The sequence below is a fragment of the uncultured Allobosea sp. genome (assembly GCF_945956895.1).
In the GTDB taxonomy this organism is placed as follows: Bacteria; Pseudomonadota; Alphaproteobacteria; order Rhizobiales; family Beijerinckiaceae; genus Allobosea.
Map to the genome: position 1 here is coordinate 1 of NZ_CAMFJF010000013.1, position 108131 is coordinate 108131.

Sequence of the window (108131 nt, forward strand, 5' to 3'; positions counted from 1 at the left end):
ATTCTCGGGCTCTATGGCCGGAACTGCATCCCGATCCCGCGCCGGAGCGAACGTCACTACTGGTCGGTTTCCTGCCTGCCTTCGACGTCCGACAAACCGCTTATCCGCGTCAACGCGAGCTGGATGGAGCTTTTCACGCTCTATGCGGCCGGAGAGGGTGTCCGCGGGCGATTTCTGATGCGCCTTTCGGATTTCACTACGGACCGTTCGCTTGCACGCGCCGATCTGGACGAGGCCTTTCTCGAGAGCTGCGTCACGACGCCGGAGGATATCGGTTATTTCTTTCCGCGTGGCCCCGACATGCTCTGCGTCAACGTCCAGGGCAGTGCCTCGATCCGTCGGTTCCTTGGGGTGCCGCGCATCCTGTGCGCCATACGGACCTTCAATCTGCTGCACATGAACCGGGGGCGGAACGCCTACCAGGCGAGTCACTGCTACAGCCTGGCGGATTTCATGCTGGCAGGTTGAATGCCTAAGGCTGCACCATGAACCGACCTGAACCGCCATGGCCGCGAAAAATCCGCGGAAGCGGGGGCAACTCCAGGCTTGCCTTCGCCGTTCGGTTCAGAAGCGCCAGATCAGCGGCACGATGAAGACGGCGACGACGAAGAACCAGATCAGGAGCGGCAGACCGAGCTTCCAGTAATCGCTGAACACGTAGCCGCCCGGACCCATCACCATCAGATTGGTCGGAGTCGCGATCGGCGTCAGGAACGAGGCGGCAGCCGCAACGGCCGTGCTCATCAGCACCGGCCGCGGCGAGATGCCCATGGAGGCGGCTGCGGCGACGCCGATCGGAATGACGATCAGCGCCGTCGCGGTGTTGCTGATGAGCTGGCCCATGATCGCCGTCAGGACGAACAGACCGGCGAGCAGCGCCATCGGACCGGCATCGCCGACCAGGGAGACGAGGCGGTCGGCCAGCATCTTGGCCGCGCCGGTCTCGATCATCGCGGTGGAGAGGGGCATCATCGCGCCGACCAGGATCACGGTCGTCCAGCTGATCGCCCGGTAGGACTGCTCGACGGTCATGATGCCGCACAGGATGATGGCGCCGGCGGCCAGAAGGCCCGCGACGGCGGAGGGCACGACGCCGGTCGCCAGCAGCAGGACCATCGCCAGCAGGATGACGATCGCCTGCTTGGCGCCCGGTCCCATCGGCACGGCCTGGCGCCGCACCAGCTCGGGCGAACTGACGACCAGGACGTCGGGATCGTCGAGATGAGTGTCGAGCGCCTTCCAGGTGCCTTGCAGCAGCATCGTGTCGCCGGCTTGGAGCACGACGCCCGCCGTCTTGGTCGCGCCGACGCTCGGAGCCTCGCCGGCCCCGCGCTGGACGGCGAGGACGATCAGATCGCCGCTTTCAGTGACCATGCCCGGAAACACGGTCTGGCCGATCAGGCCGGACCGTGGCGGGATCACCACCTCGGCGAGGCCCGAGCGGCGGTTGAACAGCGTCTCCTCACTGTCGCCGCTGCCTTCCTCGCGGAAGGCGAGATGCATCTGTGCCGCGAAATGCGCCGCGGCCTCGGCCTCGCCGCGCAACAGCAGATGGTCGCCCTCGGCGATCGTCGTGCGGCGTAGCGGCCCGGCGGTGCTGCCGTCCTGGATCGCGACGAGCTGGAGCCCCGACCATGTACCGAGGTCGATCTCAGCGGAGGGCTTCCCGATATAGGGGCAGGTTGCGCGAACGCGCAGCTGGTGGATGCCGCTCGCCAGTCCGTATTGCTCGACCAGCGTCTTGGCATGGCGGCTGAAATCCGCCGGCATGGTCGCGCCGTTGCGCTGCGGCAGCAGCTTCTCGCCGAACAGGATGATGATCGCCATGGTGCCCGCGAGCAGCGGAACGCCGGCCAGCGCGAACTCGAAGAAGCCGAAGCCGCCGACGCCCGCATCGAGCCCGGCCTCTGAGACCAGCACGTTCACCGGCGTGCCCGTCAGAGCCAGCATGGAGCCGGCGTGTCCGGCGAAGACGAGCGGCATCAGCAGCTGCGAGGAGTTGCGCTTGAGCCGGACCGCAATGACGACGACGACGGGCAGCAGTGCTGCGACCGCGCCGTTCAGGCTGATCAGCGCGACCAGGAGGGAGACCAGCGCCATCATCATCAGGAGCAGGCGCGTCCGGCTTTCCTCGCCCGCGCCCTTGATCAGGAGCTGGCCGGCCCAGGCGGTGACGCCGGTGACCTCAAGCCCGGAACTGACGATGAACAGGGAGGCGATGAAGATGACGGCCGGATCGCCGAGGCCGGCAAGCGCCTGGGGCAGGGTGAGGACGCCGGTCGCCCAGAGGCCGAGCGCGGTGCCCATCGCGACGAGCACGACGGGCACCTTGTTCGTGACGAACAGGACAACGGTAATGGCGACGATGATGCCGGTATAGGCGATCGGGCTCACGCATCAGCTCCTTGTGGGTCCCGCTCGATCGCAGACCCGTTTGGGGTCTCAATCCTCGATCGTCGCCATCAGGATGCCGAGGCGGCAGCCCTTCTCGTATTCGGTCAGGTTCACATATTCCTTGATCGTGTGGATCTCGGCCTGGCCGGCGCCGATCGTGATCGTCGGGACGCCGTGCTTGTCGAGCCAGTTCGCATCGAGCCCGCCATTCGAGAAAAGGTAGTTCGGCGTGAGCCCGAGAATGCCGAGCGCCTTGGCAGCGCGCTTCACCACCGGTGAATCCTTGGCGAGCTCGAAGGGCGGATAGGCGGGCTTGTGGGTGAATTTGACCTGCGCCGTCTCGCCGGCATCGTCCTTCACCTCGCCTTGAGCCTTGGCAAAGGCGGCCTTGAAGGCTTCGGCGATCCTGGTGGCGAAGGCGGCTTCGGGGCTGCGCGCCTCGCCGCGGATATAGGCGTAGTCGGTGACCACGTTGGTGGCGTCGCCGGCCGCAACCGTGCCGCCCTTGCCCCCGAAGATGCCGACATTGCTGGTGCCGTGGCCGTCGGGCTTGACGATCTTGCCGAACCAGCCCTCACGGCGGGCCTCGGCGATGGCGATCGAGCCGACCAGTGTCGCCGAGATGCCCTTCTCCGGCGCGACGCCGGCATGGGAGGCCTTGCCGGTGATCTCGACCTCCCAGTTCTCCTGGCCGACGGCGCCGATCAGCAGCTCGGAGGCGAGCTGGCCGTCGACATTGATGCACATCGTCGCGCCGCCGAGATCCTTGGGGTTGAGCTCGCGCGCGCCGTGCAGACCGCTTTCCTCGCGCACCGTGAAGAGCAGCGTGACCGGCGGATGCGGCAGCTTGTGCTTGATCAACGTCTCGGCCAGCACGACCAGCAGGGCGACGCCGGTGCGGGCATCGCCGCCGAGCGCCGTGGTGCCGTCGGAGACGATGCGGTCGCCCTTACGCTCCGGCTTGGCGCCGGCGCAGAGCGGCACGGTGTCGAGATGGGTCGAAAACAGCAGGCGCGGCCCAGCCTTGGTGCCGGGCAGATCGACGATGAGGTTGCCGGTCTCGGTCGGCAGCGGGATGCGCTTGTTGGCATCGTCGAAGCGAATGGCGGAGGCGGGAACGCCGATCGTCTTAAGGGCCTCGACGACGGCGGCACCAATATTCGCCTCCTTGCCGGTCACGCCTTCAACCGAGAGGAAGCGCATGAGATGCGCGATGGCGGCTTCGACGTCGAGGGGAACGTTGGGGCTGCTCATGATGTCCATCCGATCAGGGGAGAGGCGTTATCGTGGGGAGGGGCGCCAGGCTCACAAGCCCCAGGGCAGGCCGAGCACCTTCCAGACGGCGAAGAGCGCCGTCCACAGCACGAACATCCACACGACATAGGGCAGCATCAGCGAGACCACGGTGCCGACGCCGGCATTCCTGTCGTATTTCTGGATGAAGCCGACCACGAGGGCGAAATAGGCGTTGAGCGGCGTGATCGCGTTCATCGGTGAATCGCCGATGCGGTAAGCCGCGAGCACGGCTTCGGGTTCGACGCCGAGCTTCATCAGCAGCGGCACGAAGACCGGTGCGAAGATCGCCCATTTCGCGATCGCGCCGGTCAGCAGCAGGTCGATGAGCGCGACCACGACGATGAAGCCGAGCAGCAGTGGCAGGGCGCCGATATTGGCCGCCTGCAGCATGCCGGAAAGGCTCAGCGCCATCACCGTACCGATATTGGTGTAGGTGAAGTAGGCGACGAACTGGCTGAGCACGAAGAACAGGAAGATCGTGCCGCCCATGTTCTTGATCGATTTCTCGATCGCCGCGATGACCTCCGACAGCGTCTTCAGGGTACCGGCGCCGATGCCGTAGGCCCAGCCGGTGATCAGGAACATCAGCATGATCAGCGCGATCAGGCCGTTCATGAAGGGCGAGTTGCCGATGAGCTCGCCGGTTGTCGGGTTGCGCAGGGGCGCGCCTGCAGGGAGCGTCAGCAGGCCGAACACCGCGACCAGCGCGAGCAGGCCGAACCCGGCGAAGCGCAGGCCGCGCGACTCCGCCTCGGACAGCACGGCGCCCTGCTCGGTGACCGTTCCCTCGGCCGCCAGCTTCGGATCATAGGCGCCCAGGCGCGGGGAGATCATGCGATCGGTGATGAAGGCGATGATGGCGGTCAGGAACAGCACCGAGGCGATCGAGAACCAGAGGTTGGATGCCAGGCCGATCGTACGCTTGGGGTCGACCAGACGCGCCGCGTCATTGGTGAATTCGACCAGAACCGCATCGAGCGGCTTGATCAGCATGTTGACGGTGAAGGCTCCCGCGACCGCCGCGAAGCCCAGCGCCAGACCGGCAACCGGATGGCGGCCGACGGCGAGATAGGCGATGCCGGCCAGCGGGATCAGGACGAGGTAGCCGGCATCGGCCGCGATGCTGGCGATGATGCCGACGAAGGAGAGGATATAGGTCAACGCCCACTGCGGGGAGACGATGACGAGCTTGCGGATCAGCGCGGTGACGAGCCCCGATTCCTCGGCGACGCCGGCGCCGATCATCGCGACGATCATCAGCCCCACTGCCGTGAAGCTCATGAAGTTCGGGATCAGTGACGAATACATGAAGCGGATGCCGTCGATCGTCAGCAGGCTCTGGATCGCCGTGCTCGCCGTCTCGATCTTGTGCGTGTCGGGGTTGATCCGCTCGAAGGTAACGGCGGCGCCGAAAAGCCCGAGCACGGCCGAGAGGACGATGACGATGCCGATCAGGATCAGGAAGATGATGACCGGGTGAGGAACCATGTTCCCGACCTTCTCGACGGTGTCGAGGAAGCGCTGCATGGTCGTCTTCGGCGCGGCGGTGGCGGTTGTCATCGCATTCCCCTCTCAAGCCAAGGCTTCAGCTGAAGAGCTGCGGCCGCCGCGCGGGGCTTCGGAAGTCCCGCAAAGCTGCAAGATTTCAAGCTCCGGCCTCCGGATTCTAGCTCCCGGATATCGCGGGTGCATATGCAGCGAATCTCTAATTCTGGCTCTTGCGTCCCAAAGTCGGGCCGGTTTCGCCGCAGGAACCGGTGCTCCGGCAATGCGATGCTCCAACAATGGGATGACTGGTCCAGAGTTGGGATTCTGAGCCGATCCGCAGCCTTGCCGGTATTGCTAGCGTTTCGCTGCCGTCCCGCACGGTCTCGTGACCGCAAGCGCGCCTTGCGGCTTGCGGTGCCGTGATTGCCCAGGGGAGTTCGATGCAAGGGCGAGGCTGTTGGCATCTGGAATCGCCGCCGCGAATGCGGGAGGCGGCCGGGGCACGAACATGCGGCAATCTCGGTGCGTCGGCGCCAAGGTTCAGGCTGAGCGCGGCGGGCACGTGACTCTGGACTGGAGCCTTGCTGCCGAGGCCGCGGCCTGGGCGACCTCGACAGCGCGCCTCGACGATTTCCGCCCGCTGCTTCCCGCGGAAGAAGAGATCGTCGCCGGCCTTCAGTCAGGCTCTTTCGACCGGCTTGGGGATGGTTCCCTGCCGGAGGAGCCCGATCCGGCCCGTATCGTGCGGGCGTCGTTCCTGCGCTTCCTGATTCTGGGAGGCGAGCCAGGGTGCCGGCCGCACGAGAAGGGGGTTCTCGTCAGGGGGGCCTGGATCGCGGGGGCGCTCGATCTCGAAGCCTGCCGCGTCTTCCGCGACATCGGGCTCACCGACTGCCGCTTCGAAGCGGCCCCGGTCCTGCGCGCTGCCATCATCAACCGGTTGTTTCTCGATGGATCGCGGCTGCCCGGGCTGCAGGCGGAGCGGCTCGAGGCGCGCGGCGGCATCTATCTGCGAGGAGCGGAGGTCGAGACGGGGATCGATCTCGATCAAGCGCGTCTCGGCGGCAATCTCGAATGCGACGGCGCGATCATCAGCAATCGTGGTGGCTATGCGCTGCTGGGCCGGAGCCTGGAGGTTCGCAACGTGCTGCTCCGCGGCGCGACACTGCGCGGCGGCGCCAACCTGTCGGGGGCGGTTCTGGCCGCCGATCTCGATGCAACCGGAGCCAGCATCCCCGCCTTCGAGCGGATCGCGCTGGATGCGGACGAACTCGCCTGCCGCGGCAGCGTCGCTCTACGGAATGCCCGCATTGGCGGCGAGGTCCGATTGAGCAGGGCCGATATCGGCGGGGATCTCGATTGTTCCGGCGCGACGGTCGAGAATGCTGGCGGAGCCGCCGTCGATGTCAGCAGGGGTGTTGTCGCGGGGGCCTTCTTTCTTAGGCACGGGGCGCGGCTGGACGGCACGCTCGCGCTGACCGGCGCCTCGATCGGCACGATCCATGACGAAGCGGACTGCTGGCCGAAACCGGGCCAGCTGCTGCTCAACCGCTGTCGCTACGGGGCCTTCATCGACGGCCCGGTCGATGCCGAGAGCCGGCTTGCCTGGTTGGCGCGGCAGTCGCCGGAAAGCGGGGGCGAGGATTTCTGGCCGCAGCCCTACGAGCAACTCGCCGCCGTCTTCCGCGAGATGGGCCATGGCGAGGATGCGAGCGCGGTGCTCGTCATCAAGGAGCGGCTGCAGCGCCGGGCGCGCCGCGGCCGGACGGAAAGCCGGGCATGGCGGGCGCTGCTGTTTGTTGCCGACGGCATTCTGGGCATCACGCTCGGCTATGGCCGCAGGCCGCTTCTCGCCGTCGCCTGGCTCGTCTTCTGTTGGTTCGCGGGCGTCGCGGTCTTCTCCCATGCCGAACGGCAGGGTGCGATGATGCCGAACAGTGCGGTCGTCTTGCGCGCACCCGAGTGGACGCTCTGCGGGATTGCGCGTGATGAACGCAGACCCCTCGTCGCCAGCGGCCTGTCCCAGGGGCTGGGAGAGCAGGGCGAGACGCAACTCGCCTGCTTCCGCCGGCAGTGGGAGGCTTCAAGCTACCCTGCTTTCAGCCCGTGGATGTACTCGCTCGACACATTGCTGCCGGTGCTCGACATGGGGCAACGCAGCTTCTGGCGCCCGAATCCGGCAAAGCCCGGGGGGCGTGTCGCGATCGGCTATTTCTACTTCCATTCGGTGGTCGGCTGGGCTCTGAGCCTGCTTGCCGTGGCAGGTTTCTCGGGGCTGGTGAAATCGTCATGACGTCAAGCAGCCCGCCGCCATCGGCATGACGGACGTGCGAGCACACGACGACGGCCCTGCCGCCCTGCCCAGGGCCGGGCTGGTCATCGAGACGGACATCGCCGGGCCGGAAGGCAATGGCAGGTGCCTCGACCGACGCTTCGGGCGTGGCATGATCCCGGCCTGCCGGCAAATCTCCGCGATCGGAATCCCATCCGCGCCCTGATTCCGAATGAGCGCCTTCCGCGCGTCCGGGAATTTCGAACCCTTCATCGCCTTCCGCTTCGCACAGCGCAGGGGAAACGATCGGAAAACTCCAACCCAAAGGAAGCCAGTTTTAAGGGTTCAGATCTGTTCGAGGACTGAGATCAAATCCCCGCTTGTGCCTTGCCGTCTGCGTTAGAGTAATAACTCTGGCAAGCCGCGTGCAGTTCGTTCAATCGATGCGTTTGAGCGGATGCTTCGCGCCGGTCGGCCTCGATAGAACAGGGCGTTCGGAAGTTTTGGGGGCGATGTCGTCCGATGTTTCGGGAGCTTGCGACGAAATTGGACGGAAATGCCGCAGCGGCGGCGATGGAGGGTGTGGAGCGGTACAGCCTCTGGGCGAAATTTTTAACTTACGCCAAAGGCTTTACGAGGCACTGGATTTCACAAGAATCCGAGAGTTATTGAATTAAATGAAGCGGGCCGGGTGCTATGCAGAAGTGCCATCGGGTGGATTTGCCCGAAATTATATGATCGAGGGTTTCGTTCAAGCGGTTATCGGCTTTCAGCCAAAGTGGGAAAGGCATTGAATATTGTCCTTTGGTTCGCAATTTCGCCTGTCTCTGCGCTCGTTTTTGTCATCGCGCTCCTTGAAAGACGTGGCCTGGAACTTTTCCGGGCCCGTTATCACTACGGTGATTTTGGTTCTGCTCGCGCCGCTATACATCAAGTTCGTCGGCTTGCCGCGATACGGCGTCCTGACTGTTTTATGGGTATTCTTGGCTTATTTCGGATTGATGGGCCTCGGGTTGGCTCGGGCTGCAGCCAATCTTTGTGCAAAAACCGATGACGTCAAGGAAATCAGCGAAATTTTTGTCAGTACAAATCTTTTTAACATGATATTTGGCGCTATATTTGGCGTCATATTTTTTCTAATCTATGGATCAGTGCTTCCCGTCATCGTAAACGCGACGCCCGACATCGAGAAGGAGTTCCTGGCTGCCGGCCCTTGGCTGGCAGCCTTCTTGCCGTTCGCGGCGGCGTCGGGGGTGCTCGGAGGGGTGCTCGAAGGGCGGCGGCATTTTGCCTTGTCGAATCAAATTCAAACCCTAGGAACGATTCTATTCCAAGCGACGCCATTTCTGGTCGCCTTCTTCTATTCGAACAGCTTAGACGTCATGATTCCAGTCGCGCTAGTGGTTCGTGCTGGAGTTATTTTAGCTGGGGCCTGCGCGACGGTTAGAGTTCTTTCGATAGATTTAAATTGTAGATTTAATTTTAAATTGATAAGGCAGATGTCTTCTTTCGGCGGCTGGGTGTCGCTTGGTGGGATCATCTCTCCTATCATCATGACGGTTGATCAATTCATAATCAGTGCGCGAATTGGATCGAGTTTTTTGCCTTATTATTCGATATCGAATTCGCTGATTCAGCGAATTCATATCTTCCCTCTCGCCGTGTTTCGTACGATTTACCCAAGAATATCAAAATTGTCGGAGATGGAGGCGCGAGCGCTATCGGAGCGTTCCGTCAAAATACTGTCCCACATCATAACTCCGGCGATCATCGTGGGTATTTTCCTGGTTTCGACTGTCTTGACGATCTGGCTCGGGGCGGAGTTTTCACAGAAAGCAACATTGCCGTCGCAAATCTTGCTTGTTGGGATCTGGTTCAACGGATTGGCGTTGATGCCTTTCGCCTTGCTGGAAGGTCAAGGCAGGCCAGACCTTCCCGTAAAGTATCATTTGCTGGAGTTGCCGTTTTATTTGGCGGGGTTGTTGGTTGGGCTGCAGGTTGCGGGCATTGCCGGCGCAGCGGCGGCCAGCGCCCTGCGAATGGCTTTCGATGCCTTGTTGCTCGTCTCGGCCGCCCGCTTTTCAAGGCGAACGATCACGGGTCTCGGCGTCAGTGCTGCTGCCGTTTGCGCGGGCTTTGTTGTCGCCAACCTGCAGTTATCATTTGCCGCGGTTTGGGCCAGCGCTGTTTCGATCCTTGCCCTCTGGGCCCTTTGGGTCGGCGTAACCCGTGATTGGTAGCCGATAAGGAGGGCGCCCCGGCCGGCCTCGAGAACGCTAGGCGTGGTGCAGGATCTGGCCGAGGAACTTGCGCGTGCGCTCGCTCTGCGGGGCCGAGAAGAACCGCTCCGGCGGCGCCATCTCGACGATCTCGCCGGCATCCATGAAGATCACGCGGTCGGCGACCTTGCGGGCGAAGCCCATCTCGTGGGTGACGCAGATCATGGTCATGCCGCTCTCGGCGAGTTCGACCATGGTATCGAGCACTTCGCTGACCATTTCGGGGTCGAGCGCCGAGGTCGGCTCGTCGAAGAGCATGATCTTCGGGTTCATGCAGAGCGAGCGGGCGATCGCGACACGCTGCTGCTGGCCGCCCGAGAGCTGCACCGGATATTTATGGGCCTGTTCTGGAATATGGACGCGCTCCAGGATCTTGCGGGCAGTGGCCTCGGCCTCCGCCTTGGCGATCCCGCGCACCTTCATCGGCGCGAGCGTGCAGTTCTCCAGCGCGGTCAGGTGTGGAAACAGGTTGAAGCTCTGGAAGACCATGCCGATCTCGCGGCGGATGTCCTCGATGCCCTTGAGCCTGGCGTGGACGGTCGTGCCGTCGATGACGATCTCGCCCTTCTGGTGCTCTTCGAGTTGGTTCAGGCAGCGGATCAGCGTCGACTTGCCGGAGCCGGATGGACCGCAGATGACGATGCGCTCGCCGCGCGAGACGGTGAGGTCGATATCGCGCAGGACGTGAAAGTCGCCATAGAACTTGTCGACCTTGCGCATCTCGATGATCACGTCGCCGATCGCATGGTCGGGGGCGGAGGGGGCGGTCGCGGACATCTGCAATAACCGTTCTGGGGTGGTTGGAAGATGGGGCCGGCACGAAGCCGGCCGCATCCGGTGTTCCCGAAACCGACATGTTTCAGCGAACCGCGGGTCATCCCGGCCGGAGCGAAGCGGAAAGCCGGGACCCATGCCTGAACCTTCCTCGGAAGCGCTCCGGCATGGATCCCGGCTCAAGCCTGGGATGACGGCGCGGTTCCGAAGAAAGCCATCAGGCCCCGGCTCAGAACTGCGGCATCGCCGGCAGCTTCGGCAGCGCGATGCCGAACCACTTCTGGTTGATCTTCGAGAGCTCGCCATTGGCCTCGATCTCGGCGATGAACTTGTTGGAGAACTCGGCCAGAGCCGTGTCGGCCTTGCGGAAGGCCATGCCGTTGGCCTGTTCCTTCAGCGTGAGCTTCGGCTCGATGTTGAGCTGCGGGTAGTCCTTGAGGAGCTGGGCGAGGATGGTGTTGCTTGCGCCCATGGCCTGGACCTGGCCGGAGATGAGGGCCTGCAGCGCGGTCGCGTCGTCGTCATAGCGCTTCAGCGGCGTGCCGGCCGGGGCGATGGCGCTGATCGCGGTGTCCTGGGTCGAGGCGCGCGCGACGCTGATCGTCACCGGCTTCAGGTCTTCCGGCGTCTTGATGGTCAGGCTCTTGGGCGCCAGCACATAGATCGTCAGCGTGCTGTAGGGGTTGGAGAACAGCACCTGCTTCGAGCGCTCGGCGGTGATGCCGAAGGTGGCGATCAGCACGTCGATCTTGTTGGTCAGCAGGTAGGGGATGCGGTTCGGGCCGGTGACCGGCACGAGCTCGAGCTTGACGCCGAGAGACTTGGCCATCAGCGCGGCGACATCGGCATCATAGCCGGCCGGATTCTGCTGGGCGTCGGTGCCGCCGAAGGGCGGGTAGTCGGTCAGCACGCCGACCATCAGCTTGCCGCGGGACTTGATCTCGTCGGGCGTGGCGGCCTGGGCCGGGGCGGTGTTGAGCGCAGCGGCGGCAAGGCCGGCGAAGACCAGCGCGCCGAGGCTGCGGCGGCAAATCGATTTAAACAGCGACATGGACGTTCTCCTCTGAGGGGTCGGCTTGGTGTTGCGCAGCCGCGCCTAGCGCGCGGCGACGAGGAGCTTCTGCTCCATCCTCTTGCTGTAGGCCGAGAGCGGCCGGCAGATGACGTAGTAGATCAACGCGACGAGCGCGAAGATCGTGAAGGGTCGGAAGGTGGCATTGTTGATGATCTGTGCCGCGCGCGTCAGCTCGACGAAGCCGATGATCGAGGCGAGCGAGGTGCCCTTGATGAGCTGGACCAGGAAGCCGATCGTCGGCGGGATTGCGATGCGGACCGCCTGCGGCGCGATGACGAGCACCATCTTCGGCCAGTAGCGCAGGCCGAGCGAGGTCGCTGCCTCCCATTGCCCGCGCGGCACCACCTCGAGCGCGCCGCGCCAGATCTCGCCGAGGAAGGCGCTGGCATGGAGCGAGAGGCCGAGCGCAGCTGCCGTCCAGGGATCGACCGACCAGCCGAACAACCCCGGCACGAAGAAGGCGAGGAAGAGCTGCATCAGCAGCGGCGTGCCCTGGAAGACCTTGATGTAGCCGGTGGAGGCGACCCGGAGCCATTTGAACTCGCCGGTGCGGGCGAGCGCGACCAGCGCCCCGCCGAGCGCGCCGCCGAGGAAGGCGACGAGCGAAAGCAGCAGCGTCCAGCGCACCGCCATGATGATGTAGATGATGTCGGGAGAGCCGAGTGTGCGCATCGTCTCACCTCACCGGGTTGGCTTGCGCAGGAAGGTGCGCTCGATGCCGGCGAAGACCGACCAGAAGAAGACGGAGAGGCCGAGATACATGCAGGTGACGATGAAATAGACCTCGAAGCTGCGGAAGGTGCGCGACTGGATGTCGCCCGCCACAGCCGTCAATTCGCTCGCCGCGATCGCCGAGCAGACGCTGGTGTTCAGCATCAGCAGGATGAACTGGCTGGTCAGCGATGGATAGATCGCCTGGATCGCCGGTTTCAGGATGATGTAGCGGAAGATCTGGAGGGGGCGCATACCCAGAGACTTGCCCGCCTCGATCTGCCCCTTCTGGATGCTCTCGATGCCGGCACGGATGATCTCGATGCCATAGGCGCCGACATTCACCACCAGGGCCAGGAGCGCGGCGCTGTTCGACGAGAATTTCAGGCCGAGCGACGGCAGGCCGAAATAGATCATGAAAATCTGGATCAGGAACGGCGTGTTGCGGATCAGCTCGATATATTCGTCGATGATCCAGACCAGCCATTTCGGGCCGGAAGTCTTGCCGAGGGCGCCGGCGACCGAGACCACCATGCCGATCGCCATCGCCAGCGCCGAGAGCACGAGCGAATTGACCAGCCCCTGCAGAAGCTCGGGCCAGGCCGCGAAGACGTCGGCGAAGTCGAATTCATAGCTCATGCGGACAAGCCCCTCCGGGGCTTCCGCTGCTCAACAGCCTTCATCGATCCTGTCCTCCGTGGATATCCGGCCGGCTTGCCGCCGGCTTCTCGGTGTTGTCGGTCCAGTCTTGCTACAATCGTGGGATCAGCAAGCCGCCATCGACGTTGATCACTGTTCCCGTCGCATAGGCGAATTGTCCGCTGGTCAGGGCGGCGACGCAGTTCGCGACATCCTCGCCTTCGCCCCAGCGCCCGGCGGGGATCAACCCGTCGGCGATGCGCGCGTCGTATTTGGCGGCGACCTTCGCGGTCATGTCGGTGCGGATCACGCCGGGCCTGACCTCGAAAACCGGGATGCCCTCCGGCGCCAGCCTGACCGCGAGCGCCTTCGCCCACATCGAGAGGCCGAGCTTGGAGACGCAATATTGCGCCCGGTCAATCGAGATCAGCTCGGTCGAGGCCGAGGTGATGAAGACGATGGCCGGCCGCTCCGGCCTGTCCGCGAGCATCGCCCTGGCGACTTCCTGGCTCAGGAAGGCGGCGCCGCGCAGATTGATGTCCATCACGAGGTCGAAGCTCTCCTCCGTGATCTCCAGCATGTCGCCGCGCACGGGCGCGCCGATACCGGCATTGGAGACGAAGAGGTCGAGCCGGCCAAAGGCGGCCTTCACATCGGCGACGAGGCCGGCATGGCTCGGGACCGCCGCGACATCGTGTTTGAAGAAGCGCGCTGTTGCGCCGGCAGCCTCGAACAGCTTCGCGGCTTCGGCGACGGCCTCGTCCTCGGCGATATCGGTGAAGGCGATGTCATGGCCGGCCCTGGCGAGCGCCACGCCGATGGCGCGGCCGATGCCGCGTCTTGCGCCGGTGATGAGGGCGACGGGGCGGGTCATCTCACTCTCCCCGATAGGTCGGCGTGCGCTTCTGCTGGAAGGCGGAGACGCCTTCCTTCACGTCGTCCGTGTAGGAGACGAGAGAGCTCGCCAGCGCTTCCATGATCGCGCCGCTATCCTCCTCCTCGGCCGCATTGATCAGCTGCTTGACGACGATATTGGCGACCGGGCCGCGCTGGCAGATGCGCTCGGCCATGGCCTGCGCGGCTGCGAGCGCGCCGCCCTTCTCGACGACCTGATCGACGATGCCGAGCGAAAGTGCCTGCTCGGCGGTGACGATCTCGCCGGTGAGCGCGAGGCGCCGTGCGACTTGCCCGCCGAGGCGCTTTACGAGACGCTGCGTGCCCGACCAGCCCGGGATCATGCCGAGCCCGGTCTCGGGCAGGCCGACCTTGGCCTGGACCTCGCAGATGCGGATATCGGCGGTGACGGCGAGCTCAAGCCCGCCGCCCAGCGCATGGCCGTTCATCGCGGCGATGACCGGCGGCTTCATCCGCGCCAGCTTGTCGAAGGCGCGGTGGCCGGAGCGCACCCAGCCCTGACCCATCTCCAACGGGGAGAGTCCGCCCCAGGCAACGATGTCGCCACCGGCGCAGAAGGCCTTGCCCTCGGCCGTCAGGATGACCGCGCGGACCGCGCGGTCGGCGTCGATGGCATCGGCGAAACGGCCGAGCAGGCCGACCATGACGTCGTCGAGCGCGTTGAGCTTTTCCGGGCGGGCGAGCGTGATCGTCGCGATGCCGGCGGCGATATCGAGGCGGACGGGATCGCTCATGCCGCCCTCGCCGGGAGTTCGAGGCCGATCAGGGCTTCATTGAACAGGGCGGCGTCCATCAGCTTCGGCGGCTTGGGCACCAGCAGCTGGAACTCGCTCTGGCTGAGAATGTCGCGCTCCAGATCGACGCCCGGCGCGATCTCGGTGACGACGATGCCCTCGGCGGTCAATTTCATCACGCAACGCTCGGTGACATAGGTGATGTCCTGGCCTTGGGCGATCGCACGAGGGCCGGAGAAGGAGATGTGCTCGACCGCCTCGACCAGCTTCTTCACCTTGCCTTCCTTCTCGATGACGAGCTTCCCGTCCGCGATCGCGAGCTTGGCGGCGGCGCTGAAATAGCCGGAGAAGACGATGCGCTTGGCCCGTGCGGTGATGTCGATGAAGCCGCCGGCGCCGGCGGTGACATGCGGGCGCACGCCGAGCTTGGAGACGTTGACGCAGCCCTGTCGGTCGATCTGCAGGAAGGAGAGCAGCGACAGGTCGAAGCCCGCCCCCTGAAAGTAAGTGAACTGGTAGGGGGAGGGGACGATGGCTTCGGCATTGGAGGCGCAGCCGAACTGGAACTCGAGCAACGGCACGCCGCCGACGGCACCCTGCTCGATCACCCAGGTGACCGCGCCATGCTGGCCTTCCTCGATCAGGATGCGCGGGACATTAGCCGAAATGCCGAAGCCGATATTGACGGCATCGCCGTGGCGCAGTTCCTGCGCGACGCGCCGGGCGATCACCTTGGCGACGTCGAAGGCTGGCGTCTCGAAGCTCGACAGCGGCCGGCGCACCTCGCCGGAAATGGCGGGGTCGTAGACGGTCTGCGTCGTCTGCATCTGGTCGGGCGCGACCACGATGGCGTCGACGAGGATGCCGGGCACGAAGACGGCTTGCGTGTTGAGACTGCCGGCCTCGACCACGCGCTTCACCTGCGCGATGACGATGCCGCCATTGTTGCGCACGGCCAGAGCCTGATCGAGCGGGCCGAGCAGGCCGCCCTCATGCTCGTAGGAGAGGTTGCCGCGCTCGTCGGCCGTGGTGGCGCGGATGATCGCGACCTTCGGCACGATGCTGCGGAAATAGAGCCAGTCTTCGCCGTCGAATTCGACGCGAGCAACGATCGGCTCGGCCATGGCGCGCGCGTTCATCGCGCAGCCCTGATGCCGGGGGTCGACGAAAGTGTCCATGCCGATTTTGGTCAGCACGCCCGGACGCTTGGCGGCAGCTTCGCGATGCATGTCGAACAGGATGCCGCTCGGGATGTTGTAGGCCGGGATCTCGTCGCCCGTGACCATCTTCCAGATCGCAGGAGGCTCGGCGGAGGAGGGGCCGGACGGGTAGGAGCCGCCCATGATCCGCGCCAGCAGGCCGGGCTTGGCGATGTGATCGACGCCCTTGACGCCCCACATGTCGCCGGCCGCGATCGGGTGCAGCGTCGTCAGGTTGCGCGGGTGGCCGCTGGTGTCGAAGCGCCGGCCGATCGCCGCCAGAACCGCATCGGGGCAGCCGAGACCGGAGGAGGAGGAGACGGTGACGATCGCCTCGTCCGGGATCAGGGCGGCGGCTTCGTCGGCGGAGAGGATGCGGGGGAAGGCCATGATCTCTTGTCTCTTCGGGAAGCGTTCAGCCGGCAGCGGCGAGCGCGCGCTGATAGGCGCCGCAGGATTCGCGGATGACGAGATGGGCGGGGCCGATGAAGCTTTCGGGCTCCGCGGCGGGATCGTTGATCTGCTTGAGCAGCAGGGCGGCGGCGCGCTCGCCGAGGCCGACGGGATCGACCGCGACGGTGGTCAGCGCCGGCGAGACATGGCGCGCTTCGCTGGTGTCGTCGAAGCCGACGATGGCGATGTCGCGCCCGACGACGAGGCCGTGGCGGGCAGCAGCCAGCATTGCGCCGATCGCGGTGACGTCGTTGTAGCAGACGACCGCGGTCGGCCGGTCGGCGAGCGAGAGCACCGCGCTCATCGCGCTGAAGCCGCCGTCGCGCGTCGGCATGCTCTCGATGTTGAGTGCCGGATCGACGTTGCGGCCGGCCGCCTCCATCGCCGCGAGGAAGCCGCCGTGGCGCTCCTGCCGGACGACCATCGAATGCATGCCGCCGAGGAAGGCGATGCGCTCATGGCCGAGATTGATCAGGTGGCGGGTGACGCGGCTGGCGCCGAGGAGGTTCTCGGGAACGACGATGCTGGTGTCGGCGCCGGGCAGGCGGCGGATCGCGACCAGCAGCGCAGTTCCGGCGGCCTTGGCCCAATCGAGATGCTCGGGACGCGTATCCAGCGCAGGGCAGAGGATGATGCCGCCGGCACCGTGCTCGCGCATCATCCGCATCACCTGTTCCTGCCGCACCACGCTCTCGGCGGTGTTGGCCATGAAGGCGACATAGCCGGCCATCTGCAGGACCTTCTCCACGCCGATGGCGAATTCCGCGAAGAACGGGTTGGAGAGGTCGTTGAGGACAAGACCGACGATGCGGGACTGCGCGTTGCGCAGGTTGGCGGCGCCGCGATTATAGACGTAGCCGAGCCGGTCCATGGTCTGCAGGACGTGCTGGCGGGTCTCGGGCTTCACCGCGCCGCGTCCGGTGAGGACAAGCGAGACCGTCGATTTCGAGACGCCGGCGGCGTCCGCGATCTCGATGATCGTCACCTTCCCCTTGCTGCCTTGCGGCTGCGGCATGGTTTCGTCCCTGATGCGCGTGGCGCTGTTCTTTTCTTGGAACGTTCCATTAGCAGCGAATGAATTGGCGCGCAACATCCCCCTTTAAAAGCTTTTTGTGCCTCTGTATAAGGCTGGAAACGCGTTTTATAATTGGAACGTTCCAATAAAAATCATCGGAGGAAGCGATGGTCGAGATCAGCCTGCCCCGCATGGACGGCAGCCGCGAGCACTACAGGCTGGCGCCGCCTTCGCTTTGTCCGCAGACTGCCAAGCCCAACGGTATCCGCACCGTCTATGCCGCCGCCCATGTCGTCGCCGATCCCCTCAGGCTGGTCGAGCCCTGGCGCGAGCCGGCCGTCGACTGGGACGCGACGCTGGCCTTCCGGCATCATCTCTGGGGCCTCGGCTTCAAGATCGCCGAGGCGATGGACACCTCCCAGCGCGGCATGGGGCTGGACTGGCAGAATGCGTCCGAGCTGATCACCCGCGTCCTCGCCGAGGCCAAGGCGACGCCGGGGGCCGATCTCGCCTGCGGCGCCGGCACGGACCAGCTTGACCCCAACACCGCACGCAGCCTCGACGGCGTGATCCGCGCCTATGAGGAGCAGATCGGCCATATCGAGGAACATGGCGGCAAGATCATCCTGATGGCGAGCCGCGCGCTCTGCCGCGTCGCGAAGAGCCCTGACGATTATCTCGCCGTCTATGGCCGCCTGATCCGCCAGTGCCGGGGCAAGGTGATCCTGCACTGGCTTGGCGAGATGTTCGATCCGGCGCTCGCCGGCTACTGGGGCAGCCGCGATTTCGAGCCGGCGATGGAGACGGTGCTCACCCTGATCCGCGAGCACGCCGACAAGATCGACGGCATCAAGATCTCGCTGCTCGATGCGGGTAAGGAGATCACGATGCGCCGCCGCCTGCCGGAGGGCGTGGTCATGTATACCGGCGACGATTTCAACTACGCGGAGCTGATCGGCGGCGACGAGCAGGGCTTCTCGCACGGCCTGCTCGGCATCTTCGACCCGATCGCGCCGGCGGCCGCCGCAGCCTTCGCTAGGCTGGAGGCGGGGGACCGGGCCGGCTTCCACGCCATCCTCGATCCGACCGTCGCGCTCTCGCGCCGGCTCTTCGAGGCACCGACCCAGCATTACAAATGCGGCGTCGTCTTCCTCGCCTGGCTCAACGGCTTCCAGAGCCATTTCCGGATGGTCGGCGGCGCGGAATCGGCGCGCGGCATCCTGCATTATGCCGACCTCTTCCGCCTCGCGGACCAGTCGGGCCTTCTGATCGATCCCGAATTGGCCGCGCGGCGGATGACGCATCTCTGCGCCCTCAACGGCGTCGCCTGAGAGGAGGGCAGGTCATGCACGCTCCGCTGCTCGACGCCGAAATCTACGACCAGATCCGCGAGACCGCCCGGCGCTTCGCCGAGGAGGTCGTCAAGCCAGCCGCCGCCGCTCTCGACCGTGACGAGACTTTCCCCGCCGAGATCTACCGCAAGATGGGCGAAATCGGCCTGTTCGGCATCACCGTGCCGGAGGAGCATGGCGGCGCCGGTCTCGATACTTACGCCTACGCGATCGTCATGGAGGAATTGTCGCGCGGTTATTCCTCGGTCGCCGACCAGTGCGGCCTCGTCGAGCTGATCGGCACGCTGCTGACCCGCTACGGCACGCCGGAACAACTCAAGCGCCTGCCCGACATCCTCGCAGGCAAGACGCGCGTCGCCTATTGTCTGACCGAAGCCGAGGCGGGCTCCGATCTCTCCAATGTTCGCACCACCGCGCGTGAGACGGCCGAAGGCTATGTTATCGACGGTGGCAAGCTCTGGATCCACAACGCGCCGGTCGCCGATCTCGGTTTCGTGCTGGCTTCGACCGATCCCGCCGCCGGCCATCGTGGCATGAGCATCTTCCTGGTCGACCTGGATGCGCCCGGCGTCTCGCGCGGACCGAAGGAACACAAGATGGGCCAGCGCGCGAGCCAGGTCGGTGCGCTCAGTTTCGATGGCGTGACGGTGCCGCGCGAGGCCTTGCTCGGCCCGAAGGGGCGCGGCTTCCACATCATGATGAGTGTGCTGGAGAAGGGCCGCGTCGGCATCGCCTCGCTGGCGGTCGGGATCGCGCAGGCGGGGCTGGAGGCGGCGCTGGCCTATGCCCGCGACCGGCGGCAATTCGGCAAGCCGATCCTCGACAACCAGGGCCTGCAATGGCTGCTGGCCGACATGGCCAAGGACATCGCCGCCGCCCGCGCCCTCGTTGAGCGCGCCGCCTTGCTGATCGACCATGAGAAGCCCGCGACCTCCGCCTCCTCGATGGCGAAGTGCTTCGCCAGCGACATGGCGGTGGCGCAGACGGCCAGTGCCGTGCAGGTCTTCGGCGGCTCCGGCTATATCCGCGGCTTCGAGGTGGAGCGGCTCTATCGCGACGCCAAGATCACGCAGATCTACGAGGGCACCAACCAGATCCAGCGCACCATCATCGCACGCGAGCTGATCAAGAACGGCGCCTGACGACGTGGCAGGGGCCCGGCAGGACGCATGGCGAAGGCGAGCCTGACCCGATTCAGACGGGGATCAGCGTCGCGACATGGCGGTCCGTCGGGCGCTCGCTTTCGGCGAGGCCGGCAGCCACGCCGGCACGGTCGGCCGGGCTGCGGTTCTGGCTGAGCTTGCGCTTGCCTTCGAGCGTCGCGATCGGCATGCGCAGGCCGACGATGCCGCGCAATTGCGCCTGGATGAACTCAGCCGGCGCATCGGAGACCGCCCAAGGCGTGGCGCGCTCGCCCTCATGCAGGTTGGTCAGGCGGGTGACGACACCCAGCAGCTGGACGGGATCGTCGAAGAACTCGACCGGGCCGGAGGCATGGACTGTCACGTAGTTCCAGGTCGGCACGACCTTGCCGGTCTCCTGTTTCAACGCATACCAGCTCGGCGTCACATAGGCGTCCGGGCCGGCGAAGATGGCGAGGCCGTTGCCGATCGTGGGCGCGCGCCATTGCGGATTCGCCCTGGCCAAGTGGCCGTAGAGCACGCCATGCTCGCCTTCACTCTCGTCGATGAAGAGCGGCAGCGGTGTCGCCAGCGGGCCTTCCACTGTTGCGGTGATGAAGGTGGCGAGCCGCGCGGCGCGGATCGTCGCCAGCAGGCTCGCCCTGTCCTCGTTGCGAAAGGCCGGTGGGGTATACATGCGGGAACTCCTTGTGCCGCCGTCGTCATGCCTGCAATCTGGACCGATCTGAATATCCAGTTCCAAGGGTTTTGAGTGGTCCAGTTGGAAGAGCAGAGCGTCGCCCGCCGGATCATCGCCGCGATCAAGCAGCGGATCCATGGCGGGGAGTACCGGCCGGGCGATCGCCTGCCGTCGAGCCGGGCGCTCGCCGCCGAATGGGGCGTGTCGCGGACCACGGTCACGGCGGCCTATGGGCAATTGATCGCGGAAGGCTATCTGTTCAATCGCCCCGGCGCGCGGGCCGTCGTGGCGCGCGGGCTCGCGGCGGCGCCGGCACCCAAGGCTGTAGCGCCTGAAAGCAAGAGAGCTTTGTCCGATTTTGCCGAGCGCCTGCTTGCCTTGCCCGCGCCGGCCCGGTTTCACACCTATCGCGTCGCCGATCTCCGCTATGGCGACCTGAACGGCGCGGATTTTCCGCTGCTGGCCTGGCGCCGCGCTCTGAACCGGGCGAGCCTGCGCCGGGCCGAGCGTTTGCGTTACAGTGATCCGCAGGGCTCGGCTCCGCTGCGGACGGCCTTGCAGAGCTATCTGTGGCGCGCGCGCGGGATCGTTTGCGCGCCGGAGCAGATCGTCGTCGTCAACGGCTCGCAGCAGGGGCTCGATCTCTGCGCCCGGCTGCTGCTCGATCCCGGCGACAATTTCATCATGGAAGACCCCGGTTATGTGCTGGCGCGGCATGCTTTCGCCGCTTCGGGCGGTATGACGGTGCCTGTCGCTGTGGATCGCGAGGGCATCCGGACGGAAGGGCTGCCCCAAGCACGGTTGGCCTATGTCACGCCCTCCCATCAATATCCGCTCGGCAGCGTGCTTTCGGCAGCGCGGCGGCGGGCCTTGCTGGACTGGGCCGCCGAGGCCGGGGCCATGGTCGTCGAGGACGATTATGACGGCGAATACCGGCACGGTGTTGCGCCGATCCCGCCGCTTCAGGTCTCTGCGCCAGAGAGGGTGATCTATCTCGGCACCGTCTCGAAGACGCTCTCTCCGACGCTGCGGCTTGGCTATCTCGTTGTGCCGCCTGATCTCAGCCGCGCCTTCGCGGAGGCCAAGCGCCTGACCGATCGGCATACGCCCTTGCTGGAGCAGGAGGCGCTGGCGGAGTTCCTCTCAAGCGGCGGCTACGAGCGTCATATCCGCAGCATCCGCCGGCGGAATGCGGAGCGTCGGGCCGCATTGTTGCAGGCTCTCGTCGAGGAATGCGGGACGCGCCTGACCGTCACTGGCGCGGATACGGGCTTGCATGTCGTCGCCTGGCTGAATGGCGTCCCAGTGGAGCGCGAGGCGGCTGTCGTCGAGGCCGCGCGCGAAGCCGGGATCGGCCTTTATCCGATCGGGCCGCTCTACGCGTCCGGGGCCAAGCGCCCGGCCGAGGCTGGTTTCGTCGTCGGTTATGCGGCGCACGATGTCGACGTGATCCGGCGCGGCGCCGCCGGGCTGGCCAAGGTGTTTGCAGCGGTTGCCTGACGATCAGCGGCGCAGGCCGCCGAGCATCAGGTCGCAATAATCCTGCGCGAAGGCGGCGGCGCGGCGGCCCTTGCCCGGCTTGAACCAGCGCACCATCCAGTTGAGCATCGAGAGGACGGCGCGGCCGGTGGTGTCGACATCGACCGCACGGAATGCGCCTTGTGCAATGCCGTCGGCGATGATGTGTCTCAGGGCCTGTTCATGCTCGTCGCGCAGCTTCTGCGCTTCCGCGATCATCACCACGTTCTCCATGCCGCCATAGCCGACGAGCATGGTGAGGAAGCCGTCATAGTGATCCTCGAAGAAATCGGCATGGGCGGTCATGAAGCGGGAGAGCGCCTCTTCTGGGCCGGAGGTCTCTGCCGTGGCCTGCGAGACGTAGCGGCGCAACCCCTCCAGTGTGCGGACGATGATCGCCTCGTAGATCTCCTTCTTGTTGGGGAAGTAGTGGTAGATCGCCGCCTTGGTGACGCCCACGGAGGCAGCGATCTCGCCGAGCGAGGTTCCGTCATAGCCATCGCGGGCGAAGAGCCGGGCGGCATCGTCGAGGATGCGGTCGCGTGCGTTTTCGATGGTCGGCGGGCGGCCCTGACGCTTGGGTTTCGCTTCGGTGTTCGATTCCGGCATGGCTCGCTCAGCCGATCGCGCCGGAGGAGCGCAGGCGTCCGACCTGCTCGGGTCCGAGGCCGAGATGCTCGGCCAGGACCGCCTCGGTATGCTCTCCGACCGTGGGCGGCGGCGTCGGCTCGCGCGAGGGGCTTGCGGACATGCGCAAGGGGCTGCGGACCGAGCGGAAGGTGCCGATCGTTGGCGCGGACACCGAGACGACGCTTTGGCGCAGTTCCGCGATGTCGCTGTTCAGGGCCTGCCCGACACTGCGGACATCGCCGGCCGGGACGCCGGCTGCGCGCAGGCCGGCGAGCACTTCGGTCAGGTTCAGGCCGGCGAAATGCCGTTCGAGCAGAGGGAGGAGCGTGTCGCGATGCTCGGTGCGCTTGCGGTTGGTCGCGTAGCGCGGGTCGTCGGACAGATGGGCCAGGCCGAGCACCCGGCAGAAGCGGCGGAACTGCTCGTCATTGCCGACGGCGATGGCGATCCGGCCACCGATGCAGGTGAAGATCTGGTAGGGCACGATGCTGGGATGGGCGTTGCCGTAGCGCCCCGGTTCCTTGCCGGTGTTGAGATGGCCCGAGGCGATATTGGCCAGGAAGAACAGGGCGCTGTCGTTGAGCCCGATATCGAGCCATTGGCCTTCGCCGGTGCGCTCGCGCATATAGAGGGCGGCTAGAACCGCCTGCACGGCATTCATCCCGGTGACGAGGTCGATGAAGGCGACGCCCAGCCGCATCGGCTCGCCATCGCGCTCGCCGGTGATCGCCATGAAGCCGGACTCGGCCTGGATGATGAAGTCGTAGCCGGGCCGCTCTTCCAGCGCGTGGCCGCGGCCATAGCCGGAGATCGAGCAGACGATCAGGCGCGGATTGATCGCCTTGAGATCCTCATAGGTCAGCTTGAACTTGCGCAAAGAGGCCGGCCGGAAATTCTCGACGAGGATATCGGCCTTGCGGGCAAGTTCGACGATGATCTCGCGCCCTTCTTTGGTGCCGATATCGACGGCGAGGCTCTTCTTGTTGCGGTTGGCGCCGAGATAATAGGTCGAGATTCCCTCGACCGAGGGTGGCATCCAGCCGCGCGTGTCGTCGCCTGCGCCGGGCTGCTCGATTTTCCAGATCTCGGCGCCGAGATCGCCAAGCGTCATCGTCGCCCAGGGACCGGCAAGAACGCGGGTGAGATCGAGGACCTTGATGCCTTCCAGTGCCGCGCCCATCGCCGTCCGCCTCGCGCTCTCGATATTTACTTACCGGCTGGAAGGTATTTAACTGCCCCGCCTTGTCAAGGAAGCCCGAGGCGCCGGGCGAGGGCAAGCGAGGGAGATGGCGATGGCCTTGGACAGCGAGACGATGCAGGGGCTGCTGGAGAGCGTGGCGCGATTCGTTCGTGAGCGCCTGCGGCCGCTGGAGCATCAAGTCGCGCAGGAGGATCGCATTCCGCCTGAGATCCGTCGGGAGATCGCTGATATGGGCCTGTTCGGCCTGTCGATCCCGGAGGACTATGGCGGCCTCGGCCTGACGATGGAGGAGGAGGTTCGGGTCGCCTTCGAGCTCGGCAGGACCTCGCCGGCCTTCCGCTCGCTGATCGGGACCAATAACGGCATCGGCTCGCAGGGGCTGATCATGGACGGCACGGAGGAGCAGAAGCGGCGCTACCTGCCGCGGCTGGCTTCGGGCGAGCTGATCAGCTCCTTCGCGCTGACGGAGCCGGAAGCAGGCTCGGACGCCGCTTCGCTGAGGACCTCGGCGCGAAAGGTCGAAGGCGGCTATGTCATCAACGGTACCAAGCGCTTCATCACCAATGCCCCGCATGCCGGCCTGTTCACGGTATTCGCGCGGACCGACCCATCGCAGCCCGGCGCCAAGGGCGTTTCGGCCTTCCTCGTCGAGGCGGGCACGCCGGGGCTCTCGCTCGGCCCGGTCGACAAGAAGATGGGCCAGAGCGGCTCGCATACCTGCGACGTGATCTTCGAGGACTGCCGCGTGCCGGCCGCCGCCCTGCTCGGCGGGCGCGAGGGGCAGGGGTTTCGCACGGCGATGAAGGTGCTCGATCGCGGGCGCCTGCACATCTCGGCGGTTTGCGTCGCGATGGCCGAGCGCGTGATCGACGACAGCCTGCGCTATGCGGTCGAGCGCAAGCAGTTCGGCCAGCCGATCGCCGAGTTCCAACTGGTTCAGGCGATGCTCGCCGACAGCCGGACGGAAGCCTATGCGGCGCGCTGCATGGTGCTGGAGACGGCGCGCGCCAAGGATCGGGCTGAGGATGTCGCGACCGACGCTGCCTGCTGCAAGCTCTTCGCCAGCGAGATGGTCGGCCGTGTGGTCGACCGGGCCGTGCAGATCCATGGCGGTGCCGGCTATATCGCCGATCACGGCATCGAGCGCTTCTACCGGGATGCGCGCCTGTTCCGGATCTACGAAGGCACCTCGCAGATCCAGCAGATCGTCATCGCCCGCAATATGGTGAAGGCGCTGGGCTGAAGGCGTCTTGCTCTGCCGCTTTTCCCCAGAAACACCCGTCATCCCGGGCTTGTCCCGGGATCCATCGGAGGGCTCCGGAGCTCTACGATGGATCCCGGATCGGCGCTGCTGCGCAGCTTGTCCGGGATGACGGTGTGGTTCCGAGAATAAAGGCGAGAGGCTCAGCGCCGCTCGTCGAGCGCGTCGCGGACGCCGTCGCCGAGCAGGTTCACCGCCAGGATCAGCAGGCAGAGTCCGGCGCCAGGCAGGGCGATCAGCCAGGGGTCGAACAAGATGTGCTCGCGCCCTTCCGCGATCATCAGGCCCCAGGAGGGCGTCGGCGGCTGGGCGCCGAGGCCCAGGAAGGAGAGCGCGGCCTCGAGCAGGATGACGTTGGCGATCTCCAGCGTCGCGACCACGATCAGCGTGTTGCGCAGGTTCGGCAGGATGCCGTGCAGCATGATGTAGAGATGCGAGGCGCCGAAGGACTGGGTCGCCTGCACGAACTCGCGATTGCGCAGGCTCTGCGCCGCGGCGCGCACGACCACGGCGAAACGGTCCCAGAGCAGGAGGCTCAGCACGATCGCGAGCGTCTTCAGCGAGGCGCCGCCCAAGGCCACCGCCGCGAGCGCGACCAGCACGATCGGCAAAGACAGCCGTGTCGTCACGATGAAGCTGATCAGCATGTCGACCCGGCCGCCGAAATACCCCGCTGCGAGGCCGAGCATCGTCCCGATGAACCCGGCGCAGAGCGTGACGCCGAGCCCGATCAGCAGTGAGACGCGGGCGCCATACAGAAGCCTTGCGAGATAGTCGCGGCCGAGATGGTCGGTGCCGAGGAGGTGGGCCGGGTCCGAACCCGGATACCAGAAGGGCGGGATCATGCGCTTGCCGAGATCCTGCGCGATCGGATCATGGCTCGAGAGCCAGGGCGCGAAGATCGCGACGAAGACGATGATCGCGAGCAGGCCGCCGCCGATGCGGATGGCGCTGCTGGCGCTCAGGCCCTTGAAGAGCTTGCGCCGGCGCAGAGTGGGGCTGTCGGCGATCGACATCAGGCGCTCCTCAGGCGGGGATCGAGCCAGGCATTGATCAGGTCGGCGGCCGTGGTCAGCGTCACGTAGATCAGAGAGAGGATCAGGATGATCGCCTGCACGACCGGCAGGTCGCTGCGCAGCAGCGATTCCCAGGCGAGGCGCCCGAGACCGTTGATGGCGAAGACGCTCTCGATGACGATCGAGCCCGAGAGCATCAGGCCGAACTGTACGGCGGCGAGCGAGACGAGCGGCAGCACGGCGTTGCGCAGGGCGTGGACCAGCAGCACGCGCGGCTGCGAGGCGCCCTTGGCGCGGGCGGTGCGTATATAGTCGGCGGTGAGCACGTCGATCATGCCGGCGCGGGTGAGGCGCATCAGGGCGGGCATGGCGTAATAGCTGAGCACCACGACGGGCAGGATATAGCCCTGCCAGCTCTCGGTGCCGGAGATCGGCACGAGCCCGTACCAGACGCCGAAGATGACGATCAGGATCAGGCCGAGCCAGAAGCTCGGGATCGCCTGACCGAGCACGGCGAGCATCAGCGCGATGCGGTCGATCGTGCCGCCGGGCTTGAGCGAGGCGAGGATGCCGAGAGGGACGGCGACGACCAGTGCCAGCAGGAAGGCGGCCGAGCCAAGGACCAACGTGACCGAGAGCCGCTCGGCGATGATCGGCGCCACCGGCAGGTTGAAATAGAGGCTCGTGCCGAAATTGCCGGCGAAAGCATGGCCGATCCAGCTCAGGAACTGGAGCGGGATCGGCCGGTCGAGGCCATAGGCATGGCGGATCAGTTCGACATCCTGCGCCCGGCCGGCCTGTCCGGCGAGGACGACGGCGGGATCGCCGGAGACGAACATCAATCCGAAGGCGACGGCCGAGACGGCGAGCGCCACGAGGGCGGCGACGATCAGGCGGCGCGCGAGAAAGGGCAGCATGACGGCTCCGGGAATAGCGGGTCGGTTTGCCCGTGGAACAAGAGCGTTGGCCGTTCAGGCGGGATCGTAGGCGGCGCGGACCCGTCATTGCGAGGAGCGAAGCGACGAAGCAATCCAGGGGGACGTAGAGCGCGGCCGCCCCTGGATTGCTTCGCTACGCTCGCAATGACGTGTCTGCTCGATCGGGTGAAGGCCCAACCGCCCCCGGCGTGAGCCGGAGGCGATACGGAAGACAGTCCTACTTCCAGCTCGACAGCCACCAGCGGGCGAACTCGTCCGGATGGGGCTTGAAGGTCAGGTCCTTCGACAGGCCGTAGTTGATGTTGAAGTCGTACATCGGCAGCCAATAGGCCTGATCCGCGATCTTCTTCAGGGCCTTGGCGTAGTTCGCCTCGCGCAGCGCGCGGTCCTGCGAGGTGTCGGCCGCGTTGACCAGCTCCATCACCTCCTTGTCCTGGACGAGGTCGTCGGCGCCGCCGCCGAAGAAGTTGGAGATGATGAAGGCGACGTCGCCGGTGCCGTAGCTGCCCCAGTTGGTGAAGAAGGCCGGCAGTTCGCCCGCGCGCCATTTCTGCACGCCGGCGGCGTATTGCTGCTCGTTCAGCGTGGTGCGGATGCCGACCTTGCCGAGATCGTTGGCGATCGCCTCGGCGACCGGGCGCGGCATGGCGGCGAAGACCATCTCGATGTCGAGCCCGTTGGCGAAGCCGGCTTCCGTCAGCAGCGCCTTGGCCTTGGCCGGATCATAGGCGTATTTCGTGACGTCCTGGGCGCAGCCGAACTGCTTGGGGTTGCAGGCGGCGTTGAGGACCTGCGAGGCGCCGCCGGCGAAGGCCTTGACGATGGCCTCGCGGTTGACGGCGTGGTTGATCGCCTGCCGGACCTTCAGGTTCTTGGTCGGGTAGTCCTTGCCCTTTCCGGTCACGGTCATGCCGACATAGGAGATGCGCATGATCGGCCCGTTGACGATCTGGACGCGGCTAGCGAGGCGCGCTGCCTGATCCGGCGGGATGCGCCAGGTCCAGTCGAGCTTGCCGGCCATTAGCTCGGCGAACTGGGTGTTGAGCTCGGGAATGGTGCGCACCACGATCTTGCCGATCGCGGGCTTGCCCTTCGGGCTTCCGGCATAGTGGCCGTCGAAGCGCTCGAAGGCGTAGCGGATGCCGGGCGTCATCTCGGTCAGCTTGTAGGGACCGGTGCCGACGGGCTTGGCCGCCATGCCGGCCGAGCCGACCTCCTTGAAATAGGCGGCCGGGTAGATCGGCAGCGCGTCGGCGAGCATCTCGACGGCGCCGGCGAAGGGCTTGGCCATCTTGATGCGGACCTGGAACTCCGAGACCTTCTCGACCTTGTCGATCCAGTCCACGGCGATGCGGAAGCGCGTGCCGTAAGCCGGGTCGAGCACGGTGGTCAGGGTATAGACCACGTCATCGGCGGTGAACTTGGCGCCGTTATGGAAGGTCACGCCCTCGCGCAGGTCGAATTCCATCGTGGTGGGATCGACGAAGCGCCAGGCCTTGGCGAGTGCCGGCTTGATCTCGCCGGTGTCGAGATCCTTGTAGAGCAGGCCGTCATAGATGTGCCGGGCGAGGATCAGGCCCTCGCGGCCGGCGATCTTGTAGGTGTCGAGCGCTTCCGGTTCGAGCGCGAAGGCGGCGTTGAGCGTATCGTCGGCCTTGCCGGCCATGGCCGGGGCCGGAGCCAGCGCGAAGGAGGCGGCCAGCAGTGCGCCGGCCAGCGCGGTCGTTCCCAAGATTTTCATCGGTCTGTTCCCCTGTGGTTCTGGATGTTCCGTCCGGCCGAAGCGCGCCTCTATGGGCGATTCTGCGGTCGGAGCCTATGAAGCCCGCAACTTTTCCCAGAGCTTCCGCGCGCCGTTGATCTCGTCGATGCGTTCGCCTTTGAGGACGCGCGCGATGACATCGGGCTCGGCCGCCTGCATGGCGGCGCAGGTCCGGGCCAGTGTCTCGGCCTCTGCGGGATCGATGACGCAGACGCCGTTCTCGTCCGCGAGGACGAGGTCGCCGGGGCGCACCGTCGCGCCGCCGCACTGGACGGTCTCGCCGATCGTGCCGCCCTTGCCGAGGAGCTTTGTCGTGAGCGGCGAGCGGCCGCGGCACCAGACCGGCAGGCCCGAGGCCCGGATCGCCGCGACATCGGTGACGAAGCCGTCGATGACGACGCCGACGATGCCGGCAGCCTGCGCGGCCGCGGTCATCACCGCGCCCCAGCAGGCATGGCGGTCGTCGCCCTGGCGGTCGATGACGAGGAGGTCGCCGGGCTTGGCCTGCGTCAGAGCGCAGGAGAGCACCGCGCCGTCATCGGGCGGGACGCTGACGGTGAAGGCCGGCCCGCAGACGCGTGGGCCCTCGATGACGCACTGGATCGCGGGGACCATGAAACCCTCGGTCAGGATATGGCCGAGCGTCGCGGTCTCGATCTCGCGGAAAAGCGCGGCGCGCTGCGCGATCGAGGCTTCGGCCGATGATCCGGTCGCTGTCATGGTCGCCCTTGCGCTGGAGAATGTCCGTTCTGCCGAACCTACGGAAGCCGCGAAACCGGGTCCAATAGACAGTTCCTATGCTAAGCATAGGCTTGCCACGGCAGCGGGTTTGCATAAGGGACCGGGACCACCAAGGGAAGAGAGAGGCTCGCTTGAGCGGAACGAAGCCGAAGCTGCACCATCTCAACTGGAACCTGCTGCACACCTTTCTCGTCATCGTCGAGGAGCGCAGCATCACGCGGGCGGCTGACCGTTTGCTCGTGCGCCAGCCCACGGTGAGCGCGGCCCTGCAGCGGCTGGAGGAGACGCTGGGCGGCCAGCTCATCCAGCGCGACAGCCGCCGCTTCGTCCTGACCAAGCGCGGCGAGCTGCTCTACAAGGAATGCGTCGACATCTACCGCAGCGTGGCGCGCATCGGCGACCGGCTCTCGGAAGATCACGACGACCTGACCGGGCTGGTGCGGCTCCTCGTCGTTACCCATGTCGTGCTGCCGCCGCTGGACCGGACGCTGACGCTGCTCAATCGCAAGCATCCCGGCGTCAGCGTGCGGATCGACGTCGCCAACAGCCAGGACATCGTCCGCGCGGTCTCGCAGAAGCTCAGCCCCTTCGGCTTCTGCCTGCTCGCCAAGCCCCTGGCCGGGCTCGATTGCCGTCCGCTGCTGCGCGAGGAATTCGGCATCCTATGCGGGCGCGGGCACCCGCTCTTCGGGCTTGCGGACGTGCCATTGGCGGAATTGCGGGACGAGCCCTTCGTTGCGCTCGCCTGCGGGCAGGACGGCGCGCTGGAGCCGATGGTCTCGGTCAGGGAAGGGGCGGGGCTCGGCAGCCGGGTCGTCGGTTCCAGCCCCAACCTTGAAGAAGTCACCCGGATGATCGCCGCCGGGCTCGGCATCGGCATCCTGCCGCTAGCCTCGGTGGCCGAGGCGCTGGAGAGCCGCTCGCTGTGGAATTTAGCACGGCCCGAGGACCTGCTCGGCGCCGATCTCTATTTCGTCTCCAACCCGGCCATGCAGCTCAATGCCGCGGAAGAGGCCTTCCTGCGGCTGTTCGAGCAGCAGCGCGTCGCGACCGAGGAGGAGCCGGCGGCCGAGGCCGCGGAGGTTCTGCTCAGCGATCCGCCCGTGCCATGACTGTGTGAAGCAGCACGTTGAGGCCGGGTTCCAGGTCTTCCCTCGTGCAGAGCTCGGCATTGTTATGGGTGATGCCGCCCTTGCAGGGGGCGAAGATCATCGTCGTTGGCGCATGGCGCGCGACAAAATAAGCGTCATGCCCGGCCTGGCTGAGAATATCCTGCGTGCGATAACCCAGCGCCAGCGAGGTCTCGCGGACGCTGTCGATCAGCTCCTCCGCGAAGATCTTGCCGCCCCATTTCCAGATATCGAGGATTTCGGCGGTGCAGCCGGCGCGGGCGGCGGATTCGCCGACGGCGCGGCGGACGCGCTCGGCCATGACCTCGGAGGTCTCGGGATCGGGATGGCGGACGTCGCAGACGGCCTGGGCCCAGTCGGAGAGAATGCCCGGCTTGTTCGGCCAGGCGGCGAGGCGGGCGGCCGTCGCCTTGCCGCCGCCGGCCGCATAGGTCCAGCCGATCTCGTCGGTCTCGACCAGCAGGCGGGCGCCGGCCAGAAGGGCGTTGCGGCGGCGCTCCATCGGCCAGGGGCCGGTATGGGCGGTCTCGCCCTTGAACTCGACGAGCATGCCCGTGCTCGGGAAGCCGCCGGTGACGACGCCGACCTGCATGCCGTCGCGGTCGAGGTAGTAGCCCTGCTCGATATGGAACTCGAAATAAGCGTCGAAGGCGTGCGGGGCCGCTTCCATCTCGCCGCGATAGCCGATCCGCTCCAGCTCCTGCCCGATCGTACGGCCTTCCTCGTCGGTGCGTCCCTGCGCGAAATCGAGCGTATAGGCGCCGACGAAGCAGCCTGAACCGACCATCGGCGGCGAGAAGCGCGCGCCTTCCTCGTTGGTCCAGTTGACGATCTCGATCGGCCGGCGCGTGCGGTGGCCGAGCGCGTCGAGCGTGCGGCAGACTTCGAGCCCGCCGAGCACGCCGGCGATGCCGTCGAAGCGGCCGCCATTGATCTGGGTGTCGAGATGGCTGCCCATCACCACCGGCGGCAGGCTGTCATCGGTGCCGGCGCGGCGGGCGAAGATGTTGCCGATGCCATCGACGCGCACCTGAAGTCCTGCCTCGCGGCACCAGCCGACGAAGGTGTCGCGGACTTCCTTGTCGGCATCGGAAAGGGCGAGGCGGGAGAGGCCGCCCGGCCGGCCCGGGCCGATCTCGGCCGAGCGCTCGATCGTGGTCCAGAACCGCTCGATGTCGATACGGGCCGTGTCGAGGCTGGGCATGATCGTCTCCTCTCCGCCGGATCGGGCGGGAGCTGCTGCGGGGCGAATACATCCGCTCTGCCATGGCGAGCGAACCATCCATCAGAGGATTTCAGGCGAGGGGCGGCGCAGGCAAATAGATATTGCCTATGCTTGCCATCGGCCGGCCTCCGCGCCGTCCGGGCACCGTTCAGCGGTTCGGCGGAAGCTCCGCGAAGACCAGACGGTTGCGGCCCTCGTTCTTGGCGCGGAACAGGGCGAGGTCCGCGGCATTGACCAGCCGTGCCGGGTCGCCTTCGCTATCCGGCCAGGCCGTCGCCACGCCGACGCTGATCGTCACCCTGTCGGTGCCATGCGCGATGTTGAGGTCGCGAACGCCCTGTACCATCCGCTCGGCGACATGGCTCGCCCCGGCCTGCGGCACGTCGGTCAGGATGACCACGAATTCCTCGCCGCCGAAGCGCGGCGAGGTCTGTCGAGCGCGTCGAGCTTTCCTGGATGACGCGCGCGACCTGCTTCAGCACGTCGTCGCCGGCGAGATGGCCATAAGCGTCGTTGTAGCGCTTGAAGTGGTCGACATCGATCATCAGCACCGAGAGCGGGCTTTGCGTGCGCTGGCAGCGTTTCCACTCGGCGGTGAGGTATTCGTCGAAATAGCGGCGGTTGCCGAGACCGGTCAGTCCGTCGATGCGGGTCAGGCGCTCGAGCTCGAGATTGGCGCGCATCAACTCGCGCTGGCTCTCGCGCAGCGCACGGTAGGCCTCGTCGCGCTGCAAGTGATCGAGATAGGCGCGGGTATGGTAGCGCACGCGGGCGATCAATTCGATTTTGTCGGGTAGCTTGACGAGATAGTCGTTGGCGCCGGCCTGGAAGGCATCGCTCTTGGTTGCCGGGTCCTCCTTGGTGGAGAGCACGATGACCGGAACGGCATGCAGAGCCGGGTGCTTGCGGTACTGCCGGACGAGGTCGAGACCGTCGACGCCGGGCATGACGAGATCCTGCAGGATGACGGTCGGCTTCACGCGCTGGGCGACGGCAATCGCCTCCAGCGGGTCCGTGCAGTAGTGGAAATCGAGATCACCGTGATGGGCCAGTGCGCGCCGCACGGCCTCGCAGACCATGACCTGATCGTCGACCAGCAGAACCATCGACAGGTAGCTGTCGGCCGGCGGCGGGACGTCAGGTGGAGAGAATTTCGTTTCGGCTGTCATGGCAACCTTTATCAGGACGACGGAGCGCACGCCTCAGTCAAGCGGGGGGCGATCGCAGCCAGCGGCAGAATCTCCGCAGCCGCGCCGATTGCCGCGGCAGCCTTGGGCATTCCGTAAACCGCGCTTGTGGCCTTGTCCTGCGCGATCGTCAAACATTGCCTGTCGCGCAGCAGCTTCAGGCCGCGGGCGCCGTCGCGGCCCATGCCCGTCAACAGGACGCCGATCGGCTCGCCTTGCCAGCGTTCGGCGACGCTTTCGAAGAACACGTCCACCGACGGCCGATAGGGATAGTCGCGTGGCTCGGCCCGGTAGCCGAGCTCTCCGCCTGCCTCGAAAACGAGGTGATTGGCGCTCGCCGCGATCAGCACCACGCCGCGCTCCGGCCTGTCGCCCTCGCGGGCCGGCCGGACGGACAGGCGGCAATGCTGACCGAGCCAGCTCGCGAAGCCAGGAACGAATTGCTCGTCGAGATGCTGGACGAGGATGATCGGCGCCGGGAATTCGGGCGGCAGGTCGCCCAGCAGCGTCGCTACGGCGGCCGGGCCGCCGGCGGAAGCGCCGATGGCGACGAGACGCTGGGAGGGAGAGGCCGGGGCCGGCGGCCGGCGCTGGCCGTGGCTCACCGGCGGCAGGTTGCGCGAGAGGCGGCCGATCGTCGCGATGCGCACGAGCAAGGCTGCCGTCTGCTCCGAGCTGTGACCATTGAGGCCGACGCTGGGAATATCCACCGCGTCGAGCGCGCCATAGCCCATCGCATCGTATACGCCGGAGACATTGGCATCGACGCTGGCGGTGACCAGCAGGATCGGGCAGGGCGTCTCGGCCATGATCCGGCGCGTCGCCTCGACGCCGTCCATTTCCGGCATGTTGAGGTCCATCAGGATCAGGTCGGGCCGGTCGTGCCGGCAGGCGTCGACCGCTTCGCGGCCGTTCATGGCGATCCAGGCGACCTCATGCTCGGCGGTGGAAGCGATGACGCGTCGCAACAGCTCGACTGCCATCGGCAGGTCATTGACCAGCCCGACTCTCATGGAACGCCCCCACAGCGCATGCTCATCCCAGCGGTTCGCCGATCAGATCGACGACCGCATGGATCAAAGTTTCGTCGTGGAAGCTGCCCTTGGTCAAATAGTAATCCGCGCCGGCATCAAGCCCGCGGCGGCGATCCTCCTCCCGGTCCTTGTAGGAGACGATCATCACCGGCAGATTGCGCAGGCCGGGATCGCGCTTGATCAGGGTGACGAGCTCGATGCCGTCCATGCGGGGCATGTCGACATCGGTGACGACGAGGTCGAACGGGTCGGAGCGGACCGCGTTCCAGCCGTCCATGCCGTCGACTGCGACCTCGACCTCGAAGCCGTGATGGTCGAGCAACTTGCGCTCCAGTTCGCGGACCGTCAGCGAATCGTCGACGACGAGGACGCGCTTGCGCCGCTTCTGGCCCGTGCGCGTCACGCTGCGCTCCAGCGTCCTGAGACGTCCGCCCGAGACCAGTTTCTCCATCGAGCGGATCAGGTCCTCGACATCGAGGATCAGGACCGGGGAGCCATCGTCCATCAGGGCGGCGGCGCTGACATCCTTGACCTTGGCGAGACGCGGGTCGAGCGGCCTGACGACCAGCTCCCGCTCGCCAAGGAAGCGGTCGACCACGAGCGCGTAGAGGCTGTCTCCTTCGCCGACGACGACGGTGGGCAGTTCCTCTTCGCCGGCTGCTGCCTCACCCCGGCCGAGAATCTCATGAGCCGTGACGAGGCCGACCTGTCGTTCGCCATGGCGGAAATGCGGGCGCCCTTCGAGCAGTTCTATCTTTTCGCGCGGCAGCCGCAGGGCGCGGGCGATCGCCGTCAGCGGCAGGGCATAGGGCTCGCCGTCGATCTCGACGAGGAGTGCACGGATCACGGATAGCGTGAGCGGAAGCTGAAGCTGGAAGCGGGTGCCGATGCCGGGCTCGGAGGCGACGGTGACCTGGCCGCGGACCTGCCGGACCATCGCCTGCACGGCATCGAGGCCGACGCCGCGGCCGGAGATGTCGCTGACGGTCGCCTTCATCGAGAAGCCGGGCAGGAAGAGAAATTCGAGCAGTTCCTCCTCGCTGAGATCCCAGACCGTCTCGGGGGTCGTGAGGCCGCGCGCCAGCGTGGCTTGCCGGAGCGCCTCGAGATCGATGCCGGCACCGTCATCCGAGACGATGATCTGGAGCAGGCCCGCATTGTGCCGCGCCTCCAGCCGGATCAGGCCCTCGGCGGGCTTGCCGGCGGCGCGGCGCCGCTCAGGCACCTCGATGCCGTGATCGACGGCGTTGCGCAGGAGATGGCCGAGGGGAGCGTCGAGCTGGTCGAGGATGTCGCGGTCGATGCTGGTGGCGCCGCCGACGATGTCGAGGCGCACGGTCTTGCCGAGCGCCCGGCCGATATCGCGCACATTGCGCTGGAAATGCCGGACGCCATCCTCGAAGGGCCGCATCCGGCTCGCCAGCGTCTCGTCGTAGAGCCGGTTGGCGAGATCGGTCGCGCGCCGGTCGACCGTGTCCATCTCGTCGAGGCGCTGGGCGAGCAGCGCCTGGCCCTCCGCGAGCTTGAGCTGCGCGGTTGCCAGTGCCTGCGCCGCGCGACCGTCGCCATCGGCCGGCATTGCGGCGCGCAGATCCTCGAAGCTCCTGGCGAGCTCGGCCTGGATGCGCCGCAACCGCAACAGCCCATCATTGAACGGCCGCAGCCGGCGCGCCGACATCAGCGATTCACCGGCGAGACCGAGCAGGCGGTTCAGGCTATCGGCGGTCACCCTGACCATGCGCTCGCCGGTTGCCACGTCGCACGCCTGCGTAGACGCGTCCTGGGCGGTGGGCGGTAGGGCGGCTGGGGCTTCCAGAGCAGGCGCGGCGATGACCGGGTCGAGAGCGCTGTCGGATGGGCTCGGGGCGGCGGCACCCGTTTCCTCGGAAGCCCGGTGCAAGGCTCGCGCAAGGGCGTCTATCCGGCCTTTTGTCTCCGCCTCTGGCTCGCCCGCTCCCGCAGCGATGGCAGCAAGGAGGTCGATGCCCGCAAGCAGCGTGTCGATATGCGTTCGATTCAGTCGGATTTTGCCGTTTTGGGCGGCGACCAGGCATTCCTCCATCTCGTGCGCGACCTGCACGGCCGGCGTGAGGTCGATGATGCGCGCGGCACCCTTCAACGAATGGGCTGCGCGCATGCAGGCTTCGAGATGAACGGCGGCGGTCGGGTCGCGTTCCAGGGCGAGCAGGCCTGTGGTGAAGGCCTGCGATTGCGCCGCAAGCTCGGCCCGGAACAGATCGAGCATGGAGAGGTCGCTGAGATCCTCGCCGCTCATGCGATGCTCCGGTCGATCAGGTCGAGCAGGCGCCCGGCATCGAGGCAGCCGACCGCGCGGCTGTTCCACGCGATCATGGTTTCGACGACGCTCGCCGCCGAGCGGCCGACCGTCGCCGGCACCGGACTGCGCTCATGGGCGCGATAGCTGTGCAGGCCATGAACCTCGTCGACCTCGAAGGCGACATGCCTCGTTTCCTCGCCGGTGACGACGAGGCGGGGGAAGACTGCGATCCGCTCGGTGCTGCGCGATGAGGATACCGCACCGATGCCGAGCAGGGCGGGCAGCGAGACGCAGATCAGGAGCTCGCCACGGACATTGACGATGCCGCGGACCGCTTCGCTTCGACGGTGGGGCAGGGAATGGACCGGGCGTGGCTCGGCGATCTCGCGGCAGATCGCGGCGGGCAGGCCGAGCCATTCCTCGCCGATGCGGAAGATCAGGACGCTGTCGATCTCCTCGCCTTCGGGGGCCTTCTCGTTGCGACCGGCGAAATGCTGTGTCCATTCGTCCCGGTATCCCGGCGGCAATGGCCGGTCGAGCAGCTTGCGGGCGATCTGCGCATGGGTCGGGCAGTTGCGGCAGTGGAGATGTTTCTCCAGCTCCGGGCAGGAGCGGTCGCCGCTGACGCCGATCTCGCGCCAGCATTCGACGATGCCTTCGGTCGTCATCTGGTGAGCTCCGGCGGACATCAGGTGCCGCTCCGCTTCGCCAGCCGGTCGAGCCGGTCAGCCAGGGCCTTGGCGCCGCCATGGTCGCCCAGGCGCTGCTGGAGCAGCCGGAGCTGGGCCAGCGCGCGCTGGTGATGCGGCGCGAGATAGAGCGCCTTGCGGTAGTTTCGTATCGCTTCCTCGGCCGCATCGGCTGCATCATGGGCGAGCCCGAGCCAGTAGAACGCATCAGGCGAAGGGCCGAATTCGGCAATATGGCGTTCGGCGGCGGCCTGGACCTCGGTCAGGCGCCCGGCATCGGCGGCGCGCTCGATCTCCGCCAGGTTGGCCGCCGCCTGGTCAGGCGCGGGCGCGGATGGCTGGGTTGGCGCGGCCTTCTGCAGGAAGGGGCGTGGTGCGGGCCGCGGCGCCGCCACCTGCATCTGCGGCAAGGGCGAGGCCTTCATCGGAGCGGGTCTCGGCTTGCGCGCGGGCGGTGGCTCGGAGGGTTTCGTCGCAGCGGCCTCGGCCTTGCTGAAGGCGAAGGCGTGTGGATAGCGCACCGATGCGAAGCCATGCAGCATCGGCAGGCCGGACTCGGCCGGGCCGACCAGCAGGAGGCCGTTATCGGCGAGCATCTGCCTGAGCCGAGCCAATGCCGCTCCTTGCGTCTCGCGATCGAAATAGATCAGGAGATTCCGGCAGAAGGCGACGTCATAGGCATCCGCGCCGGACTGCGCCGCTGCGGCCAGCACGTTGCCGAGGCGGAAGCGGACCTGCCGGCGGACGATGTCATGCGGCCTGAAACCGTCCTCGCAAGCCTCGAAATAGCGGTCGCGGAAGGCGATGTCGGCGCCGCGGAAGGAGTTCTTGCCGTAGATGGCGCGCTCGGCATGGACGAGATTGCGGCTGCTGACATCGATCGCATCGATCTGGAAGCTTCCATCCGGGAAGCCGGCATCGAGCAGGGCCATCGCGATGGAATAGGGCTCCTCACCGGTCGAGCAGGGCAGGCTGAGCAGCTTGAGCGGGCGGTTGCCGGCGCGGTTCTCGCGCAGATGCCGGACCATGGCGCCGAAGGCTTCGCGGTCGCGGAAGAACCAGGTCTCGGGGACGATGACGGCGTCGACCAGTTCCTGCCGCTCGGCAGGGCTGCCGTTGAGGAACGCCCAGTAGGCGTGGAGGTCGCGGATGGCACAGGCCGTCATCCGCCGCTTCAGGGCATGGCGGATGACCGAGGCGCCGACCGTCTCCATGCTCAGGCCGATGGTTTCCCTGAGCAGCTTCTCGAAATCCCGGATCGGAGCGGTCTCGTCCATCACAGCTCCGCCGTTTGCTGACGGAACAGGATGTCGCGGATTTCGGGCGTAAGCAGGGCTTCGCCGCGGACCCACTGGATCAGCCCGCGCTCATCGCTGGCGACCGGGCCGAGATAAGGCGGCATGCCGGCTTCGACGCCGGATGTGGTGAAATCAGCCGCATCGCGCTCGATGGTTTCGACGGCCTGCTCGACCAGCAGGCCGAGAAGGTCGTCCTTGCCTGGGCCGGACGGGTAGCGCAGCAGGATGATGCGGGTGCTCAGGCGCGGCTCGGCCCGGCGGCCGAGCGCGAGCAATGCGAGGTCGACCACGGGCACCGGCCGGCCGCGATAGCTGATCGCGCCGGCGACGCCCCTGGGCGCGCCGGGCAGTTGCTTGGTCGCGAGCAACGGCAGCACGGCCTCGACCTGCCCGGTGTCGAGCACGTAGCGATCCCGCCCCAGCTGGAACATCAGAAACAGCATTGCGCGGTTCCGTTCCGCCCTTCTTGTCAGGCGCGCAGCTTGAAGCGCGAGATCGAGCTGCGCAGCCCGTTCGAGACCTGATTGAGCTCGTCGATGGCCAGCGTCGACTGCTGCAGCGATTCAACTGTCTGCTGTGCGGCCTCGCTGAGTTGGGAGAGCGCTTCGCTGATCTGGCCGGCGCCGGTCGCCTGCGCCTGCATGCCTTCGTTGGCGCCTTCGAAGCGCGGCACCAGCCCCTGGACCTGCTCGATGATCTCCGAGAGCTGGCCGCCGACCTGCTGCACCTCCTGCATGCCGCGGCGGACCTCCTCGGAGAACTTGTCCATGCCCATGACGCCCGCCGCGACGGCCGACTGGATGTCCTTGACCATCTGCTCGATATCGTAGGTCGAGACGGCGGTCTGGTCGGCAAGGCGGCGGATCTCGGTCGCGACCACGGCGAAGCCGCGGCCGTACTGCCCGGCCTTCTCGGCCTCGATCGCGGCGTTCAGCGAGAGCAGGTTGGTCTGGTCGGCGACCTTGGTGATGGTGGTGACGACCTGATTGATGTTGCCCGCCTTCTCGCTGAGGATCGCGAGCTTGGCGTTGATGGCGCCGGCTGCCTCCATCACCTGCCGCATCGTGCTCTCCATGCGCGCGAGCCCGGCCTGCCCGCCATTGGCGAGCGTCGCGGTCTGCTCGGCGACGGCCGAGACCTCGTCCATGGTATGGGCGAGCTCGTTGGAGGTGGCGGAGATTTCCTTGGCGGTGGCGCCGATCTCGGTCGTGGTCGCGGCGATTTCGTTGGCCGTCGCCTGCTGCTCCTTCGAGGTCGCGGCGACCTCGGTGATCGAGGTGTTGACCTGGATGCTCGACTTCTGGATCTGGCCGATCAGCCCGGCGAGGTCGTCGGCCATGCCATTGACGCCGTCGGCCAGCGTGCTGAACTCGTCGCGCCGCTCCAGCGTCAGGCGTTCGCTGAAATCGCCGCGCCGCATGTGGTCGACGATGCCGAGCAGCTTGCCGAGCGGCAGGGTCACTGCCCTGAACAGCAGGATACCGCAGAGGATCGCCAGGATGAGTGCGATCACGAAACTGACGATCAGGCCGAGCTCGGCGGAGCGGACGATGGCGACGATCAGGCGGGTGGAATCGTCGGCCTCGGCCTTGTTGAACTCGACCATGGCCTTGGTCAGCGCCTGCATGCGGATGGCTGTCGGCTCCAGCTCCTTCTTCATCGCAGCGGCCTGGTTGGACGCCTGCCCGTTGGCGACCGTGAGCCTGCCTGCCGCGAGGATCATATCCTCGGCCGCGATGAACTGCTCGAAGAGATCTCGGGCGAGGGTGTGATTCCTGCGATCTTCGGCCGTGGTGATCGCGCTCTCATAGGCCTTGAGCAAGCCACGCACGATCTCGCGGTTGGCGACGATGGCATCGACGACCAGCTGCTGTTCGGCCGGGGTATCGGCCAGAACGAATTCGCGAGAGAGCCCGCGGGTCTCCGTCCAGTTCGCCATCAATTGCGCGCTGACATAGAGGCCGGGGACGGTCTTGGTCTCGACCTCGACGACCTGTCGCTCGGTCTGCAGAAACCAGAGATAGCTCGCTCCGGCCATGGCGCACATCACTGCGAGGATCGCGGCGAAGCTGATCAGGATGCGGCGGCGTATCGTCAGGCTCTTCATCGCTCAATCCATCGTCACGACGCGTACCGGTTCGCGGTCGGGCCGGCTGCATGAGCCGAATCGTTCGCAGATCATCGTTAGCGGGGAGTTATTGCGGGTCCGTTGCGGAAACGCATCGCAATGAAGGCTGTGGAGCGCGGTGTCGGTGTCGCGAGCCGGATCAGGCGGCGCGGGGCTGAGACAGGAAGCGCTCGGCTGCAAAGGGCGTTGGGTCGCACAGCGTCGGCGCGCCGGTCATCATCTCCGCCAGCAGGCGGCCGGTCGCGGGGCCCAGGGTGAAGCCGTGATGCGCGTGGCCGAAAGCGAACCACAGGCCGCGATGGCGCGGCGCGGCACCGATGATCGGCAACATGTCGGGCAGGCAGGGGCGGGCACCGCGCCAGGGCTCGGCATCCAGCCGGCGGCCCAGCGGGACGATTTGCCGCGCGATGCGCTCGGCCTGGTCGAGTTGCCAGGAATCCGAGGGCTCGTCGCGTCCGGCGAGCTCGATGCCCGTCGTCAGGCGGACGCCGCGCTGCATTGAAGTCAGCACGAAGCCTGCCTGGGCGTCGCAGAGCGGATGCTGGGGCGCGGTTTCGGCGGCACTCTCGTAATGCATGTGGTAGCCGCGCTTGAAGCCGATCGGGAAGCGATAGCCGAAGCGCTCGACAAGGTCGTTCGACCATGGACCGAGCGCGACGACGGCCTCGGAAGCCTGCCAGTTCCCGCCGTCGGCGGACAGGCGCCATTCCCCGCTATCCTGCCGCAGGCTCGCTGCATCGGCCGGCTTCAGCAGGCCGCCTCGCGCCACGAACAGCGCGGCATAGGCCCGCGTCACCGCGCCGGGATCGCTGACGGTGACGGGGTCGCGCCAATGCACCGCGCCGGAAACGCTGCCGGCGAGCAGCCCGGGCTCCAGGCGGCGCAGCGCGTCCTCGTCGAGCAGGTCATAGGTGAGGCCGTAGGCTGTGAGTTCGGCGGCGGCCCGTGTCGCCGCGTCGAAGCCTTGCTGCGTGCGGTAAAGCTCGACCCAGCCCTCGCCGCGCATCAGGGCCTCGGTACCGGCGGCTTTCGTCCAGCGCCGATGTTCCTCGATGCAGTGCTCGATCAGCGGCAGGACCGCGCGGCCGAGCCTGTCGAGCCGATTGGGGGCCGAGTTCCACCAGTAGCGTGCGAGCCAGGGCGCCATCCGCAGCAAGGCCGCCGGACGGTAGCGCACGGCGATCGAGCGGTTCGAGGCGAGGCTGGCGAGTGATGCGATATCGCGTGGGAAGGCATAGGGCACGACGGAGGAGCGCTCGATCAGCCCGGCATTGCCGTGGCTGGTCTCGGCGCCGGGCTCGCCGCGATCGACGAGCAGCACGCGCCGGCCGCGCTCCTGCAGGTGCAGCGCTACGCTGACGCCGACGATTCCAGCGCCGAGCACGATCACATCGGCCTGTCCTGTCGCGGTCGCCATCGTCGCTGGAATCCGTTCCCACTTGCCCGAAGCTGGGCATAACGGAACCGAGCCTCAATTGAACCAGTTTTGCAAGAAAATAAAAATCGTTTGACAGTTTGAAAGAAAAATTTCTTCATCTCCCGGAACGCGGGAGTGCCGATGTCGCAGACGCTTCGCCAGAGATTGCAGGCTTGCCTCGCCAACGGCTCCAAGGCCGACAAGGCGCTGGCGAGCTATATGCTGGCGCAGATGCCGAGCCTGCCCTTCGAGACGGCGGCGAGCCTGGCCGAGAAGGTCTCGCTCAGCGAGCCGACCGTCGGGCGCTTCTGCCGGACGCTCGGCTACAAGAGCCTGAAGGACCTCAAGGCCAATCTCGCCGAGGAGATCGGCGACAGGCCCTGGCTGATCAGCGATCGCCTGCGCGACTTCCAGCAGCGCAGCCTCGCCGGCGACGATCAATTGGCGCGCAGCCTCCAGCTCGAGATCGCCGGGCTCGTGCGCATCTACGAGCTTGCGCAGAGCGAGGAGTGGAAGCGCGTCGCCCGCCGGCTGGCGACGGCACCGTCCGTCTACGTCACGGGTTTCCAGACCGAGCGCGGGCTCGCGCAATATCTCGCCAACCAACTGCAATATCTGCGCGACGGCGTGCATCTCGCCGATCTGGCGGCGGGCAACTTCTCGGAGCTGCTGCTGTCGGCCGAGAAGGAGCGCTGCCTCGTGATCTTCGAGGCGCGGCGCTATTCGCGCATGGCCAAGGTGCTGGCCGAGCAGGCGAGGGCGGCCGGCATCAAGACCACGCTGATCACCGATTCCTTCTGCGACTGGGGGCAGGGGCTCGTCGACGAGATGCTGGTGGTCTCGACCGAGTTCAACCTGTTCTGGGACTCGACGGCGCAGATGGCGAGCCTGAGCAACCTCCTGATCAACGCGGTCTTCGTCGAGCTCGGCCCGCAGGTCGAGGCGCGCCTGAACCGGATGGCCGAACTCTATGGCCGGTTCACCGGCCATGTCGGGGACAGTTCCGGCCCGCTGGGCTGACGGCCGCGATCACAGCCTTTCGCAACATCTCGAAACAAAAGGGGAAGCGGGATGAAGACGATGATGAAGGGGAGCATTCTGGCGCTGGGCCTGTCGGCGCTTGCCGCCGGCACGGCGCTGGCGCAGGAGGCCACGTTCGTGATGACCGCGCGCCTCGTTGGTGCGCCGACCTATAACCCGATCAAGGCGACGAAGCTCAATACGGCGACGACGCTGATCTACGACCGGCTGGTGGTGCAGGATGCCGACCAGAGCTTCCACGGCCAGCTCGCGACGTCCTGGGAATCGAGCCCGGACGGCATGCTCTGGACCTTCAAGCTGAAGCCCGGCGTCAAGTTCCACAATGGAGAGCCGTTCAACGCCAAGACGATCGAGTGGTGGGTGCCGCAGTTCAAGGGCACCGAGAACGCCTTCACCGTCGAGGCGATCGAGAAGGTCGAGGTGGTCGACGACCTGACCGTGCGCTTCCGCATGAAGCATCCCGACCCGAACCTGCTGTTCAACCTCGCCAGCTCGTTCATGTGCGTGCCCGAGCCGAAATCCTACGAGGCGCTCGGCGACAAGTTCGGCGTGACCGAGGCGATCGGCACCGGCCCCTATAAGATGCAGCAGTTCACGGTCGGCCAGCAGACGGTCCTCGTCCGCAATGATGACTACAAGTCGGCCTCCGCCCTGTCGAAGAATCAGGGGCCGGCCAAGTTCAAGAAGCTGACCTTCCGCGAGATCGGTGAGGAATCGACCGCCTATCTCGAACTCAAGACCGGCGGAGCCGACGTGCTCGTCAACGTCCCGACCGACTTCCTGCCACGCATTCAGGCCGACAAGGCGGTGAAACTGGTGACCATCCCCGGCAACGAGGTGGTCTACATGCCGATCAATACCAGCGTCGAGCCGTTCACCGATATCAAGGTGCGCGAGGCGACCGCCTTCGCCGTGAACCAGAAGGAAATCCTGACCAGCCTCTATGGCGGCAACGGCGCTGTCGCCGATACCTTCCTGATCTCCTCGCTCAAGGAGTCGCAGGTCGATCCCAAATACAAGATCGCCTACGATCCCGAGCGCTCGAAGAAGGTATTCGACGCGGCCGGCTGGAAGCCGGGGCCGGATGGCATCCGCGTCAAGGACGGCAAGCGCCTCGAAGTGAAGCTCTGGGCCCAGAACGGTACCGAGTTCAAGCGCCTCGCCGAGATCGTCCAGGCGCAGCTCAAGGCTGTCGGCATGCAGGCCGACATCAGCATTGTCGATGCCGGCTCGATCAATGCGCAGTACCGTAAGAAGACCGAGCACCAGCTCGCGGTGCGCGCCTATCAGTGGACCAATGCCGATATCGTCGACTGGTTCTTCGCGGCCAAGCGCGCGGGCTACCCCAATGTCTCGATGTTCAACGATCCCGAGGCGGAGAAGCTCAACGACATCGCCATGAACAAGTCGAAGACCTGGGACGAGCGCGTCGCGAACTTCACGAAGTACCATGAATACGTGCTGTCGCAGTACCCGTTCGCGCCGATCTATCAGCCGGTGCAGAGCCTGGTCTATGGCAAGCGCGTCGTGATGCCCGAGAAGATCCGCGGCATCGGCTTCTCCAGCCAGTCGATGATCGACATCGCCCCGGCCAACTGAGCGTGATGATTTTGCGCGGAAACCCGCCGTCATCCCGGGCTTGACCCGGGATCCATCGTCGGGCGCCGAACCCTACGATGGATTCCGGATCGGCGCCGCTTCGCGGCTTGTCCGGAATGACGCTGAGGTTTTCGCCTCAACCCATCACGCTCCAAAGTCGTCACGCGGGAGATAACCCTTGCTGCGCTTCGCGATCCGGCGCCTCGCCATGCTGGTGCCGGTCTTCCTCGCCGTCTCGCTGGTGATCTTCATGATCATCCATCTCGTGCCGGGCGACCCGCTGGAACATCTGATCCAGGTCGGCTCCTCGCCCGAGCAGCGGGCGCAGATGATCGCCCGCTACGGCCTGGACCAGCCTTTGCTGGTCCAGTACGGGCGCTGGCTCGCCAAGGTCGTCACCGGCGATTTCGGCGACGCCATCGTGATGCGCCAGCCGGTATCGCAGCTCATCGCCGAGAACATGCCGCATAGCCTGGCGCTCGGCGGCACGGCGTTGATCTTCTCGACCGTGGTCGGGATCGTCACCGGCGTGCTCGCCGCCTCCTTCCGCGACAGTCTGTTCGACCGGGCGGTGATGGGCTTCATCCTGCTGGGATCGACCCTGCCGAGCTTCTGGCTGGCGCTATTGATGATCCTGATGTTCGCCGTGCAGTTCGAATGGTTCCCGGTCTCGGGCGCCCGGACATGGGACGCGCTGGTGCTGCCGGCGCTGACCATCGGCATCGGCGGCACGGCACTGATCGCCCGCGTCACCCGCGCGGCGATGGTCGAGATCTCGCAGCGGGATTTCGTGCGCGTGCTGCAGGCCAAGGGCGTGCCGTTCTGGCGCATCCAGCTCCGCCATATCCTGCAGCAGGCGATGCTGCCGGTGATGACCATTCTCGGCTTGCGCATCGGCTGGATTCTCGGCGGCGCGGTCACGGTCGAATATGTCTTCGCCCGGCCGGGGCTCGGTTCGCTGCTGATCACGGGGCTCGGCCAGCGCGACTACCCGCTGGTGCAGGGCTGCCTGCTGATGCTGGCGATCGCGGTGATGCTCGGCACGCTGATCGGCGATCTCGCCCAGGCGGCGCTCGATCCGCGCCTGCGTGAAGCCATGGGTGCCCGATGAGCCGCTCGTCCCTCGCCGGTCGCATCCTCCGGTCGCCACGCGGCGTCATCTGCGCGCTGTTCCTGCTCGTACTCGCCCTCTGCGCGATGTTCGCGCCCTGGATCGCGCCCTATGACTATGCCGCGCAGAAGCTCTCCATGGCCAACACGCCGCCGTCAGTCGCGCATTGGCTCGGCACCGACGAGTTCGGGCGCGACCTGCTCTCGCGGATCATCCAGGGGGCGCGAACCTCGCTCAGCGTCAGCGTGCTCTCGATCGCACTCTCGGTATTGATGGGCGCGACGCTCGGCGCCGCCGCCGGCTATTTCGGCGGCGTCTTCGACAAGATCGTCACCGTTTTCGTCGACCTGACCTGGTCCTTCCCGGAAATCCTGCTGGCGCTGATCCTGATCGCGATCCTCGGACCCGGGCTGCATTCGACGGCGATCGCCATCGCCATCGCCTATCTCGCGCAATTCACCCGGCTGACGCGGGCGCAGGTGATGGCGCTGAAGGGCGAACTCTTCGTCGACGCGGCGGTGACGGCGGGCGCACGGCCGGCCCGCGTGCTCTTCCTGCATCTCCTGCCCAATGCGATGACGCCGGTCATCGTCGCCGGCATGCTGGCGACGGGTGATGCGATCGTGCTCGAAGCGACGCTCGGCTTCTTCGGGCTGGGCGCCCAACCGCCCGTGCCGAGCTGGGGGGCGATGATGAGCTCCGGCACCGCGCAGATCTTCATCGCGCCCTGGATCATCATCTTCCCCGGCCTCGTCATCGCCGCGGCCGTCATCGCCATCAATGTCTTCGGCGATGCGCTGATCGAGGCGCTCGATATCCGCCGCCCGCTGAGAGACGGCTGAGACGACAAGAAATGCGCGAAACAGCCAGAGGAACGCCATGAGCTTCACCGTCCTGACCGCCGAGTTCTCGCACGAGAGCAACACCTTCAGCCGCTGCCCGGCCGATTACGCGGCCTTCATGGATCGTGGCATCAGCCTCGGAGAAGACGCGGTCGCCGCGCGGGGCGAGGCCAACACGCCGATCGCCGGCTTCCTCGATATCGGCCGCCCGGCCGGGTGGAAGGTCATCCACGCGATCAGCGCTGCCGCCCAGCCCTCCGGCCCGGTGACGCGCGATGCCTTCGACAAGATCGCCGGCGTCATCGTCGAGGCGGCGAAGGCCCATGCCGGCAAGATCGACGGCGTGCTGCTCGGCCTGCACGGCGCGATGGTCACGGAGTTCTGCGAAGACGGGGAGGGCGAGTTGCTCGAGCGCGTCCGCGCCGTGCTTGGGCCGGACGTGCCGATCGGCGTCACGCTCGATCCCCATGCCAATGTCACTCGCAAGATGACCGAGCTCGCCAATATCGTCGTCTCCTACAAGACCTATCCGCATGTCGATATGCGCGAGATCGGCAAGCTCGCCGCCGGCATCCTGCAGCGGACCATGACGGGCGAGATCAAGCCTGTGACGCTGCGCGCCGAGCTACCGATGCTGGAGGAGGTCAATGGCGGGCGCACCGATATCGGCCCGATGGTCGAGCGCATCGCCAAGGCCAAGGCCTATGAGCAGGAGACCGGCGTCTTCGCCGTCAGCGTCAATGGCGGCTTCGGCAATGCCGATATCCACGAGGTTGGGCCGACCGTGCTCATCACCTGCGAGGGGGATCGCGAGAAACATCAGGCCTTCGCCGAGGCGCTGGTCGACGACATGTGGCAGCGCCGCTTCGAGAAGGTCACGGATTTCCTCTCGGTCGAGGACGCGGTGACGGAGGCCAAGTCCTATGTCGCAACGAAGGGGCCGCTGATCATCGCCGACTACGCCGACAATCCCGGAGGCGGCGGCTATGGCGACGCGACCGGCCTGCTCAAGGGCATGATCGCGGCCGATCTCAAGGATGCCTGCTTCGGCCCGATGGTCGATCCGGAGGTCGCGGCCGAACTGCGCAAGGGCAAGCCGGGCGCGACGGTCTCGGTCCGGCTCGGCGGCAAGGTCGATCCCGGGATCGGCGGCGGGCCGCTCGACCTCACCGGCACGCTCGTCAGCGTCAGCGACGGCACTTATGTCGGCGACGGCCCGATGATCGGCGGCTTGCAGGCGAGCTGGGGACCCTGCGCCGTGCTGCGCGTCGGCGATATCGAGATCCTCATCACCACCATCCGCGCGCAGATGAACGACCTGCAGCAGTTCCGCGCCTTCGGCATCGATCCGGCGGCGAAGCGCGTTGTCGGGTTGAAGTCGATGCAGCACTTCCGTGCCGCCTTCGAGCCGATCGCCGGCAAGGTGACGGTCTGCGATAGCGGGGCGCTGTGCACGCCCGATCTCAGCAAGCTGCCCTATCGCCGGGTGCGGCGGCCGCTCTATCCGCTCGACAAGGTGGCGTGAGAAGGCGCCCGCTCCCGTTCAAGCGGGAGCGGGGACGGCCTTGCGGGCGATGACCTGCCTGAGCAGGACGGGCGCGCCGATGATGAGACCAGCCACGATCGAATAGGGCGTGGCCAGAATCATCGGTAGGGCCGCGACGGCGAGGACGAGCCGCTCCCACATCACCAGCGGTGCCAGGAGCCATCCGGAGAAGGCGGCCGAGAGCAGGGTGATGCTGGCGAAGCAGGCGGCGGTCGAGCCGACGAACTCCGTCCAGGTAAAGCCCGGCGCCATGATCAGCATCGATGGCGAGAACACGAAGACGAAGGGCACCAGCACCTTGCCGAGCGCGAGCCGGAAGGCGGTGTTGCCGGTCTTGAACGGGTCGGCGCCGGCCATGCTCGCCCCGGCATAGGCGGCGATTGCCACCGGTGGCGTGATGTCGGCGAGGACGCCGTAATAGAACACGAAGAAATGCGCCACGAGCGGGTTGACGCCGAGCATGCCGAGCGCGGGCGCCGCCACCGTCACCATGATGATGTAGTTCGCCGTGGTCGGGACGCCGCAGCCGAGCAGGATGCAGACCATGCCGGTCAGCAGCAGCGTGAAGAACAGCGTCGCGCTCTTGATGTCGAAGGGCAGGAACGGGACGATGTTCAGCAGGCCCTTGGCCCATTGATCGGCGAGCGAGGTCACGATCCAGGAGATCTTGAAGCCGACGCCGGTCAGCGTGACCACGCCGACGATGATGCCGACGGTCGCAGCCGCAGCGCCGACGCCGATCGCGTATTTCGCGCCGAGGACGAAGGCATCGACCATGTCGTTGACGCGCCTGCGGCCCTCGGCCGAGCGCAGCAGCACGCCATGGGCCATGACGGCGAAGGCGGCAATGACCAGCGCCGCGTTGACGCCCGGCACGCGCAGGATTTCGGTCGGCGCGACGATGCCGATGGCGAGCGCCAGAGCCAGCGCCGCGCCGGCGCGGTAATGCGCGAGGCCGACCAGCATGCAGCCGGTGATGCCCCAGAAGGCCGCGAGATAGGGCGTGTAGCCGGTGAAGAGCACGACGATCAGCGCGAAGAGCGGCGCGATCGTCGGCCAGTCGCGGGCGAAGACCTCGCGCAGCTTCGGCGCCTCGGCATCGGTCATGCCGCGCATGCCGTTGCGACGTGCCTCGAAATGCACCTGCATCAGTACGCCGAAGAAATGCATGATGGCCGGCACGATCGCGGCGATCACGATGGTCGCATAGGGCAGGTTGAGGAACTCGACCATCAGGAAGGCGGCGGCGCCCATGATGGGCGGTGTGATCTGGCCGCCGGTCGCGGCGGTCGATTCCACCGCCGCCGCGAAATGGCGCTGGTAGCCGAGGCGGATCATCATCGGGATGGTGAGCGAGCCGACGGTCACCGTGTTGGCCACGGAGGAGCCGGAGATCATCCCGAACAGGGCCGAGCCGAAGATCGAAACCTTGGCCGGGCCGCCGGCGAAGCGGCCGGCGACGGCGGCGGCGACGCCGAGGAAGAGGCGGCCGAGGCCGATGCGCGTCGCCAGCACGCCGAACAGCACGAAATGGAAGACATAGGTCGCGACGACGCCCAGCGCGACGCCATAGACGCCCTGGCTGGTCAGGTAGAGATGGTTGACGAGGTTCGACCAGGTCGCGCCCGGATGCAGGAAGATGCCGGGGAACCAGTTGCCGAAGATCGCATAGATGATGGCGAAGAGCGCGATCAGCGGCAGGCCCCAGCCGATGGCACGTCGCGTCGCCTCGATCATCAGGACGATGGTGATCGTGCCCATCGCGACGTCAAGCGGCGAGGGATTGCCGACGCGGAAGGCGAGGTCCTCGAAGATCCACGGCACATAGAGGCTGGCGACGGCGACCGCGATCGCGCAGATCCAGTCATAGAGTGGCACGCCGCCGGGGCGGAAAACGGTCGAGGGATGGACGGTCCCGGCCTCGCTCTTGCGGGCGGCGAAGACGAGGAAGATCAGCCCGAGCACGAAGGCGAGGTGGATGCCGCGATGAGTGGTCTCACGCAGCAGGCCGAAGCCGGCGGTGTAGTAGTGGAAGGCCGAGAGGGCGAGCAGCAGGCCGCCGATCAGCAGCGCGGTGCCATGCGGCACCTTGCGGAACTGCATCTCCGGATCGAGTTCTTCCTCGAGCTTGGCGAGTTCGGCGGCGGAGGGCTGGGTCGTCATGGGATACTCGACGGAGGACCCCTCTCCCGGGTGGGAGAGGGGCAGGGGTGAGGGAAGGACGGCGAAGAAAAGGACGAGGACGGAGACGTTGCACAGGTATTGGCAACGGCAGGCCCTCACCCCAGCCCTCTCCCATCCGGGAGAGGGAGCACGGGCGGTGGTTCGCGCGCCTTACTTGAGCAGGCCGGCTTCCTTGTAGAACTTCTCGGCGCCCGGATGCAGCGGCACGCCCTGCAGGCCCGACAGCGCGGTCTCCTTGCGGATCACCTTGCCCTTGGCGTGGCCGGCATCGAGCGCGGCGCGGGCCTTGTCGCTCCACAGCCCCTTGGTCACGGCATAGACGGTGTCGGCCGAGATCTTCGAGGAAGTGACCCAGTGGGCGCCGACCGCGACGGTCTTCACGGCGCCGACATCCTTGTAGGTGCCGGCCGGGATCTCGTCGGCGGCGAAGAAGGGCGAGTCCTTGGCGAGCTTCTCGGCCGGGGCGCCGGTGATCGGCAGGATGTCGATGCCCGATCCGGTCGAGGCAAGCTCGGAGATCGCCGCGGCCGGGAAGCCGCCGGTGAAGAAGAAGGCATCGACCGAGCCGTCCTTCATCTTCTCGGCCGCCTGGTTCGGCTTGAGGTACTCGGCGGTGATGTCCTTCTCGGTGACGCCGAAGGCGGCGAGGATCGCCTTGGCGTTGAGCAGCGTGCCGGAGCCCGGCTCGTCGAGCGAGACCTTCTTGCCCTTGAGATCGGCCACGCTCTTCACGTTCGAGGCCTTGCGGACGACGAGGTGGACGCTCTCGGGATAGAGATTGGCGATCGAGCGCAGTTCCTCGACCTTCGGCTTGCCTTCATAGACGCCGGTGCCGGAATGGGCCCAGAAGGCGACGTCCGCCTGCACGAAGCCGGATTCGGCCGCGCCGCCGACGATGGCGTTGACATTGGCGACCGAGCCGTTGCTGGCGACAGCAGTCGCGACGAGCTGCGGCGGGGCCGAGATCGCGTTCGCGATCAGGCCGCCGATCGGATAATAGGTGCCGGCCGTGCCGCCAGTGCCGATGCGGAAGAAGGCCGGGGCCTGGGCGACAGCGATACCGGCCGCCAGCGCTACGGCGCCGAGCGCGAGGCCGGCGGCGGTCAATTTCGAACGAAAACGCAGAGACATTCAGTCAACCTCCCATGAAAGCGGGCAATCTCGGCAGGATTGGGCGCGGGATCAATCAGAAATTCGACTCGCTGGGGGCGATCAACAGCGATCTGGCCGGATTTGACGACTTTCGGGGCGCGAAAGCGTGGCCAGGCATGCAGTGAGGGCATTGCCGTGGTGCCGGCTCTTGAAATTGTGCGGGCGGCGGCGATCCTCTAGAGCCTTCGACCGCGTCACGAGGCAGGAATCAGCCTGCCGGTGATGCCGCGGGACTAAGCCCAGATGACCGCCAGCGCGACGACCGCTTCCCTGCCGCAACGGGCCATGATGCCGGTGCTGATCGCGCTCAGCGTGACGCATCTGCTCAACGACATGATCCAGTCGCTGATCCCGGCGATCTATCCGATCATCAAGGAATCCTACCAGCTCGATTTCGGCCAGATCGGCCTGATCACGCTGACCTTCCAGGTCTCGGCCTCGCTGCTGCAGCCGGCGGTCGGGCTCTATACCGACAAGCACCCGATGCCCTATTCGATGGTGGTCGGCATGGGCTTCACGCTCTCGGGGCTGATCGGGCTGGCCTATGCCGGCAGCTACGGGTTCCTGCTGCTCTCGGCGGCCTGCGTCGGCATCGGCTCCTCGATCTTCCATCCCGAAGCGACGCGCATGGCGCGCAACGCCTCCGGCGGTCAGCACGGCCTGGCGCAGGGCATCTTCCAGGTCGGCGGGCAGACAGGCGGGGCGCTCGGGCCGCTGCTGGCGGCCTTCATCATCGTGCCGCGCGGGCAGGGGAGTCTCGCCTGGTTCTCGGTCGCGGCGCTCGTCGCGATGATGCTGATGGTCTGGACGGCGGCGAGCTATGCGAAGCTGGACAGGGCGCGCCCGCCCAAACCTGCGGCGGCGAGCGCAGCACCGGCTCGGCCGGGCAAGCGCTCGGTCGCCTTCGCGATCGCGATCCTGATCATCCTGCTGTTCTCGAAGAACGCCTATTCGGCGAGCTTCTCGTCATTCTACACCTTCTACCTGATCGGCAAGTTCGGCATCTCCGTGCAGAACTCGCAGGTGATGCTGTTCCTGTTCCTCGCCTCCTCGGCGGCAGGTGCGCTCGGCGGCGGCATGCTGGGCGACCGCATCGGCCGCAACAAGATCATCTGGTTCTCGATCCTGGGCGCGCTGCCCTTCACGCTGATCCTGCCCTATGCTGATCTGTTCTGGACGGGCGTGCTGACGATCCTGATCAACCTGATCATGTCGAGCGCCTTCGCCGCGATCCTGATCTATGCGCTGGAGCTGCTGCCCGGTCGCGTCGGGCTGGTCGGCGGCGTCTTCTACGGCCTGTCCTTCGGGCTTGGCGGGCTTGCCGCCGCGCTGCTCGGCGAGTTCGCCGACCATCTCGGGATCGAGATGGTCTACAGGCTCTGCTCGTTCATTCCGCTGATGGGCCTGCTCGCCTGGTTCCTGCCGCGGCTCAGCGAGGGCACGCGCGGCGCCAGGGTCGGGCATTAGGTCCGACAAGCAATACCACCGGAACCACGCGGTCATCCCGGGCTTGGACCCGGGATCCATTCCTGAGCGCTGCTGATCAAGGTTCAGGCATGGACCCCGGATCTTCGCTTCGCTCCGTCCGGGATGACCGCGTTTCTGGGAGTAGAAGTCGGAAGGCTCAGATCGCGAGCTTGCCGGCCTTGGCGGCGGCGTAGCGCTCGTTGACCTTCTTCCAGTCGACCACGTTCCACCAGCCCTTGAGGTAGTCGGCGCGGCGGTTCTGGTGCTTCAGGTAATAGGCGTGCTCCCAGACGTCGTTGCCGAGCAGGGCCATCTGCTTGTCCATGATCGGGCTGTCCTGGTTCGGCTTGCCGAGCAAGGCGAGCTTGCCGGCCTTGTCGACGGTGACGAAGACCCAGCCGGAGCCGAAGACGCGCAGGCCTGCCGCCTCGAAATCGGCCTTGAACTTGTCGAAGCCGCCGAGGTCGCGGGTGATCGCCTCGGCAACCTCACCGGTCGGCGCGCCGCCGGCGCCCGGCCCCATCACTTCCCAGAACATGCTGTGGTTGGCATGGCCGCCGCCATTGTTGCGGACGAGGGTGCGGATGCTCTCCGGCACCTGATTGAGATCGGCAATCAGCTCCCCGACCGAGGCCTTGGCGATGACGCCGTTGTCCTTGGCGGCGTTGTTCAGGGCCGCGACATAGGCTGCGTGGTGGCGGTTGTAATGGATGTCCATCGTCGCGGCGTCGATATGCGGTTCGAGCGCATTGGCCTCGTAGGCGCGCTTCGGCAGCGAGAACGGGCCGGCCGGTGCTACGGGCGCGGCGGCCTGTGCCCAGACCTTCGGCGCGGCGGCGACGGCGAGGGCAGCTGCTCCGAGGCCGATCAGGCCACGGCGGGAAACGGGGGAAACTGCGGTCATGGCAATTCTCCGGAAAGCGTTCGTGCGTGTCAGCTTCGTGCTCAACGCGCGTTTCCCGTTCCGGGTTCGCCGTCGATCACGGCAGCTATAGCACGGCCCTGCGCAGCAGTTGACCCTAGGGCAATACCACAATCCCGGCGTGCCTGTCGAAACTGGTAAATCGCCCGAAAAGGCTCTTAACCCCCAATTTACCGCGTTTCTCTACGGTCTGGAAGGAATCCAGCCGGGTTGAAGGGGCGCCCCCGCATGCATGCATTGGCTCGCAAGCTCGATCTCCCCGTTCGCGAGGTGATGCCGGACCTTGCCGGAGAGTCGGCTGGGGCGGGGGCTGAGCGCGCGGTGCGCGAGATCGCCGCCCGTTTCGGCAAGCTCAGCGCCGAGATCACCGATATCGCCGGCCGCGTCGGCGACGTGACGCAGCAATTCGACAAGCAGACGGCGGGCCTGCGTCGCGTGGTCGGGGCGGTCGAGCAGGTGTCGCAGGCCAATAACGCGATCCGGCAGGCGGCCGAGGGCGCTCAGGCGGCGGCTTCAGGCGTCCGCAACGGCCTCGAACGCGTGACGAAATCGATGCGGCTCGGGCTCAATGCGGCGCAAGCCGATATCGAGACCCTGTCGCAGGAAGCCCAGTCGATGTCGCAAGTGCTGGCGCAGGCCGTCGGCGATGCGCACAAGGCGCGGGCGTCGAGCGATGCGATCCAGTCGATCACGCGCGAAATCCAGCTCCTGTCGATCAATGCCGGCGTCGAGGCGGCGCGTAGCGGCGAGGCCGGCAAGGGGTTTGCGGTCATCGCCGCTGCCGTAAAGACCCTGGCGGAACAGACCCGCGAGGCGACGGCGGCGAGCGCAGCCCAGCTCGACCTGCTGGTCAAGGCGGTCGACGCCGTCGCCAGGCGCAGCCAGGAGAATGCCCAGACCGCGCAGCGCGCCCAGGCCGGCAGCCAGAATATTTCGCAGCAGATCGGTGAGTTCGACAGCTTCGGCCGCTCTGTTGTCGAATTGATCGGCGAGATCGAGGCGGTGTCGCGGCCGACGCGGGAGAACGCGGACGCCTGCGCCAAGGCGGGGCAGGACCTCGCTGCGCTGGTCAGCGGGGTCGATGCCTCCACCGACAATCTCCAGCAGGCCGGGCAGCGCACCGAGGCACTGGTGGCGATCAGCGAGGGCATCCTCGGCTCGATTGCTGCATCTGGCGTGCGCACCGCTCAGTCGGCGCTGATCGCGACCGCGATGGAGACCGCCGGTACCATCGGAGAGATGTTCGAGGCGGCGCTGGCACGCGGCGAACTCACGCTCGCCGACCTGTTCGACGAGGCCTATCGAGCGCTCACGGGCTCGAACCCGATCCAGCACATGACCCGCTTCGTTGCGTTGACCGATCGGCTTCTGCCGCCGCTGCAGGAGGAGCTCCTGGCCTCGAACGGGCGGATCGTGTTCTGCGCGGCGGTGGATCGCAACGGCTTCCTGCCGACGCATAACCGCAAATATTCACTGCCTCAGGGGCACGACCCGGTCTGGAACAACGCCAATTGCCGCAACCGGCGCCTCTTCGACGACAGGACGGGGCTGGCCGCCGCGCGCAACCGCAAACCGTTCCTGCTGCAGAGCTACCGGCGCGACATGGGCGGCGGCCAGTTCCTGGTGATGGAGGACCTGTCTGCTCCGATCATGGTGAAAGGGCGTCACTGGGGCGCCTTCCGCTTCGGGCTCAAGGTCTAGCAGCCGGCCATGTGCCATTTGTCGAGTTGAGTAAGCGAGTTCCTGAGCCAGCGCCATGCATATAGCGCCATCCTTTCCCAACCTGTCGGTGCTGCTCATCGATCCGAGCCCGCATTACCGCCGGATCGTGCGCACGATGCTGTACCAGGCGCAGCTCAACCGCATCTTCGAGGCGTCCGATCTCTCCTCGGCGGCGGCGACCTTCATCCAGAAGCAGCCGAACATCGTCATCCTCGACTGGGATATGCCGGAGGGCAACAGCGTCAAGTGCCTGGCTTCGATCCGCTCCTTCAAGACCTCGCCCTTCGCCAAGGCGCCCGTGCTGGTGATGATGGAGCGGCCGGACCGGCGCTCGGTCGTCCAGGCGGCGAAGCTCGGCGCCCATGAGATCGTCACCAAGCCGATCTCGCCCAACAACCTCTGGCTGCATCTGTCGGGCGTGATCAACGTCCCCCGCAAATACCGGGAAGCGGAGGGCAAGATCACGCTGGTGCCCCGCGCGATCAGCAACGCCATCTTCTGACTGTTGGGCGGGCGCGCCCTTCGCCTCGAAAGCGCCAAGAGTATTGATGGGCGCCGCCACATTTAGCGAAGTTTTTACCAGTTCGACGCGATGCTCCAGGCGCAATCCTGGGCGCCCTTCATGGTCATCACCGTTTCGCTTCCTCCTTTCCTCGGCCGGTCCGAGGCCGCGACGTTCCGCAACCAGTTGTTGGTGGCGCTGGAGCAGCGGGAAAGTATCGCCGTCGAATGCGCCGAAGCAGGGCCGCTACCCAGCCTCTGGATCCAGCTTCTTCACTCCGCAGCCACCAGCGCCGCCGCGCGGGGGCTTTCGGTCACGCTCAAGGCGGCTTCCGAGGAATGCCGCGAATCCATGCGGGCGATCGGCTTCGATGCCGCTCACAGCGCTCTCGTTCTGGAGTGATCAGGTATGAAAATCCTGGCGATCGACGATACCAAGACCCTGCTCAGCCTGCTCAGCCTGACGCTCCGCAATGCCGGGCATGAAGTGACCGAGGCGGAGAACGGCGAGGACGGCCTCAACAAGTTCGACCAGTTCCGCCCGGATCTGGTGATCACCGATCTCAACATGCCGATCATGGACGGCATCGAGTTCACCCGCGCCTGCCGCTCGCGCCCGACCGGGCAGAACACGCCGATCATCGTGCTGACCACGGAGAACGGCGCCGAGATCAAGGCGGAGGGCCGCCGCGCCGGCGCCAGCGCCTGGATGGTCAAGCCCTTCGAACCCAACACGCTGCTCGGCCTCGTCGCGCGCTACCAGAACTGAAGGTAGGCCGATGGATCCGTTGGCAGAACTCAAGCAGACCTTCTTCCAGGAATGCGAAGAACTCCTCGGCGCGCTGGAGCAGAAGCTCCAGGCTCTCGACGAGGGCTCCGTCGATTCCGAGGACGTCAATGCCGCCTTCCGCGCCATTCACTCGATCAAGGGCGGCGCGGGCGCCTTTGGCTGCACGGAGCTGGTCGGCTTCGCGCATGTCTTCGAGGCTTCGCTCGACCATCTGCGGTCCGGCCGCGTCGCCATCGAGGATGCGCCGTTCACGCTGTTCCTGCGCTGCGCGGATGCCGTGGCCGATCTCGTATCCGCCGCGCGCAACGATGAGCCCGCGACCGAGCGCCCCGACCTGTTGGCTGCACTCGAGCAGGTCGGCAAAGAGCCGCAGGCGCCTGCCGCCGCGCCGCCGCCGGCTCCGGTTGCGCCCGCTGCGGAACCCGTCGCAGCCAACAACGACGCACCTCCCGGCATTGCTGCGCTCGGCAATCTGCTCGCCATGGTCGAGGCGAAGACGGCGGCCCCCGCCGCCGCCGATGATGGCTGGGACGACGAGCCCGCGCCGATGCCGGCTCCCGCTGCCGGCAAGCCCGGTCGCGACGTGCATCTGCGCATCATGCCCGAGCAGGACCTGTTCCGCCGCGTGATCGAGCCGCGCGTCGTGCTCGGCTCGCTGCCGTCCGAGGACGTCGTCTCGATCCGCTGCGATCTCAGCCAGGTGCCGTCGCTCGAAAGCCTCGACGTCAGCGATTGCTGGTTGCGCTTCGATGTGGCCTTGCGCACCGAATTGTCGGTCGAGGACCTGCACGGCCGCTTCGATTTCAGCCTCGCCAACGAGGAATTCGAGATCAACTTCCCCGAGGAAGCTGTGGCCGAGGCACCGCAGGCCGCCGAAGCACCGGAAGCCGAGCCGGAAGTCTCCAGTGCGGTTGCTGCCGATCTCTCCGCGATCCTCGCCAAGCTCGGCGCGGCGCCGGAAGCGGCGAACGCGCCCGATATCCAGCCTGAGCCGGTCCCGGTCGTCGCCTCAGCGCCCGTCGCTGCGGTGGAGACGCCTGCCGTCGCCCGCACGGCGCCGCGCGCGCCGGCTGCCGCCGATGCCTCGACACGCCAGCGCCAGGCCGTCAGCGTGCGTGTCGATCTCGACCGCATCGACAAGCTGATGAACCTCGTCGGAGAGATCGTCATAACCCAGTCGATGCTGGTCGAATGCGTCCGCTCGTTGCCCTACGACGTCCACGCCAAGACCGCCGAGGGCATGCTGACGCTCTCGCGCCAGACGCGCGAATTGCAGGACCATGTCATGGCCGTGCGCGCCCAGCCGGTGAAGGCCGTGTTCCAGCGCATGCCGCGCCTTGTGCGCGAACTCGCCCAGACGCTGGGCAAGGAAGTCCGCCTTGTGCTCGAAGGCGAGAACACCGAGGTCGACAAGACGATCATCGAGGAACTCGCCGATCCGCTGACCCATATGATCCGCAACTCGATGGATCACGGGCTGGAGACGCCGGACGAGCGTGTTGCCGCGGGCAAGCCGCGCGAGGGCACGATCAAGCTGATCGCCGAGCACCGCGCCGGCCGCATCGTCATTTCCGTCACCGATGACGGGCGTGGCATCGGCCGCGATCGCCTGCTGGCCAAGGCGCGCTCGCGCGGCCTCGTCGGCGCCGACGAGAGGCTCGCGCCGGAGGAGATCGACCAGCTCATCTTCGCCGCCGGCCTGTCGACGGCGGAGGTCATCAGCGACGTGTCGGGCCGCGGCGTCGGCATGGACGTCGTGCGCCGCAACGTCGAATCGCTCGGCGGTCGTATCTCGGTGGACTCCGAGCCGGGCCGGGGCTGCAAGTTCACGCTCGCCCTGCCGCTGACGCTCGCCGTGCTCGAGGGCATGGTGATCCGCTGCGGCGACGACCGCTATGTCATCCCGATCGCCTCGGTGATCGAGACGCAGCATCTCGCCTCGACGCCGATCGAGCGCCTGCCCTTCGGCCAGGAAGTCCTGCGCTGGCGCGGCGAGGTCACCCCGCTCTATCGCCTCGGCGACGTGATGGGCTCGATGGGCACCACGAACGAGAACATCGTGATCATCGCCGAGACCGAGCGCGGCAACAATGTCGGCATCGCCGTCGACGAGATCGTCGGCCAGCAGCAGGTCGTCGTGAAGAGCCTCGAGGCGAATTACGGCGCGGTCAACGGCGCCTCGGCGGCGACGATCCTCGGCGACGGCCTCGTCGCCCTGATCCTGGATATCGATTCGATGCTGCGGCTTGCCGCGTCCGGCAGCCGTCCCCCTCAATCTGACCTCAAGATGGCTGGATGACCATGACCCTCCAACTCGGCGAAAAGCACTTCTCGTCTGCACAGCCGGAAGCGGCTGCGCGCCGGATCGTGACCTTCAAGGTCGGCGACCGCACCTTCGGCATCGATGTCGGCATGGTCCGCGAGATCAAGGGCTGGCAGGCGACGACGCCGCTGCCGCATGCGGCCCCGCATGTGCGCGGCGTGCTCAACCTGCGCGGCGTTATCCTCGCGGTCTACGATCTGCGCACCGCGATCGGGCTTGGCGCCACCGACGCTACCGCGACCCATGTCATCGTGGTCGTGGATGTCGAGGACAAGACCGCCGGCCTGCTGGTCGACTCGGTCTCGGACATCGTCGACGTACCGGTCACCGCCGTGCGTCCGGCGCCGGATCTGGAGCGCGATGAGCATGGCCTGATCGAAGGCCTCGTCCTGCTCGATACCGATATCGTCGCACTGCTCGACCTCGCAGCGGTGATCCGCGACGGCGGCGCCGAGGCCCAGATCAAGACCAGCCGGGCCGCCTGACCTTCTGAGACCAGCCCGAGCGTAGCGTTCAAGAAGCGGGCGAGAACAAGAAACGATCGAACCATATGGGCAGCGCGCTCGGCCCCTTCTCACGTCTCTCGGTCAGCCAGCCGCTGCTCGCCGCCGGCTCGGCGGCACTTGCCGGCAGCCTGGCATCCTATGCCGCTGCCGCCGGCGCTCCCGCCATGGGAGCGGCCGCAGTGGCGGCGGTCGCGCTGCTCGGCGGCCTCGCCGCCTGGGGCGCGACCCGCCCGCTCGCGCGCAGCGCTGCGGCGGCTGCCCGCATGGCCGAGGGCGGGGAGATCGCATTCCCTAATGCATCCGGTTCAGGTGAAGGCGCGGAATTGTCGCGCGCGCTCGCAAGCATCCACGAGCAGGGCCAGGAAGCCGAACGTCTGCGTGCCGCGCTCGATCATGGCCGTGCGAGTGTCATGCTCTGCGATCCCGCCGGCCGTGTCGTCTATGTCAGCAAGGCGCTGCTGCGCTTCTTCGGCGAGGCGCAGGAGGATTTCCGCGCCGCTTTCCCCGGCTGCTCGGCCAAGGACATGCTCGGCCGCGTCATGGAGCGTGTGCAGGGCGAGCACCAGCCGCTCAGCGGCCAGCCTGTGCGCCTGACGCTCGGCCGCCGCACGATCTGCCTGACGCTGACCGCCATCACGCGTGGCGACGGCCGCAGCTTCGGCACCGCGGTGGAATGGCGCGAGATGACCGGCGATCTCAAGCTCGCCGCCGAGATCGTGGCGCTGGTCGAGGCGGCTGAGGCCGGCGACTTTTCACGTCGCCTGTCGTCGGAAGGGCAGCCGCTGCCGCTCGGCCATGCGGTCAAGGGTTTCAATCGGATCAACGCGCTGCTCGAAGGCACGTTCGACCAGATGGCGCATGCCGTTTCGGGGGTAGCGGAGGGCGATTTCGATCGGCGCATCCCGGTGACCCATCAGGGCAGCCTCGGCTTTCTTCAGGACAGCCTTAACGAGGCGCTCAGTCATGTCGGCGCGACGCTCGCGACCATCCGCGACAGCGCGGACCGGGTTTCGCATGCCGCGGCGGAGGTCGATGCGGCGACGGCGGAGCTTGCTGCGGGCGCCGGGCGGGCGGCTGCCGATCTCGGTGAAGCCTCGGCCGCGGCCGAGCAGGTCTCGGCTTCGGTCGGGCGCAGCAGCCTCCGCACCCGCGAAGCCGGCGACATCGCCGGCGAGACGATGAGCGTCGCGAAGCTGGGGCAGGGCGTCGTGACTCGCGCTGTCGGCGCGATCGAACGCATCGAAAACTCGTCGCTGAAGATTTCCGAGATCGTCGGCGTGATCGACGAGATCGCCTTCCAGACCAATCTGCTCGCTCTGAATGCCGCCGTCGAGGCCGCGCGCGCGGGCGATGCCGGCAAGGGGTTCGCGGTCGTCGCCTCCGAGGTGCGCTCGCTGGCGCAGCGCTCGGCGCAGGCTGCCAAGGACATCAAGGGGCTGATCGCTTCGTCGAACGGGCAGGTCGCCGAGGGCGTCGGCTTCGTCCGCGAGACCGGCAAGGCGCTGGAGCGCATCGTCGCCGCGGCGGGCAAGGTCTCGACGACCGTCTCGGAGATTTCCGTGGCGACGGCCGAGCAGGCGCAAGGTGCCGGCGAGATGGGCCGCAGTGTCGCGAAGATGGACAAGGGTGTCAGGCAGAACGCCGATCTGGCCGGGCGCAGCGCCGAAGCAGCAGCCGAACTCGCCGAACAGGCGGCGGCGCTGCACGCCACGATCGAAGCATTCAGCGGCGGCCATGCCGCGGCCGGCAGCGCTTTGCCGCCACGGCGCGGCACGGTTCCGGTCGCCGCGCAGCCGTCACGGACGATGCCGCAGCCGCAGCCGCGCCGCGTCGCCGCCGGTGGCCGCATGGGGATTTGAGAGATGAACAGACCTGCCTCGCCCAATCCCTTCGCGTTCGCCCAGCCCGCCATGGCCGACGTCACGCTGACGCGCGACGACATGAAGTTCATCGCGACGCTGGTCTATGAGCAGGCCGGCATCGTCATCCGCGAGCATAAGGAGGCGATGACGCGCGGCCGGTTGGCGCGCCGCGTCAAGGCGCTCGGCATGAGCTCTGTCGCGGAATACTGCGCCTTCCTGAAGACGCCGCAGGCGGCGGGCGAACTGCCCGAGCTGATCAATGCGGTGACGACCAACCACACCGCTTTCTTCCGCGAGCGCCACCATTTCGACCATCTGCGCAAGGATGTCATGCCGCGCCTGCTGCAGGAGCGCGCGGGCCGGCGAGGTCGCATCCGCATCTGGTCGGCCGCCTGTTCATCGGGCGAGGAGCCCTATTCGATTGCCGCTTCCTGCCGCGACGTGATGGGGCCGCGCAGCGATGTCGATTTCAAGATCCTGGCGACCGATATCGACACCGACATCCTGACGCGGGCCGAGGCCGGGATCTATCCGGCGGAGCTGTTCGAGCGCCTGCCGGGCGACGTGAAGCCGCTGCTCAAGCTCGAAGGTGGAGCCGGGCGGGGCGAGGCCCGGATCAGCGAGGAACTGCGCCGGATGATCGCGTTCAAGCGGCTCAACTTGATCGAGAAATGGCCGATGAGCGGCCCGTTCGACGTGATCTTCTGCCGCAATGTCTTCATCTATTTCGATACGCAGACCAAGGCCTCGATCCTCGACCGTTTCGTGGCGCTGCTGGCGCCCGGCGGCTTCCTCTATCTCGGGCATTCGGAATCGCTGCCGCAACCGCATCCGAAACTGCGCCTGATCGGCCGCACCATCTACGAGAGGACTGCATGAGCGTTTCCCGGTCCTCCCGTCGCTACTTCGACCCACGCTTCCAGGCGACGATCATCACCGTTGCGCCGGGCGAGCATGAGATCACCTCCGCCAAGGACGAGATCGTCGCGACCGTGCTCGGCTCCTGCGTCTCGGTCTGCATGCGCGACCCGGTCGCGGGCGTTGGCGGCCTCAACCATTTCCTGCTGCCCAAGAACAATGGCGGCTCGGATACCAGCGCCGGCGAGCGCTATGGCGACACCGCCATGGAGGTGCTGATCAACGACCTGTTGAAGCGCGGCGCCAAGCGGAGCAATTTCGAGGCGAAGGTCTTCGGCGGTGCGCGCGTGCTCTCGGGCGCGACGATGCTCGCGATCGGCGACGGCAATATCGCTTTCGTCAACGAGTTCCTGAAGGTCGAGGGCATTCCGGTGGTCTCGCGGGATGTCGGCGGTACGCGCTCGCGGCGCATCCACTACCAGCCCGCGACGGGCCGGGCCTGGGTGCAGCATGTCCAGCCGACCGCGCGCGACAGCGGCCACGAGCAGGAAATCGCCTATCTCAACCGGCTCAAGACGCAGCCGGTGGCCGGTGAAGTGGAGGTCTGGTGATGGTTGTCGCGACGTCTTCCGCCGCCACGGTCAAGGTTCTCGTCGTCGACGATTCCGTGCTGATGCAGAAGCTGATGACGCAGATCATCAATTCTGCGCCCGGCTTCGAGGTGATCGGCGTCGCTGGCAGCGCCGAGGAGGGCTGGGACGCCATCCAGGAGCTCCGGCCCGATGTCGTGACGCTCGATCTCGAATTGCCCGGCCGGCACGGCCTGAAGCTGCTGGCCCGCGTGCTGAAGCAGGACCCGCTGCCAGTGCTGATCGTCTCCGCCTTTGGCGGGCCGGGCGCCGACAACACGATCCAGGCGCTGGAACTCGGGGCGATCGACTTCATCGAGAAGCCCGATGGCACGACCCATACGCTCGACGGCTTCATGAAGCATCTCGTCGCGGCGCTGCAACGCGCCGCGGCCAGCCGCAAGATGATTGCCGCCGCGCGGCAGATGACGCAGATGGCCGCCGCCGCACCGGCCCGCCCGGCCGCGGCCCCGCCGCGGGAGCCGGCACGCAGCGGCAAGACTTCGCTGATCGCGATCGGCGCCTCGACCGGCGGCGTTCCGGCGGTGCAGACGGTGATGCGGGACCTTGCGCATCTCAGGCTGCCGATCGTCGTCGTTCAGCACATGCCGCCGGGCTATACTGCGAAGTTCGCGGCAAGGCTCGCGACCGCGACCGGGCTCGATGTCCGCGAAGCCGTCGATGGCGACAGGCTGCGGCCGGGCATGGCCGTGGTGGCGCCCGGCGGTCCGCGCCATCTCGAGATCGAGGAGCGGCGTGGCGAGTTCGTGTGCACGCTGCGCGAGGGGCCGCTGGTCAGCGGTCACTCGCCTTCCGTCGACGTGATGTTCCATTCGGTGGCGCGCAGCGTCGGCAGCCATGCCGTCGGCATCCTGCTCACCGGCATGGGGCGCGACGGCGCAGACGGTTTGTTAGCCATGCGCAAAGCCGGCGCCGAGACGTTAATCCAAAGCGGGGAGACCTGCGTGGTAAACGGGATGCCGAAAGCGGCCTACGAGTTGGGAGCGACCGAGAGGGTCGTTCCATTGACCCAGATTGGTACCGCGGTCAGCCAGTTGATCGGCGAGCGGCCGAACCTGCGCACCGCGTAAGGAGATTGTGATGTCAAAGGCCAGAAGCGAATACCGCATCCTGGTGGTCGACGACCAGAAGAGCATGCGCGGCCTGGCGACCTATTTCCTCAAGCAGATCGAGTTCCAGGATATCGACGAGGCGGAAAACGCCCGCGAGGCCCTGATGAAGATGCAGCAGAAGCGCTACGATCTGCTGTTGCTCGACTGGAACATGGAAGGGATGAGCGGCATCGACCTCTTGCGCGCCATCCGCTCGGTGCCGGAACTCAACCAGATCAAGATCATCATGGCGACGTCGGAGCGCTCGGTCGACAAGATGGACGAGGCGACCACCAACGGCGCCGACCACTACGTCGTGAAGCCCTACGAACTGCGTGACCTCGAGGTGCGGGTGAAGAAAGTTCTGGCCTGCTGAGGAGAGGCCGGAAACCCTCAGCCCTCATCCTGAGGAGCCGCGTCAGCGGCGTCTCGAAGGATGGTCCAGAGGACACCGGAGCCTTCTGAAGCATCCTTCGAGACGCAGCCAGCGGCTGCTCCTCAGGATGAGGGCTAATCACATCGGTCTCGCCATCGTGAAGCGAAGCCCCGCGCCGGCCGGCTGCGGGGCTTTCTGCTTTCGGGCATGATGCGCCGGCTCGTTGTCGCACCGGAGAGAAGCAATGCAGCCTTCGCGTCGTCTGATCTTGGCGGGCATCGCCGGAGCCGCCGCTGCCGGCTTCGCCTCTCGCGAGGCTGCTGCGCAGGCTCTGACGGGCGCCCACGCCTTTGGCTTCGACAAGCCGGGCGGAGGCCGCCTGCCGCTCGCCGATTATCGTGGCCGGCCGATCCTCGTCGTCAACACGGCGACGCGCTGTGGTTATGCCGGGCAGATGGCGACGCTGGAGCAGCTCTGGCAGCGCTACCAGACGCGTGGGCTCATGCTCGTCGCGGTGCCGAGCAATGATTTCGGCGGGCAGGAGCCGCTCGACGGTGCCGCTATTGCAGAGGCTGCAAGGCAGAGCCATGGTGCGACCTATGCCTTCGTGGAGAAGACCGTGGTGCGCGGTCCCGAGGCGCATCCGTTCTATCGCTGGGCCGCTTCGGAGAAGCCGGCCGACACACCGCGCTGGAACTTCCACAAATACCTGATCGGCCGCGATGGCGCGCTGCTCGGCGGCTTTTCGTCTGCGACGGATCCGCTTTCGCCGCAGCTCGTGCAGGCGATCGGGCGGGAACTGGCGGCGGGGTAGGCCGCCTCATTCTGACGTAAAAAGTGCGGGTCATCCCGGACGGAGCGAAGCGAAGATCCGGGATGACCCGCGCTTTTTGATCCAAGGAGCTTGGCTACGTCCGGCAAGAGAGGCTCGGGTCAAGCCCGAGCATGACATGCCCTTACTTCTTCGGCCGGAACGCCGCGATCACAGCCGGGTCGGTTTCGAGCCGGGGCCCTTCGATCAGGTCGATGCAATAAGGGATCGCCGGCATCACCGCGTCGAGGCACTCGGCGATGGCGCGGGGGCGGCCCGGCAGGTTGACGATCAGCGACTTGCCGCGGATGCCCGCCGTCTGGCGTGAGAGGATCGCGGTCGGCACCTTGGCGAGGCTGACCTGGCGCATCAATTCGCCGAAGCCGGGCATCGGCTTCCCGACGACATCCTCGGTCGCTTCCGGCGTGACGTCGCGAGGAGCTGGACCAGTGCCGCCGGTGGTGACGATCAGGCAGCAGCCTTCCGTGTCGGCGAGATCGCGCAGCGTCCCGGCGATCGTCGCGCGATCGTCCGGGATGACGCGCGCGACCGCTTCCCAGGGCGAGGTCAGGACTTTCCTGAAATAGGCATCGATGGCCGGGCCGCCCTCATCGGCATAGATGCCAGCCGAGGCACGGTCGGAGACCGTGACGATTCCAATCCGGGCGGGCGCGCTCATCGGTTCTCTCCTGCGGGCAGGGCTGCTGTATCGGCGGGGCGGATGGGCGGTCAAGCAGGCTCGCCAGCATTCGGACGATCTGCTAGCGCAGCGCCATGCGCCTCGCCGCCGCTCTGCCCCATTCTTCGAACCCCCGCAGCTTTGCCGCCAGTTTCGTGGCAACTGTGGTGATGATCCTCGGGCTGCTGGGCGGGCTGACTCTCTGGCGCGATCCCTATTGGGTGTTTCGCGACAACCCGCCCTGGACGCGCGACGGGGTCGGCGCAAGCCGCCTGCTCGATATCGAGATGCGCCTGATCAAGCCGCTCCAGATCGCCAGGTTGAAGCCGCAGACGCTCCTGATCGGTTCCTCGGTGGTCTATCGTGGCCTCGATCCGCGCGATGTCTCCGTCACAGCGGGGCAGGTCTACAATGCCGGCATCTCCGCCCTGATGGCACGGGAACTGCCGACGCTCGCGGCCCTGGCGGTCGATGTCGGCAGCGTCAGGCGGGTCGTGATCGAGCTCGACTATTTCATGTTCACGGCCTGGCCGCCGCCGCCAGCGATCGACCGGAAGCTCGCGACGGCGTCAGGACGCCGCGAGGCGCTGGTTTCGGTCGTGCTCAACCCGAAAGCGTTCGACAATCTGCGCGGGCGGCGAGTGCTGCGGACGGAGCCCGGTCTCTGGCATCGCGACGGCTACAAGGCGACGCCGGATTTCGATGCGGAGCTCGTCGGCAAGATCACACGCGAGCAGAATATCGCCGCGATGGTCTATAGGCCGGATGACCTCGCTCATCTCGCGCGGGCGCTCGATCTACTGCGAGGACGGGATGTAACGATCGTCCTGTCGCCCATGAGCGCAGCGCAGAGGCAACTCATCGAAGCAGGCGGCCGCGGACCGGAGCTGGCTGCCTGGCGACAGGATGTCGCCAGGCTAGCCACGCGGCGCGGCTTGCCGTTTCACGATCTCGTCTCGGGGCATCCGTTCGAGGATTTCGATCCGGGAAAGGCGTCGTCGCGCTACTGGCTCGACACCCTGCATTTCAAGCCGGAGGTCGGCCGCTGGCTTTTCGGGCGGATCGGGCTCGGGCGGCATCCCGCAGGCGCCTGAGCCACATCCGGCCGAAGGCTGCGATCTCTGCCGTGCCGGTGCGGCCCGGACCGACGCGGATGATCGTGTTGGCCATCTCGCGGCGCTCGCCCCAGACATAGGTACCGGCATCGACGCCTTCGCCGGCGCCGCTGTCGAAGAAGGCGGGGGGCGTGCCGTTGAAATCGGCCTGCAGCATGGCGATCGTCAGGGTCCGGCCGGGCGAGTGGCGGCTTTGCGTCTCGTCATAGGCGATCTTGAGGAAATGCCGGCGGTTGCCGCTATCGATCAGCAGTCCCATGGCGATGGCGCGCCCGTCATGCAGCAGCGTGTCGATCAGCAAGGTGTCGTCGGCCGCGCAGAGTTCGGCCAGGCGGCGGAAATAGGCGATGTCGGCCGGCAGGCAGGCGATGGCGGTGCCGGACTCGCCCTTCCAGCCGGAGGCTTCGAGGGTGAGGAAGGCGTCGAGCGCCTCCAGCGCGCCGCGGCCGCGATTGCGCCGGAAGGTGAGGGCGCCCTGCTTGGCCACCGCCCGGAACTGCTGCATGCGCTTCTTGTAGGAAGAGCCGAGCGCGCGCCTGAGGTAGGCTTCGAAATTGTCCTCCGGGCGCGGGATCATCACCGGCCGGACCCAGCGCTCATAGGTCGAGATCGCGCTGCCGGTCTGGCGGCAGGCCTCGGCCAAGGCCACGTAGCAGGGGCCGTCGAGCGGGAGCAGCGGCAGCAGCAGGCTGTGCGGCAGATCGCGCGAGGCGAGGAGGTAGCGCATCAGAGCCCGCGCCGCTTCCGCCGCATGGTCGCGGTCGAGCACGGGCAGCGACGAGACTTCGTAGAGCGGTACGAGCGGCGAGGCGAGGGCGGCGGCAAAGCCGCTGCGCCAGCCTTGCTCACGCCGGAAAGCCCAGACGCCGACGAGTTGCTCGAAATCGAGCGCCTCGCTGAGCCAGGCGCACAGAATGACGATCTCGTCCGCCGGCACGAGCATCGTCGCAGCCGAGACGGCGGCCGGGGCCATGTGCGGATTGGGCTCAAGCGCATGGCGCGCGAGCTCCGCGAAAACCGACCCCAGCTCCGCGTAAGCGGCGGAGCCGAGGCGCCTGACGACGATGGTGCTCAAGACCGATGGCCGTCCCGGTTCGGTCGGCGCCACTCGCCGCGCAGGGAGAGAACGAAGGCGATCACCTGTGCCGTGGCGCGGTAAAGTTCTTCGGGAATCTGGTCGTCGAGCTCCACCGCCGAGAGGGCCTGCGCGAGGATGGCATTCTGCTCGACCGCGACATCGTGCTCCCTGGCGGTTTCGACGATGCGCTCGGCCAGCTCGCCACGGCCCTTGGCGGTGACGCGCGGGGCGCCATGCCCGTCATATTCGAGCGCGACGGCGATGCGGGGCGGCTGGCGCGCGCTCATGACAGGCGGTCCAGGAACTGGCCGGCGGTTGGCTGCATCACGCGCGGCTGGCCGGTATGGATGTCGATCGCGCCACTGGCGAAATCGGCATCGAGCAGCGCGCCTTCGAGGCCGGGCGCCGCGCCGCGCAGGAGCTGGCTCGTCTCCTCGCGCTCGGCCCAGATCAAGACGCCGACATCGCGGCCCTGCAAGGTGACCACGCCCTGGAGCGGCCCCATCGGCTCGATATCCAGCGCGAAGCGGATGCGCCAGATCGGTGGGGTCACGCCCTGGGCGTCGCGGCGGGGGGCGTCACGCTCGACCTGGAGCGGCAGCATCGTGATGCCCTGCTGGAAGGCGAGCGGGATCTCGGCGAGCCAGCGCTGTGCCGGCTGCGTGCCGTCCTGCCGGGCAGGCTCCAGCGGAAGCGAGGCGTATTGCGTCAGCCTGATCCGGTCGAGCGCGGCCTCGGTCTGGTCGAGCAGGGTCTCGGCAATGGCGAGCGGCTTTTCGCCGGGTGTCAGCGAAGGCTCGACGGCCGGCTGCGGCGCGAGCGGGCCGTCCCGGCGCGGCGGGGCAAGGCGTGCGGTTTGGTCGTTGATGGCGGAGTCGGTCTGCTGATCCGCTCCCGGAACACTGCCATGTTCATGGCGGCTGGCCTTCGGGTCCGGCGAGAGGGCATCAACGATCGGCAGCAGGGTTTCGCGCAGCGTCTGCAGGTCGGCCTTGAGATCGCCCCGCCGAGGCGCTGGCAGCGCCGCAACCTGCCGCATGTCGAGGAAGAGCCCCGAGGCCTGGAACGCCTCCTGCAGCCTTGCCGCTGACGGCGCCTGCCGTTCGGCCGGAACGGCTTGGGCCAGCACCTGCTGGATCGCCGGCGGCAGCGTCTTGGGCAGGGCGAGCGAGATTGTTCCCTGCGCCAGTGCGCGCAGATTGGCGAAGAGCGGGGCGAGGCCGTCTTGCCGTTGCAGCAGCGGGCCGAGCAGTGGGCCAGCGACGGCCCGCGCGGTTGCGGCCGTAATCACGGGAGCGGCAGGAGATGAGGCGGCTGCCGGCGTGGTGGTGTTGGTGGCGGTCGCGCTCGCAGATGTGGAGCCAGCCCCAATCGGAGGTGTGGCGCCCGCCTGCGCCGCCGGCAGGCCCAGCGTTTTCAGAGCTTGCTGGAGGAAGGCCTGCTGGACTGCGACTGGCGAGGGCGGATGCGCCGCCTGCGCGGCCGCCGGTGCCGATGTCGTAGCAGATTGTGGCGCAGCAGCGGGGACCGCTGCCGGGTTCGGCCGGGCTGAAGCCGTTGTCGAGGCCAGAGGTGCGGCCGGCTGTGCAGGTTGAGGCGCCGGGGCCGTTTGCAGCTGGGCTTGCCCGGAACTCGATGCCGTTGGCGGACGCACTTCGACCAGCGTGGCGCGCAGGTCGCCGCCGGGCTGCTCGGGTGGGTCGAGGCGCAGCAGAAGCGTCGCGCCCGGCTGCAACGCCGCTTGTCTTGCTTGCGGACCTGCGAGGACGAGCGCGACCTTGGTTTCGCCGATCGTGGCCGTCGCGGTGCCGTCCGGTTCGAGCGACGCGAGCCTGGCCTGCACCGTCCGGCCAGCCGTCAGCTCTCCGCCTGCGTCGAGCGCCTGCAGCAGGGTGGCGAGGGTCTGGCTCTTGACGAGCTGGGCGAGATTCATCTGATGACCATGTGACGACGCATCACCCTGTCACGAAAGATTAAGCATTTCCTTGCCGGGCGGCCGCTCTGTGCAGGGCGCGCCTGCGCGATCGGCGCTGGTCTCGGGCATCGCGCTGCGGCAGGCTCAGCCACCCCGTTCGAGGATGTCAGCCATGGATTATCGCCGTCTCGGCCGCTCCGGCCTCAAGGTCTCGCCGCTCTGCCTAGGCACGATGATGTTCGGCGGTCCGACCGACGAGACGGCCTCGCGTCGGATCATCGACAGCGCGCGCGAAGCCGGGATCAATTTCATCGATACGGCCGATGCCTATAACGAGGGCCAATCCGAGGAAGTGACCGGCCGCGCCATCGCCGCCCATCGCTATGACTGGGTGCTGGCGACGAAGGTCGCCAATCCGATGGGGCAGGGGCCGATGCATGGCGGGCTATCGCGCCGCTGGGTCCTGCGCGCCTGCGAGGACAGCCTGCGCCGGCTCGGCACCGAGACGATCGATATCTACTACCTCCATAAGGAGGATCACACGACGCCGCTGGCGGAGACGGTGCATGCGATCGCCGATCTCGTCCGCCAGGGCAAGATCCGGCATTTCGGCGTCTCGAACTACCGCGCCTGGCGGCTGGCCGAGATCTGCCGGCTCTGCGACGAACTCGGCATCGACCGGCCCGTCGTCAGCCAACCCTATTACAACGCGATGAACCGCATGCCCGAGGTCGAGCACCTGCCGGCCTGCGGCTATTTCGGGCTGGGCGTCGCTTCCTATTCGCCTTTGGCGCGCGGCGTTCTCACTGCGAAATACGCGCCGGGGCAGGCGCCGGCCGAGGGCACGCGCGCCGGGCGCGGCGATCGGCGGATGATGCAGGCGGAATGGCGCGAGGAGAGCCTGATCATCGCCCAGACGATCAAGGAACATGCTGCACGGAAGGGTCTGACGCCGATCCAGTTCGCGGTGCGCTGGGTGCTGAACAATGCCTTCGTCACGGCGGCGATCGCCGGCCCGCGCACCTTCGAGCAGTGGGAGGCCTATCTCGCGGCGCTCGATGTCGGTTTCGACGCGGAGGACGAGGCGCTGATCGACCGGCTGGTGCCGGCGGGCCACCCCTCGACGCCGGGCTACAGCGACCCGGCCTATCCGCTGGAAGGGCGCGTCAGCCGCGTCTGAGCGCAGCCCGTCAGTTCATCATGCAGAAGCCGCCGACCACGACATCCGTCTGGCACCACGGCTTCCTGGCCTCGCTGTTCGAGGAGAGGCGGAGCGGCAAGGGCTCCTCGCGCCGGGCGGTCGCGGGCGGAAAGGGCACACGCTCCGGCTCGCTGGTCGCAGCCTGCGCGCGGTTCGCGCCGGCCGCGATGCCGGGCACGACGACGATGCTGCGGCTGGTCTTGGCGGGTGTCGCCGCACTGCGTCCGCCCAGGCGGAACCTCGCCGCCTCGGCCTGAACGGGCAGCAAGGTGGCGGTCGCGAGCAGGCACAAGACGGCAGCGATGCGGCGCATAAGAGCGGTCTCCCGGTTGTCGGCAGGATGACGCGAACTGCCGCAACGACAAGGAAAGCCTGAAATCAGTCTCAGCGAGGCGTTAACGACCGCTTTCAGGCAGTCTCCGGCATCGTCAGCGCATCCCAGGCCGCCATTGCGCCCTGCACGATCATCTCCAGCATCTGCCTGGAGGCTCCGTCGCGTGCCTGGATCGACATGCCCTGCTGGACGGTGGCGTAGTAGCTTGCGATCGGATGCGGATCGAGCGCTGCCGGCAACTCCGCCTCGGCGATGGCGGGCGGATCATCTCGACCGGCTCCTGCCTCGCCGACCGGGTCGTCGAGCCTGGCGTCACACTCTATGCGATGAGCAAGGCGGCGCTGATCGGCTTCACCAAGGGGCTGGCGCGCGATCTCGGCCCCCGCGGCATCACGGTCAACATCGTCCATCCCGGCTCGACCGATACCGACATGAATCCGGCCAATGGTGAGCGGGCCGATGCGCAGAGGGCGCGCATGGCGATCCCGCGCTATGGCCAGCCGGAGGGTATCGCTGGGCTCGTGGCCTATCTCGCCAGCGAGGAGGCGCGCTTCATCACCGGCGCCGGCTTCGCCATCGATGGCGGCGTGAATACCTGATACGAGCCGTCATGCTCGGGCTTGACCCGAGCACCTCGGAAACCAGTGGTTTCCAGTCCTGAGATTCTCGGGTCTACGCTTCGCTACGCCCGAGAATGACGGAAGGGGTCAGTGCCCCGGCAGGACGATCATGGTGGGGGTGGCCGGCAGCGTCGCCTTGCCCAGCGTGATCGTTGGCTGCTCGCGGCGCTCGACCGGCCAGAGCCCTTGCGTGCGGGCGAGGAAGCGTTCGAGCGTGCCGCCGCCGAAGAAGTGCATCGGGATCATCACCCGCGCCTGGATCGACTTCAGCACGTCCAGCATGCCGGTCTGGTCGAGCGTGTAGCTGCCATCGACCGGGAAGAGCACGATGTCGACCCGGCCGAGCGCGCGCAGATGGCCGGGCTCCAGCGGGTGATGCAGATGGCCGAGATGGGCGATGCAGAGCTCGCCGATCTCGAAGACGAAGATCGAATTTCCGTCATAGTCCGTGCCGCCCTCATAGGTGCGGATATTAGTCGGCACGTTGCGGACGCGGACATCGCCGAATGTCAGGTCGTGCTGTGCCGCGCCCTGGCCAGACAGGTCCCAGCCGGGCAGGACATGCTTGATGGCGGGGTCGGGATTGCGCGAATTATGCGTCGAGTGCGCCTTGTTCATCGTGGCGATGTCGGGCGTCACCGGCGGGCGGACATAATCGTTGTAGTCGGTGGCGATCTTCACGCCGCCCGGTGTCTCGATCAGGAAGGTGGCGTGGCCGACGAAGGTGAGCCTGGCCTCGTCCTTCGCGAGCTGCGCCCGGTGGATCGGCGGGCCCAGGCTCGCCATCTCCGGCCGGCAGCCGGGTTGGTTCGATTGGGCACGGGCAGGCGCCGGAGCGAAGCCCAGGGCAGCGCTCAGGACGATGCCGGCGAAAGCCAATAGTCCGAAGGTGCGCGACAGATTCATCGTCCGGCTCCGGTTGCGCGTTGCCCGCAACGATCAGGCAAAGGACGGGCCTTGAAAAGCGCGCTGGCGGTTTCGTGAACCGTTACACAGGCGCGGAGCGTCGGATCTCGACCGTCGCGGTCGCAAGACGGCGGTAGAGCTTCCTGCGACGCAGGATCGGCACCCAGTCGTAAAGGAACATCTCGGCCGGCCGCCAGATCACCACCCAACCGATGATGACCAGACTTTCCTGAAAGAGGCGTGCGAAGGGGCCTTCATGGGTCTTCGTCAGCAGCCAGCTCAGGAACAGGCAGGCGGCGAGCCCGACGAAGCCGATGGTGAAGGCGAGGCGGCCGTCGCGGAACAGCTCGCGCAGCGCGTAAGTTTCCGCCTTCGCCCGGCCGGCGAACCAGCTCGTGATCGCGATTGCGAGGTCCGGCCCCGGTCTGTCGGGGGCATCGGGCTTTTCGAGATGGATGACGATCGTGATCGGCTCGTCCTTCGGCAGGTCGCGGGCCCAGTCGACGATGTATTCCTCGGCTTCTGCGGCGATGTCGCCTTCGCGGAAGGGGAAGGGGTCGAGCGTGTTGAAGAGCTGGGCGCCGTCACGCAGCCTCAGCGCGACGGTCGCGCTGCCATCCTCGTTTTGCATCTCGAAACGTCCCCTGCGGCCACGGCCTGGTATTGTCCCGGACAGGTAGAGCCTCCGCAATGCGCCCGATGCGGTTGCGGGCGGCGCGGCTCACCGCTACATAGCGGCCAGATTTCCCGACATCCTTGTCGCAAGCGTTCGAAAGCGGAGCCCGCTCGCCCCATGTCCCGCCAGTTCATCTACCATATGCGCGGCCTGTCCAAGACCTATCCGGGCGGCAAGCAGGTGCTGAAGGACATCCATCTGTCCTTCTATCCGGATGCCAAGATCGGCGTCCTCGGCGTCAACGGCGCGGGTAAGTCGACCCTGCTCAAGATCATGGCCGGGTTCGACAAGGAATGGACCGGCGAGGCCTGGGTCGCTGACGGCGCGCGCGTCGGCTACCTGCCGCAGGAGCCGAAGCTCGACGAGAGCCTGACCGTCCGCGAGAACGTCATGCTCGGCGTCGCCCCGCAGAAGGCGATCCTCGACCGCTATAACGAGCTCGCCATGAACTATTCGGACGAGACCGCCGACGAGATGACCAATCTCCAGGACGAGATCGAGGCCAAGGGGCTGTGGGATCTCGATTCGAAGGTCGACCAGGCGATGGACGCGCTGCGCTGCCCGCCGGACGACTGGGCCGTCGACAAGCTCTCGGGCGGCGAGCGTCGCCGCGTGGCGATGTGCAAGCTGCTGCTGGAGCAGCCCGAGCTGCTGCTGCTCGACGAGCCGACCAACCATCTGGACGCCGAGACCACTGCCTGGCTGGAAGGGCATCTGCGCACCTATCCGGGCGCGATCCTGATCGTCACCCACGATCGCTACTTCCTCGACAACGTCACGAGCTGGATTCTCGAGCTCGATCGCGGCCAGGGCATCCCCTACGAGGGCAACTACTCGGCCTGGTCGGTGCAGAAGCAGAAGCGCCTCGCCCAGGAAGGCCGCGAGGATGCCTCGCGCCAGAAGACGCTGGAGCGCGAAGCGGAGTGGATGGCGCAGTCGCCCAAGGCCCGCCAGGCCAAGAGCAAGGCCCGCATCCAGCGCTATGACGAGCTCGTCCAGAAGGCGAACAGCAAGGGGCCGGACACCGCCCAGATCATCATCCCGATCGCCGAGCGGCTGGGCAACAACGTCGTCGATTTCGATGGGCTGTCGAAGGGCTTCCAGGACAAGCTCCTGATCGACGATCTCACCTTCAAGTTGCCGCCGGGTGGCATCGTCGGCGTCATCGGCCCCAACGGCGCCGGCAAGACCACGCTGTTCAAGATGATCACCGGCGCCGAGAAGCCGGATGCCGGCTCGATCAAGGTCGGCGAGAGCGTCCAGCTCGGCTATGTCGACCAGAGCCGCGACTCGCTCGACGACAAGAAGAACGTCTGGGAGGAAATCTCCGGCGGCAACGACGTGCTCTATCTCGGCAAGCGCGAGATCAATTCCCGCGCCTATTGCTCGGCCTTCAACTTCAAGGGCGGCGATCAGCAGAAGAAGGTCGGCTCGCTCTCGGGCGGTGAGCGCAACCGCGTCCATCTCGCCAAGATGCTGAAGTCCGGTGCCAACCTGCTGCTGCTCGACGAGCCGACCAACGACCTCGACGTCGACACGCTGCGCGCGCTGGAAGAGGCGCTGGAGGATTACGCCGGCTGCGCCGTGATCATCAGCCACGATCGCTGGTTCCTCGACCGCATCGCGACCCATATCCTCGCCTTCGAGGGCGATAGCCATGTCGAGTGGTTCGAAGGCAATTTCGCCGAATACGAGGAGGACAAGAAGCGCCGCCTCGGCATCGACTCGACCATTCCGAAGCGCATTCAGTACAAGAAGTTCACGCGCTGAGCGCTCGATACCTGAATCGAAAAGCCCCGTGGTGCCGCAAGGTCCGCGGGGCTTTCTTTTAATGCAACACTTTGGGCTGGATGACGCTGCCAACATCATCTGGCTTGTCGCGGCAGAAGCGGCGACCTAAGGCTTCCGCTCTCCGTTGCGCCCTTAAAGACCGCTTGAACCCATGAGCCAGCCGGCCTCGCTCCCCCGCCCCGATCCGTCGCTCGGGAGCTATGCGACGATGCTGCTGCTTGCTTTGCTATGGGGCCTGTCGATCCCGATCACCAAGCTCGGCCTCAATACCCTGCCGCCGCTGACGCTGACGGCGTTCCGCTTCATCATCGCCGTGCCTCTGATGTTCGTCTTCGTCGTCGGCAAGCAAAGGCTCCCCTGGCGCGTGCTGCCGCGGCTGGCTGCGCTCGGCATTCTCGGCATCGGCATCGGGCAGGTCGCGCAGACCTTCGGCGTCGCCGGCACCTCGGCCTCGGTCGGCACCATCATCTCCGCGACGATCCCGATCTTCGTCGTGGTTTTCGCCGCGATGCGGCTGAGGCAATCGGTGTCGCGGCTTCAGGCACTTGGGCTCGTTGCCGCCTTCGCCGGTATCGCAGTTGTGGCTTCCGGGCGGAGCGATGCGGCTTCCGCCGTGACCCAGACCACGCTGGCGGGTTCGATGCTCGTGCTGCTCTCGGCCGTGACCATCGCGTTCTACTACGTCTGGAGCGTCGAACTATCCGAGCGCTGGGGCACTGCGACGGTGGCGGCCTGGAGCACGCTGTTCGGCTTTCTCGCGCTGCTGCCCTGGGCGGGGTGGGAGATGTGGCATGTGCCGTTCACGGTGACCGCCACGGGGCTCGGTGCCGCGGCTTATCTCGGCGTCGTGGTGACCGTGGCGGGTCTGTTCATGTGGCTCGCCATCCTGCGCACGGTTCCGGCCCGGATCGCCGCTGCCATCCAATATCTCCAGCCGGTCGTGGGCGTTGCGGCCGCGGCCGTGATGTTCGGCGACGATCTCGGTTTGATGTTCGCGCTTGGCGTCGGCCTGGTGCTTGGCGGGCTGGCGCTGACCGTTGCCAACCGGCGCGGCGAAGCCTCCTGACATCTTCGCGGCGAGTGGACAGCCGCCGCCTCACGGCTTCAATTGATGGGCATGCTGACGCTCGACCATCTCACCGTCATCGCCCCGACGCTTGCCGAAGGCGTCGCGCATGTTCGCGACTGCCTCGATCTCGATGTGCCCTTCGGCCAGCGGCACGGCTATATGGGGACCCATAATCACCTGCTGCAACTGGGCGGCGGGGTCTATCTGGAGATCGTCGCGCTCGATCCTGACGGGGCGTATCCCGGGCGTGCCCGCTGGTTCGGGCTCGACGACCAGAAACAAGTTCGGCGGGACTGGGATACGGGCCGTCGTCTGCGCGGCTGGGTCGCGCGGACGGATGAGATCGACAATGTCCTTCAGGGCAGGGAGCCCATCTTCGGCCGCAAGGTCGGGCTGCCGGTGGACGCCCCCGTCTTCGATTTCGTCATTCCCGATGATGGTTCGTTGCCGTGGGGAGGGGCTGCACCCTCCATCATCGACCGCCGCGGCAAGCCGCGCTCGATGGCGACGATCGCCGACCTGGGTGCGCGTTTGCGTGGCTTCTCTCTTGAATGCCCGAATGCCGATGTCGTTGCGGCGTTGTTGAGGGAACTGGGGGCAGCGCGGGCCCCCGCCGTCGCCGGCGGAGCCGAATTGCGCTACCGCGCGCAGATCGAGACGCCTGCCGGTCTCCGGGAATTATCCTGATCGCAGCGTTAAGTGATCGCGGCGCTTTTTCCTTTGGAATCAGCGTAATTTAGCCGGCGCCCCGAGTGACAAGCAGACCCGGTATGCGGCCCTCGTCTGACGACTTAAGTTATGTTTAGGGCGACGGCTCCTAGGACGGGAGCCGCATCCAATGCAATTCTATGCCTTGGATCTGATAAATCAAATCTGGAACTGGTCAATATATTGATCGTGTTCTTGCTATCGTGACGTGAAGGTAGATTATGACTAGTCAGTATATCCAGGGTATGGTGCAAGACGTGAAGGAAGGCGGCCTCTCGCGGCGCTCCTTCATCCAGAAGATGGCGGCGCTGGGCATCACCGCGCCGATCGCGAGCCAGATCCTGGCCTGGAACGATGTCGCGATGGCCAATGCCACGCTCGAATACAAGCCGACCAAGGCCGGCGGCGGTGGCCCGCTGAAGATGCTGCTCTGGCAGGCCCCCACGCTGCTCAACCCGCATTTCGCCTCGGGCACCAAGGACCAGATCGCCTCGCGCGTGTTCTACGAGCCGCTTGCCGGCTGGGACAAGGAAGGCAACCTGATCCCGCAGCTCGCGGCCGAAGTCCCGACCAAGGCCAATGGCGGCCTGTCCGAGGACGGCACGACCGTCACCTGGAAGCTGAAGAAGGACGTGAAGTGGCATGACGGCAAGCCGTTCACGGCCGACGACGTCGTCTTCACCTGGGAATATGCTGCCGATCCGGCGACCGCCGCCTACACGACCGGCGCCTACAAGGACATCAAGGTCGAGAAGGTCGACGATTTCACCGTCAAGGTGATCTTCGCCAAGCCGACGCCGTTCTGGGCAGACCCCTTCGTCGGCGTCGCCGGCATGATCATCCCGAAGCATCATTTCGGCGACTACAAGGGCGCCAAGTCGCGTGAGGCTCCGGCTAATCTGAAGCCTGTCGGCACCGGTCCCTACAAGTTCGCCGATTTCAAGCCGGGCGACATCCTCTCGGGCACCCGCAACGAGAACTACCACGTCGCCAATCGTCCGCATTTCGACACGTTCGAGATCAAGGGCGGTGGTGATGCGGTTTCGGCCGCCCGCGCCGTCCTGCAGACCGGCGAATACGATTACGCCTGGGATACGCTGGTCGAGGACGAAGTCCTCAAGCGCATGGAGACCGGCGGTCGTGGCAAGATCAGCGCGGCTGCTGCCGGCGACATCGAGTTCGTTACGCTGAACACGACCGACCCGTGGACCGAAGTCGATGGCGAGCGTTCCAGCGCCAAGACCAAGCACCCGACGCTGAGCGACCCGGCGGTGCGCCAGGCGATCAACCTGCTGATCGACCGCGACTCGATCCAGAAATTCATCTATGGCCGCGCCGGCTCGGCCACGGCGAGCTTCGTCAACGAGCCCAAGCAGTTCAAGTCGACCAAGCTCAAGTACGAGTTCAGCATCGAGAAGGCCAACAAGATCCTCGACGATGCCGGCTGGAAGAAGGGCTCGGACGGCATCCGCGAGAAGGATGGCAAGAAGCTCAAATATGTCTTCCAGACCTCGATCAACGCTCCGCGCCAGAAGGTGCAGGCCATCATCAAGCAGGCTTGCCAGCGCGCCGGCATCGATATCGAGCTGAAGTCGGTCACCGCCTCGGTGTTCTTCTCGTCGGACGTCGCCAACCCCGACACCTACACCAAGCTCTACACCGACATCGAGATGTACACGACGACGCAGCCGCAGCCCGATCCGGAGCGGTTCCTCAACCAGTTCACCTCCTGGGAAGTCGCCAGCAAGGAGAACAAGTGGCTGGGCCGCAACGTCTCGCGCTACACGGATCCGGCTGCCGACGAGGCCTACAAGGCCGCCCAGAAGGAGCTCGACCCGGCCAAGCGCGCCGCGCTGCTGATCAAGGTCAACGAGATCTTCTGCGAGGCCAACGTCATCCTGCCGATCCTGTCGCGCAAGAAGGTGGTCGCCGTGGCGAACAGCATCTCGCATGACCATTCCGGCTGGGACGTCGATACCTGGAACCTCGCGGCCTGGTATCGCGCCTGAGGCATGAAGACCCCGCCGGGCTTGTCCCGGCGGGGAGTTGCCTTTCAAACCTGCTCTCTCCATATTAGCTAGGCTAGCTAATATGGAGGGCTCATGACCGTCGTGAATGTGCACGAGGCCAAGACCAGCCTCTCGCGGCTGATCGAAAAAGCCTTACGCGGCGAGGAAGTCGTCATCGCACGCAACGGCGTACCGGCGGTGAAGCTGGTGCAGGTTGCGCCTCCGCAGGCTGGCGTCGCCAAGCGCCGACCCGGTCTTTGGGCCGGGAAGATCTGGGAGATCGATCCGGATTGGTGGAAGCCGCAGAACGATCTTACCGACCTGTTCGAGGTCTATTCCACGACCGATGACGCCGGGCCAAGCCGGTGAACTGTCTTCTGGACAGTCACGTGCTGCTGTGGTGGCTCGGGATGGATAGCGACAAGCTGTCCGATTCCGTAAGAGATGCCATTGCCAGAGCCGATCAGGTTTGTATCAGCGTCGCCAGTGTGTGGGAGCTGGAAATCAAGCGCTCACTTGGCAAGCTTGATCTACCCGTCGCCGAATGGGAAGGCGTCGCGGCCTCGGGGCTGACCTTCATCGAGATTGCCCTGGATGATGCAGTGGCTGCAGCAGCCTTGCCCCCCATCCATCGCGATCCATTCGATCGCATGCTCGTCGCGCAAGCAAGGAATCGCGGGCTCACGCTCGTGACCCGCGACGCTCGCCTGCTTGAGTACGGTGTGCCGGGTCTGAAGGCCTAAACGCTCGCCAGCCGCTTCATCGCCCCGGCGCGGCCGCCGACGAGGATGCGCTCGTCGACATCCTTGATGTCGCGCAGGCCGCACAGCGCCATGGTGACGTCGAGCTCCTTGCGGATGATGTCGAGCGCAGCGGTGACGCCCTGCTCGCCCATGGCGCCCAGCCCGTAGAGGAAGGCGCGGCCGATGAAGGTGCCCCTGGCGCCGAGCGCGACCGCCTTGAGCACGTCCTGGCCCGAGCGGATGCCGCCGTCGAACAGCACCTCGATGCGGTTGCCGACCTGCTCGACGATGCCGGGCAGGGCCTCGATCGAGGAGAGCGCGCCGTCGAGCTGGCGGCCGCCATGGTTCGAGACGATCAGGGCGTCAGCACCGCTCTTGGCGGCCATCTCGGCATCTTCGGCATCGAGGATGCCCTTGAGGATCAGCTTGCCGCCCCACTGGTCCTTGATCCATTTGATGTCGTCCCAGTTGAGCTGCGGGTCGAACTGGCTGGCGGTCCAGTTGGAGAGCGAGGACATGTCGGCGACGCCGGTGACATGGCCGACGATGTTGCCGAACTGCCGGCGCGGCGTGTCCAGCATCTTCAGGCACCAGCGCGGCTTGAAGGCGAGGTTGATCAGGTTGGCGATGGTCGGCTTCGGCGGGGCGGAGAGGCCGTTGCGGATATCCTTGTGGCGCTGGCCGAGGATCTGCAGGTCGAGCGTCAGCACCAGCGCCGAGCAGCCGGCCGCCTTGGCGCGCTGGATCAGGCGGGCGATGAAGTCGCGGTCCTTCATCACGTAGAGCTGGAACCAGAAGGGCGCGCTGGTGTGGTTCGCGACATCCTCGATCGAGCAGATGCTCATGGTCGAGAGGGTGAAGGGCACGCCGGCCTTGGCGGCAGCCTTGGCGGCGAGGATCTCGCCATCGGCGTGCTGCATGCCGGTGAGGCCGGTGGGAGCGAGCGCGACCGGCATCGCGACCGGCTGGCCGATCATCTCACTGGCGAGCGAGCGATTGGTCATGTCGACCGCGACGCGCTGGCGCAGCTTTACCTTGGCGAAGTCGGTCTCGTTGGCGCGGTAGGTACCCTCGGTCCAGGCGCCGGAATCGGCGTAGTCGTAGAACATGCGCGGCACGCGGCGCTTGGCCAGGAGGCGCAGGTCTTCGATGGTCAGGGGCTGGGCCATGTCTCGTCTCGCCGTTGGCGTCGGTCTTGTCCTTCGGGCTTGCTCGCATGATGGCGGGCAGGGCGCAACCACCCTGCCGCACGGAAGGCCTGCGTCAGGAGATCGCCATGTAGCGCCCGGGCTTGTGGTTCATCCCGAGGATGGCGTTGAGCACCAGCGTGCCGATGAGCGAGAGCGCGACCTTGTCGGGCGGCAGCACGAAGAGCGCGGCAGCGAAGATCGCGGCGTCGATGGCAAGCTGGATCCAGCCGGCGCGCCAGCCGCGGCGCTCCTGCAGATAGAGCGCAAGGATATTGACCCCGCCGATCGCGGTGCGGTGGCGCGCCAGCGCCAGCAGGCCGAGCCCCATCGCGACGCCGCCGGCGATGGCGGCATAGAGCGGCGCCACCGCCTCGATGCGGAACCAGCCCGGTGTCGCCCAGACGAAGACGGAGACGAGACCGACGGCGGCGAAGGTGCGCAACGTGAAGGGCAGGCCCATCCGCCGGAAGGCGAGCCAGTAGAAGGGCAGGTTGATGACGAAGAAGAGCAGGCTGAAATTCGCGCCCGTGGCGAATTGCAGCAAGAGGGCGAGCCCGGCGGCGCCGCCGGTCAGTAGCGTCGCCTTGGCGAAGAGGACGATGCCGAAGCTGATCATCAGCGTGCCTAGGGGCAGGGCGAGGAGGTCTTCATAGAAGCGGTGCTGTTGCGGCATGGTGGTGGCGGCGATCTGGGACATGGCGAGGCCTGTATCGGCTGGCGGGGCTCCGCGCCAGTGCGCAGGCAATAATCGGGCCGATTGAAGCAGGCTTGACGTGGGCTTGCCCGAGGCTGCGTGCATGTGGAGGCGTGTTTCCAGGACAACGCGCTTGCCTTGGCCTGTCAGCCACATGCCAGGACGGCGGCGCTTCCGCGCGGTGCGGGCGCGTTGTCGCCTCGCCGCCGCCGACCGCACGGAAAGAGGTAGCTGAAGATCGCGAAATGACAGTGGCTGCACTGGGCGCGGAAGGATTTCGCCAAGTGATGTCCAAGGCAGATCCAGCCGAAATCATCTGCTTCAGGTTCAGCGCTTTGAGGTTCGGCAATCATGGCGGGCGAGGACTTTACGTCGCCGACCGCGACGACTCCGGCATCCATCTGGGGGGCTCTCCGCATGCCGGTGGCAAGACACGGATCATGCTGACAAAATCTTGACAGGCGCAGGAGGCCTCTGCTCGTCCTTTCATCTCGACAAGGCTCGGTTTTCGGTCAATCCTTCCGTTGCCGGCATAGGAGCCATGCGCTCACTGCCGGTGAGTAACGCTTTGGCTTCGAGGAATGTGGCGATGGCGACCGGAACCGTGAAGTGGTTCAACACTGAGAAGGGGTTCGGCTTCATTCAACCGGCAGAGGGCGGCAAGGATGTGTTCGTACACATCACGGCCGTCAAGGAAGCCGGAATGATGACGCTGACCGAAGGGCAGAAGGTTTCGTTCGAGCTGAAGACCGAGCGCGGCAAGACGGCCGCGGGCGATCTGAAAGTGCTCTGAGACCATCTGTTGTCGTGAAGTTCGCCTGCCACACGGGCGGGTCGCTGGCGAACGCGCGCTGAAAGTGACGACCGGATCGGCGTTTCCCGCCGCCTGTCCGGCGAGACTGCCCGTTTGACTTGAAATGATGTGCCGAAAGCCCCGTCCAGGCCTGCCCTGCGGGGTTGCGGAGCTTTGCACCCGAGGGATGCGCGGAGCCTGGCGGCGTTCGCAGTCGACGGCTGCGTGCCGATGTCGGTCGATGTCGATGGTGTCGAATAGCGATGACGTCGCGCTGCCCGACTCCGCGCACGGGTATCTGGGGGTCTGCTTCGCTTGGACGCCCGGCGAGGGCGGAGGCCTGTCTGTTCGGCCTGTGCGAAGTCGGCACCTTCGCGCTATCGCATCGGATGTTTCCGATGCGATCATGAATAGTTCGATCACCGTTATCGCGTCCTGTCGGACGCGCGGTGATCGAGCGAGCCCGCAACGGCTCGGGACACGAAACCCGCAATCCCCTCCGGCCCACGATGCCCCGCGAAGCCCCCGGCCGGATGGGGGCGCATGCAGGACAGGCATCGGTTGGAAGGGCGGGGATATGTTTCGCGGGCACGCCGCGCGTCTCTTTATCTCCTGCCCGCTGATTTCGGGGCGGCCGAGATGGGCGATCTGGACGGGTTTCGACGAGAATGACGGGGGCGTCCGATTGGAAGTCCGTCATGGCTTGCTGACCGATCTTTACGCTTTGCTCGAAAGCACACACGCGCGGTTCGAGCCTGAGATGTTGACTCGCGACCCGGATCAGATATCGACGGCACTCCCGCGCTTGCCGCTTCCGTTTCAATAGCATCCGTGGCTCGAAACTGTCGCGGCGCCGGCCAACCGTCCCCGGTTGGAGGGCAAGAGTTCATTCTGATCTGTCTCAAAGACAGGCGGGATGACTTTACGGTATATCTTTGGCTCGCTGGCCGCGATGAGTCCCCTTATGAGTCCCCTTATGAGTCCAATCAGCCAATCGCTCCCTGGCCCTAATATCGCGGTATTCTCGAACGACAGCAGAGCGCGGACCGAACTGTCCAGCGATTTGCAGAGCCGTCTCGGCGGATCCGTATCTGCTGCGAGCGATCTTGAAGAGCTTGGCGAAACAGTCCGCGGCGGTTTCCTTGAAGTCGTCGTCTGCATGGATGGCGACACGGATGGTGCATTGCCTCTTGTCGACGGCGTCCTGTCTTGTGTGGCTGGTCGCGTCCCGGTGATTTTGGTCGCTCCCGACCGCTGTCAGAACGCCATTATCCAGGGCTTTCGACGTGGTGTCAGCGATGCGGTCCTGATGGACGGCGACTGCGTGGCGGAAATCGCTGGGGCGATCGAACGACTTAAGAAAAGAAGTGAAATTTCAATCACCAATAACAATGTAGGGAACAATTGTTTATCACGTCTTTTGGCGCCAGAGGATTTATTTAGAAGGCTCGATGATGTCCTTGCTCATTCGAAGGGTAGAGTCGGTGTTATCGCTATCCAGATCGTTGAAGTCGGCTATTTCGCTCGTAAATTTGGCCGGTCCGCTGTCGAAGAGTTGACGCGCGAGTTCGCAAAACGACTTATTCTAGCAATTCCGGATTCCGGGTTTTTTTGTAGAAGGCCGGATTCGACGTTTGTGGTCGTGTTGAATCCGGTCGCGACTTCGGCCGCGCTTGAGATGAAAATTACCCAAATTTCTAACGAGCTTAGTTTTCTAGCTACGGTGAGCGATCTGGAATTTAGAATCGAGAGTGTGACGGGAGCCTGCGATCCGAGCATTGCGGAGGAGGCATTGTCCGCAGTCGAGCGCGCGGAGTCGTCGCTTAAGAGTGCTATCGCCAGGCAAGTTAGCTATCATATAGCTGGTCCCAATATCGATGGATTGCCTCTAAAATATTCTTTGGTTCGGCGTAATAATAGAAAAGAAGAGAGGCGTGGTGGAGAGCGGAAGCCTGTTTATAAAAAGGCAAAATTTTTTCTGGATCACCTAAACGCTTCAGTGGAGTGTATTGTTTTGGACGTGTCGCGAAGCGGTGCGCGATTGCGGGTCGATGACAATTTGGCTTTGCCTGACGAGTTTGATTTATTGCTGTCTTATCAAGGCGAGCGCCAGCGCGTCCGTGTGCGCTGGCGTCGGCAGAAAGAACTTGGTGTTGAATTTGTGAAGCCGCGCTCACGCTAGCGCTTTGATCTTGCATCGGCTTTGTCCGAAAACCGCGTGCCAATTTTCGGATCGATGCCGTAGCGCTTCGATTTCAATAATGACCTGAACAGCGACTCTTGCTGGCCGTGTTCAGGCCTATGCAAGCTGCCGGAAGGCAGACGTCGCATATGTCACGAGGGGTTGAAGGCGGGTATTGCGAAGCAGGTCGGCTGCGACCTGTCGTGCTGGGACGCTATCCGGTGGAGCGTACCGGATGGCCTGCTGGCCTTTTCGCTGACGGGGACGATTTCGGCGCTGAGGCTGAAGGCCGTGCTCCACCCCATCCTCTCGGCTTCGCCGAGCCGCCTTTCCCTATGGGGAAGAGGACGCAGCCTCCGTCCTGTTTTCCGCACGACAATCCGCTTGCACGAACGGCATGTTCGATATAAAGATATCTTTATATCTTTTTCCTTGTGGGCAAGGGGCGCAGGCGCGTGCGGCAGCCGACGACATTGTCTTCCGATGTGCTTCTCGCCGGCCTCAGGGCCGCTGGCGAGGAGACGCGGCTGCGCATCCTCGCGCTACTCTCCGAGGGCGAGCTCTCCGTTTCCGATCTCACCGACATCCTCGGCCAGTCGCAGCCGCGCATCTCGCGCCATCTCAAGCTCCTGGCCGAGGCCGGGCTGGTCCGGCGTTCGCGCGAGGGCGCCTGGGCCTTCTTCCGGCTCGACGAGACCGGGCCGGGCGGGGCTTTCGCCGCGTCGCTCGCCGCCTGGCTCGACCTGAGCGACCCGGTGCTCGCGGCCGATCGCGAGCGGCTCGCTGCTGTCAGGGCGACGCGGGCTGAGGCGGCGCAAAGCTATTTCGCCAGCGTCGCGCGCGATTGGGACCGTTTGCGCGGCCTGCATGTGCCGGATCACGCCGTGGAGGCGGCGGTCGAGGAGGCGGTCGGCGAGGGCTCGCCCGGCGCGATGCTCGATCTCGGCACCGGCACGGGCCGTATGCTGGAGCGGATCGCGCCGAAATTCGGCCGCGCCGTTGGCGTCGATGCCAACCATGCGATGCTGGCGGTGGCGCGGGCCAATCTGGAGCAGGCGGGGCTGTCGCGCGTCGAGCTTCGGCAGGGCGACATCTATGCTTTGCCCTTCGCGCGCGGTTCCTTCGATCTCGTCGTGATCCATCAGGTGCTGCATTTCCTCGACGATCCCGGCCGGGCCGTGCGCGAGGCGGCTGCGATGCTGGCCCCCGGCGGGCGCCTGATCGTCGTCGATTTCGCGCCGCACGACATGGAATTCCTGCGGACCGAGCATGCGCATCGCCGGCTCGGATTCTCCCGCCAGCAGATCGCTGCCTGGTTCGCCGAGGCCGGTCTCTCCTGCGACCTTTCTCGCGAAGTCACCCTTGCCGATGGCGGCTCCGGGCAGCTGCCGGTCATGCTCTGGCGCGGCCGCGACCGGCGCGTCCAGGCCGATCCGCTGGTCCGCAAGATCAATCTCGAGGTTGCGTGATGAATGCTTTCCGCCCCAGCCGCCATGGCTCGCGCCGCCCGCGCGTTTCCTTCGAATTCTTCCCGCCGAAGACGGAGGAGATGGAGGTCGCGCTCTGGGACAGCGTGCGCCGGCTTGAGCCGCTCGGCCCCAGCTTCGTCTCGGTGACCTATGGCGCCGGCGGTTCGACACGCGAGCGCACCCACGCCACCGTCAAGCGCATGGTCGAGGAGACCGCGCTGAAGCCGGCCGCGCATCTCACCTGCGTCTCGGCGAGCAAGGCCGAGGTCGACGAGGTCATCCGCTCCTATTGGGATGCCGGCGTGCGCCATGTCGTGGCCCTGCGCGGGGATCCGGCCGGTGGGCTCGGCACGATCTATGAGCCGCATCCGCAGGGCTATCACCAGACCTCCGATCTCGTCGCCGGCCTGAAGCGCATCGGCGACTTCGAGGTCACGGTCTCGGCCTATCCCGAGAAGCACCCGGAAGCCGCCTCGCTCGATGCCGATATCGATGCGCTCAAGAAGAAGGTCGATGCCGGCGCGACGCGGGCGATCACCCAGTTCTTCTTCGATAACGACGTCTATTTCCGCTATCTCGACAAGGTGCGCGCGCGCGGCATCGAGATCCCGATCCTGCCGGGCATCGTCCCGGTCCAGAACTTCAAGCAGACCGCGAATTTTGCCCGCAAGACCGGCGCCAGCGTGCCGCAATGGCTGGCCGACCGTTTCGAGGGGCTGGAAGACGACGTCGCGACGCGCCGCCTCGTCGCCGCCGCCGTCTGCGCCGAGCAGGTGCTCGACCTGATCGATCGCGGCGCCACCGACCTGCATTTCTACACGATGAACAAGGCCGACCTCGTCTATGCCATCTGCCACCTCGTGGGGTTGAAGCCCGAGAAGGCGGCGGCGCAGGCCGTAGCGGCGGAGTAATAGCGTCATTGCGAGCGTAGCGAAGCAATCCAGGAGACGTAGAGCTCAGCGGCCCCTGGATTGCTTCGTCGCTTCGCTCCTCGCAATGACGGCGATGACTGAGCATCACTTGGCGAAAGCGTAACGATGTCCGACTTCATTCCCGCTCCCGTCGACGGCGCCGAGATCGAGCGCTCGCTGCGCCAGGCCGCGCGTGAGCGCATCCTCGTGCTCGACGGCGCGATGGGCACGCAGATCCAGAACCTGAAGCTGTCCGAAGCCGATTTCCGCGGCGAGCGCTTCAAGGGGTTCAACCACGATCTCAAGGGCAATAACGACATCATCGCCCTGACGCAGGCCGAGGCGCTGCGCGACATCCATCTCGCCTATTTCCGGGCGGGCGCCGATATCGTCGAGACCAACACCTTCTCGGGTACCTCGATCGCCCAGGCCGATTACGGCATGGAGGCCTATGTCTACGAGCTGAACGTCGCCTGCTCCCGCATCGCCCGCGAGGCGGCCGTGATCGCGCAGAAGGAAGACGGGCGCCGCCGCTTCGTCGCCGGCGCGATCGGCCCGACCAACCGCACGCTCTCGATCTCGCCTGACGTCAACAACCCCGGCTTCCGCGCCGTGAGCTTCGATCAGGTCCGCGATTCCTATGCCGAGCAGGTGAGGGGCCTGATCGATGGCGGCTCCGAACTGCTGCTGATCGAGACGATCTTCGACACGCTCAATGCCAAGGCCGCGATCGTCGCGATCGAGCAGGTCTATCGCGAGAAGGGCATCCGCCTGCCGGTGATGATCTCCGGCACGATCACCGACCTCTCGGGCCGCACGCTGTCCGGCCAGACGGTCGAGGCCTTCTGGAACGCGGTGCGCCATGCTGCGCCGCTGACCATCGGCCTCAACTGCGCGCTCGGCGCGCGCGAGATGCGGGCGCATATCAAGGACATGTCACGCATCGCCGACACGCTGGTCTGCGCCTATCCGAATGCCGGCCTGCCCAACGAATTCGGCCTCTATGACGAACGGCCGGAAGCGACCGCCAAGATGCTGGCCGAGTTCGCCGATGCCGGCTTCGTCAATGTCGTCGGCGGCTGCTGCGGCACCACGCCCGGCCATATCGAGGCGATCGCCCAGGCAGTGGCCGGCAAGGCGCCGCGCCAGATCCCGGAGGCCAAGCCCTATCTGCGCCTCGCGGGTCTGGAGCCCTTCACGCTCGACGAGACCATTCCCTTCGTGAACGTCGGCGAGCGCACGAACGTCACCGGCTCGGCCAAGTTCCGCAAGCTGATCACGGCCGGCGACTATGCTGCCGCGCTCGACGTGGCGCGCGATCAGGTCGCCAACGGCGCGCAGGTCATCGACATCAACATGGACGAGGGCCTGCTCGATTCCGAGAAGGCGATGACCGAGTTCTGCAACCTGATCGCCTCGGAGCCGGATATCTCGCGCGTGCCGATCATGGTCGACTCGTCGAAATTCCCGGTGATCGAGGCCGGCCTGAAGACGATCCAGGGCAAGCCGATCGTCAACTCGATCTCGATGAAGGAGGGCGAGGAAGCCTTCCTCGAACAGGCGCGCATCTGCCGGCAATATGGCGCGGCGGTCGTGGTCATGGCCTTCGACGAGGTCGGCCAGGCCGACACCTTCCAGCGCAAGATCGAGATCTGCACGCGGGCCTACAAGCTGCTGACCGAGACGATCGGCTTCCCGCCGCAGGACATCATCTTCGACCCGAACATCTTCGCGGTGGCGACGGGCATCGAGGAGCACGACAACTACGGCAACGACTTCATCAATGCCACGCGCGCGATCCGCGAGACCCTGCCGCATGCCCATATCTCGGGCGGCGTCTCGAACCTGTCCTTCTCCTTCCGCGGCAACGAGAAGGTGCGCGAGGCCATGCACTCCGTGTTCCTCTACCACGCCATCAAGGCGGGGATGGACATGGGCATCGTCAATGCCGGCCAGCTCGGCTCCTATGACGATCTCGATCCCGAATTGCGCGAGCTCTGCGAGGATGTTGTCCTCAACCGCCGCAAGGATTCGACCGAGCGCCTGCTGGAGGCCGCGCCGCGCTTCAAGGGAGACGGTTCGGTCGCAGCGTCCGGCAAGGATCTCGCCTGGCGCGAATTGCCGGTCGAGAAGCGGCTGGAGCATGCGCTGGTCGCAGGGATCACCGAGTTCATCGATGTCGATACGGAAGAGGCGCGCCTGAACGCCGCCAAGCCGCTGCACGTCATCGAGGGGCCGTTGATGGCCGGCATGAACGTGGTCGGCGACCTGTTCGGCTCGGGCAAGATGTTCCTGCCGCAGGTGGTGAAGTCGGCCCGCGTGATGAAGCAGGCCGTCGCCTATCTCATGCCCTATATGGAGGAGGAGAAGCGCCTGAACGGCGGCTCCGAGCGCTCGGCCGCCGGCAAGGTGCTGATGGCGACGGTGAAGGGCGATGTCCACGATATCGGCAAGAACATCGTCGGCGTCGTGCTCCAGTGCAACAATTACGAGGTGATCGACCTCGGCGTGATGGTGCCGACCCAGAAGATCCTGGAGACCGCGCGCAAGGAGAAGGTCGACATCATCGGCCTCTCCGGCCTGATCACGCCCTCGCTCGACGAGATGGTGACCGTCGCCTCCGAAATGGAGCGCGAGGGCTTCGACATCCCCCTGCTGATCGGCGGGGCGACGACGAGCCGCGTCCATACGGCGGTGAAGATCCACCCGGCCTATGAGAAGGGCCAGGCGGTGCATGTGAACGACGCCTCGCGTGCCGTCGGCGTCGTCTCCAGCCTGCTCTCGTCGGAGCAGAAGCCGGGTTATGTCGCGGGCGTGCAGGCGGAATATGCCAAGGTCGCCGACGCCCATCGCCGCTCCGAGGCCGAGAAGCAGCGCCTGCCGCTGGCGCGGGCGCGGGGCAATGCCTTCAAGACGGATTGGGCAAGCTATGCCCCGCCGCGCCCAAGCTTCTTGGGCACGCGGACCTTCCGCACCTACGACATCGCCGATCTCGTGCCGGTGATCGACTGGACGCCGTTCTTCCAGACCTGGGAATTGAAGGGCCGCTTCCCGGCGATCCTGCAGGACGAGAAGCAGGGCGAGGCGGCGCGCGCGCTCTGGGACGATGCGCAGGCGATGCTGAAGCGCGTCGTCGAGGAGCGCTGGTTCAATCCGAAGGCGGTGATCGGCTTCTGGCCGGCCAATGCCGTCGGCGACGATATCCGCCTCTATACCGGCGAGAGCCGGCAGGAGCCGCTCGCGACCTTCCATGGCCTGCGCCAGCAACTGACGCGGCGGGACGGCAAGCCCAATCTCTGCCTCTCGGATTTCGTTGCGCCGGAAGGTGTGGCGCCAGACTATATCGGCAGCTTCGTCGTCACGGCGGGCGCGGAGGAGGAGCGCATCTCCGAGAAGTTCGCGCGCGACAACGACGATTACCGCTCGATCATGGTCAAGGCGCTGGCGGACCGCTTCGCCGAGGCCTTCGCCGAGCGTATGCACCAGCTCGTGCGCAAGGAGTTCTGGGGCTATGCGCCGGACGAGACCTTCTCGAATGACGAGCTGATCCGCGAGGAATATCGCGGCATCCGCCCGGCGCCGGGCTACCCCGCGCAGCCCGACCATACCGAGAAGGAAACCCTGTTCCGGCTGCTGGAGGCGGAGCGTCGCGTCGGCGTGAAGCTGACCGAGAGCTATGCGATGTGGCCGGGCTCCTCGGTCTCGGGGCTCTATTTCTCGCACCCCGAGGCCTATTATTTCGGCGTCGCCAAGGTCGAGCGCGATCAGGTCGAGGATTATGCCCAGCGCAAGGGCATGACCATCGAGGAGGTCGAGCGCTGGCTTGCGCCGATCCTCAACTACGATACGGCTGCCTATCGCCTCCAGGCGGCGGAGTGAGAATGCGCAGCCGTCATTGCGAGGAGCGAAGCGACGAAGCAATCCAGGGGGACGCGGAGTTCTGCCGCCCCTGGATTGCTTCGCTGCGCTCGCAATGACGACCGCGGTGATGTCCGACCGCATTATCCGTCCTGCCACGGCCGCCGATTTCCCGCGCATCCATGCCATTCGCATGGCGGTGCGCGAGAATATCCTGAGCGATCCCTCGAAGGTCACGGCCGAGGATGTCGCCTGGTATCGTGACAACGCGATCTTCCTCGTCGCGGAAAGCGCGGGCGAGATCGCGGGCTTCGCCTGCGCCAATCATCAGACCGGCCTGATCTGGGCCCTGTTCATCGATCCGGCGCAGGAGGGGCGGGGCCACGGCCGCTCCTTGCTCGATGCCGCGCTGGCTGGGCTGAAGGCGGCCGGCCATGCCCAGGCCTGGCTCGAAACCGGGGGCGGCACGCGGGCCGAGCGCTTCTATGTCCGCCACGGCTGGCGCGACATGGGCCGCGGTCTCGACGGGCAGATCGTCTTCACGCGGTTACTGTAGGGCCCGGTAGCCTGCGGGGCTCAAGCCTGGTTCATTCGGCCGGCGGCCCGGCTGGTGACGCTCGCAAGGGGCTTGTCGAACATCCGCAAGGTGCCGCCACCGGCCATGCTGGCGACATGCAGGGCGGCCTGTGCCTCGGCGAAAAGGGTGGTGGGGTCGCGGTGGCGCTCCCCCTCGAGGCTGACGGCGCCGATCGAGATCGTGAAGTCGATCACAAGGGTTCCGCGCGAGATGGGCCGGCAGAGCAGATGGCGCGCATTCTCGAGGCTCGCGGCAAAGCGCTGCTGGCCCGTCGGCATCCGCAACAGGAGGGCGAATTGGCTCCTGTTGATGCGTCCGCTCGCGAGAGCGTCCGGGAAGAGCCGCGCGAGGCGCTCATCGAAACGGGTGAGCAATTCATCGCTGGCGGGGGTACCGAACGTATCGACGATGTCGTGGAAATCGTCGATATCCACGATGACCAGCGCGAAGGCCTCCCGGTCGAAACGAACGCCGTGCAGGGCCTGTCCGAGGCGGGTTTCGAAGTCGCGGCGGGTGGCGGGCGCGATGATCGGCAGGTGCCGTGACAGCGCGGCCAGATCGCCCCACAGGCCCTTCTCGGCGGTGACATCCTGTTTCGAACCGAAGATGCGAATCGGGCGACCATTCTGATGGCCGACGCCGACGATCAGCCGCATCCAGCGTTTTTCGTTGCTCGCGGTGCGGATGCGGCAGTCGAGCGAGAACGCGCCGCCATTGCGGATGATGCCGCTGCGCATGCGGTTCATCTCGCTGCGCGAGTTCGCTTCATAGAGGTCGAGGATCGACGAGCGCTGGATCGTGGAGCCGCGCTGCAGGCCGAACAGGTCATAGACGCCGTCAGTCCAGCTCAAGGCTTCATTGGCGAGATTGCACTCCCAGGCGCCAATGGCGGCCGGTTGGCCGGAAATCCGGCAAAGCTCGGCGGCGAGATGCTGCTGCTGGCTATCCAGGGCTGCCCCCTTTCGGTCTGCCTTGCCGGGAAGGCTATACTAGAATCGGGGAGTTAAGCGAGCCTTGCAAAAGAGTCGCCGGACGCTGCCGCTCACGGAAGCGCGATCAGGCCGTTCGTGCGTTCTGTGTCGCCGCCAGCAGGTCGCGCAATGTCGTGATCGTCGAGGAATCGGCGACGCCGTCGACCTTGTCCGGGCGCCAATGGCGCTGGAAGGCCGCGACGACCGCTTCGAGTTTCTCGTCGAAGATGCCGTCGACGGTCACGCCATAGCCCAGCATGGCGAACATCGCCTGCAGGGCCTCAACGGGCTGGCCGCTCTCGCCACGGGCGAAGAAGCGCCCGCCGCGGATCGGCGCCGGTTCGGTCCAGTGGCCCACGCCCGCCTCGGCGAAGCGCCGCCACGGGAATTTCTCGCCGGGATCGATCTTGCGGCCGGGCGCGATGTCGGAATGAGCGAGCACGCGCTCGGGGGGAATGGACCAGCGCTCGCAGATGTCGCGGCAGAGGTGCAGCGTCGCCGCGATCTGCTCCTCGGGATAATCCGGCAGGCCGCCGGGATGGCCGGGATTGGCGATCTCGATGCCGATCGAGCAGGAATTGATGTCGGTCTCGCCGGCCCAGTGCGAGGCACCGGCATGCCAGGCGCGCCGGCCCTCCGGCACGAGCTGGAGCGTGTGGCCGTTCTCGAAAACGAAATAATGCGACGAGACTTGCGCGACCGGGTTGCAGAGCCATTGCAGCGCTTCGCCGGCGACCGGCATGCCGGTGTAATGCAGGATCAGCATGTCGGGCCGGCGGCCGGGCGTGCCGTCGGGGTGTTTGCGCTCGCCGTGGTTGGGCGAGGGGAAGATCTTGGCGGCGAAGCGGCTGTCGGGGCTTGCCGCTTGTGGCTGGGCGATATCGGTCATGGGGGCGGGCTCAGGCGGGTTCGGGCGCGAGATTGCGGCTCATGCCGCGTTCCTTCTGGATCGCGTCCCAGGCAGCGTTGATGGCGGCGATGCGGCGCGTCGCGATGGCGACCGCCTCCTCGGGCAGGCCGCGGGCGATCTCACGGTCGGGATGGGTCTCGGCGACGAGGCGGCGGTAATGGCGTTTCAATTCGGCGTCGTCCATCTCGCGGCTGGCGCCGAGCACGAGATAGGGATCGTCCGGCCGGCGGGCGTGGCGGGCTTCGATCCGCGCGAAATCGGTCTCGGCGATGCCGAAGATGCCGGCGACCGACACCAGATAGGCATGCTCGGCCTCATGGATCGCGCCATCGGCGGCGGCGATCAGGAAGAGCCCGTCGAGCACGTCCTCCAGCAGGGCGGGCTCGTCCTTGAAGGCGCCGGCGATCTGCGTGGCATAGGCCTCGAATCCGGCGCTGGTCTGCTTGGCGAGGTCGAACAGGCTCTGGATGCGTTGCTGCTGATCGGGCGGGACCTCGACGATGCGATGGAAGGCCGTGATCTCGTCGCAAGTCACGACGCCGTCCGAGCGCGCCATCTTGGCGGCAAGCGCGACGAGGCCGGTGGTGAAGACGAGTTCGCGTGGTGCCGGGCCGAACGGCGCGCCCTCGCGATCGACCAGGACATGGCCGGCGAGCGCACCGACAAGCGCGCCCAGCGGGCCGCCGATCACGAGGCCGAGTCCGCCGCCCCCCAGAGCGCCCCAGAAAGAGGAAGCCATCACAAAATCGATCCCGGTGAATCCGAAGCGTGGATGATGAAAGGAGGGAGCGATTCAACGCAAGTGCGCTTGGTGCGGCGGCCTGCCGCGCCAAAAAAAGCACTCCCGGCCGGGAATGGGGCCGAAATGGGGCGGTTGATTCGCTTGTTTGATTCGCGCCGGGCCGTGGGCAGCCGGCGAAGTTTTTCGGGTCAGCCAATACATATGAATACTAAATAGTTAAATATAGAATATATTTCTGTATACACTCATTATTGTATGTTTTTCTGCGAGTTGCGTCAGATTATCGACACATTCAAACATCAGTTGACCGCCCCCATCTGCCAGTCATGGCGCAATGGGGTTGAAATTCGACATGCGATATATCTGTGGTGGTCTCGCGGCTGCGTGCCTGATTAGCCTCTCCGGCGTTGCCCTGGCTGAGGATTTCGTCAACGCGGAAACGGACCCCAGAGCGCTGATCGTTCGTGACGCCGAGATCGCCAGGGCCAAGGCTGCGCTGGCGAAGGGTGAAGAGGCTCCTGCCGAGGCATCCGCGACGAAGGCGAGCGCCCGCTCGGCCAAGGCCGAGGTCCGCGCCAGCCGCGCGCTGGCGGCTCCTGCCGGCTCGGAGGGCATCAAGGCGATCGTCGCCCGCCATGCCGCCGCCAATGGCGTGCCGTTCTCGCTGGCCGATGCGGTCGTGCGCGTCGAGAGCCGCTACAATCCGCGCGCGGCGCATGCCGGCAATTACGGCCTGATGCAGATCCGCCATCAGACGGCGCGCGGCATGGGCTATTCCGGCGGAGCCGGCGGCCTGCTCGATGCCGAGACCAATGTGCGTTACGGCATGAAGTACCTGGCGATGGCCTACAAGATGGCCGGCGGCGACACCTGCCGCACCGTCATGAAGTACCAGAGCGGCCATATGACCACGCATATGAGCGGCGCCAACCGCACCTATTGCTCCAAGGTGCGCACGATCACGGCCCGTAACTGATCCTCTGAGCGCGGTTCCGCTTGACGCGGGCCGCGCCAGCGCGCATCTGCCCCTCGCCAGTCGGCCGGACGGCCGCTCTCGCTCGCGAGGGAGGAAAGTCCGGGCTCCACGGAAACACGGTGCCGGATAACGTCCGGCGGGGGCGACCCCAGGGAAAGCGCCACAGAGATCGAACCGCCTCGCGCTGGAGGGCTTCGGCTTTTCCGGCGAGGTAAGGGTGAAAAGGTGCGGTAAGAGCGCACCGCGGACCCGGCAACGGGGACGGCATGGCAAGCCCCACCGGGAGCAAAACCGAATAGGGACGATGCTGCCCGCGCAAGCGGGGAGGGGCAGGTTTCTGTGCCTTGTCGTCCGGGTTGGTTGCTCGAGGCGCGCAGCAATGTGCGCCCCAGAGGAATGGCCGTCACGTCGGGGGAGCGATCCTCCGGCCATCCAAAACCCGGCTTACAGGCCGACTGGCGCTTGATGCCCGCAAATTCTACTCCAGTGGGCATCTGAAGCGATCGCCTGCGCTTCCGGTGCTCACGGACCGATGTCCGCTGCGCTCCGGTTCTCGGCGACCGCTCCAGCTACCGCGCTGGAGCGAATTTTCGAGCATCAAGCCGCAAGGCCCGATTGGGGCGGCTGCTCAACTACCGTGGCTTCAGGCCACCGTCGTCTCGACCGGGATGTTGCCCTTCGTCGCATGCGAATAGGGGCAGACCACATGGGCCTTCCTGACGAGGTCCTCGACCGCGGCCTTGTCGAGGCCGGGGACCGAGACGGTCAGCTTGGCGGTGATGCCGAAGCCCTGACCGTCGTCGCGCGGGCCGATGCCGATATCGGCCGAGACCTTCGCGTCTTCCGGGATCTTCACCTTCTCCTTGCCGGCGACGAACTTGAGCGCGCCGAGGAAGCAGGCCGAATAGCCCATGGCGAAGAGTTGCTCGGGATTGGTGCCTTCGCCGCCGCCGCCGCCGAGTTCCTTGGGGGTGTTCAGCACGAGCTTGACGTTGCCGGTATCGGTCGCGGCTTGGCCTTCGCGGCCACCTGTGGCTGAGCCATGGGCGGTGTAGAGCGTCTTCATGATCGGATCTCCTTCCTTGGGTGAAGCGATCCTTGCCATATAGATTTCGCACAATTAGATTGTCAACAATTCAATTGAGCGAGGCTGAGGCGGTTGATTGTTGGGCTGCTTTCGGTTTTCCGTGAAGCAGGGTGACCGGCGAGGGCGCGATGGCGAAACAGGACAAGGCCGGGGATGGGATGCCGCGTCTGGAGCAGCAGCTCTGCTTCGCAATCTATCAGGTCGGCCATGCCTTCAACCGGGTCTACCGCCCGATCCTGGTCGAGCTCGGGCTGACCTATCCGCAATATCTCGTGATGCTCGTGCTCTGGGAGCAGGAAGGGCTCACGGTGAAGGAACTGGGCGAGCGATTGATGCTCGATTCCGGTACTTTGACGCCGCTGCTCAAGCGGCTCGAGGCCTCAGGCCTGATCCAGCGCGAGCGCGATGCCCGCGACGAGCGGCAGGTGCGCATCCGTCTCGCCGAGAAGGGCGAGGGGCTGCGCGGGCAGGGGCGCTGTGTGCAGGAGGCGATCGGGCAGGCTTTGGGCGGAACGGCCGGGGAAGCGGGGCGGTTGCGCGATCAGCTTGGCCTCGTCCGCGATGCGCTGCTGGCGTCCGCGCGCGAGGATTGAGGGCGCTTTTCCAGTAGGCGCCATAGTTGTCATTCCGGGGCTTCGCGGAGCGAAGAACCCGGAACCCACGACCGGGTAGGCCATTCGCAACCGAACACCTGATGTCTCACCCAGTCGTGGGTTCCGGGTTCGCGCCTGCGGCGCGCCCCGGAATGACAACGGTGTAGCACTCTTCACTGGGCTTTCGGTTCGCGCTGCTTCGCAGCTCGCCCAAAATAACGGCTCGCTTTCGTAAAAATTTTTCGCAGCGCTGAAGCGCTTTTCCGTCGGCTGAAGAGGCCAGGCGGCGCCGAATTGCGCGTGCTTACGGATACTTAACCTTAACGAGCTGTGATGGCGGAGAGCCCCCGCAGGTGCGTCGCTGTGCCTACGATTCCATTGACGCCCATGTAGGCCCATGCTATCCCAAATCATCCCGTCGAAGCCGGCAGGCAAACCAAGGGTCAGGCTCCGTGTGCCGCGCGGAATTTGGCTTGCTGGCCTGCCTTGCCCGCTTCGACGGGGAGTCTTTTCGCCGCTTGCCCATCTCAGCGGTGGCGCCTTGAAGAGCAGGCCGGGAGGCGGCGTTGACGGACCGCTTCGTCTCGAATTTCACGAACCGGCTCGACGCCAAGGGGCGCGTCTCCATTCCCTCGAGTTTCCGGTCGGTGCTGGCAAAGGACGGCTACGAGGGTCTTTATGTCCATCAGGCGCTCGACCTGCCGGCGCTGGATGCCGGCGGCAACGCGCTTCGGGCTACGATCGACGATATCCTCGCGCGCTTCTCGCCGTTTTCGGACGAGTGGGAATTGCTCTCGACGGCGCTGAACGGCACCTCGGAGGTGCTGAAGGTCGATACGGAGGGGCGGATGGTGCTGAGCGAGGCGCTGAAGGCGCATGCCGGTATCGGCGACGCCGTGACTTTCGTCGGCCATGGCCACAAGTTCCAGATCTGGGAGCCGGAGCGGTTCCGCGCGCATCTCGAGGCGGCGCGGACGCGCCTGCGCGACGTGAAGCGCACGCTCGGCAGTTTGACGATTCCAACGGGAGGTGCAGGCACATGACGGACCATGGCGACCGTTCCGGCGGAGCCAATGGCGGACCGGTTCGTCACGTGCCCGTGTTGCTCGCCGAGGTTCTGCATGCACTCGCGCCGCAGGCCGGCGGGCGCTATCTCGACGGTACCTTCGGGGCGGGCGGCTATTCGCGCGCGATCCTCGATGCCGCGCCGGACGCGACCCTGCTCGGGCTCGACCGCGACCCCTCGGCGATCGCCGGCGGGGCCGATCTCGTGGCCGCGATGGCCGGGCGGTTGACGCTGTCCCAGGCCAATTTCGGCGAGCTTGCCGAGGAGGCCGAGCGCTTCAGGATGGCGCCGCTCGACGGCGTGGTGCTCGATATCGGCGTCTCGTCCATGCAGATCGATCAGGCGGAGCGCGGCTTTTCGTTCCGCTTCGACGGGCCGCTCGACATGCGGATGAGCAGCACCGGGCAGAGCGCCGCCGATCTCGTCAACGAGGCCGAGGAAGGGCTGCTCGCCAATATCTTCTACCATTATGGCGAGGAGCGCCGTTCGCGCGCCGTCGCGCGAGCCGTGATCGAGGCCCGCCGCAAGGCGCCGATCACGACCACCAAGCAACTGGCCGATCTCGTCGCGGGGATCGTGCGGGGCGAGCCCGGCGGGGCGCATCCGGCGACGCGGGTCTTCCAGGCGCTGCGCATCGCGGTGAATGACGAGCTCGGCGAGCTCGTTCGGGCGCTGCATGCGGCCGAGACCGTGCTGAAGCCGGGCGGGCGGCTTGTCGTCGTGACCTTCCATTCCCTCGAAGACCGCATCGTCAAGCAGTTCTTCGCCGAGCGTTCCGGCCGGGTGCCGGCGGGCTCGCGCCACGCGCCGGCGGTTGCCGCCGCGCAGCCGACCTTCAGGCTGGTCGAGAAGGGGGCCGTCGCCCCGTCCGAGGTCGAGATGCGGGCCAATCCGCGGGCGCGCTCGGCCAAGCTGCGTGCCGCCGAGCGCAACGAGGCGCCGGCGCGCGGGGCCGATGCCGGCCTCGTCGCGCTCTCCACCGTTCCCGACCCGCAGCCGCGCCGGAGATCCTGAGCGTGATCAAGCTCCTGCATGTCATCGCCATCGGCGCGCTGGTCTCATCGGCGGTCTATGCCTATTCGATCAAATACGAGACGACGCTGGCGACCGAGCAGCTCCAGAAGCTCAGGGGCAAGATCCAGCGCGAGCGTGACGCCATCCAGGTGCTCAAGGCCGAGTGGCAGTTCCTCAACCGGCCTGACCGGGTGCAGATGCTGGCAGAGCGTCATCTCGACCTGCAGCCCTTCGTGGTGACGCAGGTGGTCAAGCCCTCGGATATCCCGAACCGCGGCCCGAAGGTCGATGCCATCGGCCGCAAGCTGGAGGATCTCGGTTTAGGGCTGCCGACCGAGACGCCGCGGGACCGCAAGGCGAGCGCGACCACGCCGGGAGCCATGCCGTGAACCAGTCGATCGATCAGGAGGCGTCGGTGGAGCATCAGGCCGAGGCGACGGAAACCGTCGCAAAGCGCGGGCGCCTGGCCTGGCTGCGCGATGTCTTCCGCATGAGCGGCGAGAAGAGCGAGCCGCGCGTCGGCCTCGTCATCCTCGGCTTCTCGGCACTGTTCCTCGCCATCACCGGCCGGCTCGTCATGCTGGCGACGCTGCCGAACGAGCAGGTCGGCCTGCGCCGCGCGACTTCCAATGCCATTTCCGCTGCCCGGCCCGATATCGTCGACCGCAACGGCGAGGTCATGGCGACCGATATCCGCACGGTCTCGGTTTTCGCCGAGCCGCGCCGCATCCTCGACAAGGACGAGGCGACCGAGCTGCTGACGGCCGTGCTGCCGGACCTGGACGCCAAGGACCTGCGCGAAAAGCTCGGGACCAAGAAGGGCTTCGTCTGGGTGAAGCGCGAGATCACGCCGCGCCAGCAGGCCGAAGTGCACCGGCTCGGCATTCCCGGTGTCGGCTTCGTGCCCGAGAACAAGCGCGTCTATCCGAACGGCAATGCCGGGGCGCATGTGCTGGGCTTCGCCAATATCGACAATGTCGGCATCGCCGGCATCGAGAAATACATCGACTCGCAGGGGCTCCAGGACCTGAACGGCGCCGGGCTCGCGACGGAGGCCTCCGATCTGAAGCCGGTCAAGCTGTCGCTCGACCTGCGCGTCCAGCACCTGCTGCGCGACGAATTGTCGAAGGGGCTGGAGCGCTTCAAGGCCATCGCCGCCGCCGGCGCGATCATGGATGTGAATACCGGCGAGGTGATCGCGCTGGTCTCGCTGCCCGATTTCGATCCGGGCAACCCGGTCGACGCGCTGGAGAAGGACCGGATCAACCGGATGAATGTCGGCGTCTACGAGATGGGCTCGACCTTCAAGGCGCTGACCATCGCCATGGCGCTGGATTCCGGCAAGGTGAACATCAATTCGAGCTTCTCGACCGCCGGCGGCATGATGCGGTTCGGCCGCCAGGTCATCAAGGAATATCACGGCACCGGCCGGACGTTGACCGTGCCGGAAGTGTTCGTGCATTCGTCGAACATGGGCTCGATCAAGATGGCGCTGGCCGTCGGCGTCGAGGGCCACAAGGCCTTCCTCAGGAAGATGATGCAGCTCGACCGGATGACGACCGAGCTGCCGGAAAGCGCCGCCCCGATCGTCCCGCAGCGCTGGGGCGAGATCAACACCGCGACCATCGCCTTCGGCCACGGCCTCGCGGTCGCGCCGCTCCAGGCGCTGGCGGCGGTGGGCGCGCTGGTCAATGGCGGCTACCTGATGAAGCCGACCTTCCTGAAGCGCTCCGAGGAGGAGGCGCGCCAGGTCGCGACGCGGGTCATCAAGCCCGAGACCTCCGAGGCGATGCGCTTCATCATGCGGCTCAATGGCGAGAAGGGCTCGGCCCGCAAGGCGGACGTTCCCGGCTATTTCGTCGGCGGCAAGACCGGCACGGCCGAGAAGGTCATCAACGGCCGCTACGCCAAGAACAAGAACTTCACGACCTTCACGGCGATTGCCCCCTCCGACAAGCCGAAATACGTCTTCCTCGCGATCTATGACGAGCCGAAGGGCTATGCCGAGAGCGGCGGCTATTCGACCGCGGCGTGGAATGCGGGCGTCACCACGGGCAAGGTGATCGAGCGCGCCGCGCCGATCCTCGGGCTCAACCCGCGCTTCGACCCGCCGCCGTCGCCGTTCCCGTTGATGGCACGCCTCGGCGCCTGGGGTTCGCGCTGATCTCGGCCTATAAGCGGAAGCCATGAGCATGACCGGATACGGCCTCGGAGACCTCTTCCCCGAGATTTTCGATGCTGAGGCCGCGAGCCAGCAGGTGCATGGCGTCGCCTTCGACAGCCGCAAGGTGACGGGCGACGACGTCTTCGTCGCGCTCGCCGGCGCCAAGGCCGATGGCGCACGCTTCATCATGGATGCGGTGGGGCATGGCGCGGTCGCCGTCATCTCGGGCGGGCCGCGCCCGGCGGACCTGCCGGCCGGCGTCGCCTTCGCGCAGGTCGACGATCCCCGTCTCGCGCTCGCGCTGGCGGCGGCCAAGATCCATCCGCGCCAGCCGAAGACCATCGTCGCGGTGACCGGCACCAGCGGCAAATCCTCGGTCGCCGATTTCACACGCCAGATCTTCCAGGCGCTTGGCCATGAATCGGCGAGCGTCGGCACGATCGGCGTCGTGACCGCCAAGGGCGCCGACTACGGCTCGCTGACGACGCCGGACCCGCTCTCGCTGCACGCCTCGTTCGATAAGCTCGCGGGTGAGGGCATCACCCATCTGGCGATGGAAGCCTCCTCGCATGGGCTCGACCAGCGCCGCCTCGATGGCGTGCGCTTGAGCGCCGGTGCCTTCCTCAATCTCGGCCGCGACCATCTCGATTATCATCCGAGCGTCGAAGAATATCTCGCGGCCAAGCTCCGGCTCTGGGAGCTGCTGCCGAATGGCGCGCCGGTCGTGATCAACCGCGACGAGCCCTACGCGGAAGAGGCGGCCGAGGCTGCGGCCAAGGCCGGGCATCCGATCATCGGCATCGGCCGCAAGGGCGAGACACTGACCCTGCTGCGCAACGAGCGCGACGGCTTCTCGCAGCGGCTGACCGTCGGCTTCGACGGGCGCGAATTGTCGGTTGACCTGCCGCTGGTCGGCGATTTCATGGCGGGCAATGCGCTGGTCGCCGCCGGGCTCGCCATCGCGACCGGCGAGGATAAGGCTGCATCGGTCAGCGCCATTTCCGGCCTCAAGGGCGTCGCCGGGCGCCTCGAACGCGTCGGCGAAGCCAATGGCGGGCTCGTCGTCGTCGACTATGCCCATAAGCCCGATGCGCTGGCGGCGGTGCTGACGACGCTGCGGCCCTATGCGACCGGGCGCCTGATCTGCGTCTTCGGCTGCGGCGGCGACCGCGACAAGGGCAAACGCCCGCTGATGGGCGCCATCGCGGCCGAGAAGGCCGATATCGCCATCGTCACCGACGACAATCCGCGCAGCGAGGACCCGGCGACGATCCGGGCCGAGATCATGGCCGCTTCGCCGAAACTTCTGGAAATCGGCGACCGCGAGGAAGCGATCAGAAGTGCGGTGTGTATGCTGACGCCTGGGGATTTGCTGGTCGTGGCCGGAAAAGGCCATGAATCCGGCCAGATCATAGGCGACCGGACGCTGCCCTTCTCGGATCACGACGTGGTTCGCAAGGCGCTATCGGAGATCACGAGATGAGCGGCCCGCTCTGGACCGGAGACAAGCTGATCGCGGCGTTGCGTGCGCGGCCCGAGGGCGCCGTGCCGCCGGTCGTAACCGGCGCCTCGATCGACACCCGCACGCTTGAGCCGGGCGACGTCTTCTTCGCCATCACCGGCGAGGCCCGCAACGGCCATGACTTCGTCAAGGCTGCGCTCGACAAGGGCGCGGCGCTCGCCGTGGTCGACGAGGCTCATGCAGGGCAGTTTGAAGGCGCAGGCGCCCTCGCCATCGTGCCGGATGTGCTGAAGGCGATGGAGCATGCGGGCACCGCACGCCGCGCCGAATTGAAGGCCGGAATCGTCGCCGTCACCGGCTCGGTCGGCAAGACCGGCACGAAGGAGGCGCTGCGCCTCGTGCTCTCGCGCCAGGGCAAGACCCATGCGCCGGTCGCCTCCTACAACAACCACTGGGGCGTGCCGCTCACGCTCTGTCGCACCCCCGCCGATGTCGCCTATGGCGTTTACGAGATCGGCATGAACAGCCCCGGCGAGATCGTGCCGCTGGCGCGGATGGTGCGCCCGCGGGTTGCCATTGTCACGACGATCCAGCCCGTGCATCTCGCCGCCTTCGCCTCGATCGAGGGGATCGCCGAAGAAAAGGCGGGTGTTTACTGGGAACTCGAAAAAGGCGGCACGGCGATCGTCAACGCCGATATCCCGCAATCCGAGCTGCTGCGCGACATCGCCAAGTCCGGCCCGGCCGGGCGGATCATCACCTTCGGCGAGAGCCCTGATGCCGATGTGAAGCTGATCTCCTGCGCGCTGAAGCCCGACATGTCGACGGTCGAGGCCCGCGTTTGCGGGGAGCCCGTGACCTACCGGTTGGGCAGCCCGGGCAAGCATATCGTGCTGAACTCGCTTGCCGTGCTGGCGGCCGTGCATGCGCTCGGTGCCGATCTCGCGCTGGCAGCGCTGGCGCTGGGCGATCTCAAGCCGCCGGCCGGGCGCGGCGCTCGCCAGGTGCTGCAGGCGCCGGGCGGCAAGGTCACGCTGCTCGACGAGAGCTATAACGGCAATCCCGCCTCGATGCGTGCCGCGATCGAGAATCTCGGCCGCCTGCCGGTCGAGGGCCGGGGCCGGCGCATCGCCGTGCTCGGCGACATGCTGGAACTCGGGGCAACCGGGCCGGAGCTGCATCGCGGGCTGGCCGAGCCGCTGGTTTCCAATGGGATCGACAAGGTTTTCACCTGCGGCCCGCTGATGAAAGGGCTCCATGAGAGCTTGCCTTCCACCATGCGGGGGGCTTATGCCGCCACCGCGAGCGAGCTGGAGCCGCTCGTGCTCGATGCGATCCGCGGCGGCGACACCGTCACGGTCAAGGGATCGCTGGGCACGCGCATGGGGCCGATCGTCAAGGCGATCCTCGCGCGCTTTCCTGCCGTGCCTGCCGAAGACTGACCCGAGAGCGGGATGCGAAAAAGTGGAAACCGGTTTTTCGCGTCAATCCCGCTCTCATCTTTTGGAATCGATCACGTCTTATGATTTTGGATCGAAACGATCCAAAATCATCGCGATCTAAGAGAACCAAGCAGCATGCTCGTCTGGCTCGCCGATTTCGCCGGCACCTTCCCGATCCTGAACGTCTTCCGCTACATCACCTTCCGCGCAGGCGGGGCGACGGCGACGGCGTTGCTCTTCGTCTTCTTCTTCGGTCCCTCGGCCATCTCCTGGCTCAGGATCAAGCAGGGCAAGGGCCAGCCGATCCGCACGGATGGGCCGGAATCGCATCTCGCCAAGCGCGGCACGCCGACCATGGGCGGATTGATGATCCTGTCCGGGCTATTCGCGGCGGTGCTGCTTTGGGGCAACCTGCGCAACCCCTATGTCTGGATCGTTCTCGGCGTCACGGCCGCTTATGGCGCGATCGGCTTCTATGACGATTTCCTCAAGGTCACCAAGCAGTCGCACAAGGGCTTCTCGGGGAAGGCCCGCATCGCGATCGAGGTCGTGGTCGCGCTGATCGCCTGCTATTTCATCATGCAGACGCAGCCGCCGTCGATCGGCTCGGGCTTCGCCATGCCCTTCCTCAAGGAAGCGATCATCCCGCTCGGCATCCTGTTTCCGCTGGTCACAGCCTTCGTCGTGGTCGGCGCCGGCAATTCGGTGAACCTGACCGACGGTCTCGATGGGCTCGCCATCGTGCCGGTGATGATCGCGGCCGGCACCTTCGGCTTCATCTCCTATCTCGTCGGCAACGCGATCTTCGCGAACTATCTGCAGATCCACCACATCCCCGGCGCGGGCGAACTCGCCGTGATCTGCGGCGCGGTGATCGGCGCCGGCCTCGGCTTCCTCTGGTTCAACGCGCCGCCGGCCCAGATCTTCATGGGCGATACCGGCTCGCTCGGCCTCGGCGGCCTGCTCGGCACCATCGCGGTCGCGACCAAGCACGAGATCGTGCTCGCCATCGTCGGCGGCCTCTTCGTGGTCGAGGCGCTTTCGGTGATCATCCAGGTCTTCGTGTTCAAGCGCACGGGCAAGCGCGTCTTCCTGATGGCGCCGATCCACCACCATTTCGAGAAGCTGGGCTGGACCGAACCGCAGGTCGTGATCCGTTTCTGGATCATCTCGGTCGTGCTGGCGCTGGTCGGCCTTGCCACGCTGAAGCTGCGCTGAGCGATGTGTTCAGCTGCTGGAACCACCGCGTCATTCCGGGGCGTCGCGCAGCGGCGAGCCCGGAACCCAGAACCGATGCCGTTCATCGGAGAGGCGGTTGGAGCCGGGTGCCTTCTGGAAATGCCGCATCGGTTCTGGGTTCCGGGCTCAAGCGCTGCGCGCTCGCCCCGGAATGACGGGGGAGTTCGATGACACCGGTCACAGTCTTTTCCGGGCGCAAGGTCGCTCTGTTCGGCCTCGGCGGCTCCGGGCTTGCGACTGCGCGCGCGCTCAAGGCGGGCGGCGCCGAGGTCGCGGCCTGGGACGATAACGAGAAGAGCCGGGAGACGGCGGCGGCCGAGGGCATCGCCGTCGTCGATCTGGCGAGCGCCGACTGGTCCGATTTCGCGGCTTTCGTGCTCTCGCCCGGCGTGCCGCTGACCCATCCCGAGCCGCATTGGGCGGTCGGCAAGGCCAAGGCTGCCGGCGTTCCAATCATCGGCGATGTCGAATTGTTCTTCCTGGAGCGGGCGAAGATCGCGCCGGTTTCGCCGGTCGTCTGCATCACCGGCACCAACGGCAAGTCGACCACGACCGCGCTGATCGCCCATGTGCTGAGGGAAGCCGGCCGCGACGTGCAAATGGGCGGCAATATCGGCACGGCCGTGCTGGCGCTGGAGCCGCCGGCCGCGAACCGCGTCCATGTCATCGAGTGCTCGAGCTACCAGATCGATCTCGCGCCTTCGCTCAAGCCCACTGTCGGCATCCAGATGAACCTGACGCCGGATCATCTCGACCGACACGGCTCGCTGGAGAACTATGCGGGAATCAAGGAACGGCTGGTCGCGGCGGCCGATATCGCGGTCGTCGGCGTCGATGACGACGCCTCGAAGCAGATGGCCCGCCGCCGAGCCGCCGGGGGGCGCCCGCTGGTCAGGATCAGCGGCGAGCAGCCGCTCGACGAAGGCGTCTTTGCCGGCGTCACCGCCAATCAGGGCCGGCTCGACACGCGCATCGTCGAAGTGAAGGATGGCAAGCCGCGCGTCGTCGCCAATCTCGCCGGGATCGGCTCGTTGCGTGGCTCTCACAATGCGCAGAACGCCGCGGCGGCCTTCGCCGCCTGCTCGGCGCTGGGCCTGAGCGCCGAAGAGATCGCGGCCGGCTTCAAGACCTATCCGGGTCTGGCGCATCGCATGGAGGAACTCGGCCGGGTCGGCCGCGTCGTCTTCATCAATGATTCAAAAGCGACGAACGCGGATTCGACCGAGAAGGCGCTGACCTCCTTCCACGGCATCTTCTGGATCCTCGGCGGCAAGGCGAAGGACGGCGGCATCGAGTCCCTGCGCCGCTACTTTCCCAATATCGCCCGCGCCTATCTGATCGGGGCGGCGAGCGATCTCTTCGCCGCGACCTTCGACGATGACGGGCGCGTCGCCTATGAGCGCAGCGTCACGCTCGACAAGGCCGTGGCGGATGCGACGCGCGACGCTCTGGCTGCGACGGGCGAGGGCGAGATCGCGGTGCTGCTCTCGCCGGCCTGCGCCTCCTTCGACCAGTTCCCGAATTTCGAGGTGCGCGGCGACGCCTTCCGCAAGCTCGTCGCGGAGCTGCCGGGCTTCGAGCCCTTCGGCGGCAAGAGCTAGGCTCAGCCGCGCCGGGCGGCCTCGATCTTCGCGACGTCGATCTTCTGCATCGTCATCATCGCGGCGAAGGCGCGCTTCGCTTCCTCGCCGCCGGCCGCGAGCGCCTCGCTCAGCACGCGCGGGGTGATCTGCCAGGACAGACCCCATTTGTCCTTGCACCAGCCGCACTCGCTCTCCTGGCCGCCATTGCCGACGATGGCGTTCCAGTAGCGATCGGTCTCTTCCTGATCCTCGGTGGCGATCTGGAACGAGAAGGCCTCGCTATGCTTGAACATCGGCCCGCCATTGATGCCGAGGCAGGGGATGCCGAGGACCGTGAAGGTGACCGTCAGCGCATCGCCGGCCTTGCCTGAAGGGAAATCGGTCGGGGCGCGGAAAACCTCTTTCACCGCGCTGTCCGGGAAGGTCTGCGCATAGAAGCGGGCGGCGGCCTCGGCATCCTTGTCGTACCACAAGCAGATCGTGTTCTTGGCGATGGCCATGATCAGTCCTTTCGCTTTCGGGACGGGTGCAACTCCTCCCATGGGGACGACAATGCGTGTCAGGAGCGGCCTCTGCATTCGCTCGGCAGCGCGAATCCGATCTCAGGCGCAGGGCTGATCGAGGCGGCTCGCAGAGGCCGCGAAAGCCATGTGCCGCTGTGGATCGTGATGTGCTGGTACGACCGATCCCACGCATCGGAATCAATCGGTTAACCATTCATTGACAGAGTGATTCGTCACGTAGGCGTGGCTTCGGCCGCGCAGAATTTGTCGATGGGATGCCCGTCATGGTCTCGCGCGCGGAACCTTCTCTCAGCGGCCGCTGGTGGTGGTCGATCGACCGCCTTATCCTGACCGCGCTCGTCGCCCTCATGGTGTCCGGCGTCGTGCTGCTGATGGCGGGCGGGCCGCCGGTGGCCGAGCGCCTCGGCCTTTCGACCTTCCATTTCGTCAACCGGCAAGCGGCCTATCTCGCCGGCGCGATGGTGATCTTCCTCGGCGTGTCGCTGATGACGCCGCGCCAGGTCAGGCGCACGGCGCTGCTGCTCTATGTCACCTCGCTCGCCATGGTGGTGGCGACGCTCTATTTCGGCGTCGAGGTGAAGGGCGCGCGGCGCTGGCTGACGCTCGGGCCGCTCGG

At 66.2% G+C, this 108131-nt stretch carries 96 protein-coding genes, 1 other RNA gene and 2 pseudogenes; 53 read left to right on the forward strand and 46 right to left on the reverse strand.

Going from position 1 to position 108131, the window contains the following annotated elements; all coding sequences use genetic code 11:
• Positions 1-468 (forward strand): hypothetical protein (locus tag Q0Q02_RS10055; RefSeq protein ID WP_293808991.1); only part of this gene is annotated, 468 nt, incomplete at its 5' end.
• A gap of 96 nt (positions 469-564) precedes the next feature.
• Here Q0Q02_RS10055 and Q0Q02_RS10060 read toward each other — a convergent pair.
• The 3 genes from Q0Q02_RS10060 to Q0Q02_RS10070 are packed head-to-tail and all read right to left on the reverse strand — an operon-like array spanning position 565 to position 5250.
• Complete coding sequence (locus Q0Q02_RS10060; protein ID WP_293808993.1) at positions 565-2394, reverse strand: SLC13 family permease; 1830 nt, start codon at positions 2392-2394, stop codon at positions 565-567.
• 48 nt (positions 2395-2442) lie between these two features.
• Complete coding sequence (locus Q0Q02_RS10065; RefSeq protein WP_293808995.1) at positions 2443-3657, reverse strand: M20/M25/M40 family metallo-hydrolase; 1215 nt, start codon at positions 3655-3657, stop codon at positions 2443-2445.
• A 42-nt stretch (positions 3658-3699) separates the two neighbouring features.
• The gene (locus Q0Q02_RS10070; RefSeq protein WP_293808997.1) at positions 3700-5250 is read right to left on the reverse strand and encodes an AbgT family transporter; all 1551 of its coding nucleotides are present in this window, start codon (positions 5248-5250) and stop codon (positions 3700-3702) included.
• 490 nt (positions 5251-5740) lie between these two features.
• Here Q0Q02_RS10070 and Q0Q02_RS10075 point away from each other — a divergent pair, with 490 nt between their 5' ends.
• Together Q0Q02_RS10075 and Q0Q02_RS10080 are read left to right on the forward strand one after the other, a co-directional pair.
• Positions 5741-7471 carry a hypothetical protein gene (locus tag Q0Q02_RS10075; protein ID WP_293808999.1) on the forward strand — a complete coding sequence of 577 codons (1731 nt, stop codon included), beginning with the start codon at positions 5741-5743 and terminating at the stop codon, positions 7469-7471.
• A gap of 776 nt (positions 7472-8247) precedes the next feature.
• A complete protein-coding gene (locus tag Q0Q02_RS10080) occupies positions 8248-9690 on the forward strand; it encodes an oligosaccharide flippase family protein (RefSeq protein WP_293809000.1) in 1443 nt (480 codons plus the stop codon).
• A gap of 36 nt (positions 9691-9726) precedes the next feature.
• Here Q0Q02_RS10080 and Q0Q02_RS10085 read toward each other — a convergent pair whose 3' ends face one another.
• From Q0Q02_RS10085 to Q0Q02_RS10120, 8 genes are all read right to left on the reverse strand, one after another.
• Positions 9727-10506, reverse strand: a complete 780-nt coding sequence (locus Q0Q02_RS10085; protein ID WP_293809002.1) for an amino acid ABC transporter ATP-binding protein — start codon at positions 10504-10506, stop codon at positions 9727-9729.
• Between the two features lie 226 nt (positions 10507-10732).
• Positions 10733-11554, reverse strand: a complete 822-nt coding sequence (locus Q0Q02_RS10090) for a transporter substrate-binding domain-containing protein (protein ID WP_293809004.1) — start codon at positions 11552-11554, stop codon at positions 10733-10735.
• A gap of 45 nt (positions 11555-11599) precedes the next feature.
• Positions 11600-12250, reverse strand: coding sequence for an amino acid ABC transporter permease (locus Q0Q02_RS10095; RefSeq protein ID WP_293809006.1), 651 nt, complete (start codon positions 12248-12250; stop codon positions 11600-11602).
• Positions 12251-12259: 9 nt separating this feature from the next.
• Positions 12260-12928: an amino acid ABC transporter permease gene (locus Q0Q02_RS10100; protein WP_293809007.1), complete on the reverse strand. Its 669-nt coding sequence runs from the start codon at positions 12926-12928 to the stop codon at positions 12260-12262.
• 112 nt (positions 12929-13040) lie between these two features.
• A complete protein-coding gene (locus Q0Q02_RS10105; protein ID WP_293809009.1) occupies positions 13041-13802 on the reverse strand; it encodes a 3-ketoacyl-ACP reductase in 762 nt (253 codons plus the stop codon).
• A gap of 1 nt (position 13803) precedes the next feature.
• Positions 13804-14577, reverse strand: a complete 774-nt coding sequence (locus tag Q0Q02_RS10110) for an enoyl-CoA hydratase/isomerase family protein (RefSeq protein ID WP_293809011.1) — start codon at positions 14575-14577, stop codon at positions 13804-13806.
• The gene (locus Q0Q02_RS10115) at positions 14574-16166 is read right to left on the reverse strand and encodes an acyl CoA:acetate/3-ketoacid CoA transferase (RefSeq protein ID WP_293809013.1); all 1593 of its coding nucleotides are present in this window, start codon (positions 16164-16166) and stop codon (positions 14574-14576) included. The genes Q0Q02_RS10110 and Q0Q02_RS10115 overlap by 4 nt, the downstream gene beginning before the upstream one ends.
• A gap of 25 nt (positions 16167-16191) precedes the next feature.
• The gene (locus Q0Q02_RS10120) at positions 16192-17244 is read right to left on the reverse strand and encodes a LacI family DNA-binding transcriptional regulator (protein ID WP_293809015.1); all 1053 of its coding nucleotides are present in this window, start codon (positions 17242-17244) and stop codon (positions 16192-16194) included.
• 167 nt (positions 17245-17411) lie between these two features.
• Here Q0Q02_RS10120 and Q0Q02_RS10125 point away from each other — a divergent pair, with 167 nt between their 5' ends.
• Entirely contained in the window at positions 17412-18575 is a 1164-nt protein-coding gene (locus Q0Q02_RS10125) for a dihydrodipicolinate synthase family protein (RefSeq protein WP_293809017.1), read from the forward strand.
• Between the two features lie 26 nt (positions 18576-18601).
• Positions 18602-19738 carry an acyl-CoA dehydrogenase family protein gene (locus Q0Q02_RS10130; protein WP_367275027.1) on the forward strand — a complete coding sequence of 379 codons (1137 nt, stop codon included), beginning with the start codon at positions 18602-18604 and terminating at the stop codon, positions 19736-19738.
• Between the two features lie 52 nt (positions 19739-19790).
• Here Q0Q02_RS10130 and Q0Q02_RS10135 read toward each other — a convergent pair whose 3' ends face one another.
• A complete protein-coding gene (locus Q0Q02_RS10135) occupies positions 19791-20414 on the reverse strand; it encodes an FMN-binding negative transcriptional regulator (protein WP_293809021.1) in 624 nt (207 codons plus the stop codon).
• Positions 20415-20489: 75 nt separating this feature from the next.
• Between Q0Q02_RS10135 and Q0Q02_RS10140 the strand changes: the two genes are divergently transcribed.
• Positions 20490-21917 carry a PLP-dependent aminotransferase family protein gene (locus tag Q0Q02_RS10140; RefSeq protein ID WP_293809023.1) on the forward strand — a complete coding sequence of 476 codons (1428 nt, stop codon included), beginning with the start codon at positions 20490-20492 and terminating at the stop codon, positions 21915-21917.
• Positions 21918-21920: 3 nt separating this feature from the next.
• On the opposite strand, the gene Q0Q02_RS10145 is transcribed toward Q0Q02_RS10140, so the two are convergent.
• Together Q0Q02_RS10145 and Q0Q02_RS10150 are read right to left on the reverse strand one after the other, a co-directional pair.
• Positions 21921-22544: a TetR/AcrR family transcriptional regulator gene (locus Q0Q02_RS10145; protein WP_293809025.1), complete on the reverse strand. Its 624-nt coding sequence runs from the start codon at positions 22542-22544 to the stop codon at positions 21921-21923.
• Between the two features lie 7 nt (positions 22545-22551).
• Positions 22552-23745, reverse strand: coding sequence for a CaiB/BaiF CoA-transferase family protein (locus tag Q0Q02_RS10150; RefSeq protein WP_293809027.1), 1194 nt, complete (start codon positions 23743-23745; stop codon positions 22552-22554).
• A 112-nt stretch (positions 23746-23857) separates the two neighbouring features.
• Between Q0Q02_RS10150 and Q0Q02_RS10155 the strand changes: the two genes are divergently transcribed.
• Complete coding sequence (locus Q0Q02_RS10155) at positions 23858-25009, forward strand: acyl-CoA dehydrogenase family protein (RefSeq protein WP_293809029.1); 1152 nt, start codon at positions 23858-23860, stop codon at positions 25007-25009.
• 161 nt (positions 25010-25170) lie between these two features.
• Here Q0Q02_RS10155 and Q0Q02_RS10160 read toward each other — a convergent pair whose 3' ends face one another.
• From Q0Q02_RS10160 to Q0Q02_RS10175, 4 genes are all read right to left on the reverse strand, one after another.
• A complete protein-coding gene (locus Q0Q02_RS10160) occupies positions 25171-26043 on the reverse strand; it encodes an ABC transporter permease (RefSeq protein WP_293809031.1) in 873 nt (290 codons plus the stop codon).
• Positions 26043-26960: an ABC transporter permease gene (locus Q0Q02_RS10165; protein ID WP_293809033.1), complete on the reverse strand. Its 918-nt coding sequence runs from the start codon at positions 26958-26960 to the stop codon at positions 26043-26045. Before Q0Q02_RS10165 ends, Q0Q02_RS10160 begins: the two co-directional genes overlap by 1 nt.
• 238 nt (positions 26961-27198) lie before the next feature.
• Positions 27199-28722 (reverse strand): ABC transporter substrate-binding protein, encoded by a 1524-nt coding sequence (locus Q0Q02_RS10170; protein ID WP_293809035.1) that lies wholly within the window; start codon positions 28720-28722, stop codon positions 27199-27201.
• 75 nt (positions 28723-28797) lie between these two features.
• Positions 28798-29463 carry an RraA family protein gene (locus Q0Q02_RS10175; RefSeq protein WP_293809037.1) on the reverse strand — a complete coding sequence of 222 codons (666 nt, stop codon included), beginning with the start codon at positions 29461-29463 and terminating at the stop codon, positions 28798-28800.
• A gap of 152 nt (positions 29464-29615) precedes the next feature.
• Between Q0Q02_RS10175 and Q0Q02_RS10180 the strand changes: the two genes are divergently transcribed.
• Positions 29616-30596, forward strand: a complete 981-nt coding sequence (locus tag Q0Q02_RS10180) for a LysR family transcriptional regulator (RefSeq protein ID WP_293809039.1) — start codon at positions 29616-29618, stop codon at positions 30594-30596.
• On the opposite strand, the gene Q0Q02_RS10185 is transcribed toward Q0Q02_RS10180, so the two are convergent.
• The 9 genes and pseudogenes from Q0Q02_RS10185 to Q0Q02_RS10230 all read right to left on the reverse strand — a co-directional run bounded on the left by Q0Q02_RS10185 (position 30574) and on the right by Q0Q02_RS10230 (position 41870).
• On the reverse strand, positions 30574-31818 hold the full coding sequence (locus Q0Q02_RS10185) for a Zn-dependent hydrolase (RefSeq protein ID WP_293809041.1): 1245 nt from the start codon (positions 31816-31818) through the stop codon (positions 30574-30576). The two genes, Q0Q02_RS10180 and Q0Q02_RS10185, sit on opposite strands and share 23 nt — an antisense overlap.
• A gap of 169 nt (positions 31819-31987) precedes the next feature.
• Positions 31988-33008, reverse strand: a pseudogene (locus Q0Q02_RS23805) (diguanylate cyclase).
• 11 nt (positions 33009-33019) lie between these two features.
• The gene (locus Q0Q02_RS10200; protein WP_293809044.1) at positions 33020-34039 is read right to left on the reverse strand and encodes a chemotaxis response regulator protein-glutamate methylesterase; all 1020 of its coding nucleotides are present in this window, start codon (positions 34037-34039) and stop codon (positions 33020-33022) included.
• Between the two features lie 22 nt (positions 34040-34061).
• Positions 34062-36335: a hybrid sensor histidine kinase/response regulator gene (locus Q0Q02_RS10205; RefSeq protein WP_293809046.1), complete on the reverse strand. Its 2274-nt coding sequence runs from the start codon at positions 36333-36335 to the stop codon at positions 34062-34064.
• A complete protein-coding gene (locus Q0Q02_RS10210; RefSeq protein ID WP_293809047.1) occupies positions 36332-37006 on the reverse strand; it encodes a chemotaxis protein CheW in 675 nt (224 codons plus the stop codon). The genes Q0Q02_RS10205 and Q0Q02_RS10210 overlap by 4 nt, the downstream gene beginning before the upstream one ends.
• A 20-nt stretch (positions 37007-37026) precedes the next feature.
• Positions 37027-38304, reverse strand: coding sequence for a CheR family methyltransferase (locus Q0Q02_RS10215; RefSeq protein WP_293809048.1), 1278 nt, complete (start codon positions 38302-38304; stop codon positions 37027-37029).
• Complete coding sequence (locus Q0Q02_RS10220; RefSeq protein ID WP_293809050.1) at positions 38304-38768, reverse strand: chemotaxis protein CheW; 465 nt, start codon at positions 38766-38768, stop codon at positions 38304-38306. Before Q0Q02_RS10220 ends, Q0Q02_RS10215 begins: the two co-directional genes overlap by 1 nt.
• 26 nt (positions 38769-38794) lie before the next feature.
• Complete coding sequence (locus Q0Q02_RS10225; RefSeq protein WP_293809052.1) at positions 38795-40432, reverse strand: methyl-accepting chemotaxis protein; 1638 nt, start codon at positions 40430-40432, stop codon at positions 38795-38797.
• A gap of 160 nt (positions 40433-40592) precedes the next feature.
• The gene (locus Q0Q02_RS10230; RefSeq protein ID WP_293809054.1) at positions 40593-41870 is read right to left on the reverse strand and encodes an FAD-binding oxidoreductase; all 1278 of its coding nucleotides are present in this window, start codon (positions 41868-41870) and stop codon (positions 40593-40595) included.
• 141 nt (positions 41871-42011) lie between these two features.
• Between Q0Q02_RS10230 and Q0Q02_RS10235 the strand changes: the two genes are divergently transcribed.
• The 5 genes from Q0Q02_RS10235 to Q0Q02_RS10255 all read left to right on the forward strand — a co-directional run bounded on the left by Q0Q02_RS10235 (position 42012) and on the right by Q0Q02_RS10255 (position 47988).
• Entirely contained in the window at positions 42012-42890 is an 879-nt protein-coding gene (locus Q0Q02_RS10235; RefSeq protein ID WP_293809056.1) for a MurR/RpiR family transcriptional regulator, read from the forward strand.
• 51 nt (positions 42891-42941) lie between these two features.
• The gene (locus tag Q0Q02_RS10240) at positions 42942-44510 is read left to right on the forward strand and encodes an ABC transporter substrate-binding protein (protein WP_293809058.1); all 1569 of its coding nucleotides are present in this window, start codon (positions 42942-42944) and stop codon (positions 44508-44510) included.
• Between the two features lie 178 nt (positions 44511-44688).
• Positions 44689-45621 (forward strand): ABC transporter permease, encoded by a 933-nt coding sequence (locus Q0Q02_RS10245; protein WP_293809060.1) that lies wholly within the window; start codon positions 44689-44691, stop codon positions 45619-45621.
• Positions 45618-46463 carry an ABC transporter permease gene (locus tag Q0Q02_RS10250; protein ID WP_293809062.1) on the forward strand — a complete coding sequence of 282 codons (846 nt, stop codon included), beginning with the start codon at positions 45618-45620 and terminating at the stop codon, positions 46461-46463. Before Q0Q02_RS10245 ends, Q0Q02_RS10250 begins: the two co-directional genes overlap by 4 nt.
• A 37-nt stretch (positions 46464-46500) precedes the next feature.
• Entirely contained in the window at positions 46501-47988 is a 1488-nt protein-coding gene (locus tag Q0Q02_RS10255; protein WP_293809064.1) for a M81 family metallopeptidase, read from the forward strand.
• A gap of 18 nt (positions 47989-48006) precedes the next feature.
• On the opposite strand, the gene Q0Q02_RS10260 is transcribed toward Q0Q02_RS10255, so the two are convergent.
• Both Q0Q02_RS10260 and Q0Q02_RS10265 read right to left on the reverse strand, forming a co-directional pair.
• The gene (locus tag Q0Q02_RS10260) at positions 48007-50172 is read right to left on the reverse strand and encodes a TRAP transporter permease (protein ID WP_293809066.1); all 2166 of its coding nucleotides are present in this window, start codon (positions 50170-50172) and stop codon (positions 48007-48009) included.
• Positions 50173-50343: 171 nt separating this feature from the next.
• Complete coding sequence (locus Q0Q02_RS10265; RefSeq protein WP_293809068.1) at positions 50344-51324, reverse strand: TAXI family TRAP transporter solute-binding subunit; 981 nt, start codon at positions 51322-51324, stop codon at positions 50344-50346.
• Positions 51325-51588: 264 nt separating this feature from the next.
• Between Q0Q02_RS10265 and Q0Q02_RS10270 the strand changes: the two genes are divergently transcribed.
• A complete protein-coding gene (locus Q0Q02_RS10270; RefSeq protein WP_293809070.1) occupies positions 51589-52812 on the forward strand; it encodes an MFS transporter in 1224 nt (407 codons plus the stop codon).
• 157 nt (positions 52813-52969) lie between these two features.
• Here the strand turns inward: Q0Q02_RS10270 and Q0Q02_RS10275 are convergent, their stop codons facing one another.
• Positions 52970-53716, reverse strand: a complete 747-nt coding sequence (locus Q0Q02_RS10275; protein WP_293809072.1) for a superoxide dismutase — start codon at positions 53714-53716, stop codon at positions 52970-52972.
• A 246-nt stretch (positions 53717-53962) separates the two neighbouring features.
• Here Q0Q02_RS10275 and Q0Q02_RS10280 point away from each other — a divergent pair, with 246 nt between their 5' ends.
• The 12 genes from Q0Q02_RS10280 (at position 53963) to Q0Q02_RS10335 (ending at position 65227) form a co-directional block, all read left to right on the forward strand.
• A complete protein-coding gene (locus Q0Q02_RS10280) occupies positions 53963-55435 on the forward strand; it encodes a methyl-accepting chemotaxis protein (RefSeq protein ID WP_293809074.1) in 1473 nt (490 codons plus the stop codon).
• A 55-nt stretch (positions 55436-55490) separates the two neighbouring features.
• Positions 55491-55958, forward strand: a complete 468-nt coding sequence (locus Q0Q02_RS10285) for a response regulator (RefSeq protein WP_293809076.1) — start codon at positions 55491-55493, stop codon at positions 55956-55958.
• Positions 55959-56078: 120 nt separating this feature from the next.
• Positions 56079-56360: an STAS domain-containing protein gene (locus Q0Q02_RS10290; protein ID WP_293795955.1), complete on the forward strand. Its 282-nt coding sequence runs from the start codon at positions 56079-56081 to the stop codon at positions 56358-56360.
• A 6-nt stretch (positions 56361-56366) separates the two neighbouring features.
• Positions 56367-56726, forward strand: coding sequence for a response regulator (locus tag Q0Q02_RS10295; RefSeq protein WP_293809077.1), 360 nt, complete (start codon positions 56367-56369; stop codon positions 56724-56726).
• A gap of 19 nt (positions 56727-56745) precedes the next feature.
• Positions 56746-59046 (forward strand): chemotaxis protein CheA, encoded by a 2301-nt coding sequence (locus Q0Q02_RS10300; protein ID WP_293809079.1) that lies wholly within the window; start codon positions 56746-56748, stop codon positions 59044-59046.
• Positions 59043-59555, forward strand: a complete 513-nt coding sequence (locus Q0Q02_RS10305) for a chemotaxis protein CheW (protein ID WP_293809081.1) — start codon at positions 59043-59045, stop codon at positions 59553-59555. Before Q0Q02_RS10300 ends, Q0Q02_RS10305 begins: the two co-directional genes overlap by 4 nt.
• 65 nt (positions 59556-59620) lie before the next feature.
• Entirely contained in the window at positions 59621-61435 is a 1815-nt protein-coding gene (locus tag Q0Q02_RS10310; RefSeq protein ID WP_293809083.1) for a methyl-accepting chemotaxis protein, read from the forward strand.
• A gap of 3 nt (positions 61436-61438) precedes the next feature.
• A complete protein-coding gene (locus tag Q0Q02_RS10315) occupies positions 61439-62317 on the forward strand; it encodes a protein-glutamate O-methyltransferase CheR (protein ID WP_293809085.1) in 879 nt (292 codons plus the stop codon).
• On the forward strand, positions 62314-62907 hold the full coding sequence (locus tag Q0Q02_RS10320) for a chemoreceptor glutamine deamidase CheD (RefSeq protein ID WP_293809086.1): 594 nt from the start codon (positions 62314-62316) through the stop codon (positions 62905-62907). The genes Q0Q02_RS10315 and Q0Q02_RS10320 overlap by 4 nt, the downstream gene beginning before the upstream one ends.
• Positions 62907-64016: a chemotaxis-specific protein-glutamate methyltransferase CheB gene (gene cheB, locus Q0Q02_RS10325; RefSeq protein ID WP_293809088.1), complete on the forward strand. Its 1110-nt coding sequence runs from the start codon at positions 62907-62909 to the stop codon at positions 64014-64016. Before Q0Q02_RS10320 ends, cheB begins: the two co-directional genes overlap by 1 nt.
• Positions 64017-64026: 10 nt before the next feature.
• On the forward strand, positions 64027-64413 hold the full coding sequence (locus Q0Q02_RS10330) for a response regulator (RefSeq protein ID WP_293809090.1): 387 nt from the start codon (positions 64027-64029) through the stop codon (positions 64411-64413).
• Positions 64414-64657: 244 nt separating this feature from the next.
• Positions 64658-65227 (forward strand): glutathione peroxidase, encoded by a 570-nt coding sequence (locus Q0Q02_RS10335; RefSeq protein ID WP_293809092.1) that lies wholly within the window; start codon positions 64658-64660, stop codon positions 65225-65227.
• 142 nt (positions 65228-65369) lie between these two features.
• On the opposite strand, the gene mog is transcribed toward Q0Q02_RS10335, so the two are convergent.
• Positions 65370-65903 (reverse strand): molybdopterin adenylyltransferase, encoded by a 534-nt coding sequence (mog, locus tag Q0Q02_RS10340; protein ID WP_293809094.1) that lies wholly within the window; start codon positions 65901-65903, stop codon positions 65370-65372.
• Between the two features lie 95 nt (positions 65904-65998).
• Here mog and Q0Q02_RS10345 point away from each other — a divergent pair, with 95 nt between their 5' ends.
• Positions 65999-66997, forward strand: a complete 999-nt coding sequence (locus tag Q0Q02_RS10345) for a hypothetical protein (RefSeq protein ID WP_293809096.1) — start codon at positions 65999-66001, stop codon at positions 66995-66997.
• Here the strand turns inward: Q0Q02_RS10345 and Q0Q02_RS10350 are convergent.
• Genes Q0Q02_RS10350 through Q0Q02_RS10360 form a run of 3 tightly spaced genes read right to left on the reverse strand, consistent with a single transcriptional unit; the run spans position 66930 to position 70029 of the window.
• Complete coding sequence (locus Q0Q02_RS10350; RefSeq protein ID WP_293809098.1) at positions 66930-68093, reverse strand: GNAT family N-acetyltransferase; 1164 nt, start codon at positions 68091-68093, stop codon at positions 66930-66932. The two genes, Q0Q02_RS10345 and Q0Q02_RS10350, sit on opposite strands and share 68 nt — an antisense overlap.
• Entirely contained in the window at positions 68090-68383 is a 294-nt protein-coding gene (locus tag Q0Q02_RS10355) for an EscU/YscU/HrcU family type III secretion system export apparatus switch protein (RefSeq protein ID WP_293809100.1), read from the reverse strand. Before Q0Q02_RS10355 ends, Q0Q02_RS10350 begins: the two co-directional genes overlap by 4 nt.
• Positions 68380-70029, reverse strand: coding sequence for a flagellar hook-length control protein FliK (locus Q0Q02_RS10360; protein WP_293809102.1), 1650 nt, complete (start codon positions 70027-70029; stop codon positions 68380-68382). The genes Q0Q02_RS10355 and Q0Q02_RS10360 overlap by 4 nt, the downstream gene beginning before the upstream one ends.
• A gap of 154 nt (positions 70030-70183) precedes the next feature.
• Here Q0Q02_RS10360 and Q0Q02_RS10365 point away from each other — a divergent pair, with 154 nt between their 5' ends.
• Positions 70184-71191 carry an aldo/keto reductase gene (locus tag Q0Q02_RS10365; RefSeq protein WP_293809104.1) on the forward strand — a complete coding sequence of 336 codons (1008 nt, stop codon included), beginning with the start codon at positions 70184-70186 and terminating at the stop codon, positions 71189-71191.
• A gap of 10 nt (positions 71192-71201) precedes the next feature.
• On the opposite strand, the gene Q0Q02_RS10370 is transcribed toward Q0Q02_RS10365, so the two are convergent.
• Together Q0Q02_RS10370 and Q0Q02_RS10375 are read right to left on the reverse strand one after the other, a co-directional pair.
• Positions 71202-71525, reverse strand: coding sequence for a hypothetical protein (locus tag Q0Q02_RS10370; protein ID WP_293809106.1), 324 nt, complete (start codon positions 71523-71525; stop codon positions 71202-71204).
• A gap of 95 nt (positions 71526-71620) precedes the next feature.
• The gene (locus Q0Q02_RS10375) at positions 71621-71785 is read right to left on the reverse strand and encodes a hypothetical protein (protein ID WP_293809108.1); all 165 of its coding nucleotides are present in this window, start codon (positions 71783-71785) and stop codon (positions 71621-71623) included.
• Positions 71786-71791: 6 nt separating this feature from the next.
• Between Q0Q02_RS10375 and Q0Q02_RS10380 the strand changes: the two are divergent.
• Positions 71792-72145, forward strand: a pseudogene (locus Q0Q02_RS10380) (SDR family oxidoreductase); the annotation flags it as partial.
• 108 nt (positions 72146-72253) lie between these two features.
• On the opposite strand, the gene Q0Q02_RS10385 reads toward Q0Q02_RS10380, so the two are convergent.
• Positions 72254-73072, reverse strand: a complete 819-nt coding sequence (locus tag Q0Q02_RS10385) for an MBL fold metallo-hydrolase (RefSeq protein ID WP_293809110.1) — start codon at positions 73070-73072, stop codon at positions 72254-72256.
• A gap of 82 nt (positions 73073-73154) precedes the next feature.
• On the reverse strand, positions 73155-73703 hold the full coding sequence (locus tag Q0Q02_RS10390; RefSeq protein ID WP_293809112.1) for a hypothetical protein: 549 nt from the start codon (positions 73701-73703) through the stop codon (positions 73155-73157).
• 162 nt (positions 73704-73865) lie between these two features.
• Here Q0Q02_RS10390 and ettA point away from each other — a divergent pair, with 162 nt between their 5' ends.
• From ettA to Q0Q02_RS10420, 6 genes are all read left to right on the forward strand, one after another.
• Entirely contained in the window at positions 73866-75518 is a 1653-nt protein-coding gene (ettA, locus tag Q0Q02_RS10395; RefSeq protein ID WP_293809114.1) for an energy-dependent translational throttle protein EttA, read from the forward strand.
• Positions 75519-75690: 172 nt separating this feature from the next.
• The gene (locus tag Q0Q02_RS10400) at positions 75691-76605 is read left to right on the forward strand and encodes an EamA family transporter (RefSeq protein WP_293809116.1); all 915 of its coding nucleotides are present in this window, start codon (positions 75691-75693) and stop codon (positions 76603-76605) included.
• 51 nt (positions 76606-76656) lie between these two features.
• Positions 76657-77295, forward strand: a complete 639-nt coding sequence (locus tag Q0Q02_RS10405; protein ID WP_293809118.1) for a VOC family protein — start codon at positions 76657-76659, stop codon at positions 77293-77295.
• Between the two features lie 242 nt (positions 77296-77537).
• Entirely contained in the window at positions 77538-79325 is a 1788-nt protein-coding gene (locus Q0Q02_RS10410; protein ID WP_293809120.1) for a peptide ABC transporter substrate-binding protein, read from the forward strand.
• Positions 79326-79418: 93 nt separating this feature from the next.
• Positions 79419-79694 carry a type II toxin-antitoxin system prevent-host-death family antitoxin gene (locus Q0Q02_RS10415; RefSeq protein ID WP_293809123.1) on the forward strand — a complete coding sequence of 92 codons (276 nt, stop codon included), beginning with the start codon at positions 79419-79421 and terminating at the stop codon, positions 79692-79694.
• Positions 79691-80068, forward strand: a complete 378-nt coding sequence (locus Q0Q02_RS10420) for a type II toxin-antitoxin system VapC family toxin (RefSeq protein ID WP_293809125.1) — start codon at positions 79691-79693, stop codon at positions 80066-80068. The genes Q0Q02_RS10415 and Q0Q02_RS10420 overlap by 4 nt, the downstream gene beginning before the upstream one ends.
• Here the strand turns inward: Q0Q02_RS10420 and Q0Q02_RS10425 are convergent.
• From Q0Q02_RS10425 to Q0Q02_RS10435, 3 genes are all read right to left on the reverse strand, one after another.
• Positions 80065-81237, reverse strand: a complete 1173-nt coding sequence (locus Q0Q02_RS10425; RefSeq protein WP_293809126.1) for an alpha-hydroxy acid oxidase — start codon at positions 81235-81237, stop codon at positions 80065-80067. The genes Q0Q02_RS10420 and Q0Q02_RS10425 overlap by 4 nt on opposite strands.
• A gap of 94 nt (positions 81238-81331) precedes the next feature.
• Positions 81332-81955 carry a YitT family protein gene (locus Q0Q02_RS10430; RefSeq protein WP_293809128.1) on the reverse strand — a complete coding sequence of 208 codons (624 nt, stop codon included), beginning with the start codon at positions 81953-81955 and terminating at the stop codon, positions 81332-81334.
• 143 nt (positions 81956-82098) lie between these two features.
• Entirely contained in the window at positions 82099-82353 is a 255-nt protein-coding gene (locus tag Q0Q02_RS10435; RefSeq protein WP_293809130.1) for a hypothetical protein, read from the reverse strand.
• 188 nt (positions 82354-82541) lie between these two features.
• On the opposite strand from Q0Q02_RS10435, the gene Q0Q02_RS10440 reads away from it, so the two are divergent.
• From Q0Q02_RS10440 to Q0Q02_RS10465, 6 genes are all read left to right on the forward strand, one after another.
• Complete coding sequence (locus tag Q0Q02_RS10440) at positions 82542-82745, forward strand: cold-shock protein (RefSeq protein ID WP_047581917.1); 204 nt, start codon at positions 82542-82544, stop codon at positions 82743-82745.
• A gap of 976 nt (positions 82746-83721) precedes the next feature.
• Positions 83722-84927, forward strand: coding sequence for a PilZ domain-containing protein (locus Q0Q02_RS10445; RefSeq protein WP_293809132.1), 1206 nt, complete (start codon positions 83722-83724; stop codon positions 84925-84927).
• A 455-nt stretch (positions 84928-85382) separates the two neighbouring features.
• The gene (locus Q0Q02_RS10450) at positions 85383-86396 is read left to right on the forward strand and encodes a metalloregulator ArsR/SmtB family transcription factor (protein WP_293809134.1); all 1014 of its coding nucleotides are present in this window, start codon (positions 85383-85385) and stop codon (positions 86394-86396) included.
• Positions 86396-87307: a methylenetetrahydrofolate reductase [NAD(P)H] gene (gene metF / locus Q0Q02_RS10455; protein WP_293809136.1), complete on the forward strand. Its 912-nt coding sequence runs from the start codon at positions 86396-86398 to the stop codon at positions 87305-87307. The genes Q0Q02_RS10450 and metF overlap by 1 nt, the downstream gene beginning before the upstream one ends.
• A 126-nt stretch (positions 87308-87433) precedes the next feature.
• Positions 87434-91186 (forward strand): methionine synthase, encoded by a 3753-nt coding sequence (metH, locus tag Q0Q02_RS10460; protein WP_293809137.1) that lies wholly within the window; start codon positions 87434-87436, stop codon positions 91184-91186.
• A gap of 109 nt (positions 91187-91295) precedes the next feature.
• Positions 91296-91721, forward strand: a complete 426-nt coding sequence (locus Q0Q02_RS10465) for a GNAT family N-acetyltransferase (RefSeq protein WP_293809139.1) — start codon at positions 91296-91298, stop codon at positions 91719-91721.
• A 20-nt stretch (positions 91722-91741) separates the two neighbouring features.
• Here the strand turns inward: Q0Q02_RS10465 and Q0Q02_RS10470 are convergent, their stop codons facing one another.
• The 3 genes from Q0Q02_RS10470 to Q0Q02_RS10480 form a co-directional block, all read right to left on the reverse strand.
• Positions 91742-92593: a diguanylate cyclase gene (locus Q0Q02_RS10470; protein WP_293809140.1), complete on the reverse strand. Its 852-nt coding sequence runs from the start codon at positions 92591-92593 to the stop codon at positions 91742-91744.
• A 205-nt stretch (positions 92594-92798) separates the two neighbouring features.
• A complete protein-coding gene (locus Q0Q02_RS10475; RefSeq protein WP_293809141.1) occupies positions 92799-93602 on the reverse strand; it encodes an N-acetylmuramoyl-L-alanine amidase in 804 nt (267 codons plus the stop codon).
• A gap of 10 nt (positions 93603-93612) precedes the next feature.
• Positions 93613-94362, reverse strand: coding sequence for a TerB family tellurite resistance protein (locus tag Q0Q02_RS10480; protein ID WP_293809142.1), 750 nt, complete (start codon positions 94360-94362; stop codon positions 93613-93615).
• A 355-nt stretch (positions 94363-94717) separates the two neighbouring features.
• On the opposite strand from Q0Q02_RS10480, the gene Q0Q02_RS10485 reads away from it, so the two are divergent.
• On the forward strand, positions 94718-95341 hold the full coding sequence (locus Q0Q02_RS10485) for a transglycosylase SLT domain-containing protein (protein ID WP_293809143.1): 624 nt from the start codon (positions 94718-94720) through the stop codon (positions 95339-95341).
• A 56-nt stretch (positions 95342-95397) separates the two neighbouring features.
• An RNA gene (gene rnpB, locus Q0Q02_RS10490) (RNase P RNA component class A) lies at positions 95398-95804 on the forward strand.
• 180 nt (positions 95805-95984) lie between these two features.
• On the opposite strand, the gene Q0Q02_RS10495 is transcribed toward rnpB, so the two are convergent.
• Entirely contained in the window at positions 95985-96407 is a 423-nt protein-coding gene (locus tag Q0Q02_RS10495) for an organic hydroperoxide resistance protein (RefSeq protein WP_293809145.1), read from the reverse strand.
• 149 nt (positions 96408-96556) lie between these two features.
• Between Q0Q02_RS10495 and Q0Q02_RS10500 the strand changes: the two genes are divergently transcribed.
• From Q0Q02_RS10500 to murD, 9 genes are all read left to right on the forward strand, one after another.
• Entirely contained in the window at positions 96557-97021 is a 465-nt protein-coding gene (locus Q0Q02_RS10500) for a MarR family transcriptional regulator (protein WP_293809147.1), read from the forward strand.
• 566 nt (positions 97022-97587) lie between these two features.
• Positions 97588-98064 carry a division/cell wall cluster transcriptional repressor MraZ gene (locus Q0Q02_RS10505; RefSeq protein ID WP_293809149.1) on the forward strand — a complete coding sequence of 159 codons (477 nt, stop codon included), beginning with the start codon at positions 97588-97590 and terminating at the stop codon, positions 98062-98064.
• Positions 98061-99101: a 16S rRNA (cytosine(1402)-N(4))-methyltransferase RsmH gene (gene rsmH / locus Q0Q02_RS10510; protein WP_293809150.1), complete on the forward strand. Its 1041-nt coding sequence runs from the start codon at positions 98061-98063 to the stop codon at positions 99099-99101. Before Q0Q02_RS10505 ends, rsmH begins: the two co-directional genes overlap by 4 nt.
• 2 nt (positions 99102-99103) lie before the next feature.
• Entirely contained in the window at positions 99104-99490 is a 387-nt protein-coding gene (locus Q0Q02_RS10515; RefSeq protein WP_293796038.1) for a hypothetical protein, read from the forward strand.
• A 26-nt stretch (positions 99491-99516) separates the two neighbouring features.
• The gene (locus tag Q0Q02_RS10520) at positions 99517-101265 is read left to right on the forward strand and encodes a penicillin-binding protein 2 (protein WP_293809160.1); all 1749 of its coding nucleotides are present in this window, start codon (positions 99517-99519) and stop codon (positions 101263-101265) included.
• A gap of 28 nt (positions 101266-101293) precedes the next feature.
• A complete protein-coding gene (locus Q0Q02_RS10525) occupies positions 101294-102748 on the forward strand; it encodes a UDP-N-acetylmuramoyl-L-alanyl-D-glutamate--2,6-diaminopimelate ligase (protein ID WP_293809162.1) in 1455 nt (484 codons plus the stop codon).
• Positions 102745-104169, forward strand: coding sequence for a UDP-N-acetylmuramoylalanyl-D-glutamyl-2,6-diaminopimelate--D-alanyl-D-alanine ligase (locus Q0Q02_RS10530; RefSeq protein ID WP_293809151.1), 1425 nt, complete (start codon positions 102745-102747; stop codon positions 104167-104169). The genes Q0Q02_RS10525 and Q0Q02_RS10530 overlap by 4 nt, the downstream gene beginning before the upstream one ends.
• A gap of 135 nt (positions 104170-104304) precedes the next feature.
• Entirely contained in the window at positions 104305-105387 is a 1083-nt protein-coding gene (gene mraY, locus Q0Q02_RS10535) for a phospho-N-acetylmuramoyl-pentapeptide-transferase (protein ID WP_293809152.1), read from the forward strand.
• A 188-nt stretch (positions 105388-105575) separates the two neighbouring features.
• Positions 105576-107009, forward strand: a complete 1434-nt coding sequence (gene murD, locus Q0Q02_RS10540; protein WP_293809154.1) for a UDP-N-acetylmuramoyl-L-alanine--D-glutamate ligase — start codon at positions 105576-105578, stop codon at positions 107007-107009.
• Positions 107010-107011: 2 nt separating this feature from the next.
• Here the strand turns inward: murD and Q0Q02_RS10545 are convergent, their stop codons facing one another.
• Positions 107012-107491, reverse strand: coding sequence for a VOC family protein (locus tag Q0Q02_RS10545; protein WP_293809156.1), 480 nt, complete (start codon positions 107489-107491; stop codon positions 107012-107014).
• Between the two features lie 287 nt (positions 107492-107778).
• On the opposite strand from Q0Q02_RS10545, the gene Q0Q02_RS10550 reads away from it, so the two are divergent.
• A partial coding sequence (locus Q0Q02_RS10550) for an FtsW/RodA/SpoVE family cell cycle protein (RefSeq protein ID WP_293809158.1) occupies positions 107779-108131 on the forward strand: 353 nt, incomplete at its 3' end.

Coding starts and splice junctions, on each gene's coding strand:
- mog (WP_293809094.1), bottom strand. CDS start 65,903: ATGAGCGCGCCCGCCCGGATTGGAATCGTCACGGTCTCCGACCGTGCC.
- Q0Q02_RS10465 (WP_293809139.1), top strand. CDS start 91,296: ATGTCCGACCGCATTATCCGTCCTGCCACGGCCGCCGATTTCCCGCGC.
- mraY (WP_293809152.1), top strand. CDS start 104,305: ATGCTCGTCTGGCTCGCCGATTTCGCCGGCACCTTCCCGATCCTGAAC.
- Q0Q02_RS10475 (WP_293809141.1), bottom strand. CDS start 93,602: ATGACCGATATCGCCCAGCCACAAGCGGCAAGCCCCGACAGCCGCTTC.
- Q0Q02_RS10270 (WP_293809070.1), top strand. CDS start 51,589: ATGACCGCCAGCGCGACGACCGCTTCCCTGCCGCAACGGGCCATGATG.
- Q0Q02_RS10125 (WP_293809017.1), top strand. CDS start 17,412: ATGGTCGAGATCAGCCTGCCCCGCATGGACGGCAGCCGCGAGCACTAC.
- metH (WP_293809137.1), top strand. CDS start 87,434: ATGTCCGACTTCATTCCCGCTCCCGTCGACGGCGCCGAGATCGAGCGC.
- Q0Q02_RS10185 (WP_293809041.1), bottom strand. CDS start 31,818: ATGCCCAGCCTCGACACGGCCCGTATCGACATCGAGCGGTTCTGGACC.
- metF (WP_293809136.1), top strand. CDS start 86,396: ATGAATGCTTTCCGCCCCAGCCGCCATGGCTCGCGCCGCCCGCGCGTT.
- Q0Q02_RS10265 (WP_293809068.1), bottom strand. CDS start 51,324: ATGTCTCTGCGTTTTCGTTCGAAATTGACCGCCGCCGGCCTCGCGCTC.
- Q0Q02_RS10335 (WP_293809092.1), top strand. CDS start 64,658: ATGCAGCCTTCGCGTCGTCTGATCTTGGCGGGCATCGCCGGAGCCGCC.
- Q0Q02_RS10430 (WP_293809128.1), bottom strand. CDS start 81,955: ATGTCCCAGATCGCCGCCACCACCATGCCGCAACAGCACCGCTTCTAT.
- Q0Q02_RS10530 (WP_293809151.1), top strand. CDS start 102,745: ATGAGCGGCCCGCTCTGGACCGGAGACAAGCTGATCGCGGCGTTGCGT.
- Q0Q02_RS10235 (WP_293809056.1), top strand. CDS start 42,012: ATGTCGCAGACGCTTCGCCAGAGATTGCAGGCTTGCCTCGCCAACGGC.
- Q0Q02_RS10370 (WP_293809106.1), bottom strand. CDS start 71,525: ATGCGCCGCATCGCTGCCGTCTTGTGCCTGCTCGCGACCGCCACCTTG.
- Q0Q02_RS10105 (WP_293809009.1), bottom strand. CDS start 13,802: ATGACCCGCCCCGTCGCCCTCATCACCGGCGCAAGACGCGGCATCGGC.
- Q0Q02_RS10220 (WP_293809050.1), bottom strand. CDS start 38,768: ATGCTGTTTCTGATGTTCCAGCTGGGGCGGGATCGCTACGTGCTCGAC.
- Q0Q02_RS10115 (WP_293809013.1), bottom strand. CDS start 16,166: ATGGCCTTCCCCCGCATCCTCTCCGCCGACGAAGCCGCCGCCCTGATC.
- Q0Q02_RS10310 (WP_293809083.1), top strand. CDS start 59,621: ATGGGCAGCGCGCTCGGCCCCTTCTCACGTCTCTCGGTCAGCCAGCCG.
- Q0Q02_RS10085 (WP_293809002.1), bottom strand. CDS start 10,506: ATGTCCGCGACCGCCCCCTCCGCCCCCGACCATGCGATCGGCGACGTG.
- cheB (WP_293809088.1), top strand. CDS start 62,907: ATGGTTGTCGCGACGTCTTCCGCCGCCACGGTCAAGGTTCTCGTCGTC.
- Q0Q02_RS10150 (WP_293809027.1), bottom strand. CDS start 23,745: ATGGGCGCGGCACTGGAAGGCATCAAGGTCCTCGATCTCACCCGCGTT.
- Q0Q02_RS10405 (WP_293809118.1), top strand. CDS start 76,657: ATGCTGACGCTCGACCATCTCACCGTCATCGCCCCGACGCTTGCCGAA.
- Q0Q02_RS10390 (WP_293809112.1), bottom strand. CDS start 73,703: ATGCAAAACGAGGATGGCAGCGCGACCGTCGCGCTGAGGCTGCGTGAC.
- Q0Q02_RS10205 (WP_293809046.1), bottom strand. CDS start 36,335: ATGAGCGGCGAGGATCTCAGCGACCTCTCCATGCTCGATCTGTTCCGG.
- Q0Q02_RS10215 (WP_293809048.1), bottom strand. CDS start 38,304: ATGGACGAGACCGCTCCGATCCGGGATTTCGAGAAGCTGCTCAGGGAA.
- Q0Q02_RS10165 (WP_293809033.1), bottom strand. CDS start 26,960: ATGCTGCCCTTTCTCGCGCGCCGCCTGATCGTCGCCGCCCTCGTGGCG.
- Q0Q02_RS10525 (WP_293809162.1), top strand. CDS start 101,294: ATGACCGGATACGGCCTCGGAGACCTCTTCCCCGAGATTTTCGATGCT.
- Q0Q02_RS10260 (WP_293809066.1), bottom strand. CDS start 50,172: ATGACGACCCAGCCCTCCGCCGCCGAACTCGCCAAGCTCGAGGAAGAA.
- Q0Q02_RS10230 (WP_293809054.1), bottom strand. CDS start 41,870: ATGGCGACCGCGACAGGACAGGCCGATGTGATCGTGCTCGGCGCTGGA.
- Q0Q02_RS10500 (WP_293809147.1), top strand. CDS start 96,557: ATGGCGAAACAGGACAAGGCCGGGGATGGGATGCCGCGTCTGGAGCAG.
- Q0Q02_RS10290 (WP_293795955.1), top strand. CDS start 56,079: ATGGTCATCACCGTTTCGCTTCCTCCTTTCCTCGGCCGGTCCGAGGCC.
- Q0Q02_RS10280 (WP_293809074.1), top strand. CDS start 53,963: ATGCATGCATTGGCTCGCAAGCTCGATCTCCCCGTTCGCGAGGTGATG.
- Q0Q02_RS10330 (WP_293809090.1), top strand. CDS start 64,027: ATGTCAAAGGCCAGAAGCGAATACCGCATCCTGGTGGTCGACGACCAG.
- Q0Q02_RS10160 (WP_293809031.1), bottom strand. CDS start 26,043: ATGTCGATCGCCGACAGCCCCACTCTGCGCCGGCGCAAGCTCTTCAAG.
- Q0Q02_RS10480 (WP_293809142.1), bottom strand. CDS start 94,362: ATGGCTTCCTCTTTCTGGGGCGCTCTGGGGGGCGGCGGACTCGGCCTC.
- Q0Q02_RS10495 (WP_293809145.1), bottom strand. CDS start 96,407: ATGAAGACGCTCTACACCGCCCATGGCTCAGCCACAGGTGGCCGCGAA.
- Q0Q02_RS10285 (WP_293809076.1), top strand. CDS start 55,491: ATGCATATAGCGCCATCCTTTCCCAACCTGTCGGTGCTGCTCATCGAT.
- Q0Q02_RS10275 (WP_293809072.1), bottom strand. CDS start 53,716: ATGACCGCAGTTTCCCCCGTTTCCCGCCGTGGCCTGATCGGCCTCGGA.
- Q0Q02_RS10295 (WP_293809077.1), top strand. CDS start 56,367: ATGAAAATCCTGGCGATCGACGATACCAAGACCCTGCTCAGCCTGCTC.
- Q0Q02_RS10135 (WP_293809021.1), bottom strand. CDS start 20,414: ATGTATACCCCACCGGCCTTTCGCAACGAGGACAGGGCGAGCCTGCTG.
- Q0Q02_RS10440 (WP_047581917.1), top strand. CDS start 82,542: ATGGCGACCGGAACCGTGAAGTGGTTCAACACTGAGAAGGGGTTCGGC.
- Q0Q02_RS10100 (WP_293809007.1), bottom strand. CDS start 12,928: ATGAGCTATGAATTCGACTTCGCCGACGTCTTCGCGGCCTGGCCCGAG.
- Q0Q02_RS10240 (WP_293809058.1), top strand. CDS start 42,942: ATGAAGACGATGATGAAGGGGAGCATTCTGGCGCTGGGCCTGTCGGCG.
- Q0Q02_RS10400 (WP_293809116.1), top strand. CDS start 75,691: ATGAGCCAGCCGGCCTCGCTCCCCCGCCCCGATCCGTCGCTCGGGAGC.
- Q0Q02_RS10315 (WP_293809085.1), top strand. CDS start 61,439: ATGAACAGACCTGCCTCGCCCAATCCCTTCGCGTTCGCCCAGCCCGCC.
- Q0Q02_RS10250 (WP_293809062.1), top strand. CDS start 45,618: ATGAGCCGCTCGTCCCTCGCCGGTCGCATCCTCCGGTCGCCACGCGGC.
- Q0Q02_RS10170 (WP_293809035.1), bottom strand. CDS start 28,722: ATGAAAATCTTGGGAACGACCGCGCTGGCCGGCGCACTGCTGGCCGCC.
- Q0Q02_RS10445 (WP_293809132.1), top strand. CDS start 83,722: ATGAGTCCAATCAGCCAATCGCTCCCTGGCCCTAATATCGCGGTATTC.
- Q0Q02_RS10210 (WP_293809047.1), bottom strand. CDS start 37,006: ATGACGACCGAAGGCATCGTCGAATGCTGGCGCGAGATCGGCGTCAGC.
- Q0Q02_RS10095 (WP_293809006.1), bottom strand. CDS start 12,250: ATGCGCACACTCGGCTCTCCCGACATCATCTACATCATCATGGCGGTG.
- ettA (WP_293809114.1), top strand. CDS start 73,866: ATGTCCCGCCAGTTCATCTACCATATGCGCGGCCTGTCCAAGACCTAT.
- Q0Q02_RS10090 (WP_293809004.1), bottom strand. CDS start 11,554: ATGTCGCTGTTTAAATCGATTTGCCGCCGCAGCCTCGGCGCGCTGGTC.
- Q0Q02_RS10355 (WP_293809100.1), bottom strand. CDS start 68,383: ATGAGCGCGCGCCAGCCGCCCCGCATCGCCGTCGCGCTCGAATATGAC.
- Q0Q02_RS10110 (WP_293809011.1), bottom strand. CDS start 14,577: ATGAGCGATCCCGTCCGCCTCGATATCGCCGCCGGCATCGCGACGATC.
- Q0Q02_RS10345 (WP_293809096.1), top strand. CDS start 65,999: ATGCGCCTCGCCGCCGCTCTGCCCCATTCTTCGAACCCCCGCAGCTTT.
- rsmH (WP_293809150.1), top strand. CDS start 98,061: ATGACGGACCATGGCGACCGTTCCGGCGGAGCCAATGGCGGACCGGTT.
- Q0Q02_RS10225 (WP_293809052.1), bottom strand. CDS start 40,432: ATGAAGAGCCTGACGATACGCCGCCGCATCCTGATCAGCTTCGCCGCG.
- Q0Q02_RS10485 (WP_293809143.1), top strand. CDS start 94,718: ATGCGATATATCTGTGGTGGTCTCGCGGCTGCGTGCCTGATTAGCCTC.
- Q0Q02_RS10435 (WP_293809130.1), bottom strand. CDS start 82,353: ATGGATGCCGGAGTCGTCGCGGTCGGCGACGTAAAGTCCTCGCCCGCC.
- Q0Q02_RS10200 (WP_293809044.1), bottom strand. CDS start 34,039: ATGAGAGTCGGGCTGGTCAATGACCTGCCGATGGCAGTCGAGCTGTTG.
- Q0Q02_RS10145 (WP_293809025.1), bottom strand. CDS start 22,544: ATGCCGGAATCGAACACCGAAGCGAAACCCAAGCGTCAGGGCCGCCCG.
- Q0Q02_RS10415 (WP_293809123.1), top strand. CDS start 79,419: ATGACCGTCGTGAATGTGCACGAGGCCAAGACCAGCCTCTCGCGGCTG.
- Q0Q02_RS10065 (WP_293808995.1), bottom strand. CDS start 3,657: ATGGACATCATGAGCAGCCCCAACGTTCCCCTCGACGTCGAAGCCGCC.
- Q0Q02_RS10385 (WP_293809110.1), bottom strand. CDS start 73,072: ATGAATCTGTCGCGCACCTTCGGACTATTGGCTTTCGCCGGCATCGTC.
- Q0Q02_RS10410 (WP_293809120.1), top strand. CDS start 77,538: ATGACTAGTCAGTATATCCAGGGTATGGTGCAAGACGTGAAGGAAGGC.
- Q0Q02_RS10175 (WP_293809037.1), bottom strand. CDS start 29,463: ATGACAGCGACCGGATCATCGGCCGAAGCCTCGATCGCGCAGCGCGCC.
- Q0Q02_RS10120 (WP_293809015.1), bottom strand. CDS start 17,244: ATGCCGCAGCCGCAAGGCAGCAAGGGGAAGGTGACGATCATCGAGATC.
- Q0Q02_RS10305 (WP_293809081.1), top strand. CDS start 59,043: ATGACCATGACCCTCCAACTCGGCGAAAAGCACTTCTCGTCTGCACAG.
- Q0Q02_RS10425 (WP_293809126.1), bottom strand. CDS start 81,237: ATGGCCCAGCCCCTGACCATCGAAGACCTGCGCCTCCTGGCCAAGCGC.
- Q0Q02_RS10365 (WP_293809104.1), top strand. CDS start 70,184: ATGGATTATCGCCGTCTCGGCCGCTCCGGCCTCAAGGTCTCGCCGCTC.
- Q0Q02_RS10255 (WP_293809064.1), top strand. CDS start 46,501: ATGAGCTTCACCGTCCTGACCGCCGAGTTCTCGCACGAGAGCAACACC.
- Q0Q02_RS10320 (WP_293809086.1), top strand. CDS start 62,314: ATGAGCGTTTCCCGGTCCTCCCGTCGCTACTTCGACCCACGCTTCCAG.
- Q0Q02_RS10545 (WP_293809156.1), bottom strand. CDS start 107,491: ATGGCCATCGCCAAGAACACGATCTGCTTGTGGTACGACAAGGATGCC.
- murD (WP_293809154.1), top strand. CDS start 105,576: ATGACACCGGTCACAGTCTTTTCCGGGCGCAAGGTCGCTCTGTTCGGC.
- Q0Q02_RS10155 (WP_293809029.1), top strand. CDS start 23,858: ATGGCCTTGGACAGCGAGACGATGCAGGGGCTGCTGGAGAGCGTGGCG.
- Q0Q02_RS10070 (WP_293808997.1), bottom strand. CDS start 5,250: ATGACAACCGCCACCGCCGCGCCGAAGACGACCATGCAGCGCTTCCTC.
- Q0Q02_RS10360 (WP_293809102.1), bottom strand. CDS start 70,029: ATGAATCTCGCCCAGCTCGTCAAGAGCCAGACCCTCGCCACCCTGCTG.